Annotated in this window: 92 protein-coding genes (2 of these 92 only partly in view); 44 read left to right on the top strand and 48 right to left on the bottom strand. The window is 59.0% G+C overall.

Features of this window, described 5'->3' with window-relative positions; translation table 11 throughout:
- From MRS74_RS04125 to MRS74_RS04095, 7 genes are all read right to left on the bottom strand, one after another.
- Positions 1–234, bottom strand: the 5' portion of a protein-coding gene (locus tag MRS74_RS04125; protein WP_254579008.1) for an ABC transporter ATP-binding protein. Its footprint begins 885 nt before the window's first position; 234 of the gene's 1119 nt are visible here — the first part of the coding sequence; the start codon lies at positions 232–234; its stop codon lies beyond the left edge, outside the window.
- 24 nt (positions 235–258) lie between these two features.
- Positions 259–1131 carry a carbohydrate ABC transporter permease gene (locus MRS74_RS04120; protein WP_254579007.1) on the bottom strand — a complete coding sequence of 291 codons (873 nt, stop codon included), beginning with the start codon at positions 1129–1131 and terminating at the stop codon, positions 259–261.
- Positions 1124–2059 carry a carbohydrate ABC transporter permease gene (locus MRS74_RS04115; RefSeq protein WP_254579006.1) on the bottom strand — a complete coding sequence of 312 codons (936 nt, stop codon included), beginning with the start codon at positions 2057–2059 and terminating at the stop codon, positions 1124–1126. The genes MRS74_RS04120 and MRS74_RS04115 overlap by 8 nt, the downstream gene beginning before the upstream one ends.
- A 75-nt stretch (positions 2060–2134) precedes the next feature.
- Positions 2135–3382, bottom strand: coding sequence for an ABC transporter substrate-binding protein (locus tag MRS74_RS04110; RefSeq protein ID WP_254579005.1), 1248 nt, complete (start codon positions 3380–3382; stop codon positions 2135–2137).
- 252 nt (positions 3383–3634) lie between these two features.
- Complete coding sequence (locus MRS74_RS04105; RefSeq protein WP_254579004.1) at positions 3635–5098, bottom strand: ATP-binding protein; 1464 nt, start codon at positions 5096–5098, stop codon at positions 3635–3637.
- A 78-nt stretch (positions 5099–5176) separates the two neighbouring features.
- Positions 5177–5917, bottom strand: coding sequence for a response regulator (locus tag MRS74_RS04100; RefSeq protein ID WP_254579003.1), 741 nt, complete (start codon positions 5915–5917; stop codon positions 5177–5179).
- Between the two features lie 27 nt (positions 5918–5944).
- The gene (locus tag MRS74_RS04095) at positions 5945–6805 is read right to left on the bottom strand and encodes a MurR/RpiR family transcriptional regulator (protein WP_254579002.1); all 861 of its coding nucleotides are present in this window, start codon (positions 6803–6805) and stop codon (positions 5945–5947) included.
- A 224-nt stretch (positions 6806–7029) separates the two neighbouring features.
- Between MRS74_RS04095 and zwf the strand changes: the two genes are divergently transcribed.
- The 3 genes from zwf to MRS74_RS04080 are packed head-to-tail and all read left to right on the top strand — an operon-like array spanning position 7030 to position 9890.
- Complete coding sequence (gene zwf, locus MRS74_RS04090; protein ID WP_254579001.1) at positions 7030–8499, top strand: glucose-6-phosphate dehydrogenase; 1470 nt, start codon at positions 7030–7032, stop codon at positions 8497–8499.
- Complete coding sequence (gene pgl / locus MRS74_RS04085; protein WP_254579000.1) at positions 8486–9202, top strand: 6-phosphogluconolactonase; 717 nt, start codon at positions 8486–8488, stop codon at positions 9200–9202. The genes zwf and pgl overlap by 14 nt, the downstream gene beginning before the upstream one ends.
- A 28-nt stretch (positions 9203–9230) precedes the next feature.
- Complete coding sequence (locus MRS74_RS04080) at positions 9231–9890, top strand: bifunctional 4-hydroxy-2-oxoglutarate aldolase/2-dehydro-3-deoxy-phosphogluconate aldolase (RefSeq protein ID WP_254578999.1); 660 nt, start codon at positions 9231–9233, stop codon at positions 9888–9890.
- 427 nt (positions 9891–10317) lie between these two features.
- Here MRS74_RS04080 and MRS74_RS04075 read toward each other — a convergent pair whose 3' ends face one another.
- Complete coding sequence (locus MRS74_RS04075; RefSeq protein ID WP_254578998.1) at positions 10318–21015, bottom strand: hypothetical protein; 10698 nt, start codon at positions 21013–21015, stop codon at positions 10318–10320.
- 384 nt (positions 21016–21399) lie between these two features.
- On the opposite strand from MRS74_RS04075, the gene MRS74_RS04070 reads away from it, so the two are divergent.
- A complete protein-coding gene (locus tag MRS74_RS04070) occupies positions 21400–22401 on the top strand; it encodes an ABC transporter substrate-binding protein (protein ID WP_254578997.1) in 1002 nt (333 codons plus the stop codon).
- Between the two features lie 21 nt (positions 22402–22422).
- Positions 22423–25245 carry an EAL domain-containing protein gene (locus MRS74_RS04065; RefSeq protein WP_254578996.1) on the top strand — a complete coding sequence of 941 codons (2823 nt, stop codon included), beginning with the start codon at positions 22423–22425 and terminating at the stop codon, positions 25243–25245.
- Between the two features lie 138 nt (positions 25246–25383).
- Here the strand turns inward: MRS74_RS04065 and MRS74_RS04060 are convergent, their stop codons facing one another.
- Complete coding sequence (locus MRS74_RS04060) at positions 25384–26331, bottom strand: carbohydrate kinase family protein (protein WP_254578995.1); 948 nt, start codon at positions 26329–26331, stop codon at positions 25384–25386.
- A 647-nt stretch (positions 26332–26978) separates the two neighbouring features.
- Here MRS74_RS04060 and MRS74_RS04055 point away from each other — a divergent pair.
- The gene (locus MRS74_RS04055) at positions 26979–27212 is read left to right on the top strand and encodes a hypothetical protein (protein WP_254578994.1); all 234 of its coding nucleotides are present in this window, start codon (positions 26979–26981) and stop codon (positions 27210–27212) included.
- A 142-nt stretch (positions 27213–27354) separates the two neighbouring features.
- On the opposite strand, the gene MRS74_RS04050 is transcribed toward MRS74_RS04055, so the two are convergent.
- From MRS74_RS04050 to MRS74_RS04010, 9 genes are all read right to left on the bottom strand, one after another.
- Positions 27355–27900: a hypothetical protein gene (locus MRS74_RS04050; protein WP_254578993.1), complete on the bottom strand. Its 546-nt coding sequence runs from the start codon at positions 27898–27900 to the stop codon at positions 27355–27357.
- Positions 27901–28187: 287 nt separating this feature from the next.
- Positions 28188–29231 carry a substrate-binding domain-containing protein gene (locus MRS74_RS04045; RefSeq protein ID WP_254578992.1) on the bottom strand — a complete coding sequence of 348 codons (1044 nt, stop codon included), beginning with the start codon at positions 29229–29231 and terminating at the stop codon, positions 28188–28190.
- Between the two features lie 388 nt (positions 29232–29619).
- Positions 29620–30618 (bottom strand): carbohydrate porin, encoded by a 999-nt coding sequence (locus MRS74_RS04040; RefSeq protein ID WP_254578991.1) that lies wholly within the window; start codon positions 30616–30618, stop codon positions 29620–29622.
- A gap of 722 nt (positions 30619–31340) precedes the next feature.
- Entirely contained in the window at positions 31341–32849 is a 1509-nt protein-coding gene (locus tag MRS74_RS04035; protein ID WP_254578990.1) for a glycoside hydrolase family 32 protein, read from the bottom strand.
- Positions 32850–32934: 85 nt separating this feature from the next.
- Positions 32935–34074: an ABC transporter ATP-binding protein gene (locus MRS74_RS04030; protein ID WP_254578989.1), complete on the bottom strand. Its 1140-nt coding sequence runs from the start codon at positions 34072–34074 to the stop codon at positions 32935–32937.
- Positions 34075–34182: 108 nt separating this feature from the next.
- Positions 34183–35058 carry a carbohydrate ABC transporter permease gene (locus tag MRS74_RS04025; protein WP_254578988.1) on the bottom strand — a complete coding sequence of 292 codons (876 nt, stop codon included), beginning with the start codon at positions 35056–35058 and terminating at the stop codon, positions 34183–34185.
- 1 nt (position 35059) lies between these two features.
- Complete coding sequence (locus tag MRS74_RS04020; protein ID WP_254578987.1) at positions 35060–36163, bottom strand: carbohydrate ABC transporter permease; 1104 nt, start codon at positions 36161–36163, stop codon at positions 35060–35062.
- A 137-nt stretch (positions 36164–36300) separates the two neighbouring features.
- Positions 36301–37533, bottom strand: coding sequence for a sugar ABC transporter substrate-binding protein (locus tag MRS74_RS04015; protein WP_254578986.1), 1233 nt, complete (start codon positions 37531–37533; stop codon positions 36301–36303).
- 72 nt (positions 37534–37605) lie between these two features.
- The gene (locus MRS74_RS04010) at positions 37606–38616 is read right to left on the bottom strand and encodes a LacI family DNA-binding transcriptional regulator (RefSeq protein WP_254578985.1); all 1011 of its coding nucleotides are present in this window, start codon (positions 38614–38616) and stop codon (positions 37606–37608) included.
- A gap of 267 nt (positions 38617–38883) precedes the next feature.
- On the opposite strand from MRS74_RS04010, the gene MRS74_RS04005 reads away from it, so the two are divergent.
- The 6 genes from MRS74_RS04005 to MRS74_RS03980 all read left to right on the top strand — a co-directional run bounded on the left by MRS74_RS04005 (position 38884) and on the right by MRS74_RS03980 (position 46721).
- Positions 38884–39612 carry a response regulator gene (locus tag MRS74_RS04005; RefSeq protein ID WP_254578984.1) on the top strand — a complete coding sequence of 243 codons (729 nt, stop codon included), beginning with the start codon at positions 38884–38886 and terminating at the stop codon, positions 39610–39612.
- Between the two features lie 3 nt (positions 39613–39615).
- Positions 39616–42120 (top strand): PAS-domain containing protein, encoded by a 2505-nt coding sequence (locus MRS74_RS04000; protein ID WP_254578983.1) that lies wholly within the window; start codon positions 39616–39618, stop codon positions 42118–42120.
- Positions 42121–42300: 180 nt separating this feature from the next.
- Entirely contained in the window at positions 42301–43314 is a 1014-nt protein-coding gene (locus MRS74_RS03995; RefSeq protein ID WP_254578982.1) for a sugar ABC transporter substrate-binding protein, read from the top strand.
- A gap of 175 nt (positions 43315–43489) precedes the next feature.
- Positions 43490–44566 (top strand): ABC transporter permease, encoded by a 1077-nt coding sequence (locus MRS74_RS03990; protein WP_254578981.1) that lies wholly within the window; start codon positions 43490–43492, stop codon positions 44564–44566.
- 3 nt (positions 44567–44569) lie between these two features.
- Positions 44570–45367 carry an ATP-binding cassette domain-containing protein gene (locus MRS74_RS03985; RefSeq protein WP_254578980.1) on the top strand — a complete coding sequence of 266 codons (798 nt, stop codon included), beginning with the start codon at positions 44570–44572 and terminating at the stop codon, positions 45365–45367.
- 361 nt (positions 45368–45728) lie between these two features.
- Entirely contained in the window at positions 45729–46721 is a 993-nt protein-coding gene (locus MRS74_RS03980) for an ABC transporter substrate-binding protein (RefSeq protein WP_254578979.1), read from the top strand.
- A 125-nt stretch (positions 46722–46846) separates the two neighbouring features.
- On the opposite strand, the gene MRS74_RS03975 is transcribed toward MRS74_RS03980, so the two are convergent.
- The 5 genes from MRS74_RS03975 to peaA form a co-directional block, all read right to left on the bottom strand.
- A complete protein-coding gene (locus MRS74_RS03975; RefSeq protein ID WP_254578978.1) occupies positions 46847–48748 on the bottom strand; it encodes a sigma-54-dependent Fis family transcriptional regulator in 1902 nt (633 codons plus the stop codon).
- Between the two features lie 215 nt (positions 48749–48963).
- Entirely contained in the window at positions 48964–50097 is a 1134-nt protein-coding gene (gene peaD, locus MRS74_RS03970; RefSeq protein WP_254578977.1) for a quinohemoprotein amine dehydrogenase subunit beta, read from the bottom strand.
- 23 nt (positions 50098–50120) lie between these two features.
- Entirely contained in the window at positions 50121–50444 is a 324-nt protein-coding gene (gene qhpC / locus MRS74_RS03965) for a quinohemoprotein amine dehydrogenase subunit gamma (protein ID WP_254578976.1), read from the bottom strand.
- Between the two features lie 50 nt (positions 50445–50494).
- Complete coding sequence (gene peaB / locus MRS74_RS03960) at positions 50495–51925, bottom strand: quinohemoprotein amine dehydrogenase maturation protein (protein WP_254578975.1); 1431 nt, start codon at positions 51923–51925, stop codon at positions 50495–50497.
- A gap of 60 nt (positions 51926–51985) precedes the next feature.
- Complete coding sequence (gene peaA / locus MRS74_RS03955; protein ID WP_254578974.1) at positions 51986–53578, bottom strand: quinohemoprotein amine dehydrogenase subunit alpha; 1593 nt, start codon at positions 53576–53578, stop codon at positions 51986–51988.
- A 505-nt stretch (positions 53579–54083) separates the two neighbouring features.
- Between peaA and MRS74_RS03950 the strand changes: the two genes are divergently transcribed.
- The 6 genes from MRS74_RS03950 (at position 54084) to ehuA (ending at position 59733) form a co-directional block, all read left to right on the top strand.
- Positions 54084–55574 (top strand): aldehyde dehydrogenase family protein, encoded by a 1491-nt coding sequence (locus tag MRS74_RS03950; protein ID WP_254578973.1) that lies wholly within the window; start codon positions 54084–54086, stop codon positions 55572–55574.
- Positions 55575–55714: 140 nt separating this feature from the next.
- Positions 55715–56053, top strand: coding sequence for a hypothetical protein (locus MRS74_RS03945; RefSeq protein ID WP_254578972.1), 339 nt, complete (start codon positions 55715–55717; stop codon positions 56051–56053).
- A gap of 448 nt (positions 56054–56501) precedes the next feature.
- Entirely contained in the window at positions 56502–57335 is an 834-nt protein-coding gene (gene ehuB / locus MRS74_RS03940) for an ectoine/hydroxyectoine ABC transporter substrate-binding protein EhuB (protein ID WP_254578971.1), read from the top strand.
- 235 nt (positions 57336–57570) lie between these two features.
- Positions 57571–58230: an ectoine/hydroxyectoine ABC transporter permease subunit EhuC gene (ehuC, locus tag MRS74_RS03935; protein ID WP_254578970.1), complete on the top strand. Its 660-nt coding sequence runs from the start codon at positions 57571–57573 to the stop codon at positions 58228–58230.
- A gap of 55 nt (positions 58231–58285) precedes the next feature.
- Positions 58286–58963: an ectoine/hydroxyectoine ABC transporter permease subunit EhuD gene (gene ehuD, locus MRS74_RS03930; RefSeq protein ID WP_254578969.1), complete on the top strand. Its 678-nt coding sequence runs from the start codon at positions 58286–58288 to the stop codon at positions 58961–58963.
- Complete coding sequence (ehuA, locus tag MRS74_RS03925) at positions 58960–59733, top strand: ectoine/hydroxyectoine ABC transporter ATP-binding protein EhuA (RefSeq protein ID WP_254578968.1); 774 nt, start codon at positions 58960–58962, stop codon at positions 59731–59733. Before ehuD ends, ehuA begins: the two co-directional genes overlap by 4 nt.
- 55 nt (positions 59734–59788) lie before the next feature.
- Here the strand turns inward: ehuA and MRS74_RS03920 are convergent, their stop codons facing one another.
- From MRS74_RS03920 to MRS74_RS03890, 7 genes are all read right to left on the bottom strand, one after another.
- Complete coding sequence (locus MRS74_RS03920) at positions 59789–60319, bottom strand: cytochrome b/b6 domain-containing protein (protein ID WP_254578967.1); 531 nt, start codon at positions 60317–60319, stop codon at positions 59789–59791.
- Entirely contained in the window at positions 60319–60588 is a 270-nt protein-coding gene (locus MRS74_RS03915; RefSeq protein ID WP_254578966.1) for a PepSY domain-containing protein, read from the bottom strand. Before MRS74_RS03915 ends, MRS74_RS03920 begins: the two co-directional genes overlap by 1 nt.
- A 75-nt stretch (positions 60589–60663) precedes the next feature.
- On the bottom strand, positions 60664–62055 hold the full coding sequence (locus MRS74_RS03910) for an ATP-binding protein (protein WP_254578965.1): 1392 nt from the start codon (positions 62053–62055) through the stop codon (positions 60664–60666).
- The gene (locus tag MRS74_RS03905; RefSeq protein WP_254578964.1) at positions 62055–62711 is read right to left on the bottom strand and encodes a response regulator; all 657 of its coding nucleotides are present in this window, start codon (positions 62709–62711) and stop codon (positions 62055–62057) included. Before MRS74_RS03905 ends, MRS74_RS03910 begins: the two co-directional genes overlap by 1 nt.
- Positions 62712–63101: 390 nt before the next feature.
- The gene (locus MRS74_RS03900) at positions 63102–64082 is read right to left on the bottom strand and encodes a TauD/TfdA family dioxygenase (RefSeq protein ID WP_254578963.1); all 981 of its coding nucleotides are present in this window, start codon (positions 64080–64082) and stop codon (positions 63102–63104) included.
- A gap of 300 nt (positions 64083–64382) precedes the next feature.
- Positions 64383–65507, bottom strand: coding sequence for a Gfo/Idh/MocA family protein (locus tag MRS74_RS03895; RefSeq protein ID WP_254578962.1), 1125 nt, complete (start codon positions 65505–65507; stop codon positions 64383–64385).
- A 164-nt stretch (positions 65508–65671) separates the two neighbouring features.
- Positions 65672–66391, bottom strand: a complete 720-nt coding sequence (locus MRS74_RS03890; protein ID WP_254578961.1) for a GntR family transcriptional regulator — start codon at positions 66389–66391, stop codon at positions 65672–65674.
- Positions 66392–66679: 288 nt separating this feature from the next.
- On the opposite strand from MRS74_RS03890, the gene MRS74_RS03885 reads away from it, so the two are divergent.
- The 4 genes from MRS74_RS03885 (at position 66680) to MRS74_RS03870 (ending at position 70752) form a co-directional block, all read left to right on the top strand.
- Positions 66680–67573 carry an aldo/keto reductase gene (locus MRS74_RS03885; protein WP_254579051.1) on the top strand — a complete coding sequence of 298 codons (894 nt, stop codon included), beginning with the start codon at positions 66680–66682 and terminating at the stop codon, positions 67571–67573.
- 151 nt (positions 67574–67724) lie between these two features.
- Complete coding sequence (locus tag MRS74_RS03880; RefSeq protein WP_254578960.1) at positions 67725–68282, top strand: TRAP transporter small permease; 558 nt, start codon at positions 67725–67727, stop codon at positions 68280–68282.
- A gap of 15 nt (positions 68283–68297) precedes the next feature.
- Positions 68298–69584 (top strand): TRAP transporter large permease, encoded by a 1287-nt coding sequence (locus MRS74_RS03875; RefSeq protein WP_254578959.1) that lies wholly within the window; start codon positions 68298–68300, stop codon positions 69582–69584.
- A gap of 97 nt (positions 69585–69681) precedes the next feature.
- Complete coding sequence (locus tag MRS74_RS03870) at positions 69682–70752, top strand: TRAP transporter substrate-binding protein (RefSeq protein WP_254578958.1); 1071 nt, start codon at positions 69682–69684, stop codon at positions 70750–70752.
- Between the two features lie 470 nt (positions 70753–71222).
- On the opposite strand, the gene MRS74_RS03865 is transcribed toward MRS74_RS03870, so the two are convergent.
- Positions 71223–72050 (bottom strand): ion transporter, encoded by an 828-nt coding sequence (locus MRS74_RS03865; protein WP_254578957.1) that lies wholly within the window; start codon positions 72048–72050, stop codon positions 71223–71225.
- A gap of 316 nt (positions 72051–72366) precedes the next feature.
- Here MRS74_RS03865 and MRS74_RS03860 point away from each other — a divergent pair, with 316 nt between their 5' ends.
- From MRS74_RS03860 to MRS74_RS03845, 4 genes are read left to right on the top strand one after another with little or no spacing between them, the layout of a single operon-like run.
- Positions 72367–73629: an ABC transporter substrate-binding protein gene (locus MRS74_RS03860; RefSeq protein WP_254578956.1), complete on the top strand. Its 1263-nt coding sequence runs from the start codon at positions 72367–72369 to the stop codon at positions 73627–73629.
- Complete coding sequence (locus MRS74_RS03855) at positions 73626–74618, top strand: YVTN family beta-propeller repeat protein (RefSeq protein WP_254578955.1); 993 nt, start codon at positions 73626–73628, stop codon at positions 74616–74618. Before MRS74_RS03860 ends, MRS74_RS03855 begins: the two co-directional genes overlap by 4 nt.
- Positions 74618–75358, top strand: a complete 741-nt coding sequence (locus MRS74_RS03850) for an ABC transporter ATP-binding protein (protein WP_254578954.1) — start codon at positions 74618–74620, stop codon at positions 75356–75358. Before MRS74_RS03855 ends, MRS74_RS03850 begins: the two co-directional genes overlap by 1 nt.
- Positions 75355–76320, top strand: coding sequence for an ABC transporter permease (locus MRS74_RS03845; protein WP_254578953.1), 966 nt, complete (start codon positions 75355–75357; stop codon positions 76318–76320). Before MRS74_RS03850 ends, MRS74_RS03845 begins: the two co-directional genes overlap by 4 nt.
- A gap of 81 nt (positions 76321–76401) precedes the next feature.
- On the opposite strand, the gene MRS74_RS03840 is transcribed toward MRS74_RS03845, so the two are convergent.
- Together MRS74_RS03840 and MRS74_RS03835 are read right to left on the bottom strand one after the other, a co-directional pair.
- A complete protein-coding gene (locus MRS74_RS03840) occupies positions 76402–76782 on the bottom strand; it encodes an MmcQ/YjbR family DNA-binding protein (RefSeq protein WP_254578952.1) in 381 nt (126 codons plus the stop codon).
- 27 nt (positions 76783–76809) lie between these two features.
- Positions 76810–77397: a hypothetical protein gene (locus MRS74_RS03835; protein WP_254578951.1), complete on the bottom strand. Its 588-nt coding sequence runs from the start codon at positions 77395–77397 to the stop codon at positions 76810–76812.
- Positions 77398–77517: 120 nt separating this feature from the next.
- Here MRS74_RS03835 and MRS74_RS03830 point away from each other — a divergent pair, with 120 nt between their 5' ends.
- The 3 genes from MRS74_RS03830 (at position 77518) to MRS74_RS03820 (ending at position 79465) form a co-directional block, all read left to right on the top strand.
- A complete protein-coding gene (locus MRS74_RS03830; protein ID WP_254578950.1) occupies positions 77518–77886 on the top strand; it encodes a thiol-disulfide oxidoreductase DCC family protein in 369 nt (122 codons plus the stop codon).
- A gap of 95 nt (positions 77887–77981) precedes the next feature.
- Positions 77982–78563: a rhodanese-like domain-containing protein gene (locus tag MRS74_RS03825; RefSeq protein WP_254578949.1), complete on the top strand. Its 582-nt coding sequence runs from the start codon at positions 77982–77984 to the stop codon at positions 78561–78563.
- A gap of 236 nt (positions 78564–78799) precedes the next feature.
- A complete protein-coding gene (locus MRS74_RS03820) occupies positions 78800–79465 on the top strand; it encodes a response regulator (protein ID WP_254578948.1) in 666 nt (221 codons plus the stop codon).
- 175 nt (positions 79466–79640) lie between these two features.
- Here MRS74_RS03820 and MRS74_RS03815 read toward each other — a convergent pair whose 3' ends face one another.
- From MRS74_RS03815 to MRS74_RS03805, 3 genes are all read right to left on the bottom strand, one after another.
- On the bottom strand, positions 79641–82244 hold the full coding sequence (locus tag MRS74_RS03815) for a hybrid sensor histidine kinase/response regulator (RefSeq protein ID WP_254578947.1): 2604 nt from the start codon (positions 82242–82244) through the stop codon (positions 79641–79643).
- A gap of 24 nt (positions 82245–82268) precedes the next feature.
- Complete coding sequence (gene nosP / locus MRS74_RS03810; protein WP_254578946.1) at positions 82269–83432, bottom strand: nitric oxide-sensing protein NosP; 1164 nt, start codon at positions 83430–83432, stop codon at positions 82269–82271.
- 281 nt (positions 83433–83713) lie between these two features.
- Complete coding sequence (locus MRS74_RS03805; protein ID WP_254578945.1) at positions 83714–84865, bottom strand: porin; 1152 nt, start codon at positions 84863–84865, stop codon at positions 83714–83716.
- A 347-nt stretch (positions 84866–85212) separates the two neighbouring features.
- Between MRS74_RS03805 and MRS74_RS03800 the strand changes: the two genes are divergently transcribed.
- The gene (locus tag MRS74_RS03800; RefSeq protein ID WP_254578944.1) at positions 85213–85662 is read left to right on the top strand and encodes a hypothetical protein; all 450 of its coding nucleotides are present in this window, start codon (positions 85213–85215) and stop codon (positions 85660–85662) included.
- A gap of 289 nt (positions 85663–85951) precedes the next feature.
- On the opposite strand, the gene MRS74_RS03795 is transcribed toward MRS74_RS03800, so the two are convergent.
- A complete protein-coding gene (locus MRS74_RS03795; RefSeq protein WP_254578943.1) occupies positions 85952–87097 on the bottom strand; it encodes a DUF1348 family protein in 1146 nt (381 codons plus the stop codon).
- 139 nt (positions 87098–87236) lie between these two features.
- On the opposite strand from MRS74_RS03795, the gene MRS74_RS03790 reads away from it, so the two are divergent.
- The 6 genes from MRS74_RS03790 to MRS74_RS03765 all read left to right on the top strand — a co-directional run bounded on the left by MRS74_RS03790 (position 87237) and on the right by MRS74_RS03765 (position 95503).
- On the top strand, positions 87237–88193 hold the full coding sequence (locus MRS74_RS03790; protein ID WP_254578942.1) for a LysR family transcriptional regulator: 957 nt from the start codon (positions 87237–87239) through the stop codon (positions 88191–88193).
- 718 nt (positions 88194–88911) lie between these two features.
- Positions 88912–90705 (top strand): TOL_0244 family TonB-dependent receptor, encoded by a 1794-nt coding sequence (locus MRS74_RS03785; protein WP_254578941.1) that lies wholly within the window; start codon positions 88912–88914, stop codon positions 90703–90705.
- A 7-nt stretch (positions 90706–90712) separates the two neighbouring features.
- Positions 90713–91279 (top strand): TOL_0243 family YfiR-like periplasmic protein, encoded by a 567-nt coding sequence (locus tag MRS74_RS03780; RefSeq protein WP_254578940.1) that lies wholly within the window; start codon positions 90713–90715, stop codon positions 91277–91279.
- Positions 91276–93210, top strand: coding sequence for a sensor histidine kinase, YfiR-like protein-associated (locus tag MRS74_RS03775; protein WP_254578939.1), 1935 nt, complete (start codon positions 91276–91278; stop codon positions 93208–93210). Before MRS74_RS03780 ends, MRS74_RS03775 begins: the two co-directional genes overlap by 4 nt.
- Positions 93176–93610, top strand: a complete 435-nt coding sequence (locus tag MRS74_RS03770) for a response regulator (protein WP_254578938.1) — start codon at positions 93176–93178, stop codon at positions 93608–93610. The genes MRS74_RS03775 and MRS74_RS03770 overlap by 35 nt, the downstream gene beginning before the upstream one ends.
- A gap of 135 nt (positions 93611–93745) precedes the next feature.
- Positions 93746–95503 (top strand): GGDEF domain-containing response regulator, encoded by a 1758-nt coding sequence (locus MRS74_RS03765; RefSeq protein WP_254578937.1) that lies wholly within the window; start codon positions 93746–93748, stop codon positions 95501–95503.
- Positions 95504–95686: 183 nt separating this feature from the next.
- Here the strand turns inward: MRS74_RS03765 and MRS74_RS03760 are convergent, their stop codons facing one another.
- The gene (locus MRS74_RS03760; protein WP_254578936.1) at positions 95687–96400 is read right to left on the bottom strand and encodes a M48 family metallopeptidase; all 714 of its coding nucleotides are present in this window, start codon (positions 96398–96400) and stop codon (positions 95687–95689) included.
- An 88-nt stretch (positions 96401–96488) separates the two neighbouring features.
- On the opposite strand from MRS74_RS03760, the gene MRS74_RS03755 reads away from it, so the two are divergent.
- Positions 96489–97079 (top strand): uracil-DNA glycosylase family protein, encoded by a 591-nt coding sequence (locus MRS74_RS03755; RefSeq protein WP_254578935.1) that lies wholly within the window; start codon positions 96489–96491, stop codon positions 97077–97079.
- 8 nt (positions 97080–97087) lie between these two features.
- Here the strand turns inward: MRS74_RS03755 and MRS74_RS03750 are convergent, their stop codons facing one another.
- From MRS74_RS03750 to MRS74_RS03715, 8 genes are all read right to left on the bottom strand, one after another.
- On the bottom strand, positions 97088–99058 hold the full coding sequence (locus tag MRS74_RS03750) for a transglutaminase TgpA family protein (RefSeq protein WP_254578934.1): 1971 nt from the start codon (positions 99056–99058) through the stop codon (positions 97088–97090).
- The gene (locus MRS74_RS03745; protein ID WP_254578933.1) at positions 99055–100023 is read right to left on the bottom strand and encodes a DUF58 domain-containing protein; all 969 of its coding nucleotides are present in this window, start codon (positions 100021–100023) and stop codon (positions 99055–99057) included. Before MRS74_RS03745 ends, MRS74_RS03750 begins: the two co-directional genes overlap by 4 nt.
- 39 nt (positions 100024–100062) lie before the next feature.
- Positions 100063–101022, bottom strand: a complete 960-nt coding sequence (locus MRS74_RS03740; protein ID WP_254578932.1) for an AAA family ATPase — start codon at positions 101020–101022, stop codon at positions 100063–100065.
- Between the two features lie 188 nt (positions 101023–101210).
- Entirely contained in the window at positions 101211–101504 is a 294-nt protein-coding gene (locus tag MRS74_RS03735; protein ID WP_254578931.1) for a DUF6482 family protein, read from the bottom strand.
- 186 nt (positions 101505–101690) lie between these two features.
- Entirely contained in the window at positions 101691–102320 is a 630-nt protein-coding gene (locus MRS74_RS03730) for an EAL domain-containing protein (protein ID WP_254578930.1), read from the bottom strand.
- A gap of 72 nt (positions 102321–102392) precedes the next feature.
- Positions 102393–102875, bottom strand: coding sequence for an FKBP-type peptidyl-prolyl cis-trans isomerase (locus MRS74_RS03725; protein ID WP_254578929.1), 483 nt, complete (start codon positions 102873–102875; stop codon positions 102393–102395).
- A 483-nt stretch (positions 102876–103358) separates the two neighbouring features.
- Positions 103359–104330 carry a hypothetical protein gene (locus tag MRS74_RS03720; RefSeq protein ID WP_254578928.1) on the bottom strand — a complete coding sequence of 324 codons (972 nt, stop codon included), beginning with the start codon at positions 104328–104330 and terminating at the stop codon, positions 103359–103361.
- 56 nt (positions 104331–104386) lie between these two features.
- Positions 104387–105088 (bottom strand): endonuclease, encoded by a 702-nt coding sequence (locus tag MRS74_RS03715; protein WP_254578927.1) that lies wholly within the window; start codon positions 105086–105088, stop codon positions 104387–104389.
- 274 nt (positions 105089–105362) lie between these two features.
- Between MRS74_RS03715 and MRS74_RS03710 the strand changes: the two genes are divergently transcribed.
- Positions 105363–105629 (top strand): hypothetical protein, encoded by a 267-nt coding sequence (locus MRS74_RS03710; protein WP_254578926.1) that lies wholly within the window; start codon positions 105363–105365, stop codon positions 105627–105629.
- Between the two features lie 513 nt (positions 105630–106142).
- The gene (locus MRS74_RS03705) at positions 106143–106358 is read left to right on the top strand and encodes a hypothetical protein (RefSeq protein WP_254578925.1); all 216 of its coding nucleotides are present in this window, start codon (positions 106143–106145) and stop codon (positions 106356–106358) included.
- Positions 106359–106360: 2 nt separating this feature from the next.
- Here MRS74_RS03705 and MRS74_RS03700 read toward each other — a convergent pair whose 3' ends face one another.
- Entirely contained in the window at positions 106361–108841 is a 2481-nt protein-coding gene (locus MRS74_RS03700) for a cation:proton antiporter (RefSeq protein WP_254578924.1), read from the bottom strand.
- A 403-nt stretch (positions 108842–109244) separates the two neighbouring features.
- Here MRS74_RS03700 and hmgA point away from each other — a divergent pair, with 403 nt between their 5' ends.
- The 3 genes from hmgA (at position 109245) to maiA (ending at position 112579) form a co-directional block, all read left to right on the top strand.
- Positions 109245–110549, top strand: coding sequence for a homogentisate 1,2-dioxygenase (gene hmgA / locus MRS74_RS03695; protein ID WP_254578923.1), 1305 nt, complete (start codon positions 109245–109247; stop codon positions 110547–110549).
- Positions 110550–110560: 11 nt separating this feature from the next.
- The gene (gene fahA, locus MRS74_RS03690; protein WP_254578922.1) at positions 110561–111877 is read left to right on the top strand and encodes a fumarylacetoacetase; all 1317 of its coding nucleotides are present in this window, start codon (positions 110561–110563) and stop codon (positions 111875–111877) included.
- Positions 111878–111946: 69 nt separating this feature from the next.
- Complete coding sequence (gene maiA, locus MRS74_RS03685) at positions 111947–112579, top strand: maleylacetoacetate isomerase (RefSeq protein WP_254578921.1); 633 nt, start codon at positions 111947–111949, stop codon at positions 112577–112579.
- 195 nt (positions 112580–112774) lie between these two features.
- On the opposite strand, the gene MRS74_RS03680 is transcribed toward maiA, so the two are convergent.
- Entirely contained in the window at positions 112775–113311 is a 537-nt protein-coding gene (locus MRS74_RS03680; protein ID WP_254578920.1) for a VOC family protein, read from the bottom strand.
- 278 nt (positions 113312–113589) lie between these two features.
- On the opposite strand from MRS74_RS03680, the gene MRS74_RS03675 reads away from it, so the two are divergent.
- Both MRS74_RS03675 and MRS74_RS03670 read left to right on the top strand, forming a co-directional pair.
- Positions 113590–114051, top strand: coding sequence for a MarR family winged helix-turn-helix transcriptional regulator (locus MRS74_RS03675; RefSeq protein ID WP_254578919.1), 462 nt, complete (start codon positions 113590–113592; stop codon positions 114049–114051).
- Between the two features lie 434 nt (positions 114052–114485).
- On the top strand, positions 114486–115343 hold the 5' portion of the coding sequence (locus MRS74_RS03670) for a M24 family metallopeptidase (protein ID WP_254578918.1). Its footprint extends 357 nt past the window's final position; only the first 858 of its 1215 coding nucleotides appear in the window; the start codon lies at positions 114486–114488; the stop codon falls past the right edge of the window.

Below are 115343 nucleotides of genomic sequence, written 5' to 3'. Positions count from 1 at the left end.
GGCGATATCGCGATCCTTGGGGGCCGCCTGGGTGATGTCGGCGTTGCCGATCAGGATGCGGCCGCCGGTCACATCTTCGAGCCCGGCAATGCTGTTCATCAGGGTCGATTTACCGCAGCCCGAAGGCCCCACCAGGATCAGGAACTCACCTTTTTCAATGGCAATATTGATGCCCTTGAGTACCTGGGTCTGACCGTAGGACTTGGTAACGTTGTCGATGGTTAAACTAGCCATGAGAATAAGCCTCTTATTGTTCTATCAGCCTTTGACGGCACCGGCGGTCAGACCGCGCACAAAATATTTTCCAGCCAGTACATAGACCAGCAGGGTCGGCAAGGCAGCGATCAGGGCCGCGGCCATATCCACGTTGTATTCCTTGCCGCCAAAGCTGGTGTTGACCAGGTTGTTCAGCGCCACGGTCACCGGCTGGGTCTGGGCGCCGGAGAACACCACACCGAACAGGAAGTCGTTCCAGATCTGGGTAAACTGCCAGATGACGCAGACGACAATGATCGGCGTCGACAATGGCAGCACCACGCGACGAAAGATGAAGAAGAATCCGGCACCATCAAGGCGTGCCGCCGAAATCAGCTCTTTCGGCAAACCTACATAAAAGTTACGGAAAAACAAGGTAGTAAAAGCAATACCATAAGTAATATGTACCAATACTAGCCCCGTCACTGTATTCGCCAGGCCCAGCATGGCCAGCATCCGCGCCATGGGTAGCAGTATGACCTGGAACGGGATAAAGCAGCCCACCAGCATGGCACCGAAGAGGATTTCGCTACCGCGAAATTTCCACAGCGACAGCACATAGCCATTGAGCGAACCGACCAGGGTCGAGATCAACACCGCCGGAATAACGATTCTGAATGAGTTGGCGAAAAACGGCGCTATCCCATCACAGGTGCTACCGGTACAGGCGCCACTCCAGGCCTTGCTCCAGGCATCGAAATTGATAGTGCCCGGCAGTGACAACAGAGTGCCGTTACGGATTTCTTCCACATCCTTGAGCGAAGTGAGCAACATGACCCACAGTGGCAACAGGTACACCAGTGCGGCCACACCCAGCAGGACATAGAGACCATAGCGCAGCAGTTGCTGATTCAGGGTTTTCTGAGGCTTAACCATTTTTCTTGCTCCTCAGTTCGGAATACAGATAAGGTACGAGTATCGCCAGTACACCGCCGAGCATGACCATGGCACTGGCGGCACCCAGGCCCATCTGGCCACGGGTAAAGGCGTGCTGGTACATGAAGATTGCCGGCAGATCGGATGAATAGCCCGGCCCCCCGCCGGTAAGCGCCGCCACCAGGTCGAAACTCTTGATGGCAATGTGCGACAGAATCACAAAGGCACTGAAAAACACCGGCTTCAGACTCGGCAGGATGATGCGCCTGTAGATCATCGGCATGCTGGCGCCATCCAGTTGCGCCGCCTTGATCATTTCCTGGTCCACGCCGCGAAGGCCCGCCAGAAACAGCGCCATGACAAAGCCGGAGGATTGCCATACCGCTGCAATCACCAGGCAATAGACCACCATGTCCGGGTTGACCAGCCAGTCGAAGGTGAAGCTCTCGAAACCCCAGTCGCGAATCGTCTTTTGCAGACCCAGGCCCGGGTTGAGCAGCCACTTCCAGGCGGTACCTGTGACGATAAAGGAGATCGCCATGGGGTACAGGTAGATGGTTCGCAGTGCGCCTTCAGCGCGGATCTTCTGGTCCAGCAGGATAGCCATCAGCACACCCAGCACCAGACACACCAGAATAAACAAACCACCGAAGATAATGAGGTTTTCAACGGAGACACCCCAGCGATCATTCTCCATCAGCTTGCTGTACTGTGCGGTGCCAATGAATTTCCACGATGGCAGGATGCGGGAGCTGGTGAAGGACAGCAGACCGGTCCAGATCATGTAGCCATACACGGCTACCAGGGTAACGATGACGGTTGGCGCCAGCACCAGCTTGGGCAGCTGTGCCGCAAGACGATCCTGGAAGCTGAGCGCAACCGGTCGCACCGACCCGGTTTCGGGCAGTGGCAAGGCTTTCTCGTTCATAAGGGGATACCAAAAAGAGGGTGGCTGAATGCGAGCCCTGATCCACACACTTCATGGATCAGGGCTCGCCACCTGTCACAGCGTCGCTTTTACCGCGCGAGCCAGTTTATCAGCGGCATCTTCAGCGCTCATATCGCTGGCGTTGAAGTAATTGGTGACGACATCATAGATGGCGCCCTGTACGCGGGAGCTTGTGGCCATGCCATGCGCCATGCTCGGCACCAGTGTGCCCTTCTCGGCACTGACGGTGAAAGCGTCCATGGAGTCATGGGCGCAGCTGTCAAACGGCGTACGGTCCATGCCCTGACGCGCAGGGATCGAACCCTTGTTCAGGTTGAAGGTTTCCTGGAACTTGGGATCCATGACCATTTTGGCCAGGTCTTTCTGCGCCTGCACACGGCTGTCATCAGACTGAGTGAACATCGCCAGGCTGTCGATGTTGAAGGTAAACATGTCCGCAGTGCCAGGCGCGGCTACGCAGACATAGTCGGTGCCAGGTGTCTTGCCGGCGGCGGTGAATTCACCCTTGGCCCAGTCGCCCATGATCTGCATGGCCGCCTGGCCATTGATCACCATGGACGTTGCCACGTTCCAGTCGCGACCGCTGGAATCAGCATCAATCAAGTCACGCATCTTCTTGAAAGTAGTGAGAACCTTCACCATGGTTTCACCCTTGAGGGTGGCATCGTCATGCTCAACAAAGGCCTTGCGGTAGAAATCTGCACCCTCTGCCAGGGCAATGGCTTCAAAGGTGGTGGCGTCCTGCCAGGCCTGGCCGCCATGTGCCAGCGGAATAATACCCGCGGCCTTGAGCTTGGGGCCTACCTCGATCATCTGTTCCCAGGTCGTGGGGATTTCAACGCCGGCTTTCTTGAACGCCTCGGGGTTGGCCCAGAGCCAGTTGACGCGGTGCACGTTGACCGGTACCGCCACATAGTGACCGTCGTACTTCATCACATCACTGACCACCTCTGGCAGCAGTGAGTCCCAGTTGCCAGCGGTGGCAACGTCATCCAGTGAGGTCAGGAAACCCAGCTCACCCCACTCCTGGATATCCAGCCCCTTGATCTGGGCTGCGGAAGGAGGGTTGCCGGAAATGGCACGGGATTTCAGTACGGTCATGGCCGACTCGCCACCGCCACCGGCTACGGCAAAGTCCGTCCAGGTATGGCCGGCATCTTCCATTTCCTGCTTGAGTACGTTGACAGCGGCTGCTTCACCACCGGATGTCCAGTAGTGCAGCACTTCTACTTCACCGGCAGAGGCGGTGGCACAGGCTACGGACAGCGCAATACCGCTAAGGCAGGTCTTCAGAGTCTTCATATTTTCATCCTGTATTATTGTTATCCCCGGGGGCTGTTGCAGCCCTGAACCGGATGTACGTAAATTAACAAAGCGCTAACAGGAAAGGGGTAACCTTACGCAAGGAATTGTAACAAAGTGCAACAAAGCAACCAGGCAGGTGCAGAACAGCCACGGACAACACACAACAGGCGCGCATCCAGGCTGAAAGACCGCATAACGGATTTGAAAGGCAGAAAAAGGTACGGCAATCAGGGTGCGCACAGGGCGCCGCTAGCGCGGCAGCGTCAGCCGCGCCTCAAGACCGCCCTGGTCACGATTGGCCAGTTCGATATCCCCACCATGGGCACGGGCAATATTGCGCGCAATCGACAACCCCAGCCCCATGGAGGAATGCGCCGCCGGGTCCAGGGTCTGATTCGCCAGCAACCTTGTATAGGGGGCGAATACGCGTTCCTGCTGAGCGATCGGTATCCCGGGGCCGTTGTCGCATACCCGTATTTCCAGCAGCTGACTGCTGTCGTTTATGTGAATATCGGCGCGGCCGCCGTAATAAAGCGCATTGTCCACCAGATTGCCGACGCAGCGGCGCAACGCCAACGGCTTGCCGAGAAAGGGCTCGCGCTGCTCGCCGTCCAGCGTAACGACCTTGCCGGCCAGCGCGGCGCCGTCGCGCAGGTAACAGAGCATGCGGTGCAGGTCCACCTCGACCCGGTTTTCATGGATATCCGTATCCTTGACGCTTTGCAGCGCCCCCTTGACCAGCATGTCGAGGTCTTCAAGATCGTGGCAAAATGCGTCGCGCTCACTGTCATTGTCCAGCAACTCGGCGCGCAGCCGCAGCCTTGTAATAGGCGTTTTCAGGTCATGGGAAATGGAAGCAAACAATCTTTCGCGATCATCAAGGTAGCGCTGGATGCGCAGCTGCATGGCGTTAAAAGCCCGTGCCGTGGTTTCCAGCTCGCGACTGCCCGTTTCTGGCAGGGCAAGGGCTTCACCCTGACCAAAGCTTTCCGCCGCCAGCGCCAGCCTGCGCAGCGGGCGGGTCAGCGAGCGCACAATCCAGACTCCGAACAGCAGCATAACCCCCAGTGACACCAGCAGCGAGATCAGGCGTTCCCTGGAAAGTGGCGTACTTGTTTCCAGAAAATCCGGGTCTGGCATCAGGGTCGCCAGATAGAGCCATTGCTCTGGCGCGATGGGAATCTGAATCACCAGGATGGGAGCATCCCTGCCCCCCAGTAGCAGGGTCTGACTCCCCCAGCGCTCAGGCAGATCGAGCAGCAGGATATCGTTCTTGATGACATGCAGATCGGAAGGGCGGGAAAAGGCAATCCTCAGATCCTCGGTCACACCCAGCTGGCGTGCCAGTACATCACGAAATTGCTGCACGACCCGGGTTTTGAGCGGGGAATCCGGCAGGTCATTGACCCGGATCTCTTCGTGATTAAGGGTTACAAAGAACCGCGTACCACCCATGTCCCGCAGCTGATCAAGAATCACATGGCGGTAGGCAATGGGCAGCTCGGTAAAGAACTGCACAGTGGAAGCCACCCGCAATGCCATGTGCCGCGCCATTTCCTGCACATTCTGCTCGGTATCGGCACGCCATTGCGTCAACCAGATGGCACTGGAGACCAGTTGCGCCAGCAGTACGCCCAGACCCAGCACCAGAAGAATTCGACTCGAGAGCGAACGCGGCCAGCGGCGCAGCACAGTTGTCAGTGACTTGATCATATGCTGCCCTCCTTCGTGGTGCAGCCGACTGGCGCCGCGGATACAGAGGTAACCTCTGCAGGCATGCGCAAGGCCCTCTTACCGGACCGACTCATCGGTGGCCGCCACTGTCGCGGCCAGTACATAGCCCTGGCCGCGTACCGTCTTGATCAGTTGGGGCGAGCGGGCATCATCCTGCAGGCGCTGTCGCAGCCGGCTGATCTGCACATCGATAAAGCGGTCCATCGGCAGGTTGTCCCGGCCCCGTGTCTGCTCGGCGATCAGATCTCGACTCAAGACTTTGCCGGCATGGTCCACCAGCAGCCGCAGAAGATCGTACTCGGCCCCGGACAACAGCAGCGACTCGCCGCTTAATGTACAGAGCGCACGGGTGGCCGAGTCCAGTTCAAACCCGGCAAAGCGCAGATAGCGCGCCGACGTCCGCGCCTGTGGCGCCTCTGCGGAAGCATCGCTGCGCCGCAGTATGGCCTTGATGCGCGCCAGCAGTTCCCGCGGATTAAAAGGCTTGGCCAGATAGTCATCGGCGCCGATTTCCAACCCGACGATACGGTCCATCTCATCGGAATTGGCGGTCAGCATGATGACCGGCACTTTCGAGAAGGTACGCAGCTTGCGGCAGATTTCGAAGCCATCGTCCCCCGGCAGCATGATATCCAGCACCACCAGCGCCACCGGGGCGTCGGCCTGGAGTTCACGCAACAGGCTTTCACCATCGGCCGCGGTTTTCACCGCGAACTGATTACGCTCCAGATAGCTGCGCAGCAGCGAGCGAATCGCGGCATCGTCATCAACCACATAGATCGGTTTACTTTGAGTCATTTTTATTGTGTGTCTGCCGTGCTCGGATTAGTCCTGCGGATACCTGGTAGGCACCAGACTGTCCTTGATTTTCTTAAGATAACGCTGGAAATCCACCCCCCGGCGCAGCGTGACTCCCGTGGCCAGCACATCCAGCAGTGTCAGCTGAATGATGCGCGATGTCATGGGCATATAGATGTCGGTATCTTCATGGCTCGGCACCGCCAGCAGCAGCGTGCATTCCGCCGCGAGCTGCGAATGCTCACTGGTGATACCAATAACGGTAGCACCGCTTTCGCGGGCTAGGCGGGCAATATCCACCAGTTCCCGGGTGCGCCCTGTATAGGAAATGACCACCACCACATCACCGGTGTTGGCACCGGCCGCCACCATCCGCTGCATCAGGACATCATCGTAGGCCATGACCGGGATATTGAGGCGGAAGAACTTGTGCTGTGCATCCATGGCCACCGGGCCCGATGCGCCCAGCCCAAAAAATGCCACCTGCTTGGCCTGGCTTAGATAGTCCACCGCCCGGGTGACCAGCGCCGAGTCAAAGCCCTGACGTGCGCTGTCCAGTGCGGCGATGGTGGATGAGAAAATCTTGTCGGTATAGTCTTCGGTCGAGTCGTCCTGCTCTACACTTCGAGAGACATAGGGCATTCCCACCGCCAGGCTCTGGGCAAGCTGGATCTTGAAGTCCGGGTAACCACGGTTGTCGAAACCACGACAGAAGCGATTGACCGTAGGTTCACTAACACCCGACGCCTGAGCCAGGGCTGTAATACTCAGTCGGGTAGCCGTTTGGGGATCACGCAGAATCACCGTCGCCACCTTGTGTTCAGACTTGTTAAGGCTGTCGAGGCGCTGGCGAATCTGCTCGAGAAGATTAACACTGTTCGTGTTCATGGCAGACTCTGATAGTTGGTAAATTATCTACATTTCACTCAGGGGCCCACTATAACGCCCCCTTGATGGCCTGCCAACCTTCCAGACACGCAAAAAAAGGCTGTCGTGATGGCGTAAATACGCCTTATTTTGGTAAGTTTTACAAAATAACCAGTTGACTAGGCATTTTAGCCCCGATAGGATCACCACATATTCGTTGAATAACTACAAACAGGTCGAGACACATGTCTATAACCGACACTCCCTGCGACATCCTGTTCTTTGGTGCCCTGGGAGATCTGACCCAGCGCAAACTGCTGCCGGCGCTTTACCAGCTGGATCGCGCAGGCCTGCTGGCCGCCGACACCCGCATTATCGGCCTGGCCCGCGGCTCTGAACCCGCTGCCAGTGAAGCCACCAGCGAAGCGAACCTGCGTCGCTTCGTATCCGAGCAGGATCTGGATACAGCGACTGTTAAAGCCTTTCTGGCCAAGCTGCAGTTCCTCAACTTCGATTTTGGTGCAGCCCCAGGCTATGCCAGCCTGAAAAACCTGCTGGATGAAAAGCCGGATCGCGCGCGGGTGTTCTACTATTCCACCGCCGCCTCCATCTACGGCATGATCAGCAAGAATCTGCACGACAGTGGCTGCCTTGATAAAGAATGCCGCGTAGTGCTGGAAAAGCCCATCGGCCACAGCCTTGCCTCGTCGCACCAGGTCAATGCCGATGTCGCCGAGTATTTTGCCGAATCCCAGATCTATCGTATCGACCATTACCTGGGCAAGGAAACGGTACAGAACCTGATCGCACTGCGTTTTGCCAATAACCTGTTCGGCGCCCAGTGGAATCAGAACCACATCTCCCACGTCGAAATCACGGTGGCCGAGAAGGTCGGTATCGAAGGGCGCTGGGGCTACTTCGACAAATACGGCCAGCTGCGTGACATGGTACAGAACCACCTGCTGCAGCTGCTTTGTCTGGTCGCCATGGATCCACCGTCTGATCTGACCGCCGATGCCATTCGCGACGAGAAGGTAAAGGTACTGCGCTCCCTGCGACCAATCACCGATGATATCCGTGACAGCCACGTCATTCGTGGCCAGTACATTGCGGGCGAAGTGGAAGGCAAGGCGGTGCCCGGCTACCTCGAAGAACCGGACGCCAACACCAGCAGCAACACCGAATCCTTTGTCGCCATCAAGGCCGAAGTGCGCAACTGGCGCTGGGCCGGTGTGCCTTTCTATCTGCGCACCGGCAAGCGCCTGCCGGAAAAACTTTCGCAGATCACCATACATTTCAAGCAGCAGCCGCATTACATTTTTGATCCGGAACAGCGCGCACTGGCGGAAAACCTGCTCACCATCAAGCTGCAGCCGGACGAAGGCATATCCCTGCACATCGCCACCAAGGACCAGGGGCTGGGCAAGGGCATGCAGCTGCGCCAGGCACCACTGCAGGTCAGTTTTGCCAAGGCGTTTGACATGGATCGTGTACCCGATGCCTACGAACGTTTGCTGCTGGAAGTCATTCAGGGCAATCAGTACCTGTTCGTTCGTCGCGACGAAATCGAGCACGCCTGGACCTGGTGCGACCAGATCCTGGCCAACTGGAGCGACAAGGGCGATCCCCTGCCCTATGCCGCCGGCAGCTGGGGGCCTGAAGCGTCCTATACCATGATGAACGGTGATGGCAGGAAGTGGCATGAGCAAAAGTGATATCACGGCGCTGCTGCCGGAACAGGTAAAACTGCTGTGTTTTGACACACCGGAGCTGCTGACCGACGCCCTGGCACAGCATATCAGCCAGAGCCTGAGCGACGCGGTACGAAGCCGCGGCGCGGCGGCCATTGCACTGTCCGGCGGACGCACCCCCCTGCCCCTGTTTAAGCGTCTTAGCCAGAGCCCGCTGCCCTGGTCCTCAATCAGCGTGACACTGGCAGATGATCGCTGGCTGGCCACCGATCAGGCCGACAGCAATGCAGGTCTGATCCAGAGCCATCTGTTGCAGCACCAAGCACAGCAGGCCCGTTTTTTCGGCCTGTGGCAGGCGGACAAAAGCGCCCACGACGCCGAAGCCGACTGCGCCCAGCGCCTGGCAAGCCTGCCGGCAGAGCTGGACCTGGTGGTGCTGGGCATGGGCAACGACGGCCATACGGCGTCGCTGTTTCCCTGTGCCGAGGAGCTTGAGCACGCACTTGAGACCGACGAACCCTGCGCCGCCGTCACACCGACCAGTGCGCCGCATGTACGCATGACCCTCAGTGCCAAACGACTGCTGGCCAGCCGTGAACGTATTCTCCACCTGAAAGGCGCCGACAAGCTCGAAACCTTGCAGCAAGCGTTACTGGACGACGACATCCGCATCATGCCGATACGGTTATTCCTGCGCCAGCCCCTGACCATTTACTGGAGCCCTTGAGGCCAGTCGCCGAAATACAGGATTAATGATGACTCACACGATGCTTTCTCCCAAAATCACTGCTCAGATTGATGCTATCTGCGCCCTGGCGCCGGTGATTCCGGTGCTGACCTTCAACTCGGTTGAAGAAGCGCTGCCCATCGCCGAAGCCCTGTTCGAGGGCGGCCTGCCGGTACTGGAAATCACCCTGCGCACTGAAGCTGCACTGGCATCCATCCAGCTGCTGGCCGAACGCCTGCCAGAAGCCAAAATCGGCGCCGGCACTATCGCTACACCGGCCCAGTACCAGCAGGCCTGTGATGCCGGTGCGTCCTTTATAGTCACACCGGGCTCCACCTGCGAACTGCTGGACACCGGCGTTGCCAGCAAGATCCCGTTGCTGCCAGGCATTCAGACGATATCGGAAATGATGGAAGGCATGCAGCGCGGCTACCAGCGTTTCAAGTTTTTCCCCGCTACAGTGGCAGGCGGCACTCCGGCACTGAAAGCCTATTCAGGCCCCTTCCCCGATGTGCGTTTTTGCCCCACCGGCGGTATTCGACTGGAAACCGCGCCTGAGTTCCTCGCCCTTGGCAACGTCATGTGCGTTGGCGGCTCCTGGCTGACGCCGGCCGACCTGGTCGCCAAAGGCGACTGGAAAGGTATTCGCGATATAGCGCGGGATACCGTAAGCCGCCTGCGCGGCTAGAGCACTTTCATCTTACATCGACCCACTGCGATAGTTGAGACGAGATTAAGGTGACCCTGTTGGAGCCTGTGCAGGCTGGGGTATCGGAGCGGTTTGGTGGCGCATGTTGCGCCTTGCTGGCGCGTTACTTTCTTTGCTCGTGCAAAGAAAGTAACCAAAGAAAGCACGCCCCCATCAGCCGGCCTGCGGCTGCACTGCGCGCCGGAATGATGTCCCGGACGCCGCTAAGGGGACATCCATGTCCCCAATCGGCGGCTCGGCAGTCCCTGCCTCACCCCTTCGGGTCTGATCGGAACATAATCCCGGTGCTCGTCGGCTGCTGAGGGGGATAGCGAGCCGTTCTGAGCGTTATGTAGTGTGGTCGTAGGAGGCGCGCCCCGCGACGAAGCCTTGATACAGATATCTACCGCGCGCACGGAAAGAATTCTCACTCTGGAGGCTGAAACTCGAGCCGCGCTGCCTTGAGCCGGTTACTCAGCTCCTGCAAATTTATCTCCTGCACCTCCAGCTGCGAGGGCCTGTGCTGGGCTTGCGGTGTTCCTTCTACTGCCGTTGTTTCACCGGGACCTGTCACCCGTCCATCGGCGCCTCGCACCCAGGGCGTACTAATAACAAGGATACGCAGTCGCCCCTGGGCGAAGGCCCGCAATACCGCATTGCCCCCCGCCAGCTGCACCGCATAACGCTGTCGCTCTGCGTCGGTAAGATCTCCACGCTTCAGGTTCTTTAAGGCCGATGTAACCATCTTCGCAGCAGTGAATACCGTGTGTGCCTCGCTGCCCTGCCAGACGCTAATATTGTTAGGCCCCTCAGCCGTTTGAATGTCGGCTGCGCCGCCTTTTTCTTCAACGACCCACAGCTCTCGCCCATAGCGCACAATACGATCCAGCAAGCCTGAAGAGACAATATCCAGCCCTTGTGGCGGCCATAACTCGGCAGAGGGTCGACCGTAAAGTCTCTCCAGCGCTTCTACTGCGCCCCTTCCCCCCAAAGCCTCGGAAATACGCCTGGCACGCTGCAACGCCAGAAGAGCAGCGCGCTGGGCATCGGCGGCGCCGGCGGTGTCGCCTTGCCCTTTCAGGCGACCGTAATCCGCCCAATGGCCGGCAGCTTCCTGATTGATCTGATTGTAGCGAGCCACAAGGTCCGCCACCCTCTCCGGTGCAAGCTGTACCTTTCGCTCGGCGCCCCGCAGGAAGGGCACACTGCCTTCGGCGCTGGATAACATCGAAAGCACGGATTCGGTGGCCGCCAACGCCTCGTCCTGTGCCCGCTGTCGATCACTTCGAGCCTGGCCAATCTCAATATCCAGAGTTGCCTTTCGGGTTTCGGCTACCGCATCGTTGCGGTTTGCCAGACGGGCCCGCTCGGTCTCAAGCTGTTCGAAGCGCGTACGGGCCTGATCGGCCAGGGCGTGCTGCTCTTGAGCGAAATTCAGAAACTCTTCAATAGTGTCGCGTTCGGCCTTGCTGAAGCGCGCCGAGAACATCCCCGTACCCACTCTGCGACCCAACAGCGAGCGCGCCCAGGCGCTGATGCGGCTGCGCAGGGAACGACCGATCATCGCCTGGTCGTTGGCTTCGATGATCAAACGATCCCCTTCGACCGATTCCAGGACATTGGGTCTCTCGCCGGACTGGATACGCTCCAGCTCCCCTCGCCAGAACCCCTCCATGCGCTGCGCGAAGGCCGCTCTTTCACTCTGCTGAACACCAAACGTCTGCTCAAAGCGCGCAGCCTCGGCCTCGACTATTGCTCTCATCTCAGAGGTCAGGCGGCCATCGAATCCCAAATCCTGTAGCAACTGCCGTTTGTAGATCTCATTGGCCAAATCCCGCCAGGTTGAGTGCGGGTTGAGACGGATGCGGATCTGGGCACCGTCTAACTCCAACTCGGCCCTCGCGCCGGGACGATCGGGGGCAGCCACCTCCACCAGGTCCACACCCTGGTCTCGCAGCACCTGAACCAAATCCGCTATATCAGCGAGTCTGACCCGCTGACCCAGGGAGTCTGGCGCCTGCCGGACACGCTGGCCGAGCTCTGCAAAATCGGCCCACCGCAATCCCGGACGCAGCTGCGGCAACTGTCCCATGGGGGGCAGCCCAAAACGCAATCGCCGGGCCAGGGCCGCCCACAGCGGTGATCGTTCACCGGGCTGTGGCAAGTTGCGGGGATCGATCCCACGGTCAGCGAGGGCGTCTCTCAGTCCTTCGAGGCCAGGCCTTAGCAACTCGGCAGCCAGCGTCGGCGTGGTCATCAGGTCCCGGGCGATTTCATCCGCCCTGTTGCGCCAGAGTCGGTCAGATATGGCCCGCCCCTGGGCGCGCAAGGGTTCCGGCAGACCGGAAAGTACCTGCAGGAAGGTCTCAAGACCGGTGATATCCCTGGCGCCCCCCGTCAAGGCCTGCAGTTGCTCAACGGGGCCCTCACCCCGCCGGGATGCCTGTTCAAAGGCGCTCCAGTCCAGGGCGCGATCTTGTGCCAGCAGCCGCTCAGCCGCCCTCCAGCCACCTGTCCGGGAGCTGCCTTTCAAACTGCGCAGCAATCCCTCCAGGGCAGGTCGTGCGCCCTCTGGTGCCAGGGCCCGAAGGGTCGCCAGCACGCGACGTGGGTTGGGTAGGTCAACGTAATCAATGCCCACTTGAGCCCGATTGCCAGGCTGCCCAGCCTCCGCTCCTGTGCCTGATGCGCGGGGGCTATTGATCACCACCGCGGTCTCGGGCAAATCCCAGGCATCCACCGCACTCTGCCGCGCGCTGGCCAGCACCACCACCAGATCGCTGTGGCCGGGACGACAGGCGCCCGCGTCTGCGCATACAGCGAAACGTACCCGCACACCGTTGATGGTTACTACGGAGCCCGCCCCATCGGACAGCGCGTGGGCATCACCGCTGACCCATGTCGCCCGCTGCCCGGATTGCAGTATTACTGCCCCGTTCATCGGCCGGTCGCTCCCCGTTCCCGAGGCGTCCACCCCCAGGGCCAGGTTCATGCCAAGCCGGTCGGCAATCGCCTGGAGCCGAGCCACCACAGCGCTGTCCAAAACATCGCCTTCGCCAATAGTTTCGCGCGTAAAGCGAAGGCGCAAGGCATGTTCAGGCAAGGTGACGAGGTCGGGGGAATCACCCCGCAACTGCGCCACGGCGATCTGTTCAATAAGACGCCCCAGCTCCCCCTCAGTCACCACGGACTCACCCTCGGCGGTGACCCGAATCTCGATACCCTGGCCTTCCCCTATCTGTACACGGGCGACTCTAACAGTGCCCGGTCGACGCGCAGCCGCGGGGCGCACCGGTAACGCCAGTGCCCCCGGACCGGCATCGGCAGGTCGTACACGCACGGTGTGGATTTCACCCTCCGCCGAGGTCAGCCGGAAAGTCGACGGCTCCTGAGGCAGTCGCTCTATAAGCCACCCTTCCGCCAGCAGACGTGCGGCCCAGGCGTTTAAACCTTCTGGCGTGGCATCAAGGGCTTCAGCCACCCTCGGACGCAGGCGCAACGCCTGACCGTTGACGACAACCATCAGATCGCGCGCCGTCTCAATGACCTCCAGGCCCTGGTTGCGCAGCCACTCCAGCAAATCTGCGCGCCGCTCCCCGCGGAAGCTGAACAGGCCATCCGCCGTCGGGCGTATGCCGAATTCCGTGAGAAGCTGTCGCACGACCTGGCCCTGCTGATCCAGTCCCCGCTGCACATCGCGCAGACCGTCTTTCAGGGCTTTGACCTGCCCATCTCCGATCAGGCCCTGGACCTTGAGCCCCTCGGCCAGCCGGATTCGCTCTCTGAGGGCGTTGATTTGGTCCTGCAGGAGGCGCTGCGTTTCACCTGGCGTGGGCGCCCGGTCGCTTCCCTCCAGGTTATGCCGGCGCCGATTCAGCTCGGCAATGGCGCGATCACTGGCGGCAATGTCGGCTTCGATCCGAACAGCACGGTCACCCAGACGCTGCCGGGCAGCAGCGCGCAGGCGCTCGGGCAACAGGTTCCGCCCCAGTAACACCCCGGCCTTGAGCACCAGTAGCGAACCCACTGTCTCAAGCATGAATTTCGTACCGTCGATATCACGCCAGCTCCTGCCCTGGGCTTCAAGCTGTATAGCCTGGTGAGCAAACGACAGCGACGCGAAAGACATCAGCTCGACAGACCCCATCACCAGTCCCTGAGCCCAGCGATTCTTCAATCCAGCCGACAACCGGGCACCTATCTTGCCCGCGATCTTCAGAGCACCCAGCATGACGAGGTTTTGCACAAACTGGGAACCGAAGCTGTCGCGGCCGAAGGGCCGTCGGTGCAGCAGGTTGTCGTAGGCCATGTAGGCGCCGGTGAAAATGGTGGTCTCCACCAGCAACATGGCCGCCACCTGTGCGATGCGCGCGCCCCGCAGGCCGTGCACGGCAAGAATCAGCACGGGCCCCGTCACCTCGGATGCAGCCCCCAGAGTGATCGCCGTCAGCAGCAGCGCCGCCCCCGCTTTCCACAGGGATTCGGTCTGATAGTCGTCCACCACTGAGGCTACCCCGGCCGCCCAGGATTCCAGCAGGCGCGGGTTTATGTCACGCAGCGCCCGGGCAACATCAACGCGTCTATCGCCCAGAGGACGCCCGGACGCTATGGCATCCAGCACCGACGTCCATGCGCGCTCCATCGAAACCGCTGTTCGTCGCAGGTGTCTTTGTTCAGGGTCCGTACCCGGTGCCGTTACATAGCTGTCAGCAAAAATGTCTTCAACCAGCTTCACCTCCTTGCGCAACGCATCCCGGGACTGTTCGATGTGCAGTGCCAGGGCTGCGTGCTCCCTCAGGGTGATGGCCGTATCCAGCCAGTCCGCCGCATGACGATGACGGCCATCACGGCGGGCCGCCTTGTAGCGCTCAAGTGCGCGCTGCGCCTCGGCCAAACGCTGGCGGACGAGCTGCGTGCGCGGAGCACCCAGGTACTGACGATCCGCGTAGCCGCTATCGATTGCATCCAGCACATCTGAAGCCTCCTGACGCGTTCCAGCCAAGCGCTCCTCTGCCTCTTTCTCCAGTGCGCGGAAGGCTTCCTCATCGGCGGGCGTGACAAGGTCACTCTCCAGGCTGCGCAGGCGATCGAGCTTCTCCGCCAGCGCCTGGCGCCGGGCAAAAGCCTGCAGCGAACCGTCGAGAATCGATCCAACGCCGCCTTCCAACAAGTCCCGTGCCTCCTTGCGCACCAGGTGCTGGTGGAAGGCCTGGGGATCAAAGTCAGTTGCGGCCTTCTCGGCGTAGGCCAGGTTTTGTGCTACATCGCGGGCGTCGCCGTACAGGATGCTCTGGTGGGACTGGTTCGCCAGACGCAGTGCCGCCCTCAGGTCGTCCCCGTCCAGACCGGCATCGGCCCGCGCCCGCGCCTGCTCCAGGCGTTCGGGCGTTACACCCAGTTCCTCAAGGTAGGCGCTGTGCAGATCAGCCAGTGCACGCTTGCCCGCCGCCAGGTCATTGGCCATTACCGCGTTCCACAAGGCATTACCCGCTGCCCGGGTGCCTGTGAGCTCCTTCCCGGCCTTGTCAGCCTCAATCGCACGCAACGCCAGGGCGACCTCCGCCGCATCAGCCTCGCGTACCATACGATACCAACCGCTCAGCTGATTCAATGCATCCCGCGGCGCACCGCTTCCCGCGTATTCCCGTGCCTCGGGATTGTCCACCAATTGCCCGGCAAGACGCCTGGACGTCGCCAACCGTCCCAGGGTGGGCAGAACATCCCGGGCCAGAAAGTCACCGTATTCTTTCAATTCCCGGGTCAGATCAGGATCACCCCCCGACAGCAGAACGCGGCGGATACGAAGCTCCAGATTTTCAAACAGCGTCCGGTCGACATCCTCGATACCCGTCGTCGCAAACAGGCGTCGCCCATGGGTGCGTGTGGCCACGGCCAATACGACGTTATTGGTCTGCTCCAGCAACGTCTGGGTGCGGGCCCAGCGCTCGGACGCACGCAAGTTGTAATTGCCCGTCAACGCGCGCCAGCGCCTGCGCAAATCCCTTACGCCTTCGCGTTCAGCAGTGTCCAGACCACCCAGGTCGAGCCGGGACAGCGGCTGCAGGCCAGGGCTTGCGAGGGCGTAGGACATGTCGTCGATACGCCTTTCCAAGTCGTTCCGCGTCGGCGCCGGCAGCAGTTCTACCGGCGCCCCAACCGCCAACTGGGCGAGATGCGGGCCCAATCCGCGATCGCCGTAGACCTGTTCCGCGACATCTTCCCAGCTCATTGACGGCGTCTTGAGCACCAGGCCACCGGGCTCAAAAAGTAGCTTCAACACCTTCTGCGAGGTCAGCTCATCAGCTGTTGCACGCACGCGGTCAACCAGGTAGACAAGCCCTGCGTTACCCACCAACAGGGCCTCCTGCACGGCATCGCTGGGCTGATCACCGGCCAGAGCATGGTCAATATTCCGCTGCATGACCTGGGGTCCAAGCTGGGATGCCCAGGCGCGCACTCGAGCCGCCAGTAGCGGGTCAACCTGTCCTCGCACCAGCCCCATCAGGAAGTCCCAGGCTTCATCTTTGGCCTCGTCCTCCCCATGCCGAAGGCCGCCAAACACCTCGTCCAGCCGATCGAGCAGTTCAGGCATCAGCCCTGGCAGCGCCAGCCCGATCCGCACAACGCTCTGAAGCTTGGGGTCTGTCATTCCCTCGTTGACGGCGTGGGTCCACAATTGATCCAGCACAGCGGTGTCCAGCCCCACAGGGCGCCTGGCCAAGCGTTCAGTCACCACTGCCACGACATCCGCCGGGTCAAAGCGATCCAGGCCCTCGTAGGCCCCCAGGGGCCCGTTCACGCCTTCGGCGATCGCCAGGTCTATCAGTAGAGACATCCCCTCAAGATCATCCACAGCCAGGTCGCCGATGGCGGCCAGCACCCGGCCCTCGATAGCCTCTGTCAGCCCGGGCACCGCATCACCCGCGCTGCGGGCAGCATTCAGTACCGGTAACCAGGGGCGCACGTCACCCGTATCCATGCTGTGTACACGCGCGACCAATTGATCCAGCAGCTCACTGCGCCAGGTCGCCTCATCCCCCTCGAAGCCATCGAGCCCAACCAGGTCACGCCCGCGCAATCGGTCCAGAAGCGGCACAAGGTCTGGCGGACGTGCTGCGCTGATAGCGCGCGCCGCCAGGCGACGGAACTCGGCCCATCGGGTTTCACTGCCCATTCGGCGCAACGCAGCCGCGGTGCCCAGGTCGCGAACAGGTGCTTCGGGAAAGCCGGCCTCGTAATTGTCCAGCAAAGTGAGTATCCGGGGACGGCGTTGCTCCGGCACTCTTGGCAGTACTTTTTCAAACAGGTTCAGCCAGCCTCCCCGCTGCCCGGCCGCGGCTCTGGCAAAACCGCTCAACACAGCCCGGGCCAGCGCGTACGCCGAATCGGCATCCAGGGCATCACTGGCCAGCCCCTCCAGCTTGTCGGTTAGGGCATCCAGCACTTCATCCGGTGGATCCAACTGCATCAGGCCTGCAAACTCGGCCGGTTTCGCGCTGGCAATCCAGCGCCGCCACTGTTCCGGCGTCGCCCCCTTCAGGCGCAATTCATGGATCGGCAGGGAGCGGTCATTGCGCGCGCGCCGCATCCAGTCACCCAGCGCCAGCACCAGGTCGGTAGCGGCATCAGCGTCTTGCCCGGACACATCCAACGCCACATCGACAACCCGGTGCAGCGCCCGCACCCGTGCAACAGGGTCGGATTTGTCGACCAACAACATGCGCGCGAGGGTGTCGCCCGGGACACCCAGGTCCGTGGCCGCTGCTACGATGCGAGCGAAGGACAGGTCGGCATCGGCCGGTTCCGCGCCATCCGCCAACGGAGCTGCCCGGCGCCGCTGATTGATGTAGGCCCCTGGGCGACGTCTGGCCGCCAGCAAGTTATCCAGCATCCATGCCCCGCGATCGCCGAGACTGTCGTTGTTAGCCGGCGTGATCTCCAGCAGATCCGAGGGTTCGGGGGCACTGGCTGCTCGCATGCGGAGCAATACACGTTCCCGGGAGGCGATACGCCCGCGCAACTCGGATAGACGCCGCCCGCGCTCACGCATCCGCCGAAGCACGAACATCGCGGCATCATTGCTTGCAGCATGGGCATCAAGGCCTTGCAAGAGTTCATCGCCGATACCGTCGTGCATCTCCTGTAAGCGCTTGCCACCCTCCTCCTCGACTCGATCGGCTTTGCGGGCCAGGGCCCGGGCCCGGCCGATCTCGCCTTCATCCTTCAGTTGCTGCGCCCGGCGTCGCATCGCAGCGACGAGGCTCGCAAGTTGCGGCGCCACATCGATGACGTGGTGATTGCGCCTTTCCCACCAGGCTTCATCCAGCCCGGCCACAGCCTCACGCGCCTCCCCAAGGGCCACATCGCGGCGACGTACCAGCCGTGCCCGCCGGCGACGCAGACGGCCGACGATAACATCACGGTCTGCGTCCCGCGGAGTACCCCCCCGGCGATCCAGATCACGCAGTCGACGCCGCAGCTCGTCGTCCAGTTCCTCGATAGCGCGATCCATCTTTACGATGCGGTGAAACAGCTGCCCCAGTGGACCCTGTTGTTTCAGGCCTTCCAGTGTGCGCTCCAGCTCCTCCGTCTCGCGAGTGTCCCGCGCGTTGTCGGCCTCCAGGTCCTCGACGACCTCTCGCGTCTCTGGCTCCACAGCCTCCGGCGGATCATCTGGATCGACCCAGGGGTCTGGCGGAGGGCCACCTGCGAGCTTTTGGCGACAACGGCTAAGCTCGTGGTTCATCCGGTCCAGGCGCTGCTGAATTTCGTCCCACAGCTGCTTGAGCCGGTCTTTGGCAGCCGCCATTGGCCCATCCCAGAAGGTGTTGTAGGCGTCTAGGGCCTGGTTGAACCCCTGCCTCTGCGCCTCATACAGATCAAAAGCTTCGCGGTAAGCCGCCACCGCCTGATCATAGGCGCTGGATACCTGGTGGCGCCGACGCACATCGGCGGTGCCTGTTGCGTCTTCCAACTGTTCGTATTGCCCCCGCAGTTCGCGCAGCCGGTCCGCGTAGCGCCGGACCTGGGTTTCATATACCTGTAGACGTGCTTTCTCAGCCGCGAGAACTGCGGCCAGACGACGGGCCTCTGCCTCCGTCACCCGCTTCAGTTCAGCCCGCTGACGAACCCGCTCGGCAATCTCGTCACGCAGCCGCTGCAACAGTGCACGGTCCAGCTGGCAGGGCGGATTTGCATCCAGAATCTCGTCGATGCGATCCCCGATATCCTCCTCAGGCAAGGGTTCGGGGGTATCATGAGGATCCTTATCCTGAACAGGCGCAGCATCATCCGAAGCACCCTCGTCGGCACCGCCCGGCGGTTCAGCGTCGGGGTCCTCGTCGGGCGGGGGGGCGCGCCCATCGGTGTCGGCGGGAATACGATCGAAAGCGGATGCAACGTTGTTGCAGTCGCCATCGAACATCGGCGGGACATCCAGGGTCTCGGGCTGCAGGGGAATCCGCGGCCCCAGCAATACCGGGCGCCCAGGGTCACACTCCTCGCAGCGCGCCAGATATTGTGCGTAATCACGGTCGATAGCCCGCTGCAACAATTTCGTGCGCTCGTCGAGCTGGCGTTGCCGACGGGCAAGCATTCGATTGATGTGCTCCAGCCGATAGCCCGCCCGGGAGATGCGGCGCAACGCCTGGGTGCGGGCAGCCTTCGCCCGCCGCCCAATGCTGCCGCCGCCCCTGCGCCTACGAATTTCGCGCCCCCCATCCAGGCTGTCGATAACCTGACAGGTCGCCGCACGCAGCATGGCGTCAGCCAACCGAATGTCGGCGATTGCCTGATCGATGATGGGCCTATACTGGTTCCAGAAACGGGTATAGCGCTCCAGCAGTTCTGTTGTATAGCGCTGGCCGCGCTCATTCAGGTCGTCCTGGCGGCGGAAGGCAGGATCGCCCACTTCGGTCTTGAACAGCGCATGACAGGGAACACAGTCAACCGCGGCATCGGCTGGCGGCTGCCAGCCCTGGAAGGTATCGGGTTCAGGTTCCGGGCCGGTATCCCGCGGATCATCGTCACTGGGAGGGGGGATCAAATCGGGCAGGCCCTTAACGAAATCCACGTTGTCTTCCAGGCCACCCACGTCGTACTTCTGGCTGGGGGTATACTCCAGGCACAGCAGGTCGCAAAGGTTAGGACGGAAGTCTGGCGCCTCTATGCCCCAGATCGGCAGCTCGCACAAGGCGCACCGAGCCAAAAGCGCTTCGTATTCGGCCTTGAGTTTCGCCAGCTGCTCCTTCGCGGTTTGGTACCGAACCTTCTGCGCCCGATAGCGCTGGCTATAGTCGCGGCAACTTGGGCCGTTGCAAAAATCATGGCGAAGTTCGTTGAAGCGTTTTTGCCAGAACCGAAGCCTACTTTCACGCTCAGAAAGCCTTCTGTTTGGGTGCTCCTTGTCAAATATTTTGGCTTGCAGCTCTTCAAGTTTTTGCGCCAGCTCGCCGCGCCGGGCTGGATCGGTGTTGGGGTCATTCAGTTCCCGATGTGCTGCCCGCCACTGGTCAAGGAAATCCTGATACTCCTGATCCTCGTCGACAGGGCGTCGCTCCTCGCGAAACTCCTTCAGAGCCCGGCGCAGACTTTCCACATAGCCTGACTGCCGAAAGTATTCATAGATGACCTCATCCAGTCGCTTGACTTCATCGATAGCGGCCTGTAACTGGACGAGTGCAAAGCGTGCCGCCGAGATAATCTCCATGGCCCGCAGTTCGCATTCCTCGCAGTCGACCTGAGGGACCACATCACTCGGATCATCCCCTCCCTCCGCCTCTTCGCGGCTTTCGAGCTCCTCAATCCACGCTTCCAGGTCGGCCCACTCTTCATCGTTAACCTCAGCCCACGCCTCAAACTGTTCTTCGTTCGTGGCTTCTGTAGCCAACTCGATCATCCCGAAAAGTCGCGATGCTGATAAACCGAAGGTGCCACCCTCGAATAGCACCGGGGCAGTCTTGAGCGTCCAGAATGTCCGGGTACGCAGCAGCCAGCGGGAAACACTCCAGCGCATGTCATGCAGGGTATCCTTCCCCAGCCCCCGCACTTCCAGTAACTCGCCAACGCTTGAAAACGGGCGCTCTTCCCGCCTCGCCACCAAAACCCTGGCGACAGACAGGGACAAGCCCCGGGCCTTCTTGCTTGTCGATCCATACTCAGGATCATCACGGACCATAGCCGCAAGAGATTCAGCGTCGAGCTGATTCACCAAGGCGAGAAGAAGAGGGTCTTGCCCCATAACATTCTCCAGTAGATGGTCGGGATAGGCTTTTCCCCCATGACAAGGACAGCCTCCGAGCCTGTCCTTGCTGGGTTTCCATCCGTTGCAGGACGAATAAAGCTTAGCAAAACCCTGAGTCAGTGATTTTATAGCCACTATCCAAGCACGGGCCGATAATTTATGCTGTGGTAGCGCCGGAATGCCGTGATCAGGGCAGTATCGCCACTTTCCGTTGAAGCATAGAGCAGCAGTAAAACTGCTGCCGTGGGAACAGGATGTCACCACGCAATGATAAAGAGTAACGAATCCGCCATTTCCGCAGGCTTGCTCGCCCTGAGCCTGCTTAGCCTTGGTGTTGCCGTCGGCGTGCTGTCACGCCCGACGATACTGCCACAGCTTTCTATCGCCGTATCCCGCACCCCGTTGTCAGCCCCGGTCTATATTGCCGCGGCGCAGGGCTACTTTCGCGACCAGGGCGTGGATATCGAGTTGCAAGAAGTGATTGGTGGCAATCGCAGTTACGACCTGATGGCCAACGGCGGCGCAGACCTGGCGACCAGCTCCGAGTCGGTTGTCATGTTCCACAGTTTCGATAACAGCGACTTTTCAGTCATCGCCTCCTTTGCCTCATCAGACAACGATATCAAGCTCATCACCACCACGAACAGCCCGCTTCGCAGCCCCTATGACCTGACGGGCGCCCGGGTCGCCGTTACTCCGCACTCGTCCAGTGAATATTTTTTGCACAATGTAGCGCTCATGCATGGCATTGATACCCGCACCCTGAACTTGCGTGAAACCACGCCCGAAAACATGACCCTGGAACTGCTGGAAAGCGGCGAAATCCAGGCGTTGTCACTGTGGGAGCCCTACGGCTACAAGCTGATGCAGGCACTGGGCGAAAAGGCGGTACTGCTGCCCACCAAGGGTTTGCATTCAACCAGCTTCAATCTGCTGGCGCTGAACGATACCCTTGCTAGGTATCCGAATGCGATCGTGGCCACGCTGCGGGCCCTGGATCAGGCGGCAGAGTACATTGAGCGCGACCCGGCCGGTGCCAAGACGATTATTCGTCGACAGCTGCAGCTGGAACCCGCATTTGTTGAATGGGTCTGGCCCGACTACAACTTTCGCCTTGGCCTTGGCCAGTCGCTGCTGATCGGGCTCGATAGCGCCGCACGCTGGGCGCAGAGCAGCGGCGCAATTGAACCGCAGCCCTTGCCGGACTTCCGGTCCATGCTTGATAACCGTTTTTTGCGACAGATAACCCCTGAAGCACAAGACCTCTAAGTTTCACCCAGGGGATTGGACATGAAAGTCGGAACCCGATTACTGCTGTTATCGACCTTCTCGGCCGCCGTTGCGCTATCCGGCTGGTTTGTCAGCCAGTGGAGCTCCTCGCGGCTCAACGAGGCCATGACGCAGCTTGAATACGCCAACTCGGTGCAACGCGCCGTCACCCGGCTCAATACCCGTTTTGGACTCTACCTGTCCTACCATGATGCAGATGCGCTAAGCGACTGGCAGCGGGCTCGGGCACAGCTCAACGCCGTACTGGACGGCAATCCAGAGACTTCCGGCCGCTTTATCCATAGCATCAGCCGGCAGAACCAGACCCTGCAAAGCCTGACACCGCTGCTGGGGCGCGAAGACCACGACAGCCCCGGACAGGTTCAGCTGACCAACCGCATCTATGCCACCTTGCAGGAAATGACCGAAGATACGGTGCCACTTGCAGCCCAGGCGCAGCAACGCATTCTCGCCACCACTAAACGCGGTCGCTTTATTTCCCAGGGGCTGATGATCGCCCTCTCGCTGATCCTGACACTCATCGCCATTCAGATCGCCCGCAACCTGAAATACCGGCTTGATAGCATTCGCACCCAGTTGCAGCAGGTCGCCGACGGCAACCTGTTTGTATCGATCAATGATCAGCGCAATGACGAGCTCGGCGAGCTTGCCCGCGGCTTTGACAGCATGCTCAAGCGCCTGCGCACCAGCACGTTTTCAGTGGACCAGCTTAACGAAGAAGTTCACCGTCACACCGCCACCCTCAGAAATCAGCAGGAGTACCTGCGCACCCTGATTGAGGCGGAGCCCGCCGGCGTCATTACCCTGGATCGGGACAGCAGGATACTGAGCATTAACAATGCTGGCGCCAGGATTCTGCACACGCCGGTGGATCAGGCTCTGGAACAGTCATTTTGCGAGCAGTTTGTCGCCGATACCGACCGTACCGCCTTCGGCAACCTGATCCAGTCCGCCTTTGCCGGACACAATAAAAATCTGCAGTATCGTCTTCGCACCCGCATCGCCGACAAGGATATCTGGCTACAAACCTATGCAGTCCCCTTTATCGACCATAATGGCAATATCATCAGCATCATCACCGTTTCCCACGACATCACGGGGCGGGTACTGGAAGAACAGCGGCTGCGCGAGGCCCGCGCCTTTCTGCAGAACGTTGTCGACAGCGTGCATGACGCCATGGTGGTACGGGATATCAAGTTTAACATTCGCCTTCTCAACCGCGCCGCCAGAGAGAGCGAAGCAGGCCATCCCTGTAACCGGCTGCAACATCCCGACACGACGGCGACGCAACACGGGGGGCCGGCGCAGCGACTGTTGCGCGGCAGCGCACGGGAAACCGAAATCTGCAGTTTTACCGATGCCAGCGGCAATATCTGCCATATCGAGCTGGAAGCCACACCCCTGAGCCTGCCGGACGGCTCCCTCAATGGCGTGATCGAAATTTACCGCGATATCAGCGAGAACACCCGGCTGCTGCAGCAACTACATGAGGAACAATCCCGACTACAACAACTGGCCCACCATGACCAGCTCACCGGGCTGCCCAATCGCACCCTGTTTCTGGACCGACTCGAACAGGTACGACTGCTGGCCGAACGGGGTCAGCAGTCTTTCGCCCTGCTGTTTATCGACCTGGACCGCTTCAAGGAAATCAACGATAGCCTGGGCCATCAGGCAGGGGATCGCGTACTGCAGGAAATGAGCCGGCGTCTCAGCGCCTGCATCCGCTCCAGCGACACCCTTGCACGTATTGGCGGCGACGAATTCACCATCATTATGTCACCGCTGCTACGCAGCGACGACGCCGCCATGCTGGCGCAGAAGCTGATCGAATGCATCAAGCCCCCCTGCATGCTGGACGATCACCCGGTGATGCTGACCACCAGCGTCGGCATCAGCCTCTATCCGGAAGACGGTAGCAGCACCGAAAGCCTGATCAAGAACGCCGACGCCGCCATGTACCGGGCCAAGGAGGACGGCAAGAATGTCTTCCGGCTCTACTCACGGCAACTCACCCACCGCGCCGTTACCCAGCTGTCCGAGGCCGCCGAGTTGCGCCAGGCAGTCGCCAAGGATGAATTTTGCGTGTACTACCAGACCCGCTTTGATCTCGGCAGCCTTAGGCCCATCGGCATGGAAGCCTTTGCACGCTGGCAGCATCCGACCCGCGGCATTACCGAAGCCGCCCGGTTTTTGCCCGCGGCCCAGGGCAGCGATCTGATTATCACCATCGGCAACAGCATCATCGAGAAGGCCATGCAGCAGACACGTCAATGGCGGCAGCAGGGCTTTGACCCCGGCGTGATTGCTCTCAATCTCTCGGCGCGCCAGATGAGCGCCAGCCAGGTCGACTGGCTCATGGCCATGCTGGAGAAACACAACTGCCAGGCGCACTGGTTTGAACTTGAAGTCAGTGAAACCGATCTGGCGAATCTGAAGCATTCGATCGACCTGTTCGAGCATCTTGCAGCACAGGGGTTCGAACTTGCCATCGATGATTTTGGCAGTGGCTACTCGTCCGTCTCTAGCCTGCACCGTCTGCCCCTCACACGCCTCAAGCTGGACCAGCCCTTTGTCCGGGCATTGCCGGGCGATCGCAATTGCCAGGGGGTACCCAGCGTCACCTTAGCCCTGGGCCGCAGCCTTGGCGTAAAAGTGTGCGCCGAGGGGGTCGAAAATCAATCTCAGGTCGATTACCTGCGCAACGCCGGCTGCGCCGAAGTTCAGGGTTTCATGTTCAGCCGCCCCCAGCCCAGCGATGTAATCACCACCCTGCTGTCCACGAGCAAACCCAGACCGGACACCCAGAAAGCCCGTGCCTGAGCCGGCGCCAACCGCCGCGGGCCCCACCGATCGGGCTATGCCACACGCCAGACATAAAAAACAGCAGGAGACTATCCTGCCGTTTTTTATGGGAACCCGTTGTACAGGCTGCTGTTCAGCCTATATCGGGGCCTTTTATCAAAGCCCGAGCTCAGACCCCATTGGCAGCGCCTCAAAGGCACCATAGCGCGATACTGTCAGCGCGCCACAGCGACTGGCAAACTCCAGTGCCGCAGACAACTTCGCCTCATCGCGCACCCAGCCGCCAAAGGAATCATGATCGACAGACTGTACCGACAACTGATACAGCAGGCCCGACACGAAGGAGTCGCCCGCTGCAGTGCTGTCCAGCACCTTGGTCACGGGCGGCGTCAGACGCAGCGAACCACCGGACCAGTGCGCCTCCAGCGGTTCGCCTCCATCGGTGATAAGCAACAACTCAACGCCACCTTCCAGCAGTTTCCCCACCAGCGATGGATCCTTGCCGTAGAGCGCTTCGAGTTCTTCCCGGCTGATCTTCACCAGATCTGATGCCAGCATCGCCTGCCAGATCGGTGTGCGGGCATCCGCGCCTTCGGCCCAGAGGTTGTGACGGTAATTGACATCAAAGCTGACCACGCAGCCACCGGCACGCGCACGCGCCATCAGCGCCAGGTGCTCCTCGCGAATGCCCGCTTCCGTCAGGGTATTGGAGCAGCTGTGAAACAGCGCCTCGTGCAGGAAGGCATCGGGGCATTGCTCGGCGCGATACAGCAGATCGGCACTGCCGTGGCGGTAGAAGGCAAAGCTGCGTTCACCCTCTTCATCGAGGCTCACAAAGGCCAGCGCGGTCATGGCATCCGGTGTTTGCACGAATTGCTGGGTATCGACACCGAATCGCTGCATGGTCTGCACCAGGGTGTCACCGAACATGTCCTGCCCAACCTGCCCCAGGAAGCAGGCATTGCCGCCCAGTTTGGCCACACCCACCGCAACATTGGCCGGCGCACCGCCTGGATGCGCCACGAAAGTGGTCGGACCGGACTGTACCGGCTTGGCGAGCATATCGATCAGCGCTTCGCCGAATGCGATGACTTTAACGGACATGTCTGTCCCCTCGTCTACAGGTTGAATTGAAATTTATCGGTGCCGCGCACGAAACACACGCCAGCAAGACAGGTCCGGCCGGCACTGACCACCGCATCCCACGGATGACCGATCTATACGGCAACGGCAAGAAACGATAACAGGCATACAACGGCACCTGGAATGTAAATTTTATACGTTAATTTTGCAATAATACCCACTTATAAAGCACATATAAAGCCATAAATTTGTATATTTACCAATCCAGCTACACTCGTACGAACAGGCCACGGCATCGCGGCGGTGCCCTGTATAAAGCCATCGGGCGCCAGAGTGTATAGTTTAGCGGAGATTGATCTGCAGAAGTGATATGCAGACGATCTGGCGGGACCAAACACGGAAGGATGCAGCCCTGGCTGCAGCAATCAGGGCCTGCTGATCGATAGTGGACTAGAGACTGCGGTGACAGCCTGGTAACAGGCTGTCGAAAAACTACCTGCGTTGCTATCACGGCGTTAAAAATCGCCTCAAATCGGTCATTTATAGGCTATAAACTCCCTCGTTTCGACGATTTTTGCCTTGCGCTAGCTGCCTCGCCAACGCTTTTCAACAACCTGTCAAGGCTCCCAGCTGCAGTGTTCGGGCGCTGCAAACTGGCCGAGGCGCAAGTGACCATCAGCACGAACGCTGTAGTTACAGCTTGCCTGCGCCGCGTCGGCTCTCTCATCAAAGACCCGGACACTGAGCTTGCCATCGGCCACATGGGTCCAGTTGCAATTGGCCTGCCGCCAATCACAGCAGGCCATGGACCCGGGCTCAATCCATTTACGGTATTGAATGGCGTGATCCCCGACCTCAAAGAAAAGCCGTTGCTCACTGGCGTTCTGAATACAAAAGGCTGATGCTCCGGTTGGCGCGAGCAGAAAAGCCGAAATCAGCAGACTCAACACGAATAACCGGCGCATAAAACCTCCCTAACACAACCTTGAGTCCGTGTTACGGCAACCGACCGCCCCTTGGCTCGGCGCCTGTACCCTCTTGCAATCATAGACCCAGACGCACGGCACAGTCGTTACACTGGGGTATATGCAAGGGTTTGGTAAAGGCCACCCGGGCCGGGGTAAAGCTGTCGCTTTCGCTGCTGCGGTACATCACCGGCACCTGGTAGTCGAGCGGGTAGCGTGCCGCCCGGCTGACATAGGTCTGACAGTCATCATCGGAGCGAAAGGTGCAGAAGCGCAAACGGGTGCCCAGATCCCGTACCAGGGCTACATCCTCATAGCCGAGGCACTGGCGACGACTGTCGCTGAGGCTGCCGGTCACACTGTAACCGGAGCAGACCCGGGCCATGCCACCATAGAGCCACTCACGTCCGCCCGGGGTTTTGAAATAACTCACATCATGCACCTTTTTAAGAAATAGCCTGCCGTCTGCATGCGTTGACGGGCGTACATAAAAAGCAATGGTGGGTGTCTGGGGTTCATAAAAGCGGTGCTGGTAGAGTTCGCCCCAACTCGAGTCGGGACCGACTCCGGCGTTGAGATATCCACTCAATAGCAGGATCAGGGTAACAGTTGCGAATCTGTTCATGGGTCTGGCCTCCATAATCGTTGCAGGACGGCAACGGACGGCTTTCCCTAACAAGGATAGATGCTGCGCAGGCGAGATCCCATTGCGAAAAAATTATCAGCCATAAAATGACAAGTCATTGATAATATTCGCGTTAGCAACAGCCCTCAGGCCGCTAAATATATCTTAAATACCTAAACCGCTCTTAATAGCGCTCTTCTATTGATCCCGCAGCGGATAGCCGAACAGACGCTGACGAAACAGCGCCCGCGTCCTCGGTAACTCTTGGGGGTGCTCAGTCCCCGACCTCAGGGGCAGCTGGCGCCAATCTGCAGGTCGGTGGCGAGCCGTCGCTGTTCGGCCTTGCCACCAAACAGCATTTGCGCGGCAAGGCGACCCCTTTCCTCCCCCGACGGCTGCACAATGCTGGTCAGCATTCCAGACACATAACTGTCCGCCACCGCTGAACGCCAGCCGATAATGCGCACATCCTCGGGTACCCGCAGACCCAGCTCAGCCGCGACGCGAAGCGCTGCCAGCGCGATTCCATCATCCATGCACAGCAACAGCTCCGGCCGCGGCTGACTGCACAGCGCCTCCCGCGCAGCCTGGATCCCGGCAGCCAGGGAGGCGTCAGGCAGATGCCAGATACGATGGCTGCCAAGGCCGGAGAGCATGGCGTCCAGCCCGTCCAGATAGCCACGCAGGCGCTGGCGGTAACAGGTGTCCGGACCGGCACCGGCTTCCTGTGCCTCGACCCGGCAGACACGCGAGGAGTCCAGCAGCTGTAACCCCAGAATGGCTGCATGCCCTGCCCCTTGAGCCAGACCATGGCGCACGGCTCGGCGTGCGCCGGCGTAGTGCTCCACCTGGATGGAACCCAGCCCACGATGCTCGAAATCCAGCGCAACCAGGGGCCTGTGCGCCATCAGGGACGGCAGGGACTCACCCGGCAATGCGGCACCGCCACAGAATGCCAGGCCATCAATCAGCGCCTGGTGCTGCAGCTCGACAAGATTATTGCCGTCTAGCGGCAGCAGCAGCAAGTTGTACCTATGCTGGTCCAGCACCTGGGCGAAGCCCCGAATCAGGGCCTGAGTGTCGCTATCCTGCAAGCTGGCAGCCAGCTCAGCTGCCAGCACCAGGCCCATGGCGCGGCCACGGGCCCTGAACTGGCGCCGCCCGACATTGGGCCCGGCGTAACCCATTCGGCGGCATTCATCAAGGATGTGACGCCGCAAGTCCACTGACAGCTGATCCGGCCGGTTGAAGGCATTGGATATGGTTGCGGTCGACACCTGCAAATGCTCTGACAGCGTTTTAAGCGTAATTTTCTTGTTATTGGCGTACATGAAACAGTATCCCGTCGTTGCCGGACGCAGCCTTGTAGTTCGAGCGCGAAATCCCCCGCAACTGAGTGCTTTCAGTCACACAGGACGCAGCCAAGAACCCGCTACCACAGACAAAAAATGCGATGGCACTAGCAGCCTGTCGGACTTAACACTGATCTACTGTGGAAACGCCGATTTTGGCCACTTTTCGTACTCTTTTTCGTTAAATAGAACCACTATTCGCCTTAAAAGAGCCCAAAAACTGACTCAAAACGGCCATCTCCTCGCTACGACCGGTCAAGTCCGACAGGCTGCTAGCCACCGCACAAAAGGAATCATTGAGGGTCCAGCATTTTGCAATAGCCGAATGCCGCTTCCGGCACCCAGCCACTGCGACCTTGCCTACAGGTCAGAAGGTGTAGTTGATGCGCATGCGCACGCCTGTCGCGCTGTCATTAGCGCCGACGTTGTCGGCCGAGGAGCCGGACACGGCAAAGGTCACGCTGGCGTTGTCGATATCCAGCAACGGCACGGTGTAAGCGGCATAGGCGGTAGTGACGTCGGGGTCGGCACCGGTCGACAGGTCGGTTTGGGAATACACCACGCCGGCACCAAAAGGTCCGTATACCAGGTTGGCGCCGTAGGTGTGCACCTGGGTATCGTCGGTCTGATTATCGAGCCAGGCCGCATTCAGGTTAATCAGCGCCTCGCCCAGGCCGAAGCTGGCGCTGGCGCCAACACCCTGCTTCTCGATTTCGCCGCCGCCGATTAAATCGACGTTCTGGTATTCGTAGCCGAGCTTGGCCGAGAAGCCGTCGGTCATGTAGGTAATAACGGGCCGCACCCCGGATACCGCATTTTCATCGGTGCCATCGTCGTTGTCGTCCCCGAACAGGCTGTTAAGCTCAAAACCGAAACCGCTGTCTCCCTTGAGATGCAACGCGATCTGACCGCCGTCGGTACCGGCACGGCCGCGGACTATATTGGCTTCATACACCTGTGCCACACCGCCACCGGCATGCACGACCAGGGTATCCTTGCCTTTGGGGAACAGATCGATACCCTCGAAACGGCCAAACTGCAGGTCCCAGCGGTCGTCGCCAAACTGCACCCACATGTCATCGGTATGGGTGTCCGAGTCCTTCGCCAGAATCAGGGTGCCCTTGCCGCGCACAAAGTACTGTTCACGCTGAATCTCGCCGCGCAGGTTAGCCTCGACACGCCCCCCCTGGCTGTATTCGGTCGAACCAACAGCGGTATCAATGGCATCGGTATTGATTTCGATATTGGCGTCGACACTGAAGGTGGGATTCAGGTCGGCTGCATTAACCGAGCAGGAGAACAAGGCCGCCAGAGAGAGAGAAGATACAAGTGCAGTAGAGCCAAGGGGAGAAACGAAATATTTCATTATTATAGTACCGTTGTTTTTATGTGTTGCGACTAAAAGTTATTCCATACGCCCAAAGAACAGCCTCATCCGTAAAGCCATAAATTTAAAGTAAACGTTTACGTTATGACTAACATGTTATTCGTTTTGTCGCCGTTGAATCAACGGAAATATTTCTTAATCTTCTACTTAATTTTTTTGCTGATGCAGCAAAAAGTCTAACTATCTGATCTGAAACCGTTACTGACGGCGACCTTACAGGCTGCGCAATGCCTGCCACAGCCTACCTTTACGGGAACTTTGCTCAGCGAACGGACAGGATTCTCAACATCAAGGTCAACCCGACGTCTTCAGTCGGTATTAAACCGACCGGTAGGTTCAGTTATAAATTGCAATGACCTTTGTCTCAGGCCTTTATTATTGCCATTGTTACCACAGCCCGGCCGACACATTTAAACCTGTCTTATTGGATAGTTTCCACATTGAGCGACCAAAAGCCGTCTAATAGGACTGATAAATTTACGATCAACGAACTCGATTATCTGATATCCGCATACCGCCTGGCTTCCTGAAATAATACGGGCAATTCACGAAAACCAATATGACAGGGCGCACGCCGAACAATATACATTTTCAAAATGTCACTGAAATGAATTTGAAGCGTCGCTGATTTCGGTCTACGGCACCCAGGTTTTAAGCGGAACAGACGACAGACCAGCCGACTTGTCGTCTTTACGCAGGACTCAGGCCAGAGCACGCCAGTTGTCCAGGTCGCCAATTGCCAGGCGCGCGTACTCCAGCGATTCCAGTAGACACTGCCCCTGTGTAACAGCCACCATAGGCGCGCAGCCGCCCTGGGAGCTGATGCTGAGGCTGGTCAGCGAAATCAGCCCACCGTTGACCAGCATTTCAAGACTGCCATGATCACTGAACCACTCGAGCTCGATACGTGGATCATTGCCCGCGGCGACAGAGAAATCATGCGCAAAGTAGCGATCGAATCGTTCGTCACCATTTTTTCCTTCGCGGCGATGCGAAATGCTCAGCGCGCCAGCGTCCAGGCTCAGCTCAAGATCCGGCCAGGCATGCTGCTGCAAATACAAGGTTACTCGGGCACCTGGCGACAGGGTCAGCGAAGTGCGACCATAGCCGGGACCCTTGGCATACTCAGCCCGATAATCCTGACCCGCACTCAAGGCAAGGCTCGCAGGCAGCCTTATCTGTGCTTCTGCGACCTGGCGGCCGAACTCAGGCGCAAAGTCCTGGCGCAAGCGAACTCCGTCATCGGTAGCCACCAGCGCAAGCTCACGCACTACACTCATGCTGCCCCGCCAGCCGTTTTCCGGGATCTGATTGGCATAGAGCCAGTTGCTCAACCAGGCAATCGCAAGGCGGCGCCCGTCGGCCACATCGGACCAGCTCTGCACCGCATAGAAATCCCGGCTTTCGTCCATCAGCAGCACCTTATCCGCCGCATTTTCGTTATGAAAATGGCCGCCATCAAAGTCACCGACAAAATACTGCGTGAAGGATCCCCAGTCATCTTCAGAGGCGCCCACACCCACCACCAGCACCCAGCGGCTTCCCTCACCAGCTTCCACCGGCAGTTCAAACAGGTCAGGACACTCCCAGGGGCCGGTCGTATGACGGCCCTGGCCGGCACCGAACTCACTGGCCAGCGTCCAGTCCAGCAGATTGACTGAACGATAGAAACGGATTGACTGACCGCAGGCCAGCACCATGATCCAGTGCTGACTCGGCCCGTGCCAGATCACCTTGGGATCACGGAAATCACGAAACCCCGGGGGCGCAATAACGGGATTGCCGGCGTATTTCTGCCAGCTGCGTCCCTTGTCACTGCTGTAGGCGATACACTGCTCCTGCACATAATCATCAGGCGCATCGGACAGCACCCGATGAGCCGTGTAGAAGGCGATAAGCCCAGGCTGGCCGCCAAACAGGCCACTGCAGTCACTGGCATCAACAATGGCGCTGCCGGAGAAGCACATGCCGTTTTCATCCGGCAGCAGTGCCGCGTCCAGGTGTATCCAGTTGGTTAGATCCGTACTTACGGCATGGCCCCAATGCATCGGCCCCCAGACCACCGCATCGGGATAATACTGGTAGAAAAGGTGATATTCGCCTTCAAAAAAGACGAGACCGTTCGGGTCGTTCATCCAGCCCTTCGGCGGTGTAAAGTGAAATGCCGGCCGCTCGGGCGCGTATTGCACCAAGGTATTTTCAAAAGACATGCGCTATTCCAATCCTGTGCTGTAACCCGGCACCGTTCGCAAAGCTGCCGGGTATTCTATGTGGTCGCTATCCGGGTCGGTGTGATCAACCGGCCATCGGCAGCATTTTCTCTGCGGCTTTGAGTTCCAGGGCGTCCTTGCGAAGGCCTATGCTCTTTCCGGCTTCGTTAAACAGGTGGCAATAGTGACGATTGAAACTGATCTCACGCTTATCTTTACCATTGATATCGCTCAGGCCACCGACCTGCAGCGTCATGCTTATATCGCCCGCATAGTCGGCATACACAAAGGTGGAGCCACCCAGGTGTTCGACAACATCGACATCGACACAGATGACAAGCTCCCCGCTGGCATCCTCCAGCACGTGCTCAGGACGAATACCGAGCTTCAGATTGTCCCCTGCCTTGACATTGGCCGTCATGGCGGGCATGTCAGTTTCAAGGCCACAGGGGAACCTCAATCGCAGCATATCCGCCGTGACAGCCAGGACTTCGCAGTTAATGAAATTCATCTGCGGCGAGCCAATAAAGCCGGCGACAAAGTCATTGGCGGGGTTCAGATACAGCTCCAGCGGGCTGCCCACCTGCTCGACATTGCCGCTGCGCAATACCACGATCTTGTCGGCCAGTGTCATGGCTTCGGTCTGGTCGTGGGTCACGTAGATCATGGTATTGCGCAGTTCGCCGTGCAGCTTTGCAATCTCGACGCGCATTTTTACGCGCAGCTCGGCATCCAGGTTCGACAGCGGCTCATCGAATAGAAACACCTTTGGATTGCGCACGATGGTGCGACCGATCGCGACGCGCTGTCGCTGCCCACCCGACAACGCCTTGGGCTTACGGTCGAGCAGGGGCCCGAGTTGCAGGATCTGCGCAGCCTCATCCACGCGCCGGGTAATCTCGTGTTTGCTGACCTTGGCCATTTTTAACCCAAAGCCCATGTTTTCCCGCACCGTCATATGCGGATAGAGTGCATAGGACTGGAACACCATGGCAACGCCGCGCTTGGACGCCGGCACCCGGGTCACGCATTCATTATCGATATGGATGTCGCCGTCGGTGATTTCCTCCAGCCCCGCAATCATGCGCAGCAGCGTCGATTTGCCGCAGCCGGACGGGCCGACAAAAACGACGAACTCGCCGTCCTTTATATCCAGGTCTATACCGTGAATGGTTTCAAGATCGCCAAAACGCTTGATGACCTGGGTAAGTTTTAAATCTGCCATGTTATTTTCTCCTGCCATCCGGCGCGACTGTGCCCGCCGGATGGCCTGCAATCATTCGAATTCAGAAAGTGGGGTACTCGGGCTAAGCCCGGTCCTGCTCAGTCCTGCTCAGCCCTTGATACCGGCGCCGGCCAGACTGGTGACAAATTTCTTCTGGAACATCAGGAATACCGCTAGCACCGGCAGCGTGACGAGCGAGGCGTAGGCCATGATCTCGCCCCAGCTGGACTGACGACCGAAGAAAATCTGAATCCCCGGCATCAACGGTCGTGCGTCTTCGCCCTGCACCGCCATGATCGGCCAGATGTACTGGTTCCACATCAACAGGAAATGCAGGATCGCAACCGTCGCAAAGACCGGCCCGGACATCGGTACAATGATATGACGGTAAATCTGGAAGGGCGTGGCGCCATCCAGCTCGGCGGCCTCGTCGAAGTCCTTCGGGATATCGCGGAAAAACTGATAGAACAGGAATATAAAGAACGAGTTAGCGACAAAGGGCAGCATCTGCACATGCAGGGTATTCAGCCAGGAGCTTTTCAGCACCAGCATGCCCCCTTCCCAGCCAATGGAAGGCAGCTTGGACGCCAGCAACAGCAGCGGCACGACGATGGCTTCCAGCGGAATGATCATCAGGGCGATGACCACCGCCAGTACCAGCTTCTGACCACGCCAGCTCATGCGCGACAGCGTGAATGCCAGCAGACTGTTGACGAACAGCCCCATGATCACGGTACCGACGGTAATAAACAGCGAGTTCCAGAAATAGAGGCTGACATTGCTCTTCTCAAACACCTGACGGTAATTATCCAGTGACAGCTCGCCGACCGGCAAGATGGCACGGATCGAGTAGAGATCTGCAAAAATCGCCTGCTCCGGTTTCAGCGAAGACACCAGCATAAACAGCAGCGGAAACAGAAAGACATAACCGATACCCGTCAGGAACAGGTACCAGCCCAGGGTTTTCAGATGTTTAACGGACATGTTACTTGTCCCCCTTGCTGTCAAACAGGCGTTTCTGGAAGAGCGCGATGCCCAGAATCACCAGGAAGAAAATGACGCTGATAGCGGAGCCGTAAGCGATATCCTGCTCGCGGAAGCCCTTGGTCACGGCGTGGTACATCACGGTCGAGGTCGAGCCCTGGGGCCCCCCCTGGGTCATGACATCCACCTGGGTGAAGAGCCCGAATGCCTGAATCGTGGTACTGATCACAACGAACACCACTGTATTGCGCAGACCCGGCAGCGTGATATGCCAGAACTTGCTCCAGGGCCCGGCACCATCCAGATCGGCGGCCTCGTAAAGATCCGGCGAGATCCCCTGCAAGCCGGCCAGAAAGATCAGCATCTGTACCCCCGCCGCCTGCCACGCCGACATTATGACGATCGAGGGCATCGACCAGGCCGGATCCCCCAGCCAGTCAATCGGGCCGATCAGCCCAAAACTCATGGCCTGCAGATAATGGTTAAACAGCCCGAGATCCTTGTGATACAGGAAGCTCCAGACAATCGACACCACCACTATCGAGGTCACGACCGGCGAGAAAAATACAGTTCGATAAAGAAAGATGCCCCGCAGCTGGCGGTTGATCAGCAAGGCCAGCGCCAGTGCCAGGCCGCACTGCAAGGGCACCACCAGCAACACGAACAACAGGGTATTGATGAATGACTGGATGAAATGCGGATCCTTGGCCAGCACAATGTAGCGCTTTTCCCCCAGGTCCCAGCTGCTGAAGAGTTTGTAGTCTGCCATGGCCGGATCACTGCGCAGCAGCGTGCGAAGGCGCGGATACTCGACCTGGCCGTCGCCGTCAAGCACCAGTTGGCCGGCCTCATCGCGCACCGGCTCCTGTACCATGCCACTGACATTCAGCAGACGGTCATAGTTACGCAGCCCTACCCAGCTGGTCTCATTGGGCGACAGCAGCCGCTGGTCGGTAAAGGACATGCCCACTGCCATAAAAAAGGGAATCACCAGGAACATGAAAAGCCCCAGCAATGCCGGCGTACTCATAAGGAATACATAGCGACGGCGGGGTTTCTGCTCCTGAATGTCAGGCTGTAACCGTGTAACCGACTTCGGCTCCAACGGCCTCTCCTGCTTTATTACTGCGGTGTCTGCTTGCATGAGTATAGGTCCTGCTGACGATATAAAAGGTACGGCCGTACCCCCGGATTCCTTGCGAACCCGGCGAGACAGACGTTCAGATCGGAGAAACCGAACGGTTAATTGAAACCGTAACCCTTGTTATCGGAGATGTTACGCTCAATGGTATCGACAGCCTGGTCGAGGGAGTCCTGAACGTCGGCGCCGTCCTTGATATTTCGCGCCATGGTTTCGAAAGTACTGGAGATAATCGGGTACGCCGGTGTTGCCGGACGCAGCCTGGCGTAGGCCGCCGAATAGTCGTAGAAGAAGCGCCAGTCACCACCGGTCCGGTAGTGCTCGGTCAGTTCCGCAGCCGCAGGGGTTGACGGAATCATGCCGGTCGCCTCGGACATCGCCGCAATCTCGTTCGGCTGGAGAATGTAATCCAGAAACGCCGCAGCGCCCTCAGGATTGGCACAACCCTGGGTAATGCCCCAATGCCATGAACCACCGCCCACCACGGGACCGCTACCAAAATCGGGTACCGGCATGACCACCAGATCGTCACCGAAGCTGGTCACATGGTTTGCCATTTCCCAACTACCCACATAGTCAAGTGCGGCCCTTTGCTGGCTGAAAGCCTTGTCGTCGCTCGGGTTACGATCGACATAACCTTCGGCAAACAAACTCTGGAAAAATTCTCCCCAGGCGACCGCCTGTTTACCGTTGAGCAGGCCTTCGGCTGTGCGGTAAGTGCTGCGGTCGATCTGGTCAGCGCCGAAACTCTGCAGCATAGGCGCGTAGCCATAGGAGTACCACTCACCTTTCCAGCCGGTACGCATCTCAAGCGGGTAGGCATACTTGCCTGACGCTTTAAGTGTGGCCAGCGCCCGCAGTAATTCCTCTTTCGTCCAGGGCTGTTCGATGGTCCCGATACGAATACCATGTTCTTTCAGTATCGACTGGCGGGAAAAGAGTGCCAGCGCCACTTCAAACTGACCAATCGAGTAGACATCGTCTTTGTAGGTCCCTTTTGCCGAATCGATAAGGCTGTCGAGCACTTCCTGAGACACCAGCCCTTTCAGCGGTCGCAGATAACCGGACCAGGCAAAATTCGGCACCACGGGCTGGTCCATATCCAGTACGCACGGAAGATCACCGGCCAGGGCGGCTGCCGAAACGGTCTCGGTATAAGAACCCTCGGGAATCATCTCGACTTCAATTTTCCAGCGTTGCTGCGATTGGTTAAAGCGTTCGACAGCAGCCTTGTTGACTTCGATCTCGGCGATATTGCTGGTTTCATGGCGCCAGAGCTTAACCAGTGCCGGCTCGGCAGATGCATGGACAGCGGAGGTTGACAACGTTGTCATAAGGACAACAGAAAGCAGGGTAGGAGTAACTATTTGCATGCCTTTACCTATTCTTTTTATAAATATTGCAGTTTATGCTTTCAGTAAATGCGACTCGCGTGCAATGACTGAAAACGGTATCAGCCGGGTGCTGTTGTCAGCCTCCGCGCTAAACAGATAACGCAGTGCCGCACGACCCATTTCGAGGTGCGGCAATGCCATCGTCGTTAGTCCCGGCGACAGATTGGGGGCAATCAGTCGCTGGTTGTCGAAACTGGTGAGCGCCATCTCATGACCGACCCTGATGCCATAGCGCAGCAGCAGAAAGTAGACCTGCATCGCAATTTCATCCTTGCCACAGACAATAGCCGTCGGCCGCGATTCAAGCGCCATCAGGTTTGCGACTGCTGTTTCAGCATTGCAGTTTCCAGGCGTCATACCGAGTTCTTCTTCACCCTGCACCACCAGAGCGGCGTCGAACGGCAGCCCTGCTTGCAGCAAGGCTCTGCGGTACCCGGCCAGACGCAGTTGGGCTGCGACTATTGCCGGATCCAGGCTGATCAGTGCGATACGTTTATGTCCCTGGTCAACCAGCAGCTGGGTGGCATCAAAGCCGGCCTGCTCATCATCCGGTACAAAAGCCGCCAGGGACGCCTGGCTATCAAAACAGTTCACCAGCACCGAGGGCACGCTTGACAGTTCCGGCGGCACCTCGACTTCGCGATGAAAATAACTGGCCAGCACCAGGGCCTCAACCCTGCGCTCCAGCAGCATGTCCAGCGACTGCTGCCGGCGTCGGCGGTTGTGCTCGATGTTGACCACCATCAGTATCTTGTCATGCTCGCTGGCTACCTGCTGCGCACCGAGCAGAATGTCACCGGCATAGGGTTGGGTGACCACTTCATCGGAGATAAAGCCGATAACCCCGGACTTCTGATTGCGCATCATCCTGGCGGCGCTGTTGGGTCGGTAATTCAGCGCCTCGATCGACTGCTGCACCCGCACCCGCGTCTCTTCGCGAACCGCCGGGTCATTATTCACCACGCGGGAGACGGTTTTAAACGAGGTGCCTGCATGTGTGGCAACATCTTTGATCGAGACCATGACGCACGACCTGGAATTTGAGTGGGATGACAACGTTGACAAACAATAATCCATGCAGGACAACGTTGTCAATCACTCTTGATCATGATCCCCTGTTGCCCGATGATGGCGTTTCTGCGCACCGCCAGACGCCGGGTTTTCTCGGTTTCAGCAGACAAATCAAAGTCTCGGCCGGCCGGATTCATCGACGGCAACGAAACATTTGAAATACGATCTGGCCTATTCTGTGGTATCACAACAACGCAACAAGCTAACGGACAGCGATCCATGACGGAAATAGCACGCCAGAAAATTCTTATCGTTGATGACGAAGCAGACATGCGGGATCTGCTGCACGACCTGCTGGATGACAACGGCTTCGACGCCCTGGCGGTCACCAACGGCGCAGAAATGCAGCAGGCGCTGGCGCAATCCGCCTTTTCGCTGGTGATTCTGGATCTTCGGCTCAAGGGTGAAGACGGTATGCAGCTGGCGCGAGGCCTGCGCGCGGAATCCGGCATTCCCATCATGATGCTCACCGGCAAGGGCGATGAGACCGACCGCATTCTCGGGCTGGAGCTGGCCGCCGATGACTTTCTGATGAAGCCTTTTAACGTACGCGAACTGCTGGCCCGGGTGCGCGCCCTGCTGCGCCGCTCCGCCGGCGTAATGACAAAACCGGAGGACCTGCACAGCCACCAGCGGCTGGCCTTCGGCGACTGGGTACTGGATCTCACCGCCCGCCAGCTGCAGCGTGCCGATGGCCAGAGCGTGGAGCTGACCTACGGCGAGTTCAACCTGCTGGAAGCCCTGGTCAAGGCCCCGAACCGCATTCTTACCCGGGATCAACTGCTGGAAATGACCCGCGGTGACAACAGCGAAGTCTTCGATCGCACTATCGATGTGCTGATCCTGCGCCTGCGTCGCAAGCTTGAACCCAACCCGCGCCAACCCCGCTACATTCGCACCGAGCGCGGTCTGGGGTATTGCTTCCACGCCCAGATAAGCCGGCTCTGAGCCATGCACAGCGCCCGCGCCCGTCTGCTTGTTGCCTTTGCCTGCATTACCCTGGCGGCCCTTGCCCTGGCCATCGTCGGCTGGCGCGGCCTGAGCGACACCGAGCAGTCCCTGGAGCGCCTGCGCGAAGAAATTCTGCCGGATATTTCCCACTCCCTGGAGCTGGCCGAACGCACCGCCAGCCTCGCCTCCCTGGCGCCCTTTGTGGCCGAAGCCTCGGCCCCGTTTCAGTTACAGCACGATCGCCAGCAACTGCTCGAACGGGTGCAGCAGCTCAAGGAGCTGGCCGGCCGCATCCGCCACCTGACATCGGCACCGGTGCTGCGCAGCCTGCTGGAAAAGCTCTATGCGACCCTGGATGAACTCATTTTCCTGACCCAGCAGGAGCTGTTCCAGCGCGAGGATCTGCGCCAATTGCTGTATCAGCTGCAGCCACTGGGCAACCCGGCGCACGATGCGGCCCTGCAGGCACAGGACCAGAGCCAGGCCATCGACCAGCTGATAGCCGCGGCATCCGCCTCGTCCCGGGAGCTGAGCCTGATCCAGCAGCGCTTTAACGCCCGCATCGCGGACGATGACCCCATCCGCGCCAGCGCCCGCCAGATATTCGGGCTGCGTCACCAGCAACTGGAGGTCAAGCAACGTCAGGCCTATCTGCTGGCTGCGGTTCGGGCCATTTCCGATCAGCTGTCCACTGAAGTCAAAGCCTTTGTCGATAGCCTGCAGACACGCTTTGAACATCAGCACGCTGCGCTGGCGGCCACCATCGATCAGGGCAAGGTCCGCATTCTGTGGATCAGTCTGGTGGCCCTGCTGGCCCTGGTGGCCGGCGCTACCCTGGTGCTGACCATGACCCACAACCTCAAGGCCGTTACCCGGCTGATGACCCGCCTGGCCTCAGGCGTTACCGAACAGGCCACGCCCGCGGTGCAGCGGCGCGACGAGATTGGCAGCCTGGCCCGCGCCTTCAACGTCTTCCGTGAAAACAGCCGTGAATTGCAATCCATGGCGGAAAACCTGCAAAAGCAGCAACGCCTGCTGCAAACCGTGTTCGACAATATCAACGACGGTCTCAGCGTATTCGATCGCGATCAGCGCCTGATCGCCTGGAATCCGCGCTATCTGAGTATCTTTGATCTGCCCGCCGGCAAAATCCGCAGCGGCCTGTCACTGAATCATGTGCAAAATCTCATGACCCGCAATGCCCACAGTAATCGAACCCTGGACAACCGGCCGCTGGACATGACACAAACCAACCTGCAGCGCCCGGAACAGCCCATTCGCTTCGAGCGCTATTATCAGGACGGCCGCGTTATCGAGTTTCGCAGCCAGCCCATGCCCGACGGCGGCTTTGTCACCCTCTACAGTGATCTAACGGATCGCAAGACCATCGAATCCCAGCTGCGCCAGGCACAGAAAATGGAGGTTCTAGGTCAACTGACCGGCGGCATCTCCCACGACTTCAACAATCTGCTCGCAGCGGTAATCGGCAACCTGCAGCTGCTTGAGCAACAACCCGGCCTTGCTGAGAAGGTCAGCCGCTATGGCCAGCGCGCGCTCGCTGCCGCCGAGCGCGGCGCCAGCCTGGTGCAGCGACTGCTGGCCTTCTCGCGCAAACAGCAGCTGCACCCCGAAGCACAGCAGCTCAATGTCCTGATCGAGGGCATGCTGGATCTGGTGGAATACAGCGTGGGGCCCCATATCGACATCCAGACCCGGCTCGAGGCTACCGATGACTGGATCTACGTCGACCCAGGCCAGCTTGAAAACGCCCTGCTCAACCTGGCTCTCAACAGCAGCGCCGCCATGCCCGATGGCGGCACGCTCAGTTTCAGCACCCGGGTGCTGCAGGATACGGCCGGTACCGACCGGGTACAGATCGATGTCTGTGATACCGGCAACGGCATTCCCGAGGAACTGCAGGACCGGGTCTTTGATCCGTTCTTCACCACCAAGGAGGTGGGCCAGGGCAGCGGCCTGGGGCTGAGCATGGTGTATGGCTTCGTCAAGCAGTCCGGTGGGGATATCCATATCGAAAGTCCGCCCGGCAAGGGCACCTGCATTGCCATCAGCCTGCCGCGTCACCAGGGCGCCCGGCCGTCGGAGTCGCAGCCGCTCGAACAGCCCCTGACACTGGGCAACGGTGAACTGATATTGCTGGTCGAGGATGACCACCTGGTGCTGCAGGCGGTTGAAGACATGCTGGCGGAACTCGGGTATGAGCCCCTGTCCTGCCGCAGTGCCGAAGAGGCGTTGCAGTGGCTGCAGGACAACCCGTTGCCCGATCTGGTACTCAGTGACATAAACCTGGGCAGCGGCCAGACCGGCATCCAGCTGCAACAGCGATTGCAGCAGCGATGGCCGCAGCTGCCCTGCGTCTTGGCCTCGGGTCTGCCCAGGGATCAGCTCAGCAAACGCTATGGTCTGCCGGCAGACGCCGGTTTTATCGCCAAGCCCTACCGCCTGGATACTCTGGCGCGAACCGTCGCGACCGGCCTGCACCCCTGAGCGCCTGCTTGCAGGCACCTTATTGGTCCCGATTCAATTTCTTACCGATACGCCTGCTTTTACCGCCTATATTTCAATTGTTAACAGCATGCCCGCTGGCCGAAATTTTCTGTTCACGACCATCCACTCTAATCAGGCTACCGAGTACGGCAATACAACAACAACAATTGGAGTTCCACCATGAAAAAGCAACTCACTGCTCTCGCCCTCGCTATGGCCCTGGCCTCTCCCCTGACCTTCGCCGCTGAGCAAACCATCGTCGGCCTGATCACCAAAACCAACACCAACCCGTTTTTCGTCAAAATGCGCCAGGGGGCCGAGGAAAAAGCCGAAGCCGAAGGCGTCAAGCTGTTGTCCTTTTCCGGCAAATTCGATGGCGACAATGATTCCCAGGTTCAGGCTATCGAGAACCTTATTGCTGCCGGTGCCAAAGGCATTCTGCTGACACCGAGCGACCCCGTTGCCATAGTGCCGGCGGTTGAACGCGCCCGTGAAGCCGGCCTGCTGGTTATCGCCCTGGATACACCGCTGTCCCCTGCAACCGCCGCCGATGCGACCTTTGCCACCGACAACTTCAAGGCCGGCGTACTGATTGGCGAATGGGCCAAGGCACAGCTGGGCGACAAGGCCGCGACCGCCAAAATAGCCATGCTTGACCTGAACAGCAGTGCGATCACCGTCGATGTCGCGCGTGACCAGGGCTTTTTGCAGGGATTCGGTATCGATCTGAACGACCCGAAAAAGATGGGTGACGAAACCGACTCGCGCATCGTCGGCAATGAGGTAACTCAGGGTGCCGAAGAAGGCGGCCGCACCGCCATGGAAAACCTGATGCAGAAAGATCCTGGCATCAATGTTGTATACACCATCAACGAACCGGCGGCAGCGGGTGCCTATGAAGCCCTCAAGGCTGTTGGCAAGACCGACGTCCTGATCGTATCGGTCGATGGCGGCTGCCCGGGCGTGAGCAACGTCAAGGATGGCGTTATAGGTGCGACCTCCATGCAGTTCCCGCTGCTGATGGCCTCCATGGGTGTCGACGCCATTTTGGAATTTGCCAAGACCGGCGCCAAGCCGCAAGCCTCTGAAGGCCTGGACTTCGTCAACACCGGCGTTGAACTGATCACCGATCAGCCAGTCGAGGGCATCTCGTCCAAAACGTCAGCTGAAGGCCTGGAACTCTGCTGGGGCTAAAAGCCTGCCGGGTCGGGTAGCGATAAACCGCCGCCTGACCCTGCTGCCAGATACTCCGCTGTACAAAACCGAAAGTTTTATCTTCCGGTGCTAGCCGCCTGTCCAACCTGACACTGATCCACAGTGGAAAAGCCCGACAGGCTGCCAGAGACCCTAACAAGAATAGGTTCACGATATGACCACTCCGCAGAATGCCAAAGTGCAGACGGCTGACCACGAAAAGGTCGCCAACGCTGCCGGTGGCGACTTTGCGACCTTCCAAGGCGCACAGGTCTCCCTGGCTGACAGACTTCACCAGTTTTTTCACCAGTATCCGGTCGCCGCACCGACCATCGTATTGCTCGCTGCCATTGCGCTCTTTAGCTCTATCATTGGCGGCCGTTTTCTCGACCCCTTCAACCTTTCGCTGATCCTGCAGCAGGTTACGATTATTGGTGTACTGGGTATCGCCCAGACCCTGATTATCCTCACCGCCGGTATCGACTTGTCGGTGGGTGCCGTGATGGTACTGACCTCCGTCATCATGGGCCGCATGGCCGTTGAGGTGGGTTTGCCTTCTGGCCTGGCACTCTGTATCGGCCTGATCGCCGGTGGCGTCACCGGCTGGATTAATGGCCTCTTGGTAACCCGATTCCGCCTGCCGCCCTTTATCGTCACTTTGGGCACCTGGAACATCTTCTTCGCACTCAACCTCTGGTACTCACAGAGCGAAACGATCCGCTCCCAGGAAATTGAAGCCGCAGCTCCCCTGCTGCACTGGACAGGCACGGCCATCGACATCTTCGGCGCTCGCCTCACCTATGGCTCGCTGCTGATGCTGGGGCTCTTCGTTGTGATCTGGTATGCACTGAAATGGACCGCCTGGGGCAAGCACGTCTACGCCACCGGCGATGATCCTGATTCAGCCAAACTCGCGGGTATCCGTACCGAACGCGTGTTGATGTCCGTGTATGTGGTTGCCGGTGTGCTTTGTGCCATCGCCGCCTGGGTACTCATAGGACGCATCGGCTCGGTCAGCCCGCAGGCCGGCATGATGGCCAACCTGGACAGCATCACCGCCGTCGTCATCGGTGGCACCAGCCTGTTCGGCGGGCGCGGCTCTATCTTCGGCACCCTGATGGGCGCTCTGGTGGTCGGCGTTTTCCGTAATGGCCTGGCGCTGGCGGGTGTCGATGTGCTCTGGCAGGAATTTACCGTTGGCGCACTGATTATTGTCGCCGTTGGCGTCGATCAATGGATCCGGAAGGTATAAGTCATGACTACCGACAAGAAAATCGTATTCCAGGCCCGCGGGCTGGTAAAGCGCTACGGCCATGTCACCGCAATCGACCACACTGACTTCGATCTGTATGCAGGTGAAGTGCTCGCCATTATCGGTGACAACGGTGCCGGCAAATCGTCGCTGATCAAGGCACTGTCTGGCGCCCTGGTGCCGGATGAAGGTGAAATCACCCTGGACGGCAAGCCGATTCATTTCAAAAGCCCGATGGACGCCCGTGCCCTTGGCATCGAAACCGTCTACCAGAACCTGGCCGTGTCGCCGTCACTGGACATCGCCGACAATATGTTCCTGGGCCGCGAACGCCGTGTCCCCGGCATCCTGGGCTCGGTGTTTCGCATGCTCGACAAGAAAGGCATGCACGATGAAGCCAAGGCCAAACTGGCGGAACTGGGTCTGCTGACCATCCAGAATATCAATCAGGCCGTGGAAACCCTGTCGGGCGGACAGCGCCAGGGCGTTGCCGTGGCGCGTGCCGCCGCCTTTGCCCGCCATGTGGTCATCATGGATGAGCCCACTGCAGCTCTGGGTGTCAAGGAATCCCGGCGCGTGCTCAACCTGATCAATGACGTGCGCGCCAAGGGCCTGCCGGTCATCCTGATCAGCCACAACATGCCCCATGTGTTTGAAGTGGCTGACCGGATTCACATCCATCGTCTGGGCAAACGTATCGCTATCGTCAAGCCCGATACTCACACCATGTCCGAGGCGGTGGCCATCATGACCGGCGCCTTGAACCCTGAAGATCATCCAGCCGGCGCCTACGCCGCCTGAACCGGTTTGGTGCGGCAGGCTGTTCGTTAGCCGGCCGCGCCTTTTTCTGTGTTACGCCCCTGCCCAATAACCACTTTCCGGCATTTGCCCCTGTCTGGTGCGGTGACGGACCTTCAAGCCTTGCGTACCAGACCTGGTACGGCATGCTGAATGGGCATGGCATTCCTGTAGCAGTACTTTCCTATAGCAATAGGTTCCTATAACAATGGAACCATGACGGCCCTGAGATGCCACCGTCGCTACGGGCTCAGGATTAAAATCGTCAACGGGTGGTCATAGCACTGCGCTTTGCCCGTCCGGCGTGGTTGAATGTCGCGACAGAACCGGGTTCAAATACAGCAATCAGTCACAGGAGCTCGAAATGCCCGCATTCAAACCCCTGGCGATGCTCGCTGCGATGCTGTTGTGCGCCCAGACACAGGCGCAGGGCCAGTCAAGCCCTCTGCCTGCAACCACTGCGCTCACCTCCATCGGCATCTCGGTATCTGACCTGGGCAACCCCTACTTTGTTGAAATCGCCCGGGGTGCTGAAAGGCGCGCACGGGAAATCGGTGGCGACCAGGTACGGGTACAGGTGGTATCCAGCGCCTATGATCTGCCCCGCCAGATACGCCAGATCGATACTTTTATCAGTGACGGCGTGCAGCTAATACTGCTGTCGGCGGCGGATCGCGACGGCATTGCGCCTGCCGTAGAGCGCGCCCGCAAGGCCGGCATTCCGGTCATCGCGGTGGATGTGGAGGCCGCCGGCGCCGACGTCACCATTACCACCGACAACCGCGTCGCCGGAAACCTCGCCTGCGACTACCTGGCGCAGCGCATTGGCGGCGCCGGCAAGGTGGTGATCATCAACGGCCCGGCGGTGTCCTCGGTGATTGAGCGCGTGCAGGGCTGTTACGATGCGCTGGCTGACTTTGCCGGCATTGAAGTGCTATCCGACACGGAAAATGGCGGTGGCGCCCGCGAAGGCGGGCTTGAGAAAATGACTGCGCTTATGACCGCCTACCCCGAAATCCAGGGCGTCTTCACGATCAATGACCCCACGGCGCTGGGCGCAGAACAGGCCGCGCATCAGGCCGGGCGCAGCAACTTTGTTATCGTCAGTATCGACGGCTCCCCCGCCGCCTTTGATCAGCTTAAAACCGACACCAGCCTGCTGGAAGCCAGCGCCGCACAGTTTCCAGCGCGCATTGCCGAGCGCGCCGTTGATACCGGGCTGCAACTGCTGCGCGGCGAAACCCTCGAAGCGCAGCGTATCCTTATCCCGCCCGAACTTATCACCCGCGACAACGTGAACGACTATCGCGGCTGGAACACCCTGGGCGCAAACAGCCTGTCGCCCGCGGCGCCCTGACCTTCCCGCCGAACAGTAGCTCGCTGCAGACGCAGAGCGCTGCAGAAACGACATAACACAAAATCCCGTGACAGCCTGGCTGACACGGGATTTTTCTTTTGGACTGCAGCACTTGGTCGGGCCTGTTACCCCTCGAGCTGCTTGAGCTTGCGATAGAGGGTGGCGCGGCTGATGCCCAGGGTAGCAGCAGCAGCGGAGATATTGCCCTGGTGGCGGGCCAGCACCTCACGTATCTGCAGCTGTTCATTTTCTTTCAGGCTGCCCGCGGCCGAAGAACGCGGTGCCAGCAGATCATCCAGAAAATCATCGCTCAGATGATCGGTACCAATGCAACGCTCGCCAGGTTCGAGCAGGGCCACCGCGGTTCGCAGCACCATTTCCAGCTGACGGATATTGCCAGGCCAGGCGTAGCCCGAGAAAAGCTCTTCTACCTCGTTATCCAGGGTCACGCCGGCGGCTCCCAGGCCACTGAGCAGCTGGGCGGTCAGTGTATCCAGATCAGTGCGTTCGCGCAGCGCCGGCAGACGCACGCCAACTCCGTTAAGGCGATAGAACAGGTCCTCGCGAAACTCGCCGTCACGCACCCGTTGCTTGAGGTCATGGTGGGTGGCACAGATCAGCGCTATATCCAGGCTGATTTCCTCGCCACCACCCAGGGGGGCGACGCAACGTTCCTGCAATACCCGCAGCAGGCGCGCCTGCAGCGCCACCGGCATGTCGCCGATTTCATCCAGAAAGAGCGTGCCACCATTAGCCTGCTGAAAGCGCCCGACCATGCCGCCCTTGCGCGAGCCGGTAAAGGCGCCTTCACGGTAACCAAAGAGTTCGGACTCAATCAGGCCCTCCGGAATGGCGGCACAGTTGACCGCGACAAAGGGTTTGGCGGCTCGGGCGCTGTGGTCGTGCAGCGCCCTTGCGATCACTTCCTTGCCGGTGCCGGTTTCACCATTGAGCAGTATGGGCACATCGGCCATCAGCGCCTTGGGCCCTATGCGCAACGCCCGTGCCAGGCGGGCATCGTCGCCGGCCAGGTGCGACAGGTCCGCGGGCCTGGCGGCCGGCGTGCGGTTAAAGGCGGGCTGGCGCAATCCCGGCAAGGCCCGGGGAAACTGCAGCATCTCGCAGAAGAGCTCACCGGTACGGCTTTGCAGGCTGCCGACCCCGTCACGCAGACGCAGCGACAGCAGGGTTTCCAGGGGCTCACCCAGCACCTCTTCCACTGCCCGCCCCACCAGGCGCCTGCGGCTGGCGCCCAGCAGCTGACAGGCCTGCTCATTCAATGCCTGAATGCGGCCATCCAGGCTGATGGCCAAAAGCCCATGCCAGACGGAGCCCAGATACTGACGCCGAGTATGAAAAGACAACAGCAACACATCCTGGCAGGCGCTGACAAAGAGCCTGTTTTCGATACTCTGGGCCGCGAGTTGCACAATTCCCAGACTGTCCTGGGGCTGAATCAGCTGGCCTTCACGAGTCATATCCAGCACCGCGACAACACGGCCATCGGCACTGCAGATGGGCGCCGAGATACAGGAAAAGTGGGTGACCGAATCGAGAAAGTGTTCGCTGCAATTCACCAGCGTGGGCCTGGCATCGACAATAGCCGTACCCAGAGCGTTGGTGCCGCGGGCCTGCTCGCTCCAGCAGGCACCGGGCACCAGGCCAAAGCGCTCGCGCAGTGATTTCTCGCGACAACCCTCGGTGCTGAGAATGGTCGCATCGGCGTTGGCCAGCACCACTACACCCGAGTCCCCGATCTGGCGACTCAGCTGCTCCATTTCAGGTGCTGACAGCTGGATCAGGTCCTGGTGGGTTTCCAGCAATTCGTGCAGGCCCGCTACCCGGGTATCGGCATCAAAGGGCCCCAGCAGACTAAGCCCCGCCCCGACACTGCGCCGCCAGGAGGCCTCGATTTCACCTCGCAGCAGACCGGCCGGCACCTCACCGCACTCAAGCAGGCGGTTGCGCGCAATACGGATACCCTGCTGTGGATCGTCGACCAGCGTTGGATGGAGTTTCGGCTGCATCAGGGCGCCTCGTTCTTTTTATAGGTAGGTTATTCTTATCGGTACGTTGGTCTTGTAGCTAATCAGCAAAATGCCGCTGGCTGAATAGGTGCACAGAGCCGACTGACGGCTTTACAGACGTGGATCGAATTTACCACAGGCGTCATCACACACAAAACCGGCCCCGGCGAAGTGCCGGGGCCGGTTGCCAGACCTGCGATAAACCGTTGCCTGGGTCAGTGCATAAACACCTGTGCCGTGGAGATGGCCATATCACCGCCCGGCAATTCAATATTGCCGACCTTCTCCAGAGTGTCGGCATCATAGATGGCGACATCGTTGAAGGTGCCACCCAGATAGACTTTGCTACCGTCGTGGTTCAAGGCTATGCAGTAATAGGAATGATCCAGCTCCGCCGCCTTGATCAGCTCCTGCTTCTCAATATCATATTTGGCCAGGCGGTTAAGCACGCCAAACATCAGGTTGGGATCTTTGGGCGAGCGCGTACCGGTGAAATAGACCTCGGTAATGGGACCGAAATCGACGGTTTCGGTGGCACCGGTTTCCAGGTTCACGTTCATGTAACCCCAGAGCCAGTCGGCGGTATCAGGATTCTGGGTTTCATCCTGGAACCTTGCCGTGGTGTAGAGAATGGTGAAATCCCGCGTCGCCGTCTGGATCGGCCAGACACTCAGCACATCCGGCTGGGCATAATTGGGCCGGGTCCAGTTGCGACTGGCGATGGCCGTGGTACGCTCACCGGTCGCGACGTCCACCTTGTAGATATCGGCACCGGCCATATACAGGCTGCCATCTGCTCCGGCCTGCATGACGGTGATCTGACGCGGCGCTGCAAAGGTGCGCACCGGTTTGGCATCCAGGCCTGCATCAGCCCTGTATACCGCCAGGCGCGGCTGCTGCACGCGATAATGATCACGGTGCAGCAGCGTCGGGTTCTGCACCGCGTAGATCTCATCCCCCGCAGGGCTGATGGCAAAGGCAAAGATCGACTTGGTACGCTCATTGGCCGCCTGGGACATGGCGGCATGGAATACCAGTTCGCAGGTATCGAGGTTAACGCCGTAGATATCCTCGTAGTGATTATTGAGCACGTAGGCGGTCTGGCGATCCGGTGCCATCTGAATGGCGCCGGGGCCAAAATCATCCGGCATCTCGCAGCTCTTGTAGATCCTGTCCGTGGCCAGATCCAGCACATGCAGGTTATTGGGGTAGTTGGCGACGACCATGTATTCATGGCCCTCCTCCAGCGCCGGTCCTGCGGCCACGCCGCTTGGGCTGTAAGCCGTCAGGCCCGCAAGCAGAGCCGTTGCGCCTAAGGTGGCGGCGCGGTGCATCAGCTGTTTTTTCATGGGTATTCTGCTCCGTCCGCCTGTTATTTGTCTTTGGGGAACACGGTTCCCAGGTTGCGCCAGTCTTCCTTGGAATTCATGGCGTCCTTGTTCCAGTCGGGATAGGTATTCATCATGTCCGGCACCTGGGCAGGCCACCAGCAGGGATCGGCACAGCCATAGAGGTCGGACTCCATGGGCTGGCACAGGGACGTCACCGAGCCGAAGGCATCGATCTCCCAGCCCGGGTCCGTGGTGGCGGTACAGCCCGCCAGGGAGCTCATGGCCATGACGTCTTCAACGGCGTCATCGTCCACCGCATCGGTCAGCAGTTGCGCTTTGTTGTTGATTGCTCGCAAGTGTTTCATATAGGTTCTCCGTTGCCGGCGTCCCTCACGGGAGCGCCGTGGCACAGGGCTCAGTGGGCCTGGCGCGGCGTGATGTAATGATCGATAAAGGCGGGATTGGCCGCCATGATCCGGCTGTAGACCTGAATGCCGAAATCCACCCAGTCGCGCATCAGATCACAGTAGTGATAGGTGGGATGGGCCGGATCACCATAGCGGGCATAGCTTTCGTGGTAACAGCCGCCTGAACACAGATTGCGGATGCGGCAGTCATGGCAGCCGGTATCGGTGCGATCCAGCCGCTGCGACAGAAAATCGCCCAGCTGGGCATGCTGTACGCCGTCGCGCACATTGCCAAAGGTTGGCAAAGTGGAGCCGGTGAAGCGGTGACACAGGTTCAGCTCGCCCTGGTGGTCCACCGCCAGCATTTTCAGGCCGGCACCGCAGGGCAGCGCTTTCTTGTGGCCTTCATGGATATCGGTAATCAGCTGGTGCAGGTTGGAAAAGCCGATATTGCGATGCTCCAGCGCCGCCTCCAGATAGCGTGCCCCCAGGCGTTTCATGCTGGCGAACACCTCAATCAGCTCCTCGCCACTGAGATTGAAATCGCTGATGTCCCCCGACGTCACCGGGGCAAAGCCGACCTCTGCGAAACCCAGTTCATTGAACAGGTGATCCCAGATCTGCTCCACATCGGTGATGCCGCGGGTCAGGGTGACACGGGCACCCACGGGGCGGGAATCGTAGCGCTTGAGCAGCCACTCGACCTTGCGCCGCACCACATCGTAGGTGCCATTGCCGCCCACGGTAATGCGGTTCTTGTCGTGAATCGCCTTGGGGCCATCGATGCTCACCGACAGGCCGAAGCGATGGGCGTTGAGCCAGTCAATGATGTCTTCGTTCAACAGGGTTGCGTTGGTGGTCATGACAAAATCCACCGCCTTGCCCAAGCTCGCAAAGCGGGTTTCGCAGTAATCCACCACCTGCTCGATCAGGGGCCTGTTGCTCAGCGGCTCGCCACCGAAGAACACCACTGTGTAGCGCTTCTCGTCCGGCGATTCGCGCAGCAGCATCTCGACCGAGTCCTTTGCCGTCTCGAAGCTCATGCGCTTGCCGGCAGAAGGCGTATCCAGATCTTCCTTGTAGCAGTAGGTGCAGCTGAGGTTGCAGCCGGTATTGACGTTCAGCACCACCGTGGTCAGCGGAAACTGATCCACGCGGCGGGTGCCGATTTCATCGGTCAGCGGCAAGCCATCATTGATCAGTTCCAGCGCCTTGAGTTCGCGCAGGGTATCGCTGATATCCTGCTCCGGATAACGCCCGCCCAGCTGACCGATCAGCTCGGAGGGCAACTGCGCCTGCTGGCGCAGCAGGTCGATAATGTCGCCGCAGGCGCCATCAAGGGCAAACAGCGAACTGGTGGGTATATGAAACAGCATGCGGTCGTCGCCGACCTGCACTTCATGCAAATTACGTTCAACGAGATTAAATCGTGCGCCCATGGGTGCATCCTCTAGCCGAGGTTAATGGTGCGGATTCGCGTCTGCTGGCCGATTGCGTTATCACGGAATCGGCGGATTGTTCCAGCGCTGCACCGTCACGATCATCTGTGCGCTGCCACTCAGGGTCTGCCCCCCGTCTTCAACCTTCGCCACGACCTTGAGGTTGCCGGCGTTATTGGTGCTCATGCGCCGCTCGGGGTTGGGCCCGGCGGCACCCGGTGTAAAGCGACCGGTAACAGCGTCGATCACGCCGGCAAAGCGGGTATCTTCATCCTCTGCGGCACGCTCATCGAAGGGCTCCACGGACCAGCTGGCCGGCACTATACCGATACGGTAGTCATCCTCTGTGCCGGCGATGGCATCCTTGCCAGCGGCCCAGGCCTCGGCATCAAACAGGCCATAAACCCGGGGGGTCGAGCTGCCATTGCCACCAATGCGGGACACACTATAGTCGGGTAATACGCGGATACTGCCGATGCTGTCGTACAGACTCAGTGTTACCGGCTCGCTCTTGCCAACCCGCACGCTGCGCAGGCCCGTGGCATTGTCGGCGGCACGGACACGCACACGAATGCTGTCGGCGCTGCGTTCCAATACGTCCTCAATCTGCACGCCCTCGCCCAGATCAATAGCACCGTCCAGGCCTGTACCCACCAGCGTCAGTTCCGCCCGGGAGCCTGCTTTCAGGTAGCCGGGCTGCACGGCCAGCAGTGCTGGCTGATCGCCGCCAAGGCGGGCGCCGCGAATATCAAAGCCCACTTCATCGTGGCCGGTTTCAAACATGCGCCCGCTGATACGGTTGCCATCGAGCGCAAACACCTGGCGCATGGCGACACCGTCGACATCGATTTCGGCGCGCCATTCATAGCCGGTATAGACGATAGCCTGACCTTTGCCGGCAAGGGCGGTGCCATCGCTATAGTGACCCTCGAGCTGCACCTCATAGAGGTCGTCACCGCTGGGGGTCACGCTCAGCACGCCATTGATTTCGCCCCGCCCCGGTACTTGCCCGGCCAGACGCCATTGCCCTATCGGATCGGTCTTGGCGCTGGCCTGCCACTGCGTCCAGGCCTCGGACTCCAGGCCGTACTCCGCTGCCAGCTGCGGCACTATATTGTCCAGCGCAAGATTCAGCCAGTCACGGTCACGGCCCTGAGCCTGGTATTCGGTGGTGGGCCACTGACCGAGGTGAAAGTGCACCAGATGCTCCCATTCTGCTGCGGGCCGGCGCTGCAGTGCGACACGGGCGCCCGAGTGGCAGCGCGCGCAGGTCTGGGTAAAGGCGTCGGACTCGAAGCTTTCCATGGTATTAAGACGACGCTCCAGCGCATAGCGCACGCCGGTTGTTTCGCTGGGGGCGAGACCCTGGCTATCTGCCAGATACTTCACCAGGGTACGGCGATCCTCGTCGCTGATTTTCAGGCCATGCATCACCTGCATGCGGGCAATGGACATCAGCCAGCCTTCAGGCGTCTTGCGCTGGTGACTGATACGGCTCCAGTTGCCATCGGGTTCCGCCGTATGACAGGCGGCGCAGGTTTGGCCCATGATCTGCTGGGCATCAGTGGCCGCCAGCGCCGGCGTACAGGCCAGGGCAACAGCCATGGGCAGCAGGCGCCACCTCAGGTGCAGACATGCATAATTTTTATTCAAGGTCAGACCTCCTTTATTTGCGTGGTCATGCAGAAGCACTGGAACAGACCCAAAGACGCGGGCTCTTCCTTTGCGAATAACAAAAGCATTCTCCGTGCCACAACACATAAGGTTTTATATTTCATAGAGTTAAGTAATTAAAGCCGTTAAAAGCACCCACCGGAGGCCCTATCCAACTGTCTAGATCCGCGACAACTGTTGAAAACTGATACAGCGGCGCCATCCCCATGACACCGGCCTTTGCGCTTGGTGATGCATCAAATGTGTACGCCCGTCTCAAATTGCGACAATCACAACGGGGAAACCGCCACCGCCTGACACCTGGCTATAGATAATTAGTCCTTTAAAAACATAAAGATAGATCATAGATCTAAGTCTGGCATGGCTGTTGCGATAGTCGATGGGACTAGCGTGAGCGGGCCCACCGTCAGCGGACAACTGACGCCACGACAATACCCAGCGCCACCACGAAACAACCATCCACAACAACAAAAGGTTAAGTGCAATGAGCCCCTACACCCTGCGTGCCGATACAGCGGCCTTTATCGATCAGTCCCACCAACTTCTCATCGGCGACCTGCGCCCTGAATCGAGCGATGGCCAGCGTATCGACGTTATCAACCCTGCCACTGGAAAGCTGATTACCAGCGTCGCAGCCGCCAGCAAGGCCGATGTCGACAGTGCCGTCACCTGTGCAAGGCGCACCTTTGAAGACTCGGCCTGGAGCCGCATGAAAGCTGCCCAGCGTGAACTGCTGCTGTGGCGTTTCTCCGACCTGGTGGAAAAAAACGCCGACATGCTGGCCGAACTTGAGTGCATCGACAACGGCAAGAGTGTCGGCATCGCCCGGGCGGTGGATATTCAGCTGGGTATCAACTTCATGCGCTATATGGCCGGCTGGGCCACCAAGATCGAAGGCAGCAGCGTCGATGTTTCAATGCCATTTATGCCCGACGGGAAGTTCCACGGCTACACAAGGCGCGAGCCCCTGGGCGTGGTGGGCGCTATCGTCGCCTGGAACTTCCCGCTGCTGCTGGCCATCTGGAAAATTGCCCCGGCGCTGGCCACCGGTTGCACCATCGTGCTCAAACCGGCCGAAGACACACCGCTCACGGCACTGAAACTGGCAGAACTTGCACTGGAAGCGGGCTATCCGCCGGGGGTGCTGAACGTCGTGACAGGCCTCGGCCAGGATGCGGGCGCGGCCCTGTCGGGTCATCCGGATATCGACAAGCTGACCTTTACCGGCTCTACCCCTGTGGGCAAGATGATCGGCAAGGCCGCCATGGATACCATGACCCGCGTCACCCTGGAGCTGGGCGGAAAGTCCCCCACCATCGTACTGCCGGATGCGGATCTGGCCGGCGCCGCCCAGGGTGCCGCCAATGCGATCTTCTTCAACCAGGGCCAGGTGTGCTGTGCAGGATCGCGCCTGTATGTGCACCGCAAGCACTTCGACAATGTGGTGGCTGATATCAGCGGTATCGCCAACGGCATTCGCCTGGGCAACGGTATGGACCCGAACGTACAGATGGGGCCGCTGGTCTCAGCCAAACAGCAGCAACGTGTCTTTGGTTATATAGAGCAGGGTCGCGAGAGCGGTGCCAGCATCGCCGCCGGTGGCCGTCTGAGCGGGCCTGGCTTCTTTGTCACGCCGACGGTGATCGCCGATGTGGATCATCGCTCGCCGCTGGTACAGGAAGAGATCTTCGGGCCTGTACTGGTGGCGATGCCGTTCGACAATATCGATGAAGTGGTACGCATGGCCAACGACAGTCCCTATGGCCTGGGTGCCAGCATCTGGTCCAATGATCTGTCGGCGGTGCACCGCATGATTCCGCGCATCAAGTCCGGCAGCGTCTGGGTGAACTGCCACACAGCGCTGGATCCTGCCCTGCCCTTTGGCGGTTACAAGCAGTCCGGCCTTGGCCGTGAAATGGGGGCCGAAGTCATCCATCACTACACCGAAGTCAAATCGGTACTGATGCAGATCTGATCCCCGCCTGCGGCGCCGCTATACTTGAATGGAAATCAGGCCGCGGCGCTCGGGTTTCCCCCGTCTGTTGCGCCAGTGCTTCAACCATCACTGGCGGCTGTTTTTCTGGCCGCTGCTCATGCAAACAAGGGAGATCCCGTATGAACAAGTTCAATGTCGAAGCCTGGTACAAAACTGAAGGGGCCGAAAAGTCTGCCCCCCTGGGCCTGGTTTCGTTCAGAGTCACCCCCGATATGCACCTGAAACTTGCCGCCGCCGAGGATCAGCTCAGTGACAGCAATGACAAGCTGGAACTGGACATCGATACGGAGCTGGATGGCCTGGAACTGGAAATCCCGCCCGAATGCGGCGCCCTGAAAGACTGCAAGTTCCACGTCTACCGCCACCGCGACCGCGGACAATTCTTCCTGGTTGGGCACCGCGTCAGCGACAATGCCCTGGTCTATTCCAATGCCATAGTGATTGATCAGCTGGGCTAGCAAAGCTGTTGTAACGCGGTCGCAGCGCAGGCCGTTGATCAGCGGCCGGTTAAAGGCGCACCAAAGCGCTTGCGTGATCCGACTGAACCCGAGGTCTCCGCCAGGCCCCGGGCTTGCCCCGGGCCGACAAACCACGCCTACTGTTTGCCCGAACAATCCCCGCCGGCCATTCCCACACCCCTTCCCCTCAACTATTTCCCCGACCGATTCCCCCGACCACGACCGGTCCACCGTCTGTGCAGCGACCGCTGGCAGTTGCATAGACCCATGTGCAGCATGGGCCAGGATTTTTCATCGCATTACAAAACAATATTGCCTGATTAAATAGGAAAAATGACAAAAAACCCCTATCTTATTGAACATTAAATATTATTTATATATCGGTTTGCGAAATATATTTACCTTCCCTAAGATAGAAAGCTCAGTCAAAAATGCTATGGAGAGTTGCATGAAACGCACATTGACCGCGCTACTACTGAGTTTGGTCAGCACGCTGGGCCTGGCCGATACCCTGGATGACGCCAAGGCATCGGGCAAGCTGACACTGGCAGTGGCCAACGAAATTCCCTATGGCTACCTGTCGTCGGACGGAGAAGCCAAGGGCGAGGCGCCTGAAATAGCACTGCATACACTCAAGGCACTGGGTATCGATAATGTCGAGGTGCTGGTCACCGAGTTCGGCTCGCTGATCCCCGGTCTTAAGGCCGGACGTTTCGATGTTATTGCCGCCGGCATGTATATCAACCCCAAGCGTTGCGAACAGATCCTGTTTTCCAACCCGACCTACACCATAGGCGAAGGCTTTCTGGTAAAAACCGGCAATCCCCTGGCGCTCAAAGGCTACAACGACATCAAGACCCAACCGGATCTTAAGCTCGGCGTCATGGCCGGTGCGGTTGAGTTCGGTTATGCCAAGGACTTTGGCATAGCGCTCGATCAGATTGTCACCCTGCCGGACTACCCCAGTGGTGTCGCAGCCCTCAAGTCTGGCCGCGTTGATGCACTGGCCGGTACCGTGCTGACCATGGCAGAGCTTGGCAAGAAAAGTGACGACGTAGAACTGGCCCAGCCCTTCGAGGACCTGGTCATCGACGGCAAGAAGGTCAATGGCTACGGCGGTTTCGGTTTCCGTCCCGGTGACGAAGGTCTGCGTGACGCATTCAACGCGCAACTGGCCGACTTTATCGGCAGTGAAGAGCATCTGGCTCTGGTGGAACCCTACGGCTTTGGCGCCCATACGCTGCCGGGTGATGTCACCACCGCACAGCTGTGCCAGCCCTGAATGATGGCCCAGCGGCAGGTCGCACATCTGGCGGCGGCTAGCCGCAGCCCCGGCAACTAACCCCCGTCAGGCCCCGTGCGCAAACACAGCGCCCCGTTCAGGGGGCGCTAGCATTCGTGTGGAATGCAACTGACTGGCCCACTGCCGGAACGATAGCCCCCGTCACGCGTTGCACGGCCTTAAATGGGATCTGCGCCACACAAAGCCACGCCATGTCTGGTAAGGAACACGACAGATGCCTGTTACCGAAATACTGAGCGCCTTGATGGGTGGTGCCGTCATCACGATGAAGATCGTGGTCATGGCGCTGCCGCTGGCGACCCTGATGGCATTCACCGCCGGCCTGATGCGGATGAGCGAACGCCGCTCGCTGCGCTGGCTTGCCGCCATCTATGTAGAATTTTTCCGCGGCACCTCCGCCCTGATCCAGCTCTACTGGATCTACTTTGTGCTGCCCCTGTTCGGCCTCAGCATCGATGCCGTTACCGCGGGTGTCGTGGCGCTGGGACTCAACATCGGCGCCTATGGGTCCGAAGTGGTTCGCGGCGGCCTGCTGTCGGTCGATAAAGGCCAGACAGAAGCGGCGATTGCGCTTAACTTTAAGCCGCGCCAGCGCCTGTGGCGCATCATAATGCCCCAGGCCCTCGTCGGCATGATGCCCCCCTTTGGCAATCTGGCGATCGAACTGGTCAAGGCAACCTCGCTGGTCAGCCTGATCACCATCGCCGACCTGACCTACCGGGCCAAATCACTGGCCGACATGACACTGCAGGTCGAACAGATATTCGGCCTGGTGCTGGTGTTCTACTTCCTCATGGCCCAGGCGCTGAACCTGGGCCTGCGGGCGCTGGAAAAGCGCCTCGGCAAAGGCATGGATCGTGGAGGCCTGACATGATCAGACGACCGCGGCTGAACATCATTGACGGCGCACAGAGCACGGAGGTTCTGCTTTGATAGAGTTTGACTGGGACTGGGCTTTTGCCTGGGAAGTGCTGCCACTGCTGCTCGATGCCTGCCTGATCACGCTGCAGGCAACCCTGCTTGGCAGCATGCTGGCCATTGTAATGGGCCTGCTGCTGGCGCTGCTGCGTCGCAGCCGCTGGAAAACAGTGTCTTACAGCGCCTACTGGTGGATGGAGTTCGTGCGCAGCACGCCCCTGCTGGTACAGATCTATTTTCTTTATTACGTGGCCCCCGAATGGGGTCTGAATATGTCGCCGATGATGACCGGCGTGATCGCGCTGGGCATGCACTATGGCGCCTACCTGTCGGAAGTGTTTCGAAGCGGGATCGACGGTGTCGGCAAGGGCCAGTGGGAAGCCTCGATAGCGCTCAACCTGTCTCCCTATCGCACCTACCGCGATGTGATACTGCCCCAGGCATTGCGTTCGATGATTCCGGCCAGCGGCAACTACATAATCGCCATGTTCAAGGAAACGCCGCAGCTGTCGGCCATTACCCTGCTGGAGATGCTGCAGCTGGCCAAAATCATGGGGTCCGAGAACTTCCGCTACCTCGAACCCTTTACCCTGGTGGGCCTGATCTATCTGGTGCTGAGCCTCGCGGCCAGTACCGGTATCCGCCTGGCCGAACGCCGCTTTCCGAAAGAAGGATTCACCCTCTCATGACCGACTATGCCATCGAATTTGACAAGGTCACCAAGCGCTTTGGTGACAACCTGCTGTTTGAGAATTTCGATCTCAAAATCAAGCAGAATGAGATTGTGTCGATTATCGGTTCCAGCGGATCCGGCAAGTCAACCTTGCTGCGCATCCTCATGACACTGGAAACCATAGACGCCGGCATGGTGCGAGTACAGGGCGAATCCCTGTGGCACATGCAGAAAAACGGGGCCTGGCAGCCGGCCAATGAACGCCACCTGCACCGCATGCGCGGCCAGCTCGGGATGGTATTCCAGCACTTCAACCTGTTTCCGCACATGACGGTGCTGCGCAATATCACCGAGGCGCCGATGCATGTACTGGGCCAGTCAAAGGAGACCGCCAGGGCCCAGGCCCTGGAACTGCTGCGTCTGGTGGGCCTGGAGGACAAGGCCGATGCCTTCCCGAGCGAACTGTCCGGTGGCCAGAAGCAACGTGTTGGCATCGCCCGGGCGCTGGCCATGAAACCGAGCATCCTGCTGCTGGACGAAATCACCTCGGCACTGGATCCGGAACTGGTGGATGAAGTGCTTGAAGTCATACGCAAGCTTGCCGCCGAAGATGCCTTCACCATGATTCTGGTGACCCACGAAATGTATTTCGCCCGCGAAATCAGCGACCGGGTCTGCTTTTTCGATGCCGGCAAGGTGGTTGAAGAAGGCCCGCCGGAGCAGATTTTCAATCAGCCGGAGCATGAACGAACCCGTGCCTTCCTCAGTTCCTTTCTGTCGGTTTAGTACCTTGAGCTATCAGTAAAAAGCCCCGCCAGGCGGGGCTTTTCGGACAGACCATTCAGCGTCGCCGCCGTCCGGTGAGCATGTTGTAGATCAGGTTATCCGGCCCGTACCAGCTGAAAAACACTACGGCTGTCACATGCACCAGCACCAGTGTCATGGTGAGATTGGCAAAGAGTTCATGTATTCCCTTGGCCCAGTCCTCGCCCCAGAAAAGATCAAGTTCCAGCATCCAGCCACTCAGGCCCGTGAGCGTCACCCCCGCCATCAGTGCCAGCACCATGAGCCCGCCCGCCGGGTTGTGGCCATCGTGCACCTCTACCTGCCCCTGGCGAAGCAGGCCAAGATGATGCCTGACTCCGGCTTTGGTGGGCATGAAATCAGCGAAGCGGGCGTTACGCGGGCCGACGAATCCCCAGATAACCCGTACCAGCATAATGGCCAGGCAGTAATACCCTGCCCACTCGTGGGCGGTTTCACCCTCTTCGAGTACGGCATAATCCAGCACAAAGGCCAGCGCCAGACTCCAGTGAAACACTCTGATCACAGGGTCCCAGATCACTTTGGTTTCAGGCGCTGGCGTGTTCATCAGTCGTCAATCTCCTTTTTCACGATGTCCCCGCTGACCGGGTTAAAGTAAATTTCGACCCGGTGCTTTTCGCTGTCATAGCCGTAGATTTCGTAGCAGCCGGTCCGGGTTTCCTTGAATTTCTTGATACTGTAGCCCTGATTTATGATGTTTTGTTGCATCTGGTCAGCCGGTATCCAGGTATCGCGGGCCGCATCGGTGCAGACAGGATCTGCCATGGCCTGGGTCGCGCCGAGCAATAACAAGGGTACTAATAGTATGTGCTTCATCTTGAACGTATCCGCAGTGCGTTTAAGGAGAGCTGATTATTGACTATGAACCTTAAAGCAAACTTATGCATGTAGTTAAAAAACGGCCTGTTCAAGCAACGGCAAGCGAACACGCACTGTGAGCCCGCCGCCCGGCGTGTCTTCCAGCACCAGCTGCCCCTCGTGCAACTCGACAATCAGGGCGGCGATCGAAAGGCCGAGCCCGGCGCCATCACCGGGGGCTCTGTGTTGTCGGTAAAAGCGCCCCAGTACCAGCTGCCGGGCCTCTTCATCAAGGCCCGGACCATGATCAATAACGGCAATGTCCGCCTGTCCGTCCCGCGCTGACAGACGCAGCAGCAGCGTATCCCCGTCGCGGGTATAGCGGATACCGTTCTCGATCAGATTACGCAGCATGATCACCAGCAGGGTTTCATCGCCGGACACCTGCAGCGAAGGATCATCCTCCAGTTCGATCTGCAGATTGCGGGCCAGCGCCAGCGGATACATCTGCGCCACCAGGTCGCAACACAGCGGCGACAGCTGGAGCGGCTTGCGCGGTAACTGTCCCCGCCGGGGTTCGATACGCGCCAGCATCAGCAGCTGTTCAACCACCCTTTCCATGCGCCCGATGCCGCGAACCAGGTCGGCGGTCTGCTGCGGTGCGAGACGCAGCTTCTCAAGGTGTATGCGCAGTGCGGCCAGGGGGGTACGCAGTTCGTGGGCCGCGTCGGCGGTAAAGCGCCGTTCCCGCTCCAGCACGGCGCCGACCCGCTCGAAAAGCCCGTTCAGTGCCGCGACCACCGGCACCAGTTCAGCGGGCAGACCGTTGTGTTGCAACGGCTGAAGGTCATCACTGCGGCGATTATTGAGTTCATGACTGATCCCATCCAGCGGTTTAAGACCGCGGCGAATACTGAGGCTGAGCAGCAACAGCAGCAACGGCAATACCACCAGGGTCGGCACCAGCACCCGGTTCGCGACCTGATCGGTCAGCTCGTGGCGAAAGCTCATCTGGTGCCCGGCGCGAATCCAGACCTGGTTGTGCGGGTCCCGCAGACTGTAGCTGCGCCAGGGCTGATCAGGCTCGCCGATCAGCTCAAAGCCGGGCGCCACCGGCATCTGGAGTGGAAATTGTGGCGGTGAACTCAGCAGTAAGGTGCCGTCGAACCGCCACACCTGAAAACCGACCTGATATTCATAGGGGTGACCGGGATCATCGGCCGTGCCCGTAGCCAGATCATCGGCGTTCTGTCCATCGGCAATATGCGCCAGATAGACCGACGACTGGAGTTCGTTCAGCGTATGCCGCTCCAGGTGATCAACCACCAGTCCGTGCATGACCTTGGACGCCTGAGCCAGCGAGGCATCGAACACCTCTTCAACCTCATGACTGGTATGCAGCCGGGTCCAGAAAATCGTGATCGCTGCGCTGACGCTCAGTAACAGCACCAGCATGAGCATCAAAAAGCCCCGGATTGAACGCATCAGGCCTTGTCCATCATATAGCCCACCCCGCGTACCGTGCGGATAAGGTCCTTGCCGATCTTCTTGCGCAGATTATGCACATGCACTTCCAGCGCATTGCTTTCGAGCTCATCATCCAGGCCATAGAGATGTTCTTCGAGCTTGCGGCGGGTCAGCACCTGCCCCTGGGCATCTAGCAGGCGCAACAGCAAGGCGTACTCGCGCCGCCCCAGGGTCAGCGGCTCGCCGTTGAGACGCAACTGGCGTTTGCGGGTGTCCACTTCAAGGTCATGGTAACGCACACACTCCTCCGCCCGCCCCTGGGCTCGGCGAAACAGCGCCCGCAGGCGCGCCTCAAGCTCATCCAGCGAAAAGGGCTTTAGCAGATAATCATCAGCCCCGGCGTCGAGACCGGCAATGCGATCATCCAGCGCATCGCGCGCCGTCAGGATAAGGATGGGCACTTCGACCTGCTGGCGCCGGGCCTCACGCAACACCTCTAGCCCATCGAGTTCCGGCAGGGTCAGGTCCAGCACCACCAGATCGGGTTTCAGATCCAGCAGCGCCGACAGTCCCCGGCGGCCATCCCGGATCCACTGGACTCTGTAACTTTGCCCGAGCGCCTGGGCAATGCCACGCCCGAGCAGTTCATCATCTTCAATCAGCAGCAGATCCATGGACGCCCATCCGTGTAAAGGCCGCAGGTTCGCAGCTCAAACTTAAGCCTACCTTAAGGCGATGGAGGCCGGGGCGGAAATAAACAGCAATATGTTGCCACCGACCAGCAGCGCCATAAAAAAAATCCCCGCCAGGCTGGACCTGGCGGGGAAAATAATCAACAGTCGGAGCAGAGAGTGCAACAAGACAGGATGACGGAGCTTTGGGAATGCCGTTCAACAGAATCTGCCGACATTCCCACCATCTCTGCCGTGCGAGGGCTAGCTGGCCCCCGCTGCAGATAACGCCATTATGCCCCGCCCCCTGGCTCCAGACCCTTGGACTTAGGTGGGTGATCGCTACAACTTTAGCGGCAAGCCCAGGCGTTTCAGCCCGGTAGCATCCGGGAGCTATTTGAATGAAATGGAGGCCAGGATACGGCGCTCGCCCCTGAACGGCTGACGCGCGTGCAACACTGTGTGGTTGTTGAGGCAGAGCACATCACCATGCTGCCATTTGAAGTTGACGCAGGATTCATCCATCTGGCGCACGACCTCATCAATCACCGCAGCATCCATAGGTTCGCCATCGGCCGTTACCACGGCAGTCCTGCCGTCGTTGCGGGCATCATTCCAGCCGGTGTAAACCGCGACTATGGAATTGAAAAACACCTTCTGCCCGGTTTCCTCATCAAAACGCACCGCATCCAGCACTGCTGTCTGGGTACGCACGCTGCCATCGGCCAGCCACTCCCAGTTCATGCCGGCTTCACCCATTTGCTCTTCAGCTTGCGCCACAGTGCTGACATTGAAGGTCTCTTTCCAGGAACGGCCAATGGCGGATTCTGTATCGGTTACAGCGGGCATCACGCGCACATAGCGCACGCCCTGCTGTTCAATTTTCTGTGCAAACTCCGGTGCGAACTTTTCGATTTTGCTGAATATCTCGCCGGAATGCAGAATGGACGTCGCCCCGCCTTCCTCGGATGCCACATCGCAATAGAAGAAGATATAACCCGGCGGCGTGGGTACCTGGGCCATTTCATGGTGAAACGGAATGGTTTCCGATGCCGGTGATTCATTCGCTGTAACAATGCGCGAGCTGGTGACCTGGCTGCGCGGTGCCGCACCGCCGATATAGGGCATGTTCTGGTAGTCGGTGGCGTTCAGCATGTCTTCAAACGCCTGCTGGTCAGGTACCGCGAACCCCCGCAACAGCAGCGCACCGTGGCGGATCAACAGCTTGTGCAGCTCGGCACGGTTCTGATGTACCCAGGCATTGGCCGCTTCCGGCTGCCGTGCCGCGGCATCATCACAGGGCGTAACGACCAAGGGAAAGGCGAGCCCATTGACCTGCTTCTGACCCTCGACGCTGGAAAAACTGATGCTCATGATTATGACTCTTGTTGTTGGTGATTAGGGTTTGATACGGCCAGATACGGCACCCGGCCGGTATAAATCAATCATGTATGAATCTATATAGGCAACACTAACAACGCAGAAACTATAAGTAAATCAATTGTGAATGAATTTTTTAATTTATATAGATAATTAAATATAAATATTTGTTTTTAAAGAAATTAAATGAAAATTTAATTCCCTGTAAAAACAAAAATCCCGGAGATTATCCGGGCCATAAAGCCGTACAGGCAGGCACTGGCGCCTGCCTGTACGCGAAGACAAAAATACCCCTTAGTACTCGAAGGACAGCCCGCCCTTGGTCAGGGTCACGGCCTTGCCGGTGGCCGCTGAATGCTGCGCCGCCAGACCAATCACCACCGCCTTGAGGCCATCATCAACGGTCACATCCACCTTGCCGCCCTCGGTCAGGGCGCGGTAGAAGCCCAGATGCTGGTAATAGGTGGAGCCGTTGTGATCTCCGGCGGCCAGAATATTCGGATCCACCGGGATCTCGGCCTCGATGGGGCCCTTGGGCTCCCGCGGGCTGAGCACCACCCGCGCTACAGGCGCAGGCCCCAGGGTCGCCTCAGGCCAGAAACGTCCCGGCCCCGGCACAAAGCACTCCAGCTTGCCTTTGGGGCCCACAGCGCAGATCTCTTCCTGGTAGCGTGAGCCTTCGGCAAACATATTGAGTTCCAGCATGGAGCGCTTGCCACTGGCAAAATCCACCACCACATAGGCATTGTCGAGAATATCGGGGCGCTCGCCGCGGTAGGCTTCATCCAGGTGGTTGTTGTCCTGGCCGGCTGAGGCATAGACCCGCACTACCTCGTCCGCCGCCAGCAGGCGCATCAGGTCGAAGAAATGGCAGCATTTTTCCACCAGGGTGCCGCCGGTGTTGCGGTTGAAACGATTCCAGTCGTTGACCTTTTCCAGGAACGGGAAGCGGTGTTCCCGCACGCTGAGCATCTGCATCTCGCCGACATCGCCCTGCTCCAGATGCTTGCGCAGCGCCGTGATTGGCGGCATGTAGCGGTATTCCATGGCCACCCAAAGCGGCGCCGGGTGACGATCGGCCGCTTGCTTGACCGCCGCGACCTGCTCGAGCTGGGTTATCACGGGCTTTTCGATCAGTACGGCCAGGTCCGTGCGTTGCAGGATCGCCAGCAACTGTTCGGCGTGCTGGTAGTTGGGCGTCACCACCACCAGGGCATCCAGCCCCTGCACCTGCAACAGTTCATCAAGGGTGTCCAGCATCAGGGCGCCGGGTGCAAGAAGCGCTGCCTGCTGCTTCATGTGCGCATCTGGTTCGGCAATCGCCACCACCTGCGCGCCCTCGATCAGAGCCAGATTACGCAGATGCTCCTGCCCCATCATGCCGCAACCCAAAATACCGTACCTGACGACCGTGCTCATATGTATTCACTCTCTAGTTTTATTATTACTGGAAACAAACAGAACAAAAGCCCATAGCCAAATGCGGCTACCGGCAAGCCCCTCCCTGGCAGCCTTGCCTGGTCCATCGCATCAGTGATAGATCATTTATGGATGAATTTGGCGCCCGTTAGAGGCCGTTAACCTCAGGACCAGCGTGCAAAATAACGGCACTTCAGTGGGTCAAACCAAGTACGGGAAAATTCCTCAACCTGGTTATTGTTGGACCAGCCCTTGCGCTCAACCCTTACCAGGGTGCTGCCCACCTCGACACCGAGCAGCTCGGCAACCCAATCCGGCGCCTCAACACAATCGATGCGATCCTCCACCCGGCCAATCCAGAAACCGAATACTTCGCGGTAATGCATATAGAGGGATTCGTGCAGATCCTCCGCCACCAGACTGTCGCTGTGACGATAATCAATCCAGATCTCCTCGGCCGCCACCAGCTGAGTATTCAGGTAGCGCTTGCGCCGAATGGACCACAACTTCGCCTCGAGATAGTTCATCTCCAGCTGTTGCGCCACCTCGGGCTCCTGGCGCATGGATACTGCCAGGGTATCGGCACGGGGCACACCGCCGCCGCCAAGGAGTTCCAGATGAAAGAACTGATAGATCGCGGTTCCGGTGGGGGCGCGCTTGACGTAGGTTCCCGAGCCCTGGCGGCGTTCCAGCAGGCCATCGGCCTCAAGTTTGGCCAGCGCCTTGCGCAGTGTGCCCACGGCCACATTCAGGCTCGACGCCAGCTGCGATTCGATCGGCAGACGCTCGCCGGGCTGCCAGTGGCCTGCGGCGATCTCGCGATGCAGCAGCTCGCCTATCTGGATATAGAGCGGCAACTTTTTGGATTTTCCGTTCTTCAGCACAACTGATTCCTTAAGGTCCGTATCCGAGATGGCCGGCTGCAGCGAAGTATCGCAGCATCAGGTGGCACAGCGTCACTCCAATATACCGGCCCTTGGGGGAAAAATACAACAATTCATGCATGATTGATTTACATCAACAAAATACACTGATAGGGTAACTCCACTACCGGATCCCGGTCTGCCTGCCCGTTATAGGCCAGAGCCAGTGCCACACCGGATAACAAGAACTGACCCGCTCGCCATCTCCACGGCGAGCGCAGAACATCGGGAGAAAGACCCTTGGAAAAAGTGCAGCTAGGCAATACCGCAGTGGAATTCAGCCGACTGGTCTACGGCGTCTGGCGACTGGCAGACGATGCCGATACCTCGGTTGCAAATGTGCGCGCCAAGATTGACGCCTGCCTGGAACAGGGCATCACCACCTTCGACCACGCCGACATCTATGGCGACTACCGCTGTGAAGCCCTGTTTGGCAAGGCACTGGCGCAAGATCCATCCCTGCGCGACGCCATCCAGCTGGTCAGCAAATGCGATATTGCCCTGATGTCCGATGCCTTCCCCGCCCGGCGCGTGAAGCACTACGACACCAGCGCAGCCTATATCCGCAACAGCGTTGATACGAGCCTTGCGAAGCTGCACAGCGAGCAGCTCGACCTGCTGCTGATTCACCGCCCCGACCCCTTTATGGATGCAGCCGAGACCGGCGCAGCCCTGGATGCCCTGGTCGACAGCGGCAAGGTAAAGGCGCTGGGCGTTTCCAACTTCCAGCACTGGGACTGGCGCCTGCTGCAGCAGCACATGAAGCACCCCCTGGTGGTCAACCAGATCGAGATGAACCTGCTTGAGCGCAATGCCTTTACCGACGGCACCCTCGCCTGCATGCAGCTCGATGGCATTGCGGCCATGGCCTGGTCGCCGCTGGCCGGCGGCGTCCTGTTCGGCAATTCGCCCGCAGCGCAGCGCCTGCGTCCGTTGCTACAGGCTATAGCCGCCCGCCACAACAGCTCCGACGATCTTGTCGCCCTGGCCTGGCTGATGATGCATCCGGCCGGCATCATGCCGGTGGTGGGGACCAACAACATTGAGCGCATCCGTGCGCTTGCCGGCGCCTGCGACATCCAGATCGATCGCGAAACCTGGTTCGAGCTCTGGACGGCGGCCAGCGGCAAGGAAGTTCCCTGAAGCCCGTAACCTAATCTGTGGCCTATTTCCCTGATCGAAAGCGCCACTATAGTTTCACTGTCAGAAAAGTCGGCGATACCGCCTGCGTGCCTGGGGTGCGCCGATACAACTGAATCCCTGAATAATTTTAATAAAAGGGTGTTGGCAGCTTATGAAGATACTAAAGTTCTGCCTTGGCGGGCTGGAATGGATCAACGCCCTGTTGATCCGCGCCGGCAAGTCCGTCGCCTGGGTCTGTGTCGCCGCCATGGTGGCGGCAATACTGCTGCAGGTGTTCTGCCGCTACGTGCTCAACAATGCCCTGCCCTGGCCCGAAGAAGCCGCCCGCGCCCTGATGATCTGGATGATGGCACTGGTGGCCGCCAACGCTTACCGCCAGGGATCCTTTGTCGCCATCGACATGCTGCACGGCTTCCTGCCCCCCAGGGTCCGGGCCGTTCTCAAGTTTTTCCTGCTGCTGATATCGGCGCTGGTGCTGGTACAGCTGTTCAGCCTTGGGCTGGAGTTCTTCCAGCGCGGTTTCCGTACCCGCGCCGCCTCCTTCGACCTGTCCCGCGCCTGGATCTATCTCGCCATGCCGGTCTGCTTTGGCAGCATGCTGCTGGTCAATGCCGAGCTTCTGTTGCGGGAAATCGGCCGTCTGTTTGGCGCCGCCGAAGACTTTCCCGCCCCCGTGCTCGACTCCAATACAGTTCCGGAAGCCGAATAAAAAGGACCACGCATCATGCTCGTATTATTCCTGCCGCTGTTCCTGATTTTCCTGCTGATTGGCATGCCGGTGTTTTTTGCCATGCTGTCGGCCCCCGGCATCATGCTGCTGGCCCAGGGCATGGATCGGGACATTCCCATGCTGTTTCGCAATATTTATAACGGCATCGACTCCTTCCCGCTGATGGCCATCCCGTTTTTCATGCTGGCGGGCGAACTGATGAACCGGGGCGGCATTACGCTGAGCCTGGTCAACTTTTCCCAGGCCTTTATCGGCCATGTGCGCGGCGGCCTGGCCCATGTGAACGTGCTCTCGAGCATGCTGTTCGCCGGCCTGTCCGGTTCCGCCGTGGCGGATACCTCGGCCATAGGTTCGATGATGATTCCGGCCATGGAGAAAAACGGCTATACAAGACGTTTTTCCGCCGCCATTACCGCCGCATCCTCGGTCATAGGCCCGATCATTCCGCCCTCCGGCATCATGATTATCTATGCCTACACCATGGAAGTGTCGGTGGCAGCGCTCTTTGCCGCCGGTGTTGTGCCCGGCATTCTGGTGGGTCTTGGGCTGATGGCGGTGATCGCCCTGATGGCCAAGCGCTATGATTTCCCGGTCGCAGGCCCCAAACAGACCTGGCCACAGCGGGCCACCGCCACCAAAAGTGCCTTCCTGCCGCTGCTGACGCCGGTCATCATTCTGGGTGGCATACTGGGCGGTATCTTCACCCCCACCGAAGCCTCGGCCGTAGCCGTAGGTTACGCCCTGGTGCTGAGCATCTGGGTCATGAAGACGGTCAAGATCAGTGAACTGCCGGGCATCTTCACCCGCAGCGCCCAGTCATCCGCCGTGGTGTTACTGCTGGTCGGTGCCGCCATTGCCTTCAAGACAGTGGTGAGCCTGTCCCACACCGCCGAACAGCTGGCCACCTGGGTGCTGAGCATCAGTGACAATCCGCTGATGCTGCTGTTCATGATCAACATTCTGCTGTTCATCGTCGGCATGTTCCTGGATGCCGGTCCCGCGATCATTATCCTGGGGCCCATACTGGCGCCGGTATTTATCGGCATAGGCGTGGATCCGATTCATTTCGCCATCATCATGAGCGTCAACCTGACCGTGGGGCTGGCAACACCGCCCATGGGCCTGGTGCTCTTCGTCGCCTCCAGCGTGTCCGGGGAAAAGGTCGAAGCCATTGCCAAATCCATACTGCCGTTCCTGTTTATCGAGATAGTGGTCATATTCCTGATTACCTTCTTCCCGGTACTGTCCATGACCATCCCCCGATGGCTTGGGCTTGCCTGACGCACTTAACGCCGACGGACACACAGACGCTGTATCCGTCTCACCATCAAGACCAAGACCAACCGTATCCACAACAAGAATCAAAGAGGATCCACCCATGGTGATTAACAAAAAACTCAAATCTGCCCTGGTGGGCACCCTGGCCAGCGCCACCCTGCTGTTCGGCGCCCTCAGCTCTGCCGCCGAGTTCAACCTGCGGGCCGTGGCCAACTCCAACGAAAACGACGAAGACTACGACGGCCTCGTGGTGTTCAAGGACTTCGTTGAAGCCCACTCCAACGGACGGATCGCCGTGGAACTCTTTATCGGCACCCAGTTGTGCGCCAACGGCACCGAGTGCATGCAGGCACTGGAAGACGGATCCGTGGACGTATTTATCTCCACTGCCAGCGGTGTGGGCAACATGTTCCCCTATGTCCAGGTACTGGATCTGCCCTACCTGCTGCGCGATGACCGTGTGGCCGAAACCGTGCTGGCCGGTGACTTCACCCGCGAACTGCGCACGTCCATCCTCGAAGACTCCGACAACCGCGTGCGCCTGATGACCATCGGTAACACCGGCGGCTGGCGCAATTTTGCCAACACCAAACGCACCGTCCAGACTCCCAAGGATATCGAAGGCCTGAAGATCCGTACCGTGGTATCAGACCTGCCCCAGGAGCTGGTGAAAGCCCTCGGCGCCAGCCCGACGCCGATTCCCTGGCCGGAACTCTTCACCTCCTTCCAGACCGGCGTGGTTGAAGGCTCCAAAAACGGCATCACCGATATCATGAGCATGAAGTTCCCCGAAGCCGGCCTCAAGTACATTACCCTGGATGGCCATGCCTACATGTCCGCCTACTGGTTCATGAACAACGAGAGCTTCCTCAATATGCCCGAAGACATGCGCCGCGTGATCGTGGACGGTTTCTCGGCGCTGCAGCAGGCCACCTTTGCCTCGCCCAAGCGCAAATCCATCAAGGCATACCAGGACTTCAGCAATGCCGGTGGCGAAGTCTATGTACCGACCCCCGAACAGAAGGATGCCTTCAAGAAAGCGGCCGAGCCCGTTTACAGCTGGTTCAAGGGCAACGTGAAGGATGGCGAAAAGTGGTTTGATCTGCTGGCCGGGGAAGCCGCCAAGGCCGAGCAGGCGATCGAAACAAGCTACGCCAGCGACCTGAACTAACGCCTGTCGCCATCCCGCAGGGGCGCCCCTTCCTTGCTTCATCATTGGCCGCAGGCCAATGCGAACGCTAGAAAAACCAGCAAGTCCATGCACTTGCGCCCGTTTTTCTGGCGTGACGGGCAAATAGGGAGGGAACCTATTTGTCCACCAGATAAATAGAAGGGCCGCCACGAACGGCAAGCCAATAAAGCAAAAAGCAGGAAGCGCTGACCAGGGCCAGCAGGCTCATCGTGCATCCAGGCGCAGCATCAAGAAGCTCCCGAATTCTGACACCATGCAAAGGCCCGCTTCGGCCGGTTGCGTTATCAACATCTGCTAGAACCGCACGGGCCCGTGATCGGACAGAGCACCGGCCACAGGCTCGACTGTACAAATCTCGGCGGCGCCTGTTACATGCAGGCCGGCACCGGGACTAGCCGAATCTGGATTCGGCCTACCAGAACCGAACCCATTATGGACCTCCAGGTCAATCACTCGCGCTTTTGCAGCAGTGCCTCCATGCGTGACAGCTGTTCGCGCATGGCCTGTACATCGCTACGCAGGCCATGCAGTTCCGCTGCCTCGCCCTCGCCGGTTTCCAGTTCCATCTGCACGCTTTCCTTCTGCATCACATCCAGCACTATGCCGATCATCATGTTCAGGAACACGAAGGAGTTAAGGAAGATAAAGGTGATGAAGTAGATCCAGCTGTAGGGGAAATACTCCATGGTGGGATAGAGCACCGCCGTGGCCCAGCTCTCGAAGGTGGCCACCTGGAAGAGCGTCAGCATGGCCAGCGCTATATTGCCCCACAGCTTCTCGTTCACTTCGTGGAACAGGAAGCTGCCGATGGCGCCATAGATATAGAAAATGATGAACATCAAAAGCGCCACATAGCCCATGCGCGGGATGGACTTGAACAGCGCCGTCACCAGCATGCGCAGCTCGGGGATCATCGACACCAGCCGCAGTACCCTGAAGATGCGCAGCAGCCGCGCCAGCAGTACCAGCTCCGAGTCATCCATCGGTACCAGGCTGGCAGTCACGATAATAAAATCAAATACATTCCAACCCTTTGTGAAGAAATCTCGCAGACGGCGTTCGCCCGCCATGCGAATCAGTATTTCCATCAGGAAAAAGGCGGTCACCCCCATATCCAGTACGCGCAAAGCCTGCTCGAAACGGCTGGTCTCCGAGTAGGTTTTGGCGCCGACCAGCAACGCCGACACTATGATGATGCCGATGACCAGGGCTTCAAACAGCTTGTTGGCCCGCAGGCGCTCAAAGCGCGACTGCAGGTTGGGAATGGCTTCACTCATGGGCTACTCGTCCGCAAACAGAAGGCGTGATCCGCAGGGGCGGCACGCGGGAAACGCGGCGGATTATCGCCCATCTTCCCTGCCATGCAAAGCGCCGGCGGCAGAGTTCCACTGTTGCCGATCCATACAACAAGTTGCGGCCCCACCTTTACCACTATGTCTCACCCAATGCCGCGGCCGCGGCCTGGCCACTGCCCCGAAAATGCTACTTCAGTACCAGTCGATCGGTACTTTCTGCATATTTCGCGCCCTTTGCCTGCGCCCTATGCTGGGTTGTCATGCCCATAAGAATAATCACAGGGAATAGGGTTGGATCATGCCTTGCCTTCATTTGTATCAACGCCTGAGCCTGTGCCTGAGCACAAGCCTGCTGCTGTGGCTACTCCAGACTCCGTCCCAGGCCGCTGACGCCGCTTTCACGGTCGCTGCAGACAAGTCCACAGATGCCGGGCTCGAGGTGCGTGTCGGCTACCTGAGTTACAGACCCGCAACCCCGCCCGCACTGTCCAATGTGCTGCCGGAACCGCGGGATTCCGGCCTGCGCGGTGCCGAGCTTGGTATTGCCGACAGCAACAGCAGCGGCCGCTTCCTCAAGCACCATTACCAGCTGGATCAGCTGAGCAGTGACGATCCCGACACACTGCTGAGTCAGGCGCTCGCCTGGCAATCCAGCGGTATCCATCTGATTGTGGCGGACCTGCCCGCCAGCGAACTTGCCCGCCTCAGCGAGGCCCTGGGAGGCAGCGCCCTTATCTTCAATGCCGGCAGCAGTGATGACGCACTGCGCACCGATCAGTGCCTTGGCAATGTGCTCCATACCCTGCCGAGTCGTGCCATGCTCACCGATGCTCTGGCCCAGTGGCTGGCATCGCGCCAATGGCGCAACTGGCTGCTGATTGTCGGCAACCAGCCCGAAGATCAGGCCTACGCCCGGGGGCTGCACCGCGCCGCCAAACGCTTTGGCGGCAAGATCATCGACGAGAAAACCTGGAGCTTTGATACCGATCTGCGCCGCACCGCCCAGAAGGAAATGCCGCTGTTCACCCAGGGCGGCGATTACGATGTTGTACTGCTGGCGGATGAGCGCGGCGACTTTGGCGAATATGTGCTCTACAACAGCTGGCTACCCCGCCCGGTAGCTGGCACCCAGGGGCTGACGCCCGTGGCCTGGCATCGGGTGATTGAGCAATGGGGCGCCGCCCAGCTGCAAAGCCGCTTCGAAGCCCAGAGCGGGCGCTGGATGCACGCCCGCGATTACGCCGCCTGGGCGGCGGTGCGCTCCATTGCCGAGGCTGTCACGCGAGTGCAGCAGGCCGAAGCACCCGTGCTGCGCACCTTTCTGCTCTCCGACGATTTCTCGCTGGCCGCCTTTAAGGGCCGCAAGCTGAGCTATCGCCCCTGGAGCGGCCAGCTGCGCCAGCCCATTGCCCTGGTACACCCAAGGGCGCTGGTATCCCAGTCTCCGCAGGAAGGCATTCTGCACCCAGTGACCGACCTCGACAGCCTTGGCTTCGATGCACCCGAAAGCCGCTGCGCCTCAGCCTACGCCACAGACAAAACAGATGGAGCCGCCCAATGAGCCTCAAACACGCCGCCCGGCATCGCCTCGCCTCCTGCCTGACGCTGGGCCTGTTAAGCCTGGGATATCAGAGCGGCGCCCAGGCGGACGTTGTGTACGTTTCCAACGAGAAGGATGACACCCTCTCACTGATCGACCTGGACAGCCTTGAAGTCATAAACACCTTTGACGTCGGTCAGCGCCCGCGGGGCATTACCCTCTCCGGCGACGGCAGCAAGCTCTACATCTGTGCCAGCGATTCCGACACCGTACAGGTGATGGATCTGGCCACGCACAGGATCATCGCCAGCCTGCCGTCGGGGGAAGACCCGGAACAGTTCGTGCTGCACCCCAATGACCAGCTGCTCTATGTCGCCAACGAAGATGATGCCCTGGTGACGGTCGTCGATGTGAACAGCCACGAGGTGGTGGCCCAGATCGATGTCGGCGTGGAGCCCGAAGGCATGGCGGTGAGCCCCGATGGCAAGTGGGTCATCAACACCAGCGAAACCACTAACATGCTGCACTGGATAGATACCGCGACCAATGAACTGGTCGACAATACCCTGGTGGATCAGCGCCCGCGCTACGTGGAGTTCAACCAGGATGGCTCCCTGCTCTGGGCCAGCTCCGAAATCGGCGGCACCGTGGCCGTGGTTGATGTCAGCACCCGCCAGATCGTTCACAGGCTGAACTTTGAAATTCGCGGCGTGCACCGCGACAAGATTCAGCCGGTTGGCATCAAGCTCAGCAAGGATGGCCGCTATGGTTTCGTGGCGCTCGGCCCTGCGAATCATATCGCCGTGGTGGATGCCAAAACCTATGAGGTGCTGGACTACCTGCTGGTCGGCCGACGCGTCTGGCATCTGGCGTTCAACAGCGACGAATCACGCCTGCTCAGCACCAATGGCATCAGCGGCGATGTGTCGGTCATCGATGTCGACAAGCTCAAGGTGATCAAGTCGATCAAGGTGGGCCGCTACCCCTGGGGCCTGGCGGTGAAACCCTGATGGCCATCGTCGTCGAAAAACTGGGGTTCAACTACGGTTCGCGTGCCGCCTTGAGCGACCTGAGTTTTGAACTGCTGCCCGGCAGCTTCAATGCCCTGCTGGGGCCCAATGGCGCCGGCAAGAGCACCCTGTTCGGATTGCTGACCCGGCTGCTGGCGCCCCAGCAAGGCGATATCCGCCTCTTTGGCCTGCCGATTCGCCAGCATGCCGGGGCCGTGATGCGCCGCCTGGGCGTGGTGTTTCAGCAGGGCACCCTGGATCTGGATCTGAGCGTGGCACAGAACCTGGCCTACCATGGCGCGTTGCAGGGGCTGCGTCGGCAGGATGTACAGACACGCATGCGCGCGGAACTCGAACGTCTGGACCTGGGCGATCGGCTGCATGAACGGGTACGCAACCTCAATGGCGGCCACCGTCGGCGCGTTGAGATCGCCCGCGCACTGCTGCATCGCCCCTCTGTGCTGCTATTGGACGAAGCCACCGTTGGCCTGGATACCCAGACCCGCGCCGCTCTCAACGACTATGTGCGCCGCCTGTGCCATGAAGACGGTCTCACCGTACTCTGGGCTACCCACCTGATCGAGGAAATCGATACCGATGACCGGGTACTGCTGCTGCACCAGGGAAAATTGCGCGCCGATAACAGCGCCGCTGACCTCTGCCGGCGCACCCATACGATAAGCCTGACACAGGCCTTCGCCCAGCTTACAGACCCACAACAGCAGGAGTCGCAGCCATGAATACCCGCATAAGCGCTGCACCTGCTGCTGTTCCAGGTACGGGGCCTGTTACCGAACCCGCCAGCCGCGAACATCCGAATGGGGACCACAGACAAGATCAGCCAAGTGACAGCAGACTCGTTGGCACTGACGTCGGCACGGGCTTCACCGCGGGATTGCCCGCCTACGGGCACTGCTTCGTCGGCATTCTGATGCGCGAGTATCTGCGCTTTGTACAGCAGCGCAGCCGTTTTCTCAGCTCTCTGGTGCGCCCGCTGCTGTGGCTGGTGGTGTTTGCTTCCGGCTTTCGCGCCGCCCTTGGCGTGGCGATCATTCCACCCTATGAAACCTACATCACCTACGAGACCTATATAGCGCCGGGGTTGTGTTGCATGATCCTGTTGTTCAACGGCATGCAGAGTTCACTCTCGATGGTGTACGACCGCGAAATGGGCAGCATGCGGGTGCTGCTGATGAGCCCGCTACCGCGCAGCTGGCTGCTGCTGTGCAAGCTCATGGCCATCGGGCTTATTTCACTGACCCAGGTGTATGCATTTCTCGCCCTCGCCTGGCTTAGCGTCGATTTCGACCCGCCGCTGCTGGGCTACATAACCGCATTGCCGGCGCTTTTCCTCACCGCCCTGCTGCTGGGAGCCATAGGACTCTTTCTGTCGACCCATATACGTCAGCTGGAAAATTTCGCCGGCGTGATGAATTTCGTCATATTCCCAATGTTCTTTATCTCGTCCGCGCTCTACCCGCTGTGGAAGATGCGCGAAGCCAGCGAGTGGCTCTACTGGCTGTGCCTGGCCAACCCCTTTACCCACGCCGTGGAACTGGTGCGCCACGCCCTTTATGGCCAGCTGAACCTGCTGGCCCTGGCCATTACCGCAGGCGCAACCCTGGTGTTCGCCCTGTTGGCAATTCTCGGTTTCAACCCCGAGCGTGCAGCGGGGGGAGGCAAGGTGAAAGGTGAAAGGTGAAAGGTGAAAGGTGAAAGGTGAAAGGTGAAAGGTGAATATGATAACGGTATAAGAATTTAATGTCGCAAAAGCTTTCCGAAGTTAACGGTATAATTCCTCCACCCCCCAGGCCAGTTCCAGCGCCTTGCGCTCCACCACCTTCAGACCAAGCACCACCAGGCCGTAGGAATGGTCAATCATGCGCTGCACTTCACCGTCCGGCAGCGAGCCATCCAGCAGCACCGTGTTCCAGTGGCGCTTGTTCATGTGATAGCCGGGCCTTACCGCCTCGAACAGATCCCGCAACATCTGCGCCTGCACCGGATCGCATTTGAGGTTCAGGCGCGCCCCATTCTTGTCGGTGATCAGCAACGCGAACATTTTCTGCCGTATCTTGAACACCGCAGGACCAGGGCCAAAGGGATAGTCTTCCCAGGCTTCGGGCTTGCCAAGCAGATAGTCCCGCGTGTGCTGAGCGTCCATAGGCAGAATTCCTTGTTTCAGGGGCGGTTAGAGTATTTCGATGGATTCAACGTAAATAACCTCGCAGGCCCCGCGGCCGACATCATCCCGGGTAAGGGAACTCTGCCAGCGCCAGCCATCGGCGCCGGTCGCCCGGATCAGGTAACCGCTGATACGCACCAGATCGCCGGTTTTGACGGACGCGATCTGCCGCTCCACATAGCTGTCGGCCGGCACCATGTGCATGTTGGCACTGTTTTGTTCGATCTGCTGACGTGGCACCGGGAACTGTTCGGTACGCCAGCGATACCAGCGCCCCGACTGGCGAATGTCGATACGCTCCAGCACCCGGCTGTCGGACATCACCCCCCAGCCCAGCGCCAGATCATATTTAGACAGATCCGATTCCCGATCCAGCCAGTAGCGCTCCTTGCCCAGCACCCGTGCGTCTATCTCGAACTCGGCCAGCGCGTCGATACGATAGCCTTCATGATCAAAGGGGGCACGGCTGACCGGCGCCTGACGCGGCAACTGTTCAACCAGCACCCCCTCGCTCTGGGTGCGTTCGCCGTCGGGGAAAAACATCACGGCCATCACGCCCAGCGCCAGCAGCCCCAGCAGTTTTTTTGCAGCCATACTATCTCTCCCTGCATGCCGAGGCGATAGCCATTATCCGCATCAATAACCTTCTAGTGCACCTGAATCCAGGAGCCTTGTCTAAGGTTACAGATACCAGCAGCAGAATCCAGAACCCTCATGAATGCTCTCCACCCCATCACGGTCTACTACGATGGCGCCTGCCCCCGCTGCCGGCGTGACCGTGCGCGCTATGAGAAGCTGGCAGGCACAGGCGCCGATGCCATCTGCTGGTTCGACATCAGCGGCCGTGAGACGGAACTGCGCCGCCTTGGCATAGACCCATACAAGGCACTCACCGAGCTTCACGTGCAGGATGCACAAGGTCGCATTCACAGTGAACTGGATGCTTACATCCTGCTGATGCGCCGGGTGCCGCGGCTCAAGCCCCTGGCCTGGCTGATTGGCCTGCCGCTCATCAGGCCATTGCTTTCCCGCTGCTATCACTGGCAGGTGATGCGCAGACTAAGCAACAGTCAGCGCCTTTGAGGCTGCGCCCTTTCGCCAAAAGCAGTACTTTAGTACTGGGTATTAGGCGCCATGGTAGAATTTTTCCTGCCTGGAAGGCGCGTTCTAATTAGGGCATGAATATAAAAAGCTGCACCCTGCACTCTATTCTCTGTCTGTCCATGGCGCTGTCGTTGCCATTGTCGGCGGCGCAAAGCGAAACCGCCGGAAATGACGCAACACTGTTTTCCGCCGATGGCTACCGCATTGCCCGGTATCGCAGCCCGACACCGGCGGCTATCGACCAGGCCCGCACCCTCGATACCGCCGCACTGCAGCTGCTGTTGCAACAGCGTCCCGATACAGCGCTGCTGAATGTACAGGCGCTCCAGTGGCGCACTGGTGTCTTTATCGAGCAGGAAGTCCGCCTGCAGATCCCCGGCAGCTACTGGCTGCCCAATGTCGGCAAGGGCGTACTTGAATCCCGCTGGGAAGACTATTTTCGCGTTCAGCTGGCGACGCTTCGGGACAAGGACAACACAAGGCCGCTGGTGTTCTACTGCCGGGCCGACTGCTGGATGTCCTGGAATGCGACAAAACGCGCCGCCAGCTGGGGTTATACTAGGCTCTACTGGTACCCCGAGGGCAGCGATGGCTGGCAGGATGCGCAGCTACCGGTGGAGCCTGCCGTGCCGGTTCCACTGACTGACGCCCATTAACAGCGACGGCCAGCACGTAACAACACCCAGACTAACCGAGCCAAGCCGCCGGGCAGGGGTTAAGATAGGGCTATTGAGCCAGCAGGTTACGCCATGAAGCAGAGATGCTTCATCATTGAGTTTTCTCTGGAAACTATGGCCCAATGCGAACGCAGAATTAATAGCAACGGTCACCGGCGCCTAGTACCCGCGGCCACAACCGCACTGTCGGATAATAACTATAACGGAGAGACCTCGTGTACAAGATACTGATTGCAGATGATCACCCGCTATTCCGTGAAGCTATTACCAACGTCATCCGCACCAGCCTGCCGGGGTGCGAAACCATCGAAACCGAGAGCCTTGATAGCGCGCTGGCACTGACACTGGAGCAGGACGATCTGGATCTTATCCTGCTGGATCTGAACATGCCGGGCATGCACGGCCTGAACGGTCTGATTACACTGCGCAATGAAGCCCCCACAGTCCCGGTGGTAATCGTTTCCGCCGAAGAGGACAAGCAGATAGTGCTGCAGGCCATCACCTACGGCGCCGTGGGCTTCATTACCAAATCATCGCCGCGCGAACAGATGACCGAAGCACTGCAACAGATTCTCGATGGCAACGTCTATCTACCCTCCGACATCATCCGGGCCAGCAAGCCCGAAAGCCGCCGCAACCGTAATGACGAAAGCCGTATCCCGGTGGAGTTGCTGTCCTCCCTGACCCGCCGTCAGCTGCTCGTACTCGAGCGCATGGCTACGGGGGAGTCCAACAAGCAGATTGCCTACAACCTCCATATCGCCGAAACCACCGTAAAGGCTCATGTCTCGGCAATACTGCGCAAGCTCGGTGTGCATAACCGCATCCAGGCCGTGCTCTCGGCCGGCAATATCGACTTCGCCCAATACCTGCGCCGTTAAAAAAGCACCTGCCGCTCACAAATCCGGATGACACCTTCAAGCCGCTGCGCTGCTCTGCCGCAGCGCAGGACTCTATTTCAGCCCTTCATCCAGCCTTACGCCAGTTGTTCATTCAGGCGTTACCCTCCTTACACCGCGCTTCATGCAAGGTTAAAGACGCACGGCACCAAGACATTCAGACACGCGCGTTCAGCAGGTGATTGAGTGTGGTCTTGAGCTTCATGGGCCGCACGGGCTTGTGCATCAGCAGATAGCCCAGATCGCGGATCTGCTGCTTGAGCTCATGACTGTAGTTGGCGGTGACCATCAGCACCGGCAGGTCATCGCTGCGCTGACGCTTGATCTCGGCCACCAGATCGATACCGTTTTCGTCGTTGTCCAGGTGATAGTCCACGATAAGCAGATCCACCGGGCCATCCGCCACCGACACCTTGAGTTCCAGGTCCGCCAGCGACAAGGCGGTCACAACCTCGCAGCCCCAGCCCTGCATCAGGGTGGCCATGCCATCGCAGATAGCCTGATCATTATCCACCACCCACAGGCGCGCATTGTCGAGCCAGGCCTGAGCTGGTTCGCGGTTGAGCTGCCCGCTCTCACTGCGGGGCTCCAGGGTTCCCAGTGGCACCTCCACGGAAAACACCGAACCGCGCCCCGGTACCGAAGTGACAGCCACCTGATGCCCCAGAATACGGGAGATCTTGTCGACGATGGCAAGACCCAGCCCCAGCCCCTTGTCATGATGACCACCGCCCTGGGGCAGAATGCGTTTGAACTCCAGGAAGATCTCGGTGAGTTTCTCCTCGGCAATGCCGATACCGGTATCCCACACCTCGATCAGCAGACTGTCGCGGCGCCGACGGCAGCCAAATAGAATCCGGCCGGTCTCGGTGTAGCGCATTGCATTGGAGAGGAAGTTGCGCAGTATGCGCGCCAGCAACTGGCTGTCAGAGCGAATCACCGCATCACTGCTGACAAAGCGCAGCTGCAGATTTTCCTTGCGCGCCACCTGACTGTATTCATTGGCGATATTCTGCAGCAGGTCACGTACGCAAAAGGCATTGATATCCGGCGTAATCACGCCAGCGTCCAGCTTCGATATATCCACCAGAGTGCTGAGCAGGCTCTCGACATCGGCCAGGGAGTTGTTGACTGACCCCACCAGGCGTGACACCGGCTCCGCCATGTCCTGCTCCTGCAGCGCACCGGTAAACAGGCGGGCGGCATTGAGCGGTTGCAACAGATCATGACTCACGGCGGCGAGGAACTTGGTCTTGGACAGGTTCGCCTGCTCCGCCTCCTTCTTGGCTTCACGCAGGCGCGCCTCGATCGCGACGCGCTCATGGATCTCCTGGCGCAGCTTGTCATTCAGCGCCCTAAGCTCGGTGGTGCGTTCATCCACTCGCTGCTCAAGGTGCTGATAGGCCTGCTCAAGCGCATGGGCAGTGCGACGCCGCTCGGTAATGTCGCGGATCATGACGAAAATGCCCACGGCTCGCCCGCTGCTGTCCAGGTTCGGCACATAGGACTTCAGCATGCAGCGCATTTCACCGTGAAGGTTTCTCTCGTCGATCTCGAAGGTCACGCTCTCGCCGGCCAGGGCCCGCTCCATATAGGGCCGAATTTTGCGGAACTGCGTCTCGCCCTGCACCTCACTGATCAGGCGACCATTCAGCTCGCCCCGCGGCCAGCCATACCACTCGTCATATACCTTGTTGCTGAACTGGTAGCGCAGGTCCTCGCCCACATAGCCAATCAGGGCGGGCACATGGTCGGTTATCAGACGGATCCACTGCTCGCTTTCACGCAGGGTTTCGGCGTAACGATGCCGTTCGGTAATATCGGTATAGGTATTGACGTAACCGCCGGTGGGCATGGGATGGGTGCGAATCTCCAGTACCCGGCCATCGGGCAGAGTCTGCTCCAGCGCCAGGACGCCATCAGTGCATTGCAGCGCCGTGATCGGCGCCAGCACGGACACATCACCTCCGGCCAGCAATTCGGTGAACAGGCGCTGCTGGGGCACTTGCGCAGGATCAATGCCGCTCAGTTGAATAAAGCGATGATTCCAGACCTCAAGCTCGCCCTGGCCGTTCACCAGTGCAACGCCCTGGGAGAGGTGGTCGACCAGGCTCTGCAGCAAACGGGATTTTTGTGCCAGCGCCCGTTCGCGCTTTGCCTCCTCGAAGGCCTTGAGCTCGGTGATGTCGGTATAGAGCACCACCAGGCCACCGTCACTGGTGACCTTTTCGTTGACCTGCATCCAGTGGCCGTTGGCCAGTTTCATGACCGGGCTGCCGGAGCCCGCCTGGGAGCCACTTTCCTCCAGAATCAGCCCATGCTCATGGGCCAGGCGCTTGAGATCTGAAATGGTGGTGCCGTCTTCAATGCGAATTCCGGTGCCGTCCCAGAAGGCCCGAAAATGACTGTTGGACAACAGAATGCGCCGGTCGCGATCAAAGAGTACGAAGGCATCAGATATGCTTTCAATTGCATCGATCAGCCGCTGCTGCGACATCTCGGCTTCTTCACTGGCCCGGGTCAGGGCACGGTTGCTGCGCTTGATCTGCAGCAGCGCACTGTTAAGCGCTTCGGTACGTTCGCGTACCTGCTCGGCCAGCACCACGGAATGTTCGAAGGCGCCGTAAGGATCGGCGCGATGACCACCACCGGATTCGACCCGTTCGATCAGGGCGCCATTGATCTTGCGCAGCTTGGCATTGTCCTTCTCCAGATCCGCGATACGCGCCTGCAGCTCAAGCAGCTGCGCGGAGACACTCATGGGCAGCGGGCCCGCAGCACCGCATCAACGCAGGTCATGACGATAGCCTCCGATCGCCACACCGGTGAAGGTCTGGTTAAGGTGCATGCCGTTGAACTGCTCACCATAGGTGTTGAAGCCAATGACGCGGTGCGCCTGCAGGTAATCGGACATGGTCGTATCAAGCCCGGTGCACTCGGACTCAAGGCGACGCAGGAAACAATCGCAGCCAATCACCAGCCGCGGTGTGCCTATGGCCTGTTCGATGCGTGCAAACTCGGCATCGAGGTTTTCCAGCATGGCGCCCGGGCGCATGGTTGTGAGTACGATGCCCTTCTCCACCGCGCAGTAAAACGTCATGCTCAGATCCGCATTGACTCGCTGAATAGAGCGTACGTAGTAATCGTCACCGATACGCACCGCCACGGGATTGAGCGCAAAGGCACGAAAGTCGAGTTCCGCCACCGAGACCCCCAGCATCCTGGCATACTCAAGCGCGGCGGGCTCGGCATTGAGTTCAGTCACGGTACGGCTGTCCGGATCGGCGCCGGTTACCACCATTTTCTCTCCGGGGTGCTCGATATGGTGGCTCGAAAATACCTCGAAATCGCAGCGGGTATTGAACATTAAAACCACGGCGGCATCGGTATGAAAACGGCCCTCGAAGAACACATGGGTATTGGCCAGGTGAATGTCATCACCGGCCGAGCCACCAAAATTGGGAATACTGCCCAGGGCAGAATTAAGCGCCACCAGAAAAAGTTCCTCCTGACTCGACAGCCCATCGAGAAGGGTAAGAACAAAGGTATTGCGCTTTATGGGTGCCAGGTTGCGGGCACGACAGCCCGCCGTCAGGCTTTCAACCACCGCCTGGGCGTCTGTCAGGGAAAAGCGCCCGATCTGCTTCACCAGCTGGCCTTCAATGGCAAAGCCGCGGGCATCGAAGCCAATGGCCGTTACGCAGCCCTGACCGTAGCCCTGGGGGGTAATTTCACCCGCCGTGGTGCAGCCGGCCAGGCCAACGCCTGCGAACCCGGTCTGCAGTGCAGCGCCCAGGGCTTCGAGATCATACTCGGCGGAGCAGAAAAAAAGCACGAACCCCAGGTTAGGGCTGCGCAGCCTATCGCACAGTTCGCGCGCTGCCGTGGCAGGGTCGGTGCTGTAGCTCACCGCCGTCGTTGCAGGTGGCTGGAGGTCATCAAGGATCAACGCTAGCCTCCCCGGGAGTATCAGCGTCAGAAAAGAGGTCAGGTTCTATTGTAGGCGGTAGCAGGGCACAGCTTAAATACTACTTAGGAACAACGTTCAAACATCCACCTAAATTACTGATTAGTATCGTATTTAATGTTAATTAAACGTTAAAACCAAGGTAGCACCGGCGGCTACACAGTACTTAAGTACTAGACTAGAGCGCAAATAAAAACGCGGCTGCAGATACTGGAGAAGGGGGTAACCAGTATCCACAACCGCGTCACCGCGACCTGTTCGTATTACCAGGTCAGTACTGCACCGACTGCGATGGTGTCGGTATCCTCGAAGTCAGAACCACCCACGGCGACTTCGGTACGATTCAATTCTGCCACTAACTTTAGATTTTCATTGACATCGTGAAATACGGCAACGGCGGCATTGGAGTATTCGGCATCCGTCCCCATCAACAGCGGATCATTGCTGCTTTCGTTCTCACCATAGGACAAAACAAAGCGGTTTGCACCCAATGTGTAGGATGCCTGCGTCAGATAGCCCTGCACATCGTTGTTTTCGGATGTCACCAGGTTGCTCAATCCGGCCACTGTACCAAGCCCCTGGCCATCCACGGCGGAGGCTGTGAGCGACAGGCCACCAAGCTTGACGTTCACCCCGCCCGACACACCACGGGAATCGACATTGTCGCTGCCGGCAGCCGAACTCTGATACAGGCCGCCAACCCAGGTTTTGAACGAACCGCCATTGAAATCACGCTGATAGGTCAGCTCGGTTTCAAACCGTGGCATCTCTTCGGACGACGCATCGTCGGTTTTGCTCGGATCCATGATGCCGCCTGCAAACTGCAGACCCCTGGCCACCGGAGAGCGATAGGTAATCTGCGCCACCGGGAAGGGATAGACATAACCACTGCCGATATTACCGAAGGACACGTTGCCGCCATCCACCAGCCCCAGGGTATCGGACACCTGCCCGTGGCCGAGCAACAGCTCATCGGACAGAATATTGGTGCGGCTGAAAAGCCCGAAGTCCTTGCCGATCAAGACCTGACCAAAGTCGCCATCCACAGTGCCGTAGAACTGACGCACGTCTATGCCGCTGCGGGTGCCCAGGCCTTCAGCGTCGCGGTTTAAATCGGTGTCGTTAACCGTCACCCAGAACGAGGAACGGGCACCGAGTTTAAGATCGCCCGCCTCCTTCGTCATGTTGAAGCCAATCCAGTTGGGCAGAAAGCCCATGCGCACCCGAGCCTGATCCCGGTCGCCCATTGGGCCACCCTCGACGCTGCTCTGGGTATAGAAGACATTGATCAGGCCGTCGGCACTGAAGGTCGTCCCCTCGTTATCATAGAGTGTAATGCTGGCCAGTGTCTGACCCGATACCAGCAGCGCCACAGCGGCTGGTAGCAGTTTCACAAACATGTTTTTATTTTTCATTGCGTTTCCCTGGTTTGGATTCGGTTTAAGGCTGTGGCCATTATCCGTACCCGATATCCAGCGAAAAACAGCCTGTTTGGCTATAAAAAACAATACTTTGGCGCTTATATAAAATGTCGAATCAAAGATCGAAGACAAAAGCAGAAAAAGCCCGCTACACCTCACCCCCTTCCCGCCCAGGCCCCTGCTGCCCCTACCCGGCCCCCGCCACAAGTAGCGCTTTTTCACGCGACCGCAACATCGGCTGCGGCAATCCCTGTCGCTGTAACTTGGGGGTTTGAACTATTCTGTGGAGGTATCAAAGGCGGGCGCGACTGCAGACCCGCCGTTTCCACAGGAGTCAATCGATGAAAACAATCTTTGTTTTGCTGATCAGCACCGCCGCCGTCCTGCTCGGTACGGCGCCACAGGCGTCGGAACTGTCGGACCAGCTGATCCGGGACGCCCGGCAAAGCTGTGCCGCCAACCAGGGTGGTCAGCTCGGTTATCAGCCCGGTACCATCCGTGTAATCGATCTCAACCGCGATGGCATCGAGGACGAGATCGTCGACGAAAGCACCTACAGCTGCACCTCATCCGCCACCCAGTACTGCGATGCCACCGGCTGCGGACTCAAGGTTATCGTCAACAACCAGATCCTGGAGCGTCATGTACGCCAGTGGCAGATTATCGACTGGGACAACGACCGCATGTTGCTGCTGTCCCTGCACGGCTCCCAGTGCGGCACCCAGTCGGCCCAGGGCTGTTATGAAGCCGTCACCTGGGTTGATGGCGGCTTTCGCAGCGTGCGCCGCTAGCAGCCTGTCGGACTTGACCGGTCGTAGCGAGGGAATGGCCGTTTTAAGTCAGTTTTTGGGCTCTTTTAAGGCGAATAGTGGTTCTATTTAACGAAAGAGAGTACGAAAAATGGTCAAAATCGGCGTTTCCGCAGTAGATCAGTGTTAAGCCCGACAGGCTGCTAGGCTGCTAGGCTGCACCCGGGCGCCCTGCTCGCTTAGCTCTGCGCCAACCTCCTCAGCCGAATCACTGACATGACGGAGCCTGAAAGCAATAACAGCTTCAGGCTCAATCTCGTTCAGAACTGCACTAAAGGCCAAGCTCGGTCAGGCCCGGATGATCATCGGGACGTCTCCCCAGGGGCCAGCGAAACTTGCGCTCGGCCTCGGTGATGGGCACGTCGTTGATACTGGCATGGCGTTGTGCCATCAGCCCGTTATCGTCGAACAGCCAGTTTTCATTGCCACAGGCGCGAAACCAGGCGCCGTTGTCATCCTGCCATTCGTAGACAAAGCGCACAGCGATGCGGTTATCGGTAAAGGCCCAGAGTTCCTTGATCAGCCGGTATTCATGTTCACGCTGCCACTTGCGCGCAAGCAGGCCACGTATCTGCTCCCGCCCGGTGACATATTCAGAGCGATTGCGCCAGCGGCTATCCGGTGTATAGGCCAGGGATACCCGTTCGGGGTCCTGACTATTCCAGGCGTCTTCCGCCAGGCGGATTTTCTGTATAGCCGTGTCGCGGCTAAAGGGTGGTAACGGAGGTCTTGGCTGCTCGTGTGTCATCTTTGTTCCCCTGATTTTTTGGGTATGCTCTCTTCGCGTATTCTCTGGAAGCAATGTCGATTGCCGACTCTGTCCAGAGGCCGCGAGCTGTGCCCGTAAACGCCGATTCTCTTCGCGTAATGGCTGCATTTGCTGTTCAATTTCCTGCTGGGTATAGCGTTGCACAAGGTGCTGCGGGCAATTCCAGTCAAAGGCTTCAATCTGCACAATGAATCCCCGCTCAATGCTCGCCCTGTAGTATGGCACTATCAGTGTGACCAGCGCCTCGCTTTGCGCATCCAGTTCGCGCACTCGCCCCAGTAGCTTAAGACGGGCCTTGTTGGGGTAATCCGTCATGATCAGCGCCACGCGGTCGTCGGTGCGAAAATTGCCTGTACTGATGTACTGCCGGTTGCCCCTGAAGTCGGCAAAACCGATATGGCCATCATCCAGCACCCGGACAAAACCCGCCGGCCCGCCGCGATGCTGCACATAGGGCCAGCCGGTTTCACTGACACTGGCCATATAAAAGCTGTCTCTTGCTGCAATAAAATCCGTTTCCCGCGGGCCCAGCCGGTGATGATGGTCTGCGCCCTGCTCCATCTTGGCATAGCTGGAGCGACTACCCATGGCTTGCTGCGCCTCGCGCACCGTGGCGGTAAAGGCTAACTCGGCGAATCGGTGTCCCATGCTGTACCTCCTGACTCTCAGAGCCTGCAACTTGATCGGCCTTGCCTTGTTGTGCCGGTGAAAAGCCATGATGGCAAATATCACTTGCCAGAAGAATTATCAAAAAAGACAATTAATTATTCCATCTGAAGGAATAGTTATGGATCAGTTTCATCTCATGAGCGTATTTGTCGCCGTCGCCGAACAGCAGGGCTTCGCTGCTGCCGCCCGCAGTCTGGGCATTTCTCCCCCCGCTGTCACCCGCGCCATAGCCGCACTGGAGCAGAATCTCGGTATTCGGCTATTGCAGCGCACCACACGCATAGTGCGCCTGACGGAGGCGGGCCTGCGCTACCTGGAGGATGCCAGGCGTATTCTGAGCGATGTCGAGGCCGCGGCGGATGCGGCCGCTGGAATCAACGCCCAGCCCCGCGGCCACCTGACCGTTACAGCACCGGTCCTGTTCGGGCGCATCTTCGTGCTGCCGGCACTGATCGAGTACCTGGAAACCTACCCTGAAACTCGCATGTCGAGCCTGTTTCTGGATCGCATCGTCAATATGCTGGAAGAAGGAGTTGATGTGGGGGTGCGTATCGGCGAGCTGCCTGATTCCAGCATGCGCGCACTGCGTGTGGGTTCGGTACGCCTTATGCTTTGCGCGTCCCCTGCCTATCTGCAACAACAGGGCAGGCCCGAGACGCTGCAGGCGCTTGAGGGCCACAGCATTATCGCCTCAAGCGCCGGCAGTGGCGCAGCCTTGGGGGACTGGCGTTTTACCACCAAAACCGGGATTCAAAGTTTGAGGATTCGACCGCGCCTCAGTGTCACCACCAACGATGCCGCTATTGAGGCGGCAGTTCAGGGGCTGGGAATTACCCGGGTGCTGTCCTACCAGGTCGCCGAGCACATCAGCAGCGGCGCACTTGAGGTACTGCTGAGCGATTGTGAACCGGCACCGCGACCCATTCATATAATGCACCGCGAAGGCCGCTACGCCAGCGCCAAGGTGCGCGCGCTGGTTGACCTGCTGGCACAACGGCTGCGAGCTAATCCGGCGATTGAGCAGGGTCCTGAACAGCCACTGCAGGCAACAGGAGCCAAGAGCAACCCAAGATAACGGTATAAATAGATAACATCCATAACAGGCCCCAAGACAGGTGCAGGATTATGGCATTGTGGCCTGATAACCACTGCAGCCAGCAACCAGGCTGGCAATAATACGCCTGCAGTGCCCTGTAATCCGCGCAATGGTGTTACACCAAGCGCCAGAAGCGGTACATTGATCGCAATGGCGCAGATGGCAAAGCGGTTCATGGATCAGCATATAATCCGCAGCCTCCGGCCGGGTGATCATTGGCCTCCAGCGTTCAGAGATATTGGGTCGCTGCAGTGAAATCTACCCCGGCGATGGCACCACGCCCAAAAGCCTGCTCACAAGTGCCGATACGGCGCTGTACCTATCCAAGGAAAATGGTCGCAACCGCGTGACGTGATCGATGACTTAAGATCCATTGTGTGCAGCAAAGCAGACAACAAATGACAACCAGATTGACTACATGAACCCGGCTGCACAGCTTATATAAAGATATCGGTCTGTCCGGTTCAATAAAATAATTATCGTGCTGCACAATTATCGACTAGCTTTATATGCGATGACTTAGCAGGGATGCCGTATGGATAATGCAGTCAAACTGTGGCAATTCCTGCTTAACAGGCATCGGCCTGTCAGACACAGGAAGCGTTGCCCTTTCACCCAACTTGGCCTGATGTCGGCGCTGTTACTGCTGGCGTTTCCCGCAGATGCTGCCCCCCCCTCCTACGCCACACGCGATCTGATGAGTCTCAGCCTGGAAGAGCTGGCCAGCATCGAGATCAGCTCGGTATCAAAAAAGCCGGAGAAGCTGTCGCAGGCAGCGGCATCGGTGTTCGTCATTACCGCTGAGGACATCCGCCGTAGTGGCGCAACCCGCCTGCCCGAAGCCCTGCGCCTGGCACCGAACTTGCTGGTCGCGCGCCGTGATGCCAATAGTTATGCCATTAGCGCTCGCGGGTTCAACTCGGGCACGGCCAACAAATTGCAGGTTCTGATCGATGGGCGTATTGCGTATACGCCGCTGTACTCCGGCGTATTCTGGGATATTCAGGATGTTTTACTGCAGGATGTGGAGCGCATCGAAGTGATCAGCGGGCCCGGCGCCACGACCTGGGGCAGCAATGCGGTCAATGGCGTGATCAACGTTATCACCCGTTCAGCCGCTGATACCCAGGGCGGCCTGGCGGTCGTCGAAGCTGGCAACACTGACCAGGGCATGGCACTGCGCCATGGCGGCTCCCTGGCACGCGGTGGCCATTACCGTATCTACGGCAAAGCCTTGAATGTCGATGACACCCGGCGGGAGAGCGGCGGCAACGCACAGGATGCTCAACGCATCGGCCAACTGGGATTTCGTGCCGATATGCCGGCCGCCGGCGAGCTTAGTGTACAGGGAGACCTGTATGACGGGAGAGAAGATCAACCGCAGCCGGGCACCGGCGAAGTTCGGGGCCTCAACCTCCTTACCCGCTGGCAACATACGCTGGCCGAGGGGTCCGGCGTGCAGCTGCAGGCTTACTACGACCGCACAGAGCGTGAGCAGCCCGGCACCTTCGCCGAGACACTGGATATCCTGGATGTTGAAGTGCAGCATCACCTGTCGCTGGGAGAGCGCCATGACATTGTGTGGGGCGCAGGTTATAGATCTGCCTGGGATGATGTCCGCAACAGCGCTGCGCTGGCATTTTTGCCGGCGAAAAAGCAGCTCAGCTGGGGCAGCCTGTTCCTGCAGGACGAGATCCGGCTGCAACCCGATCTCAGGCTGACCCTGGGCGGGCGACTGGAGCACAATACCTATTCCCATCTGGAGTTCATGCCCAACATCCGCCTCGCCTGGGACCTGAATCCGCAGCAGCTTCTCTGGACATCCCTGGCCCGCAGCGTGCGCTCGCCATCGCGGCTGGATCGCGAACTGTTTGCGCCGGCGGTTAATCCCAGCCTGGCGGGCGGTGCCGATTTCGATTCAGAAGTAGCTGATTCGCTGGAAATCGGCTTTCGGAACCTGGTGTCGGAGCGATTTTCCGTTTCAGCAACCGCCTTCTACCATAGCTACGACAACCTGCGTACGGTTGAGCCGATCGGGGGTGGCGTCTTCGTCATCGACAATGGGCTGGAAGCCGAAACCTACGGTATTGAATTCTGGGGCGGCTATCAGCTGTCTGAGCACTGGCGTATCAGTGGCGGCGGGATGCTGCTGCAGGAGGACCTGCACCTCGATTCCGACAGTAATGATGTGAATGGAGGCAAATCCGAGGCCAATGACCCATCAAACCAGTGGCTGCTGCGCTCGAGTCTGGATCTGGGCGCACAGCATGAGCTTGATCTGACGTTGCGTCATGTTGGCAAACTTTCGGCAACCGCTGTGCCGGCATACACCGCGCTGGATATTCGTCTTGGCTGGCAGCCATCACCAGAGACCCAGCTCTCGTTAACCGCCCGTAATCTTCTGGACTCGCAGCACCCCGAATTCGACCGTGCGACATCACGCAGCGAAGTAGAACGCAGTATCTATGTCCAGTTGCTGCAACGGTTCTGAGGTAGTTATGACGAGGACGCAAAAAACAATGGTCGGACGCTCGTTATTCTGGGTATGGATGATGCTGTGTTTAGTAGCGCCGACACAACAGGTCGGTGCAGCCACTCTGGAGACGCGAATCAAGGCCGCCTTTCTGTATAAATTCTGCAGTTATGTGGAGTGGCCGACGGACACCTTTTCTGCACCTGATAGCCCTATCGTTATAGGCGTTGTTGCGGATAAGGATATTGTGCAGGAGTTGAACCAGGCGATTAAGGGCCAGCACGTTCATAACCGGCCGCTAAACGTGCGGGCCTATGACACTACAGCGGTACCTTCCGGTGTGCACCTGCTGTTCATTGGTCGATCAGTTTTGTCTAGTGCACCACGCTGGCTTGATCGCATGCAGGGTAAAGCCGTGATGCTGGTCACGGATATCCCGAACGGGCTCGATTCAGGCAGTGGTATCAATTTCGATCTCGAAGGTGACAGACTGCGGTTTGACGTATCCCTGGCGGCCACGACCGCCCAAGGCGTGCGGGTCAGCTCCCAGCTGCTATCCGTCGCACGGCGGGTGAGGAATCCGGCACAATGAAACAGCTCAGCGGTGTACGCTCTATCCGTTTCAAGCTGTCCATGGGCGTACTGTTGACGACCATGACGGCGCTCTTCATCGCGGGCCTGATCCAAATCGTTTACGACCTGGGCGATTACCGTGAGCGAACCGTGCAGGATCTCCAGACCCAGGCAGACCTGATCGGGGAGGCAAGCATTGCCGCGCTGCAATTCGATGACCCCGGCGTTGCACAGGAGAGACTGGCCTTGCTGCGGATTCGGCCAAATATTCTGGCGGCGCAAATTCGTGATTCAGATAACACGCTTTTCGCCGAGTATGCCGCCAATGGCGTGCCCACCCTGGCGCTGGCTGAATTGCCGACAGCGGGCGAGATTCAGGTTACCGGTAGTCAGCTGATCCTGAATCGCCAGATCGTATCTGAAGGCAATAGTCTTGGCAGTATTCTCATCGTGGCAATCTACGATTTTAATGCGCGCCTGTTGCGGGACATTGGCATAGTGCTCGTGGTGGCTGTACTGGCGCTGGCCATCTCAATGTTGATATCGCGCTGGATTCAGTCCCGCGTCACCCGCCCTATTCTGAGCGTGACCGAACTGGCGCAACAGGTTGTTGAACAACAGAACTATGACTTGCGTGCAGTAAAGACCACCGACGATGAGATCGGTTACCTGGTAGACGCATTCAATGCCATGCTATCGGAAATAGGCCGCAGGACCGCAGCACTTGAGTCCATTAACAGGCAACTCGGTGAAGAGATAAAGGAGCGTGCCGAGGCGGAAGCTGCGTTGCGAGCGACCCAGCTGCGCCACACGGCTTTAATCAATGCTCTGACCGAAGTGATCTGGCGCGCCGATATTCAGGGAAACTTTCTCTTCGAAGAGCCAGCCTGGGATGCCTATACAGGCCAGACCCGCGAAACTCACATTGGGCACGGCTGGCTGGACGCCTTCCATAGCGACGACAGGGCAAAACTGCACGATTTCTGGCACACGGCCGCAGTTAACGCCCGGTCTTTTGTAGCGGAACTGCGCCTGTGGCATGTAAAAACTCAGGATTATCGATCGGTTCACCTGCGGGCCGTACCGATTATCGATGACAATGGGCGCTTGCTGGAGTGGAAAGGCGTTATCGAAGATATCCATGATCGGGTACAGGCAGTGCAGGAAATCAGGCACTTGAACATGAATCTCGAGCGGCGTGTAACTGAGCGCACAACTGAGCTTGAAAATGCCAACAAGGAGCTGGAAGCCTTCAGCTATTCGGTGTCCCACGACCTGAGAACGCCTCTACGGTCCATTGATGGCTTCAGTCAGGCGCTACTCGAAGATTATACGGATGTGCTCGACGAGTCCGGCAAGGATTATCTTGCCCGAGTCCGCTCAGCAGCTCAGCGCATGGGCGGGCTGATAGACGACCTGTTGAAACTTTCCCGGGTCAGCCGGGCGGAAATTGAGTGTCAGCCACTGGATCTGAGTTCCATCGCCAGTGGCGTGGTGGAAGAACTGCGGACCAATGACCCGCAGCGTAAAGTGGACATTGATATCGCTCCCAACTTAATAGGGTATGGCGACCCCAAACTGATACGCGTAGCGCTTGAAAATCTGCTTAATAATGCATGGAAGTACACGGGCAAGTGTGCCGAACCGAAAATCCAGCTTGAGGGCCACAATGCCAACGGTGACACCGGCCTCGTTATCAGGGACAACGGCGCCGGTTTCGACATGGAATACGCCGGAAAGTTGTTCGGAGCCTTCCAGCGTCTGCATGACGCAAGGGACTTCCCGGGAACGGGCGTCGGTCTTGCAACCGTACAGCGCATCATTCGACGCCACGGCGGACAAATCTGGGCCCAAGCGCAAGTTAACAAGGGCGCAGCCTTCTATATCACTCTGCCACCCGACAAGGAGAGATCATATGAACACCAAACCGATATTACTGGTAGAAGATAATCCTGATGACGAGGCACTGGCACTCCGAGCGTTCAAAAAAAGCAATATGCGCAATGAGATCATCGTCGTCCGGGACGGAGCTGAAGCCCTGGATTACCTGTTTGCCCAGGGCGCGCACGCCGATCGCGACGCCTCGGTGTTGCCGTCAGTGATGCTGCTGGACTTAAATCTTCCCAAAATTGACGGTCTGGAAGTACTGCGCCGGCTGCGCGAGAAGCCGCACACCAGCAAGCTACCGGTGGTAATCCTGACGTCTTCCAAGCATGAGGAAGACCTGGTACGCAGCTATGATCTGGGCGCCAACAGCTATGTACGAAAGCCCGTTGATTTCAACGAATTTGTAGAAGCCGTGGGGCATCTTGGCATGTACTGGCTGTTGCTGAATGAATTACCCTACTAGAGCGCTGCGGCTTTCTCTAAACAACAGAGTGAAGCTAAGGTTGTTATTAATAGCTCGAATTGAAAATGATTAACCATTGCCACTTATGCTCTGCTGGTGAATAACAGCATAGCGGAGGGAAAGAGGTGAATTACGATGCAGAGCGTTCCGCAAAAGAGAGAACCGTTAAAGGCCTTGATCATCGAAGATGTAGAAGATGATGTGCTGATGCTGGTGCGCGAGTTGCGGCGCATGGGTTACGACCTGGACTACCACAGCGTTGACCGCGAAGATGACCTGGTTGAGGCGCTGCAAAATGTGCAGCAGGGCTGGCAAATCGTGTTCTCGGATTTCAGCATGCCAACCTTTAACGGCCTGGGTGCGCTGAAACTCGTACGCCAGTACGATCAGGATATGCCGTTTATTTTCGTGTCCGGGACCCTCGGCGAAGACAAGGCGGTGGACGCCGTCAAAAGCGGCGCTCAGGATTACATCACCAAGGATAATCTAAAACGCCTGCACGCGGCGGTACCCCGCGAACTGCGGGAGGCCGTCAACCGCCGTGAACGACTGGCAGCTGAAGGGCGTTTGGTTTATCTGGCCAACTACGACGAACTCACGTCGCTGCCCAATCGTACGCTCTATCAGCGGCGTCTTAACCAGGCTGTCGAGTTGTCGGGTGCCAAGGGCCTGAAGGTCGGCATAATGCACATCCATCTGGACCGTTTTCGGGACATCAGTAGCAGTCTCGGGCCCGATGCAGGAGATGAATTGCTCAAGCAGGTTGCGCAGCGACTGCTCGAACAAACAGCCACAGAACAAGTGGCTGCCCGCATATCCGACGCAGAATTTTCGGTGATACTGCCAAGCCTCGAACATCAGAGTGAGCTGATTGAAAAGGCCCGTTGCATCAGTGAGTCCTTGCAAAGTCCCATCACGATTTCGGGCTATGATCTCCATGTTGATGCCAGTATCGGCGTCAGTATTTACCCCCTGGACGGTCAGAAAACTGATGAACTGGATCATAATGCCACCATGGCAATGCACCAGGTTCAGCAGAGCGGTGGCAATGGCTGCAAGTTTTTCACCGCCCGCATTCGCGAAGATTTCAAGCAGCGCCTGAGCATGGAGAAAGACCTGCGTGAGGCGGTGGATCAGCAGAAATTGGTACTGAATTATCAGCCCCAGGTTGAGCTTGTCAGTGGACGCCTGGTCGCTGTAGAAGCGCTGCTGCGCTGGACGCACCCGCAGTTAGGGCCTATCCCGGCGGACAAGTTTATTCCCATTGCTGAGGCGTCAGGCCTTATTCTGCCCATCGGGCAATGGGTGCTGAGCCAGGCCTGCCATCAGTATCAGACCTGGCGTGACCACTTTGGTGCTCAACAGGCCCCGCGCATGGCGGTGAACTTCTCGGCATTCCAGTTTCGTCAAAGGGGACTGGGGCTTGTTGTCAAAAGTACGCTGGATGAGTACGGACTGGATCCCCAGTGCCTGGAAGTGGAGATTACCGAGTCGGCGCTGATGCAGGATCCTGAGTCCACTATGGAAATTCTCAGCAAGTTGCGTGATATCGGGGTAACGATTTCACTGGATGACTTCGGCACCGGCTACTCCAGTCTGAGCTACTTGAAGCGCTTTCCGGTGAACGTGCTGAAGATCGACAAAAGCTTTATCGACGGCCTGCCTGGAGATACAGATGATGTAGGTATCATCCGAGCTGTCCTGGCGATGGCGAACCACCTGAATCTCGACGTTGTTGCCGAAGGGATAGAGACATCCGAGCAGCTGGATTTTCTACGCAACGAGGGCTGCGCGCTGGTGCAGGGGTATTATCTGCAGCGACCGGTTCTGGCGGAGCATTTGGAGCCTCTTATAGCGCAGCCGCAACCCTTTGCCGCCAAATTATTAACCTGAACCCAGATTTTAACAACGATCTGCCACCCAATCGACGACATACCCTGCACACAGATACCCTAATCTTCATTTACCGGTGAGCGTGGAGACGTGGCAGCTTGGCTGCAGGATCTGGCCGCGAATACTGATCACAGCAAAAGTCCGCGACTTCATACTGGTAATGCTTTACCAGGCTCCCACACATTAGCCCCACTGCAGCCAGCAACCACGCTGGCGAAAATACGCCTGCAGTGCCCTGTAATCCGGGCAATGGTGTTCCACCAGGCGCCAGAAGCGCGGCGAGTGATCGAAATGGCGCAGGTGGCACAGCTCATGGACCAGCACATAATCCGCAGCCTCGGGGCGGGCCATGATCAGCCTCCAGTTCAGGGATATCCGGCCGCTGCTGTCACAACTGCCCCAGCGACGGCGAAATCCGCGAATCGACACCCCCACAGGATTGAGCCCCGCCTGTCGGCCAAGCTCCAGCAGACGGGGCTCAAGCAGCTGCTCGGCCTGCTGCATAAACCACTGCTGCAGCAGCATGCTCACCGCCTCTGCCGCGGGCCTGCGAATGCGGCGCGACAGGGTAACCCGCAACTCGTCCCCCTCGATCACCACCGCAGAAGCCACCCCCGGCTGCCAGCGCAAGCGGTAATCCCGGCCCCGCCAGGGAATAAGACCGCCCTCGACTATCTCGATGCCGTGGGCCTCCTGCTGCACCTGCTGACGATCCAGGTGACTGAGCACCCACTGCCGGCGGCTGTGCACAAAGTCGTCAACCCACTGGGGACTGACCCACTCGGGCACACGCACCAGCACCGCATCGGCGTTAATCTGTATGGCGGCGCTCTTGCGCTTGCTGCGCACCACCTTATAGTCAAACGGCATCAATGCCGGATTGCGACTGTCGGACATGGGACTGTGCAGATACTCTGTAATCTAATGTGACGGCCGCCCAGCTCAACCGGCACGGGCCGGCGGCCATTATACGGAAGAATGGATTGTGAAACCGATACCCGCACTAGATTGTGCCGCCCTGGTGGAGGAAATCCGCCAGTGCCGACACTGCACGGGCCTGCCGGAATCCGCGCGCCCAATTGTGCAGGCGGCACGCAACGCCCGGATTCTGATCATCGGCCAGGCGCCCGGTGCCCGAACCACAGCCCAGGGGCGCCCCTTCGATGATGCCAGCGGCGACCGACTGCGCGCTTGGCTCGGACTCACGCGGGATCAATTTTACGATGCCGGGTCCCTGGCCATCATGCCCATGGGGTTTTGCTTTCCGGGCTCCTCCCGCAGCGGCGACAAGCCACCGCGCAAAGAATGTGCACCTCTGTGGCATCCGCGCCTGCTGGAATCCATGCCACAGATTCGCCTGACGCTGCTGATCGGGCACTATGCCCAGCGCCGCTACGTTGCGGGCAAGTACGCCTCGCTCACCGAAACCGTATTGCGCTGGCGTGAACTGCCAGCGGACTGCCTGCCTCTGCCCCACCCCTCGCCGCGCAACCAGCGCTGGTTCAAGAACAACCCCTGGTTTGATGCCGAACGGGTGCCGGAACTGCGCCGGCGGGTACAGCAAGCGTTGGCGTAGAGACAGCTTCATAGCTGACGCACACAGGCACGCACGGCCGCAAGATAGGCTCTGTGTAACTGGGGCTCGCCCCCTTCGGCGTAACGCAACTGCTCATACAGGCGCGCCACAGTACCTATGATAGGCGCCAGATCAGGCCGCTCCAGAGCAATACGCTGGGCATAGCGACCCACAGGCTCGCCGGGTTTGCGCCCAAGCCCACGACTCTCGAAACGGGCGATCAGGCGCAGCAAGGCCGCATCCACCGGATCTTTGGTTTTGGGTCTGCGCTGGCGCAACAGACCGAGCGCGACCCAGCCCAGCACCAGACTGAAGGGGATCAGCAGCCCCAGCGCCAGCTTCCACAGGGTGACCTCACCCAGCAGTTTTTGCAGCAGGTCATTCTGGCGCAGCTGATAACTGAGCACCCAGCGATGCCAGACAAAGTTCAGCGCGTCGGCCCGCATGCGCAGCGTATTGATCCAGCCGATGTGCCCAAAACGCACCGGCGAAAGCAGCGTATCGGACAGAAACTCCGGCTGGCTGGACAGCAGCTGCTCGGCACTCTGCTCGATACGTTCAGGCGCCACGGCGGCCGTTGGGTCGACCCGCACCCAGCCACGCCCCTGGTGCCAGACCTCAGTCCAGGCATGGGCTTCAAACTGGCGTACCACCAGGTAGGATTCATAGGGGTTCCACTCGCCCCCCAGGTAGCCCCCGACGATACGGGTCGGTACGCCCGCGGCGCGCAGCAAAAAGGTCAGGCTGCTGGCAAAATGGCCACAAAAGCCTTCCTGGGTATCAAACAGAAAATCATCAATGCTGTCATCTCCCAGACGCTGCGGCGTCAGGGTGTAGCGAAACGCCCGCGCATAGAGCGCCAGCGCCCGAGCCACAAGAGCTTCGGTTGAGTCATCCTGCGCCCGCCAGGATAACGCCAGTGCCCGGGTGCGCTCGTTGCCCCCTTCAGGCAGCGCCAGATAGCGTGCACGCTGCGTCGCCGTCAATGCTTGAAAACTGTCACTGGAGAGGCGTGATGCCAGGGCGAAATCCATCCGCTGGCGGATTTTGGCCGGCGCCCTTAGCGTCTGATTGGCCTGCATGCGCAGTGGCCAGGGTGCCGCTACCGGATAATCCAGCGCATAGACCCAGGGCTGACCACTGGGCTCCTGAGTCATGTTATACCGCAGCAAAGTGCCTGAATCAGAGCGTGGCGACTCGAACGGGCTGCGGTCCGCTTCGGCCTCCCAGCGCCGTCCATCGAAACGATCATAGGTCAAACCACGCCAGTACCGGCTGGACGCCGGTGGCGGCCTGCCATTGTCAAACTGCACCCGAAACGCAACGTCGCTTGAGCCGGTCAACCGGCTCACGTCCCCCGGCGACAGCGTATCCGACAGCCCGGTACGAGCCTCTTCCTGTGCCAGGGGCGCATACCAGATCGGGCCTATGCGCGGCACCAGCACAAAGAGCACCACCATAAGCGGCAATGCCGGCAGCAGCAGCCGCACCGATGCACGCAGGGGCCGCCAGAAGTCGGGATGACGCTCACTCTGGTACACGGAATTGAGAGCCGCCGTTATCAGCACCAGCACCAGGGCGATGTAGAGTGCATGCAACAGACTCTGGCCGAAAAGCAGCTCGGTGGCGGCGAGGAAATAGGCCACATAAATCAATACCAGTGCATCGCGGCGCTTGTAAATTTCGAGCAGCTTGAGGGAGAAACCGGCAAACAGCAGCGCCACGGCGAGTTCAGGTCCGTTGCCTCGGCCAATAGACATGATCACACCTATGCCGGCGGTCACCGCCATCATGAACTTGACGCTCCAGTGGGGAAAGGATGTGCGCCCCAGATGCACCCACAGGCGCCATCCCAGGGCACCGAAGGTCATCAGCGGCAACCACCATGGCAGGCGCAGACTGTGGGGCAACAGCACGGCGACCACCATCAGCAACTGCCACAGCAGGGCCGGACGGGTGAGTTGGTACACCGCCTTCATCGCGACGCCCGCCCATGCAGCGCCAGCGCCCGCAACACCTGATGCCGGTGCCGGCCGCCGCGCCCGGGCGGAATTTCGACCCCGGGCAGACGCAGACCGTACTGAACCCGCTGACGCGCCAGCTTCAGCGTCCAGTAGCACAGCCGTGACAGGCGCTGTTCGGTATCCAGCTCTGGCCAGAATGACCAGTCAAGCCAGAGTTGATCATCGGCGTGATCCACGAACTGCTTGGCATGCAGCCCCTGCCCGGCCGCCAGTTGCTTCCAGGCAATATGGCGCGGTGACATGCCCTGCTGGTAGGTTTCAAGGCCGGCAAAATCCTCGCTGCCGCGCCCGCTGACTGCAGAACCGCGCTCGCCGTTACCCTGCCCCGGTGGCAGGAGCCCGCCTTCGAGCGGGCGCGGGTAGGCCAGGGCCTGCAGGTCGGTTTCTAGCCAGGTCCAGGCGCGCAGCAGGCCCAGCGGATAGAAGGTTTCAATCAGCAGGGCCCCCGGGCGCCACCAGCCACGTTCAACGGCCTGGGCATAGAGCCGCACACGCCTTTCACTGTCGTCGATCAAATCACAACTCACCGGTGCCTGATCCACCCAGCAAAGCTGCAACGCTTCATAGTTGCGTCGACGTCCGGCCCGCAGCAGCAGTTCAAACTCGGCACTCTCCCCCACCAGGCAGGGCTTGGCTGCAAGTGCGGTAATCGTCAGGCCCGCAAGGTTGCTGTAGGTGTGCAAAATGGACACGACAAAGAGCGACAGCAGCACAAAACTGACTGCATACACCAGGTTGTTTTCGTAGTTGATACCCAGCAGCAGGATCACCAGGGCGGCAAACAGAAACCACAGACCGGCCCGGGTCGGGAAAATAAAGATGCGCTTTTGCGTCAGCGTCAGGCTCCTGGCAGGCGCATGACGCCCCAGCGCCCAGCGTCGCGCCCGTGCGCCAAGCCTGCGACTCCAGCGCTCCGTCATGGGCAACCTGCAGCATTGGCAACGCCCATGGCTGCATGCCTAGCCAACCACATCGACCTGCTCCAGCATCTGCCGGATCAGCGCCTCACTGCCGTGACCGCCCACCTGTTCAGCCACGCGCAGACGATGCCCCACTACAGGCTCCAGCAGGCTTTGCAGATCCTCTGGCACGACATAATCGCGTCCGTGCATATAGGCCCAGGTGCGCGCGCACTGCAGCAGCGCCAGACTGCCCCGCGGCGACACACCATAGGCAAACTGGGGGGATTCGCGGGTGTACTGCACCAGCCGCTGCAGATAGTCGATCAGGCTGCTGGACACACGCACCGCCTGACACTCGGTGCGTATGGCCTCCAGATCATCCTGATCGATACAGACCGCCAGGGGCGCACGTCTGTGCCGGCTATGACCTTCGGCGAGCAGCTTGCGCTCGGCTTCCGGGTCCGGATAGCCCAGTTCAATTCTCATCAAAAAGCGATCGAGCTGGGATTCTGGCAGCGGGAAGGTGCCAAACTGGGTGTTCGGATTCTGAGTCGCAATCACAAAGAAGGGTTCTGGCAGCGGGTGACTCTGACCATCCAGCGTGACCTGGCGTTCCTCCATGGCCTCGAGCAGCGCACTCTGGGTCTTGGGCGTGGTGCGGTTGATTTCATCGGCCAGCAGCATCTGGGTAAATACAGGCCCGGGGTGAAAACGGAACGCCGAGGTACTCTGATCAAAAATCGACACACCGACGATATCCGCCGGCAGCATGTCGCTGGTGAACTGAACGCGCTGAAAACTCAACCCCAGTACCTGAGCGAGACCGTGGGCCAGGGTCGTTTTCCCCATGCCGGGCAGGTCTTCAATCAGCAGATGGCCCTGGGAGAACAGACAGGTCAGCGCCATGCGGATCTGGCTTGGCTTACCGAGCACCAGAGTGCCGACGCTGCTGATTGCGCGTTCGACCTTGTCCCGCAGGGCGACACTCTGTTTGTTGATTGCAGTCGATACCTGCATTGGCCCTACCTCGATAACGGACTCCGTGTACGGACCCCTGAATGCTATGAACTGGCTGATCGCTCTTCCCTGCCAGACGTGTCATCATCGCATTAAAACAGGAGCCTGCGTGATAACGGGTGTCGAACAGAAAAACACCTGCCGTTGGGTCAACCGGCAGGTGTCAGGTCCGCGCCTCCTGCGCAGTTTCAGAATTTCAGCGGTATCGAATCGCGATGATAGTCCATCACAACACCGGCGCAGGTTTCGTCATGGGGCGTGACTTGCACCAGATTGGCTTCATGCACCCCTGCGCGATGACACACATCGTAGGCCTGGGTCACGTTGGCACAGGTGAAAACGGCGCCATCGCTGTTCTTGATTAAATCCTTGCCCCCCTCGTACTCCACTTCAACCACCATGGGGCCACAGCCGGATTCGATAAAATTGACCGTTTTCAGCTTGTGACTTGAAACTAGTGCCTTGAACTCGGAAATTTGCATGTGCGCCCTCCACAGATTGCACTCTGGCAACAGCTTAGAGGCACGGGGCTCTCACAGGTTCAGTGCAGTCACCTGACTGCAGCCCGCCTTTAAAGCCCGCCTTTGAAGTAACGGCGAACAGAGGGCCCCAACCGTTGCACCTGCAGTATAGAAGCTTTATCGCAGCCGCTAGTGTGCTGCTTCGCCCTAATGGGTGCTTATAGAGCCCGCCAATTCGTGTCCGGCAAGGCGCCGTTCGCAGGTAATAGTGGGGCTCTTGCCAAGAGCGGCAACGCAGCAGGGCGCGAATTGGCGTGCTCCCTGCGGGCGAGCCGCCTCGACCACGGGCTGTGGCGTTCGCGGGGTATCGGGTATGACCCCTATCACCGGTTTGCCGTAGAAGTACCCCTGCACCCGGCGACAGCCAAAGGCATAGAGCAGATCACTCTGCGCCTGGGTTTCAACACCTTCGGCGATCACTTCAAGCTGAAGCTGAGCCGACATGGCAATCACCGCCTGAATGATCTGGCGGTCTTCTTCATCCTCGCCAATATCCTTTACAAAACAGCGATCGATCTTAAGCGTATCCACTGGCAGCTGCTTGAGCAGCGCCAGGGATGAATAGCCGGTACCAAAGTCATCAATGGAGATACGCACGCCCAGCACCTTGAGAGCATTGAGAATATCGATGGTCGCGTCCAGATTATCCATCAGCGTGCTTTCGGTGATCTCGAACTCCAGCAGCTCAGGCGGCAAGCGCCGGGAAAGCTCATCGAATTGGGGGGTGTTATCCGTAACAGGACGAAAGCAGCGCGCCGACACATTTCGACGCTCCAATACGCAAACAACCGGGCCTTGGGGCCCGGTTGTTGAAGCGGTAAATCGCCGTCGCCGGCAAGCCGCAGCGGCTTAGTGGTGGTGACCACCCTCGCCGTGGGCGTGGCCGTGCTGCAGCTCTTCTTCGCTGGCCTGGCGGACATCAACGACTTCAACCGAGAAATTCAGGGTTTCGCCGGCCAGCGGGTGGTTGCCGTCCAGCTGCACGCTGTCATCGGCTACCGCAATAACGGTTACCGGCTGTTCGCCCCAGGGGGTCTGAGCCAGAAACTGCATGCCGACTTCAATTTCTTCAACGCCAACAAAGTTGCTGCGCTCAACATCCTGCACCAGATCTTCGCGACGCTCGCCATAGCCACGCTCGGGCTCTACGGTCACATCCAGCTTGTCGCCAACGATTTTACCCGCCAGAGCAGACTCAAGGCCTTCAACGATATTGCCACCGCCGTGCAAATAGGCCAGCGGTTCCTGCCCTGCGGAGGTATCAACCACATCGCCGGCGGCATTTTTCAGGGTGTAGTGGATCTGCACTATGGTATTTTCAGCTATCTGCACTGGTATTACTCCGTTCTGTCGTCACAACTGACTCAGATCACCATCGGATTTTCCGCCCGCTTGGGACATTTTGAACCTGGCACTGAAACAGCAAATATTTAAGTAGTTGAAAACCTGTGTGAGCCACCCGCAGACAACGCCACCAAGCATTCCACGGGCATCCTAACGTGCCGATCCGCGACTGTCACCCCTTGCAGCCTGCCGGACTTAACACTGATCTGCAGAAAAGCCCCTCTCTTTCGCAAAGAGGGGTTATTTCTTGTTCTCTGCATTGTTGAATAGAACCACTATTTTCCTCAAAAGAGCTCAAAAACTGCCTCATTCAATCGTAGGGAGCGATTGAACGTGCAAGCCCCGAAGGGGTGAAGCACATGGATGTGCTGAACAAACCGGTCTTTCCCTCGCTACGATCGGCCAAGCCCGACAGGCTGCTTGCAGCGCTTGTGCGACTGCGCAAGTCGTTAACCGGCGGTCAAATGGGCGTTACTGGCCCCGTTTCAGCTCCCCCGCCACGGCATCCCAACGCCAGATGCCACTGCCGCCAAGATTGACGCCACCTATCCAGCGATCGATCGGCTGCTCTGACAGCCAATCCTGATTTTCCATCAGCACTTGCTGCCCTCTGGACGTGAGCGAGAAGCGCAGTGCCAGAAAAGCCTCATCACAACCGGTAAGCGCCGGACGCACAAAATGGCCACCCTCACAACTGAGCAGCGCAGCCGGCGGGCGCAGCAGCCCCTCAAGTACCCGCCAGAAGCTGGCATCCCCCATAAAGGTCACTGCCTCCGCAGCACGCACACTGCGGAACAAACCCACGGCATCCTGAACCCCTGCGCTCAGGGCCTCAAGCACCTGCTTTTCGGTGCGATTGATGCCCAGGGGCCCCGGATACTCCTGCAACAAACGCTCAACTGCGGCGGCCAGGAACGGCAGCGCCGACAGATCCTGTTGCAGCAGGTTCACCAGGGTGCGCGGATTGGCACTACAGAACGCCTGCCAGGCATCCACCGCCAGCGTCATCTGCGCCTCGCTTAACTGCTGTCGGGTTGCATAGAGCCTTGCCGCCCGCTCAGGCTCCGCCTGGCCGAGGTAGTCCTCCACCAGCACCAACTCCGGCCAGGCAAGCCCCTGGCCTTCCACGTGATACCAGTTGAGCATTTGCAGCAGGTGCAACTGATCATAGAGCTCGAACGAATTCCAGATAACAACACCGCCTTCACGCGCGCCGCGGCGAAACAGGGCATCCCGCGCCTGAAAATGCGTCTGGGCTTCAAAGTCGGTCGCCCAGCCACAGCTGGCAATAAAGGCAGCGCGGACCCGGGACAACTCGTCCAGCGTCAGCCCGCCCGGCACTGGACCTTCATGCAACACATCGTTCCAGGCCAGATACTCATCACCGATGCCTGCGCATTGCAGCCACTGATTCGCCATGTCGCCATTGGTTATATGAAGCATGGTTCAGGTCCTCTTTCTATAAATTGCATGACCGAGCGGCCAGCACCTGCTGCGCCTTACGGCAAGCGATTCTTGACCAGCAGCGTCTCGGCCGCCTCCACATGGGGATTGCCGAACCCCTGCACTGCACGAATGCGCTTGTTGCGCTCAAGCTCCCAGCGATCAACGGGGTCGGCACGGCTCCAGACTTCAAGCAGACGCGTTTCGCTTTTGCTCAGGCGCAAATGGTAACGGTCGCGCATGTAAAAATAGATTCGGGCTATATCGCCACGGATCGCAGCGGCGGGCTCCAGCGTGCGCCCCTTGAAATCCACCTCTACATCGCAGGCACCATAGGCACGCGACTCACCTGCAATCATGCCGTAAGCATAGTTGGAGCGGTCTCCGTTAACCTCGCCGATGGCCGGCACCAGATTATTCATGTCGGCCTCCATGAGTTTGAAGTCAGGATCCGTGCTACAGGCCCGGCGTCCACCCCGCTGCCAGCACTGGCGCTGATGCCCGAACACCCAGGCAGGCATCACATGTTCCCACTCGATCCGACCGGCACGGCTGGCGTTCTTGCGCGCCTGATAACCACAGCTGGCCAGATCCGGCTCCAGGCGCTTGCCGCGCGCTTCGTAGCGGCAGCTACAATAAAACGACGTCGGGTTATCTGCATAAATGGTAGCCAGTTCCCGCTTGGCTGCACTGAAGGACGCCGGCTGATCGGCAAACGCATAAAGTGGCAACAGCAGTGCCACCCACAACATACGCATGGAATATTCCGTATGACTCGCATCCTGCGGTTGAAACAGACATCCTGTCTGTCAGTAAAACGGGCCTGACCCGTACAACACATCGAAAACTCTGACCATGCATTCAAAATTAGGACTAAGTCCTAAATATTTTTGCCAGGGTCTCGCCTAACATTACTCCTGTGTACAAACGCCTGAACTAGGTGCACAAGAATCCACAGCCTGTTTGGACAAGCAACATTCGGCGCATCGGATGCTAACCGAAATTACAGTCGTATAACCTGAGGCAACTGAAATGGAAAGCACCTGCCCGTCTTGTGAACTCCTGATTTCGCAGCAACGCCAGCACCCCTATCTGGTCAATATCAGTACGCTGCAGGACAGCCAGCTATACAAGTGCCGCTGCTGCAACAGTTACCTGCATTGCTACCTCCAGCAATGGGAAATTATTAGCATCGGCTATTACGACAAGCGTCAGGGCCCACCTGATCCCGGCGCCGACAGCAACAACCCCACGGCACAATTCGCAGGCGTACAGGCCTATGCACGCAGCAACCACTAGCAGCCTGTCGGACTTAACTCTGATCTACTCGGCTCGGGCATCCTGCTTCGCCCTACCTCCTGCATCCATGCAGTCGTGCGGAAACGCCGATTCTTTACGGTAAAGAGGGGTCATTTTTGTTTACTCTTTATAGGGCCACTTTTCACAAGCTACATCCCTGTAACTTGCCCGGTGGGCAGCTCACGCTGTGTAAATCGGCTATCCTGCCGATTTATCGCCTCAAAAGAGCCCAAAAACTGCCTCAAAACGGACTTTCCCTCGCTACGACCGGCCAAGTCCGACAGGCAGCTAGCGGGCAAAATTATCGGCGATCACCCGCCAGCGCGGCACTATACGCGCATCCTGCCCGTGTCATCAATACAGGCTCATCAAAAGGTATTCCGGCGAATCCAAGCCCACCTCAGGCTGCTCCGATACATCACCCTGCCCTCCCGCCGAGGCGCCCTTCGGTCTGGCAGGAATGGGGTATTTCAGCCTGTATCCTTGTTGACCCATGAACGGTCTCCTGCGCCTATGAACGACCTCTGCCCTTTCTGCCCCCACGCCCAGGCACCGGAAACAACAGCGCCGGCATCAGGCCTGATCAGCATTCTGTTTGCCCGGGAAAACCTCTGTATTGCCCGTTGTGACAACTGTGGTACCTGGCTTGCCAATGACAACGGCGTGTGGGAACCGCTGCTTAGATACGAGCGCCAGCTGACTGGCACGCGGCTGAATACAGATACCTGACCTCAGGCCTGAGCATTCTTGCGCTCAAGCGCCGCCTTTTCCAGCGCTGTCTGGATAGCAGGATACTCGCGCATGGCCTGCACCAGATCATCGCGACGCAATTCGTAGAGCGAGCAGGGCGTTATCGCCCGCACCGTGGCACTGCGCGTCGCACTGTGCAGTAACGCCATCTCTCCACAAAAATCACCCGCCATCAGGGTCGCCAGCTGGCGGTCCTTGCCGCCTTCTTGCCGTATCACCCTGACCACGCCCCTTGCGATCAGATACACGGAATAGCCGCTATCACCCTGGCTGATAATGTTTTCACCCTCGGCCACGGTTACCGAGCGCATGCGTGTCGCCAGCTGCGCAAACTCAGCCTCCGGTATGTCCTGCAAGAACGGCACCTTGCGCAGCAGTTCGGACGGCTCAACCCGCAGCTTTTTAATGGCCGCCCCGCGCAAGGCCCGCAGCTTGGTACGCATCTCGGATTCCAGTGTCTCGGCGATGCCCTGCGGCAGGGTGCCGCGCTCTAGCTGCTCGCCAATCGCCTCGCCTTCGGCCAGCAAGACCAGACGCTGCCCCAGGCGCTCCTGCATGTCCGCAACAAACTCCGGGAACTGCTCGGCCATCTGATCGAGCTGAGTGCAGGCAGCTTCATGCCAGGCAACGTATTGCTGGCGGACTTCGGATGCCACCTCGGCGGAAATGGATTCCGTTTCCACCAGTTCGTCAAAACGCTCCAGTACCCGGGAGCAGCTCTGATAACGCCCCCAGGCAATCTCATAATCCTTGGCCACCCGCCGAATGCGCAACCACTGGGCATAGTCGGCCAGCACCGAAACGCGACCCAGCAGACGCAAACGCTGTTGCTCCAGCACCGACTCCTGCCGCTCGCAGAAGACGATATGATCCAGCCGATCCTGGAAGCGCACTGTGTCCAGGTCCAGCGCAACACGCTGACGCAATTGCCAGAACGCCGCCTCACACAGGTGTCCCTTGTTGAACATGTCGATAAAGAACGACTGTTCTTCGGCAAAACCGCGCAGGTAGAGTAGCCGCCGCTCCTCGTTGGCATTGAGTTCGGTTTGACGCAGCTGATCCAGCTCCTCGCGGATGGTGATTAATTCCTGATCCGAGTTGAGCTGCAGCCGTTGCGCAATGGAGCCTGAGAACAGGCCACCGGCCATCAGTTCGGGGATGCGAATCTGAGCACGGCGTTTGGCCAGCAGATTACCCTCAACCCGGGCAAAGCGGTCTGCCAGTGACGGTCGATCCAGCCCCAGCCGGTGCACCAGGCTATTGATCGAAAGGCCCTGTACCACCAGGGTAAAGAGCACCGCGCCCATCACCAGTGTGGTAAAAATGGCCGAGTACTCGAATGCCGGCAGGCTCAGCACGATGGCCAGTGCGATGGCACCGCGCAACCCGCCCCAGTAGATCACCGCCTTGTAACCCAGCTCCACCGGTTGGGCGCCGGGCAGGCGCTCCACTAGCGGAATCAGGCCGAACACCACCACAAGGCGCGACAACAGCATGCCCAGGATGACCCAGACGAGCAGCGGCATGGCCTCCAGCAGCACCGATACCTCGGCCTGCATACCCACCATCAGGAAGATCAGTGCCGTCGCTATAAAGGCCATGTATTCCCAGAAGTGCTCCAGGTAGGCACGCACCTCGGGACTGACCTTGATCCAGCCCCAGCCGCTGAAACTCAGTGCCGCCGCCACCGTTGCCATGACTCCACTGACATGAAATACCTCTTCGGCAACCAGAAAAGAGGTGTAGGCCAGAATGGTGGTCAGCGTAATTTCGATAAACTGATGCCCCTGCAGCACTCCCAGCAGATAGCCGGTCAACAGGGCCATGAGCCATCCCACCACCAGGCCACCGATAAAGACCACCACAAAATCCAGTACGCCTTCCAGTACCGATTCAAAGGACACGGCGCCAGCTACCAGTATGCCCACCAGCACCCGCGCCAGCACGATCGAGGTGGCATCGTTGAACAGGCTCTCCCCTTCAACCAGTACCGTCAGCCTGCGCGGCGCACCGAGACGCTTGAACAGGGAAATCACCGCCACGGGGTCTGTGGCGCTGAGGATGGCCCCGAGCAGCAGGGCCGCCGAAAACGAGATGGGCGTGGCCAACGCCATGACGCCGCCAATGATGAAGGTGGAGACCAGCAGACCAGGCACCGCCAGCATCACCACCGGCGCCAGATCGCGACGCAGTTGGCGGGCATCGAGGTGAAAGGCCGACTCAAACACCAGGGTGGGCAGGAAGACATACAGAATCAGCCCCGAGGAGATTTCGATACCCTCAAGCGGCCCCAGTGCCTGCGGGTAGGACTGTGCCACTTCAGTCAGCACCATGCCCACCAGCACCAGCGCCACCGTAAAGGGAAAACGCAGCCGTTCGGTGACCGCCAGTGTCAACGCAGCGATCAGCAGCAGGGCGATAATGCCGGCAACCAGGTGGGCAATGTGCAGACTGTGCTCCATGGATAGGCTCCCTTCGGGTGCGCCGCAACGCAGCGCTCACCTCCCAAGGCTTGCGCTGATACCTACAGTAAAGAAGTGATACCACCTAATGGTCAAACCCGGGCGGACATCCAAACCAGCAGCTGCCTCGGGCTGCGCCCGGGATACGCAGGGGCCGACATCCGAGGAGCCCTTCGGCCCCGGACATCAGAACCCAAAATACGACATAAAATACTCTCACAAGAGATAATATAAGGAATTAAAATGCGCTTAAATCTTAACTTATAAATATAAAAACCATAATTCCTGTTGAAACAGACGAGATACGACGCTACATTAGTCTCACTTGAAACCATTAGCCCTAAATCAGCAAGCCTGCAGGCACAGGGCGAGACTGCGACCTAACCTGACGGAAATTCGAATAATGATAGATTCCCGTAAACTCGAATACCTCAACGGTTTCGGTAACGAACATGAAACCGAAGCCCTGCCGGGCGCATTGCCCCGGGGCCAGTTCAATCCCCAGCGCTGTGACTACAAGCTCTATACCGAACAGTTCAGCACCACTGCGTTCACCGCACCGCGCCACAGCAACAGACGCACCTGGATGTACCGCATCCGCCCGTCAATCGCCATGGGTGATTTCAGCCCCATGGAGAAAGGCCTTATCCGCACCGCCCCCATTACCGAAGTGGATTGCCCGCCCAACGTGCTGCGCTGGGATGCGCTGTCTATCCCTAAGGCAAACACCGACTTTATCGACGGCATGATCACGGTCGCTGCCAACGGCGATGCCCGCAGTCAGGTCGGCATCGGCATTCACGTTTACTGCGCCAATACCGGCATGGGCAACCGTTTCTTCTACAACGCCGATGGCGAAATGCTCTTTGTACCCCAGCAGGGCGCGATTCTCGCGTATACGGAACTGGGGGTTCTGCATGTGCAACCCGGCGAGATACTGGTCATCCCCCGTGGCATCAAGTTCAAGATCGAACTGCCGGAAGGGCCGGTACGCGGCTTCATCTGCGAAAACTACGGTGAGGCACTGCACCTTCCGGAGCGTGGCCCGGTTGGCGCCAACGGCTATGCCAATGATCGCGACTTCCAGTATCCGGTGGCCTGGTTCGAAGATGTGGATGGGGATTTCGAGGTAATCGCCAAGTTTTGTGGTGGCCTGCACCGCGCACCGCAGGGCCACTCCCCGCTGGATGTCGTCGCCTGGGTCGGCACTTCTGCCCCCTACAAGTACGATCTGTCGCGCTTCAACGTGATCAACACTGTGAGCTTCGACCATCCGGACCCGTCCATTTTTACCGTTCTGACATCACCCAGCGGCAGCCCAGGCGTGGCCAATGTCGACTTCGTAATTTTCCCGCCGCGCTGGATGGTCGCCGAGAACACTTTCAGGCCGCCCTGGTACCACCGCAATATCATGAGCGAGTTCATGGGCCTGATCGAAGGCGTCTATGATGCCAAGGAGAAAGGCTTTGAAGCCGGCGGCATGAGTCTGCACAACTGCATGACGCCCCATGGCCCGGAGGCAGCCGTGTTTGAAAAAGCCAGCGCCGCAGAACTGAAACCGGAACAGTACCAGGACACCCTGGCATTCATGTTCGAGTCACGTTATGTGATCGCGCCCACGCGCCATGCCCTGGAAACCGATGCCCGCCAGCACGACTATGTTGACTGCTGGTCCGGACTGAAAAAATACTTTAACGGCGACAAATAAGGCCCTACACCATGACAACTCTGAACGAAACACACGACAGCACGCTCACCAGCTGGGTGGCCTCCGCCAATACCGCCGACAGCGATTTTCCGATCCAGAACCTGCCCTTCGCCAGCTTTCGTCGCCGTGGCAGCGAGGAAGCCCTGCGCGGTGGCGTCGCCATCGGTGACCAGGTACTGGATCTTGCCGCCGTAGCAAAGCTCACCATTATTGACGGCCTTGCCGGCGAGGCGCTTGGCGCTGCCAGCGAACCCACACTGAATCGTTTCATGGGTATGGGCCAGCCGGCCTGGTCGGCGCTGCGCCTGGCTCTGTCCCGCGCCTTGCGCAGTGGCTCCAGCACCCAGAGCGCGCTGGAAAGCTGCCTGACTGCCCAGGCGGATGTGGAATATGCCATGCCCTGTACCGTTGGCGACTACACCGACTTTTATACCTCTGTACATCACGCCACCAGCGTCGGTGCCCTGTTCCGCCCGGACAACCCGTTGCTGCCAAACTACAAATGGATTCCCATCGGTTACCACGGCCGGGCGTCCTCCATTGATGTCTCGGGCCAGAGCTTCCACCGCCCGAAGGGGCAGACCAAAGCACCCGATGCCGCGGAGCCGAGCTTTGGTCCCTGCAAGCGCATGGACTACGAGCTGGAAGTCGGCATCTTTATCGGCAGCGGCAACGCCCTTGGTGAGCCGGTGACTATTGAACAGGCGGATAATCATGTGTTTGGCCTGTGCCTGCTCAACGACTGGTCTGCACGGGACATCCAGGCCTGGGAATATCAGCCGCTGGGGCCTTTCCTGGCGAAAAACTTCGCCTCAACCATTTCGCCCTGGATCGTCACCATGGAAGCGCTGGCACCCTATCGCCAGGCCTTCGCGCGTGACGCCGCCGACCCCCAGCCGCTGCCCTACCTGAGCTCTGAGGCTAACAGCCAGAGCGGTGCACTGGATATCAAGCTTGAGTGCCTGCTGCAAACCCAGCAGATGCGTAACGCTGACCAGGCCCCAACACGGCTTTCAACCTCCAGCTTCAAACATTCCTACTGGACCATCGCTCAGATGGTGACACACCACACGGTCAACGGTTGCAACCTGCGCCCGGGCGACCTGCTGGGATCAGGCACCCAGTCCGGCCCAAAACCCGAAGAAGCCGGCTCCCTGCTTGAGCTGAGCGCTGGCGGTAAAAAACCGATCAATTTGCCCAACGGTGAAAGTCGCACCTTCCTCGAAGATGGCGATGCCATCATCATGCGCGGCTTCTGCGCCAAAGACGGCGCCGCGCGCATCGGTTTTGGCGAAGTGATCAGCACCCTGTTGCCTGCAAGAATCTAACCCGTAGGAGCCGCGCCCTCGCGGCGAAAGCGCGAGGCGCCGCTCCTAGGAGCCTGTGAAGGACCCGTTATGGAACTCTTTACCTACTTCCGCTCATCCGCCGCCTACCGTGTGCGTATCGCACTCAATATCAAGGGCATTGAGCACCGGCTTACGCCTGTGAATCTTCTGACCGGCGAGCACCATGGTGAAGCCTACCGCGCACTGAACCCCCAGGGACTGCTGCCAGCGCTGAAACTCGATAGCGGCGAACTACTCACCCAGTCCACCGCCATTCTCGAATACCTGGAAAGCCTGTACCCGCAGACCCCACTGCTGCCGGCCGATCCTGTCGCAGCAGCACAGGTACGGGCCTGGGCCAACCTGGTCGCCTGCGATATCCACCCGGTCGATAACCTGCGGGTACTGAAATACCTGAAAGACACCTTGAATATAAGCGACGACGACAAGACCGCCTGGTACCTGCACTGGATTCGTGAGGGTTTCGATGTCCTTGAAGAGCAGCTCGTTGCAGCACCCTTCTGCCATGGCAGCGGGGTCACGCTGGCGGATCTGTACCTGATTCCGCAGGTCTACAACGCGCTGCGCTTCAACCTGGACATGTCGGCCTATCCCAAGATCCGGTCGATCTGGGACGCCTGCAACGCGCTGCCCGCCTTCGATGCCGCGCGCCCCGAGAGCCAGCCGGATTCGACGATCTGATACGGCGCCCGCTTAGAAGGACTTAAACCGCAGGCGCCTGGTCCCAGAGACATAGGGGTGGTACCTCTACACTGCTACGAAAAGGCCATTCGCCCGCACAGCGGGCTCCCGCCACACTGCCCTCATGACCCATAAACAAAGGCCCCGCCACTGTTGAGCAATGGCGGGGCCTTTGTGTTAGAACGGCTTGTTGGATCAACCGGCAAACTCATCGGCATGCAACCAGGCGGCATGGTCGACGGCCTTTTTGGTCTTGCTCCAGGCTTCAAGCATTTCCGGAGCCAGTGCGTGCAGCCGATCTATCTGACCGGGCTTGTCAGTGCGCACCGTCAGTTCCAGGCGGTGGCCATTGGGATCGAAGAAATAGATCGACTTGATAATCTCGTGATTGGTGGGCCCCACTACCTCGAGTCCCTTGGCCTCGAGCTCCGCTTTGGCGTCCAGCAGCGCCTCTTCGCTCTCGAGTTCGAACGCAATATGCTGCACCCAGGCCGGGGTATTGGGGTCGCTACCCATCTCTGGTGAATTCGGCAACTCGAAAAACGCCAGGATATTACCGTTACCGGCATCCATGAACAGGTGCATGTAGGGATCGGGTTCTCTGGTCGAGGGCACCTTGTCTTCGGAGATCGCCAGAATGAAATCCATGTTGAGGTAGTGCTGGTAGAACTCGACGGTTTCCTTGGCATCTCTGCAGCGATAAGCAACGTGATGGATCTGCTTGATGTTCATGCGGGTCTCTCCGGCGGCTTGATTAACTAGTCTCATTTGAGAATAAATATACTCTCATATGAGACTAGCTGTAAAGACCCTGCTTTACCCATGCCTTTATCAGATCTACAAACTCCTGTTGTTTCGATGCCGCTGTAGCCATAACGCAGCGGGTTGAAGGAGATTGGCCGGTGAACAGCGCTGCACAACCCCTGCGTGGACGCCGGCCTCGCTCAATTGCAGAAAACCATCTCAGATGAGAAAATACCCCAATCAAGTGCGAGTCCGGAGTGGAAGCGATGCCCGAACAGTCCAACAAATCCCTGATCCTGCAACAGTTCATCCCCTACCGGATGGTCAACCTGTCCAAGCGGATCAGCGACAACCTGTCCCAGATCTACAACAGCGACGAATTTGGCGTCACCATACCTGAGTGGCGCATTCTCGCCCGCCTCGCCGAGGATCAGCGTCTCAATGCCCGAGATATCGGCCGCATCACCCAGATGGACAAGTCCAAGGTTTCGCGGGGCGTAAAGCAGCTCGATGACAAGGGATATCTGATCAAGGAGAAAGACGCCCAGGACAATCGCGTCACCTATTTATCACTCTCATCCTCCGGGCTTGCGCTCTACCACGAACTCGCGCCCCAGGCTCTGAAATGGGAAAGTCGTCTGATCAGCGCGCTGGATACCAGCGAATACCGCGACCTGATGCGCATCCTCGAAAAACTCGACCGCCAGATTGACGCCATGCAGGGGTGAGCTCCACTTCCGTAGACACCCCCTTGTCACGGGTGGCCGCAGCTTCAGTTGCATGCAAGACATCAAGGTCCTGTAGCTGTGCGCAATCAATTCTGGCCTTCAGCGTCGCAGTCACCAACGACTGATCCCCCGCATTCCCTGCCTTCCATTCCCTAGAGTTCACTCAGGCCACTTCAAGGCTGTGGCGTCACAGCTATCGAGCCACAGCTATCAATCCATGCGGATCGAACCCCACCGACAGATGCGCCGCCATCACCTCGCAACCTGTCATTTATATTGTAAATACTTACATTTTAACTATTGATTTTTAATATGGCAGCAGCAGGGATAGGATCAGTTCAAGCCAACGAAACGCCCGGGCACTGCGCCCGTTCAGCCGAAGTGGATATCGTCTGGCCCCACTGTTTCGACAAGAATAACCAGGAGCAAACACAATGCTAAGCATGCCTCAGACCCTGCAGCTGCCCAACGGCGAAAAAGTACGCCCGACCTTCAGCAAGGCAGAACTGCAGTCCCGCCTCGACAAGCTGCGCCGCTACATGGCAGAAAATGATGTCCAGGCCGTGCTCTTTACCTCCTACCACAACATCAACTACTACAGCGATTTCGTCTATTGCCGCTTTGGCCGTGACTACGGCCTGGTTGTCACCCAGGACAGCTACACCAGCATCAGCGCCAATATCGACGGCGGCCAGCCGTATCGCCGCAACCAGCTGGGCGACAACGTCATCTACACCGACTGGCAGAAGGACAACTTCTTCTACGCCGTAAAACAGCTGATAAAAGACGGTGGCAAAATCGGTGTCGAACACGATCACATGCCGCTGCAGAACCTGCACAAGATGCAGGCCGCCCTGCCAGAAGCGACCTTTGTGGATATAGGCGTGCCGACCATGAAAATGCGCATGATCAAGTCCGCCGAGGAAATCGCGCTGATCAAGCAGGGTGCCCGCGTGGCAGACGTTGGTGGCGCGGCCATCCGCGATGCCATCGCCGTGGGCGTGCCCGAGTTCGAAATCGCCCTGGCCGGCACCCAGGCCATGGTGCGCGAAATCGCCGGCACCTTCCCCCACGGCGAACTGATGGACACCTGGGTCTGGTTCCAGTCGGGCATCAATACCGATGGCGCCCATAACCCTGTCACCACCCGCAAGGTCGAGGCTGGCGATATTCTGAGCCTCAACACCTTCCCGATGATCGCGGGCTACTACACCGCCCTGGAGCGCACCCTGTTCGCGGAACATGCTTCCGATCGTCATCTGGAACTCTGGGAAATCAACTGCAAGGTGCAC

This window comes from Marinobacterium sedimentorum (assembly GCF_024267675.1).
GTDB lineage: Bacteria > Pseudomonadota > Gammaproteobacteria > Pseudomonadales > Balneatricaceae > Marinobacterium_A > Marinobacterium_A sedimentorum.
This window is presented reverse-complemented; position numbering and strand designations above follow the sequence as displayed.

Bases quoted from the DNA above. Each gene is read 5' to 3' on its own strand.
- MRS74_RS04120 (WP_254579007.1), bottom strand. From the start codon at position 1,131: ATGGTTAAGCCTCAGAAAACCCTGAATCAGCAACTGCTGCGCTATGGT.
- MRS74_RS04115 (WP_254579006.1), bottom strand. From the start codon at position 2,059: ATGAACGAGAAAGCCTTGCCACTGCCCGAAACCGGGTCGGTGCGACCG.
- MRS74_RS04110 (WP_254579005.1), bottom strand. From the start codon at position 3,382: ATGAAGACTCTGAAGACCTGCCTTAGCGGTATTGCGCTGTCCGTAGCC.
- MRS74_RS04105 (WP_254579004.1), bottom strand. From the start codon at position 5,098: ATGATCAAGTCACTGACAACTGTGCTGCGCCGCTGGCCGCGTTCGCTC.
- MRS74_RS04100 (WP_254579003.1), bottom strand. From the start codon at position 5,917: ATGACTCAAAGTAAACCGATCTATGTGGTTGATGACGATGCCGCGATT.
- MRS74_RS04095 (WP_254579002.1), bottom strand. From the start codon at position 6,805: ATGAACACGAACAGTGTTAATCTTCTCGAGCAGATTCGCCAGCGCCTC.
- zwf (WP_254579001.1), top strand. From the start codon at position 7,030: ATGTCTATAACCGACACTCCCTGCGACATCCTGTTCTTTGGTGCCCTG.
- pgl (WP_254579000.1), top strand. From the start codon at position 8,486: ATGAGCAAAAGTGATATCACGGCGCTGCTGCCGGAACAGGTAAAACTG.
- MRS74_RS04080 (WP_254578999.1), top strand. From the start codon at position 9,231: ATGACTCACACGATGCTTTCTCCCAAAATCACTGCTCAGATTGATGCT.
- MRS74_RS04070 (WP_254578997.1), top strand. From the start codon at position 21,400: ATGATAAAGAGTAACGAATCCGCCATTTCCGCAGGCTTGCTCGCCCTG.
- MRS74_RS04065 (WP_254578996.1), top strand. From the start codon at position 22,423: ATGAAAGTCGGAACCCGATTACTGCTGTTATCGACCTTCTCGGCCGCC.
- MRS74_RS04060 (WP_254578995.1), bottom strand. From the start codon at position 26,331: ATGTCCGTTAAAGTCATCGCATTCGGCGAAGCGCTGATCGATATGCTC.
- MRS74_RS04050 (WP_254578993.1), bottom strand. From the start codon at position 27,900: ATGAACAGATTCGCAACTGTTACCCTGATCCTGCTATTGAGTGGATAT.
- MRS74_RS04045 (WP_254578992.1), bottom strand. From the start codon at position 29,231: ATGTACGCCAATAACAAGAAAATTACGCTTAAAACGCTGTCAGAGCAT.
- MRS74_RS04040 (WP_254578991.1), bottom strand. From the start codon at position 30,618: ATGAAATATTTCGTTTCTCCCCTTGGCTCTACTGCACTTGTATCTTCT.
- MRS74_RS04035 (WP_254578990.1), bottom strand. From the start codon at position 32,849: ATGTCTTTTGAAAATACCTTGGTGCAATACGCGCCCGAGCGGCCGGCA.
- MRS74_RS04030 (WP_254578989.1), bottom strand. From the start codon at position 34,074: ATGGCAGATTTAAAACTTACCCAGGTCATCAAGCGTTTTGGCGATCTT.
- MRS74_RS04025 (WP_254578988.1), bottom strand. From the start codon at position 35,058: ATGTCCGTTAAACATCTGAAAACCCTGGGCTGGTACCTGTTCCTGACG.
- MRS74_RS04015 (WP_254578986.1), bottom strand. From the start codon at position 37,533: ATGACAACGTTGTCAACCTCCGCTGTCCATGCATCTGCCGAGCCGGCA.
- MRS74_RS04010 (WP_254578985.1), bottom strand. From the start codon at position 38,616: ATGGTCTCGATCAAAGATGTTGCCACACATGCAGGCACCTCGTTTAAA.
- MRS74_RS04005 (WP_254578984.1), top strand. From the start codon at position 38,884: ATGACGGAAATAGCACGCCAGAAAATTCTTATCGTTGATGACGAAGCA.
- MRS74_RS04000 (WP_254578983.1), top strand. From the start codon at position 39,616: ATGCACAGCGCCCGCGCCCGTCTGCTTGTTGCCTTTGCCTGCATTACC.
- MRS74_RS03995 (WP_254578982.1), top strand. From the start codon at position 42,301: ATGAAAAAGCAACTCACTGCTCTCGCCCTCGCTATGGCCCTGGCCTCT.
- MRS74_RS03990 (WP_254578981.1), top strand. From the start codon at position 43,490: ATGACCACTCCGCAGAATGCCAAAGTGCAGACGGCTGACCACGAAAAG.
- MRS74_RS03985 (WP_254578980.1), top strand. From the start codon at position 44,570: ATGACTACCGACAAGAAAATCGTATTCCAGGCCCGCGGGCTGGTAAAG.
- MRS74_RS03980 (WP_254578979.1), top strand. From the start codon at position 45,729: ATGCCCGCATTCAAACCCCTGGCGATGCTCGCTGCGATGCTGTTGTGC.
- MRS74_RS03975 (WP_254578978.1), bottom strand. From the start codon at position 48,748: ATGCAGCCGAAACTCCATCCAACGCTGGTCGACGATCCACAGCAGGGT.
- peaD (WP_254578977.1), bottom strand. From the start codon at position 50,097: ATGAAAAAACAGCTGATGCACCGCGCCGCCACCTTAGGCGCAACGGCT.
- qhpC (WP_254578976.1), bottom strand. From the start codon at position 50,444: ATGAAACACTTGCGAGCAATCAACAACAAAGCGCAACTGCTGACCGAT.
- peaB (WP_254578975.1), bottom strand. From the start codon at position 51,925: ATGGGCGCACGATTTAATCTCGTTGAACGTAATTTGCATGAAGTGCAG.
- MRS74_RS03950 (WP_254578973.1), top strand. From the start codon at position 54,084: ATGAGCCCCTACACCCTGCGTGCCGATACAGCGGCCTTTATCGATCAG.
- MRS74_RS03945 (WP_254578972.1), top strand. From the start codon at position 55,715: ATGAACAAGTTCAATGTCGAAGCCTGGTACAAAACTGAAGGGGCCGAA.
- ehuB (WP_254578971.1), top strand. From the start codon at position 56,502: ATGAAACGCACATTGACCGCGCTACTACTGAGTTTGGTCAGCACGCTG.
- ehuC (WP_254578970.1), top strand. From the start codon at position 57,571: ATGCCTGTTACCGAAATACTGAGCGCCTTGATGGGTGGTGCCGTCATC.
- ehuA (WP_254578968.1), top strand. From the start codon at position 58,960: ATGACCGACTATGCCATCGAATTTGACAAGGTCACCAAGCGCTTTGGT.
- MRS74_RS03920 (WP_254578967.1), bottom strand. From the start codon at position 60,319: ATGAACACGCCAGCGCCTGAAACCAAAGTGATCTGGGACCCTGTGATC.
- MRS74_RS03915 (WP_254578966.1), bottom strand. From the start codon at position 60,588: ATGAAGCACATACTATTAGTACCCTTGTTATTGCTCGGCGCGACCCAG.
- MRS74_RS03910 (WP_254578965.1), bottom strand. From the start codon at position 62,055: ATGCGTTCAATCCGGGGCTTTTTGATGCTCATGCTGGTGCTGTTACTG.
- MRS74_RS03905 (WP_254578964.1), bottom strand. From the start codon at position 62,711: ATGGATCTGCTGCTGATTGAAGATGATGAACTGCTCGGGCGTGGCATT.
- MRS74_RS03900 (WP_254578963.1), bottom strand. From the start codon at position 64,082: ATGAGCATCAGTTTTTCCAGCGTCGAGGGTCAGAAGCAGGTCAATGGG.
- MRS74_RS03895 (WP_254578962.1), bottom strand. From the start codon at position 65,507: ATGAGCACGGTCGTCAGGTACGGTATTTTGGGTTGCGGCATGATGGGG.
- MRS74_RS03880 (WP_254578960.1), top strand. From the start codon at position 67,725: ATGAAGATACTAAAGTTCTGCCTTGGCGGGCTGGAATGGATCAACGCC.
- MRS74_RS03875 (WP_254578959.1), top strand. From the start codon at position 68,298: ATGCTCGTATTATTCCTGCCGCTGTTCCTGATTTTCCTGCTGATTGGC.
- MRS74_RS03870 (WP_254578958.1), top strand. From the start codon at position 69,682: ATGGTGATTAACAAAAAACTCAAATCTGCCCTGGTGGGCACCCTGGCC.
- MRS74_RS03865 (WP_254578957.1), bottom strand. From the start codon at position 72,050: ATGAGTGAAGCCATTCCCAACCTGCAGTCGCGCTTTGAGCGCCTGCGG.
- MRS74_RS03860 (WP_254578956.1), top strand. From the start codon at position 72,367: ATGCCTTGCCTTCATTTGTATCAACGCCTGAGCCTGTGCCTGAGCACA.
- MRS74_RS03855 (WP_254578955.1), top strand. From the start codon at position 73,626: ATGAGCCTCAAACACGCCGCCCGGCATCGCCTCGCCTCCTGCCTGACG.
- MRS74_RS03850 (WP_254578954.1), top strand. From the start codon at position 74,618: ATGGCCATCGTCGTCGAAAAACTGGGGTTCAACTACGGTTCGCGTGCC.
- MRS74_RS03845 (WP_254578953.1), top strand. From the start codon at position 75,355: ATGAATACCCGCATAAGCGCTGCACCTGCTGCTGTTCCAGGTACGGGG.
- MRS74_RS03840 (WP_254578952.1), bottom strand. From the start codon at position 76,782: ATGGACGCTCAGCACACGCGGGACTATCTGCTTGGCAAGCCCGAAGCC.
- MRS74_RS03835 (WP_254578951.1), bottom strand. From the start codon at position 77,397: ATGGCTGCAAAAAAACTGCTGGGGCTGCTGGCGCTGGGCGTGATGGCC.
- MRS74_RS03830 (WP_254578950.1), top strand. From the start codon at position 77,518: ATGAATGCTCTCCACCCCATCACGGTCTACTACGATGGCGCCTGCCCC.
- MRS74_RS03825 (WP_254578949.1), top strand. From the start codon at position 77,982: ATGAATATAAAAAGCTGCACCCTGCACTCTATTCTCTGTCTGTCCATG.
- MRS74_RS03815 (WP_254578947.1), bottom strand. From the start codon at position 82,244: ATGAGTGTCTCCGCGCAGCTGCTTGAGCTGCAGGCGCGTATCGCGGAT.
- MRS74_RS03805 (WP_254578945.1), bottom strand. From the start codon at position 84,865: ATGAAAAATAAAAACATGTTTGTGAAACTGCTACCAGCCGCTGTGGCG.
- MRS74_RS03800 (WP_254578944.1), top strand. From the start codon at position 85,213: ATGAAAACAATCTTTGTTTTGCTGATCAGCACCGCCGCCGTCCTGCTC.
- MRS74_RS03795 (WP_254578943.1), bottom strand. From the start codon at position 87,097: ATGGGACACCGATTCGCCGAGTTAGCCTTTACCGCCACGGTGCGCGAG.
- MRS74_RS03790 (WP_254578942.1), top strand. From the start codon at position 87,237: ATGGATCAGTTTCATCTCATGAGCGTATTTGTCGCCGTCGCCGAACAG.
- MRS74_RS03785 (WP_254578941.1), top strand. From the start codon at position 88,912: ATGAGTCTCAGCCTGGAAGAGCTGGCCAGCATCGAGATCAGCTCGGTA.
- MRS74_RS03780 (WP_254578940.1), top strand. From the start codon at position 90,713: ATGACGAGGACGCAAAAAACAATGGTCGGACGCTCGTTATTCTGGGTA.
- MRS74_RS03775 (WP_254578939.1), top strand. From the start codon at position 91,276: ATGAAACAGCTCAGCGGTGTACGCTCTATCCGTTTCAAGCTGTCCATG.
- MRS74_RS03770 (WP_254578938.1), top strand. From the start codon at position 93,176: ATGAACACCAAACCGATATTACTGGTAGAAGATAATCCTGATGACGAG.
- MRS74_RS03765 (WP_254578937.1), top strand. From the start codon at position 93,746: ATGCAGAGCGTTCCGCAAAAGAGAGAACCGTTAAAGGCCTTGATCATC.
- MRS74_RS03760 (WP_254578936.1), bottom strand. From the start codon at position 96,400: ATGTCCGACAGTCGCAATCCGGCATTGATGCCGTTTGACTATAAGGTG.
- MRS74_RS03750 (WP_254578934.1), bottom strand. From the start codon at position 99,058: ATGAAGGCGGTGTACCAACTCACCCGTCCGGCCCTGCTGTGGCAGTTG.
- MRS74_RS03745 (WP_254578933.1), bottom strand. From the start codon at position 100,023: ATGACGGAGCGCTGGAGTCGCAGGCTTGGCGCACGGGCGCGACGCTGG.
- MRS74_RS03740 (WP_254578932.1), bottom strand. From the start codon at position 101,022: ATGCAGGTATCGACTGCAATCAACAAACAGAGTGTCGCCCTGCGGGAC.
- MRS74_RS03735 (WP_254578931.1), bottom strand. From the start codon at position 101,504: ATGCAAATTTCCGAGTTCAAGGCACTAGTTTCAAGTCACAAGCTGAAA.
- MRS74_RS03720 (WP_254578928.1), bottom strand. From the start codon at position 104,330: ATGCTTCATATAACCAATGGCGACATGGCGAATCAGTGGCTGCAATGC.
- MRS74_RS03715 (WP_254578927.1), bottom strand. From the start codon at position 105,088: ATGCGTATGTTGTGGGTGGCACTGCTGTTGCCACTTTATGCGTTTGCC.
- MRS74_RS03710 (WP_254578926.1), top strand. From the start codon at position 105,363: ATGGAAAGCACCTGCCCGTCTTGTGAACTCCTGATTTCGCAGCAACGC.
- MRS74_RS03705 (WP_254578925.1), top strand. From the start codon at position 106,143: ATGAACGACCTCTGCCCTTTCTGCCCCCACGCCCAGGCACCGGAAACA.
- MRS74_RS03700 (WP_254578924.1), bottom strand. From the start codon at position 108,841: ATGGAGCACAGTCTGCACATTGCCCACCTGGTTGCCGGCATTATCGCC.
- hmgA (WP_254578923.1), top strand. From the start codon at position 109,245: ATGATAGATTCCCGTAAACTCGAATACCTCAACGGTTTCGGTAACGAA.
- fahA (WP_254578922.1), top strand. From the start codon at position 110,561: ATGACAACTCTGAACGAAACACACGACAGCACGCTCACCAGCTGGGTG.
- maiA (WP_254578921.1), top strand. From the start codon at position 111,947: ATGGAACTCTTTACCTACTTCCGCTCATCCGCCGCCTACCGTGTGCGT.
- MRS74_RS03680 (WP_254578920.1), bottom strand. From the start codon at position 113,311: ATGAACATCAAGCAGATCCATCACGTTGCTTATCGCTGCAGAGATGCC.
- MRS74_RS03675 (WP_254578919.1), top strand. From the start codon at position 113,590: ATGCCCGAACAGTCCAACAAATCCCTGATCCTGCAACAGTTCATCCCC.